Below are 113,693 nucleotides of genomic sequence, written 5' to 3'. Positions count from 1 at the left end.
AGACGAGCATGTAAGCGCCGGAACCGATCGGCTTGGCGGCGAACTTCTCGTCGCCGACCCGCCGGACGTAGTGCTCGGGCACGATGGACAGCGTGGTCAGGTAGGTCAGCAGCGTCGGCGCGGGCTGCGCCGTGTGGATGACCAGGTCACCGCCGTCGGTGGTGGCCTTGCTGATCACCGAGAAGTTGGCGAACTGCTGGCTGGCGAACTTCTTGTCCAGGATCCGGTTGACGCTGAACGCCGCGTCCGCCGCGGTGAGCGGGCTGCCGTCGCTGAACCGCACGCCGCGCCGGATCGCGAACCGCCAGGTCGTCGCGTCGGTCTGCCGCCAGGAGGTGGCGATCCACGGCACGAGCGCCTGCGTTCTGGGGTTCCGGCGCAGGAGCTGGTCGAAGATGTTGCGGTAGACCGCGTAGGTGTCGGAGTCGTACTGCTTGCCGGGATCCAAGGTGGACGGGTAGTTCGCGGTGTCGATGACGAGGGTGCCGGGGTCGCGCTCGGCGGTCGCGGGACGGATGCCGCAGGCCGCGAGGCTCAGCCCGGCCACGGCGAGGGCGGCGTGGGCACGGAGACGCTTCGCTCGCATGGCGATCGGATCCAATTTCCTCAGCCGCGGGCGGGGATGCGGCCGTCCTTGGCCAGCAGCGGCACGTCGACGCGTACGGTCTCGGGGTACTTCACGCCCGCGCCGGTGTTGAGCACGACCACCTCGTCGTCGGCGCCGAGGTGCCCGGCGTCGCGCAGCCTCCCCAGCGCGGCGAAGCAGGCCGCGCCCTCGGGGCAGATGAAGGCGCCCTCCAGCTCGGCGAGCTCGGCCTGGGCGGCGAGGAGCTCCTCGTCGGTGACCGCGACCGCGGTGCCGCCGGTCTCGCGGACCGCCCGCAGGACGAGGAAGTCACCGAGCGCCTTGGGCACCGTGATGCCGAAGGCGACCGTACGGGCGCCGGGGAACGGCGTGCTCTCCTCCGCGCCGCTCTCGTACGCCTCCACGATCGGCGCGCAGCCGGCGGCCTGCACCGCCACCAGGCGCGGCAGGTCGCCGGTGATCCAGCCGAGCTCCTTGAGCTCCAGCAGCGCCTTGTGGATGCCGATGATGCCGACGCCGCCGCCGGTCGGGTACAGGATGACGTCGGGCATCCGCCAGCCGAGCTGCTCGGCGATCTCATAGCCCATGGTCTTCTTGCCCTCGAGCCGGTAGGGCTCCTTGAGCGTGGAGACCTCCTGGTAGCCGTCCCGCTCCCCCACCGCGGCGCCGACGAGTCGCCCGGCGTCGCCGATGAGGCCGTCGACGCGGTACAGCTCCGCCCCGGCGACCTGGCACTCGGCCATGGTGATCGGCGGTGCGTCGTCCGGCATCGCGATGAGACTGCCCAGGCCGGCCCGCGCGGCGTACAGCGCCCAGGCCGCGCCGGCGTTGCCGTTCGTCGGCATCGCGACGCCCTTGGCGCCCAGCTCGGCGGCGCGGGAGACCCCGACGGCCGCGCCGCGCGCCTTGAAGGTGCCGGTGGGGATCAGGCCCTCGTCCTTCATCAGGAGGCGGTTGAGCCCGGCGCGGCGGCCGTACGCGGGCAGCGGCAGCAGCGGCGTCATCCCCTCACCGAGGCTGACCGTGCGCTCGGGGTCCCGCACGGGCAGGACCTCGTGGTACCGCCAGAGGGTCGGGTCGCGGCGCGCGATGTCGTCCGGGGTCACCGCGTCCCGTACGCGGTCGAGGTCGTACCGGGCGAGCAACGGCGCTCCGGCGGCGGAGGTGCCCTGAAGGACGTCGGCGTCGTAGCGCTCGCCCGTCCGCGAGCACTCCAGGTGGCTGAGGAACGAATAGGTCACGGCCTCTCCTCGTGAGGGGGATGCACGAGGCCGCAATTTTGGATCCAAAATCAGGCGGTCGTCAATAGGCCATCCACATTCTGGACAATACCGACATGGATTGTTCCAACCCTGGCGGAGGGTCGATCCGGGTCGTGGGTTCGGCGGCCGAAATCCTGTATTTGGCCTGGTAGATACCATGTGTTATGCGCTGGAGCCCGCTCGCGCTTCCGCAACCTTGGATGCGCCCATCGGTACCGCTCGGCGTTCTCGTGCTGGTGGTGGGAGTCCCGGCGGAGACCGTGCTCGTCGCCCTGCTCAGCATGGTCACATCGGTCCTGTCGCTGGACGTGGTCTACCTGTTCGGCGTGGTGCTGATCTCCGCGGTCTGGGGGCTGGGGCTGGGGCTGGTGGCCGCGGCGGCCAGCGCCGTCGCCTTCGGCCTGTACTTCGCCACGTCCACGTCGAACCCGCACGGCTCGTGGATCATGCTCCTCGCGAACCTCGTGGCCTACTCGGTCGTCGCGGTGCTGTCCTGCTCGGTCTGTGCCTCGACGCGGCTGCTGGCGCGCGAGGTGGACGCACGCGTCGACGCCGACCTGTCCGCCACTCTGGCCCGTCTGCTGCTGCGCGCCCCCGACCTGCGGTCCGCGATGCCCGCGGCGGCCCGGGGACTGGCTCGCACGCTGGGTCTGCCGTCGGCCTCCATCCAGCCCGGATCCGTACGCGCCCGGGAGGGGCACACGACGTTCCCGCTCCGCGGCGACGGAATGCACGCCACCCTCATCGTCCCCGCCGACCTCACCGGGTCCACGCTCCGGCGGCTGCGCGACCGCGCGGTGCCCTCGCTGGAGTTGCTGCTGGAGGCCGCGCACGAGCGTGAGCGCACGGCGGACGCGCTGCGCGTCAGCCGGGACCAGCTCCAGCGGATCGTCGACGAGCAGACCTCGCTTCGGCACCTGGCCACCCTGGTGGCGTGCGGCGCCCCGCCGACGGAGGTCTTCGACGCCGTCGCCCGCGAGATGGGCATGAACCTGGGCGTGGAGCACACCGTGATCGTCCGTTACCGCCCGGACGACACGGCGGTGGTCACCGCCGGGAGCTGGAACTACCGGGGGATCGTCGAGCACGGCTCGCACTGGGTGCTGGAACCGGGAACCGTCACCGAGCTGGTCCACCGCACGCGTTCACCCGCGCGGGTGAGCGCCTACACCGGCGACGGGGCGCTGTCCAAGCGGCTGCGCGACCGCGGGATCGTCTCGTCCGTCGGCTGTCCGATCATGGTCGGCAGCTTCCTGTGGGGCATCGCGATCGCCTCCTCGAAGACGGAGGAGCCGCTGCCGCCCGACACCGAACGGCGGATGTACGAGTTCACCGAGCTGGCCTCCGCCGCCATCGCCAACGCCCAGAGCCACGCCGACCTGATCGCCTCGCGGGCCCGGGTCGTCGCCGCCGCGGACGAGACCCGCCGCCGCATCGAACGCGATCTGCACGACGGCACCCAGCAGCACCTGGTCACGATCGCCCTCGACATGCGGGGCATCGAGGTCGGCCTGCCGCCGGAGCTGGACGAGACGCGGCACCGGCTCTCGGGTGCGGCGCGGGCGCTGGAGGAGGCGCTCGCGGAGCTGCGGGAGATCTCCCGCGGCCTGCACCCGGCGATCCTGGCGAAGGGCGGCCTGAAGGTCGCGCTGACCGCGCTCGCCGGCCGCTCGTCCGTCCCGGTGGAACTCGCCGTGAACGGCACGGCCCGGCTGCCCGAACGCGTCGAGGTGAGCATCTACTACGTCGTCTCCGAGGCGCTGACCAACGCGGCCAAGCACGCGAACGCGACGGCGATCAGGGTCGACCTGTCCGTGGAGGAGACCGTGGTACGGCTGTCCGTCCGCGACGACGGCGCCGGAGGCGCCGATCCGAACCACGGGTCCGGGCTGACCGGCCTCTCCGACCGCGTCCAGGCCCTCGGCGGCCGGCTGCAGATCATCAGCCGTCCCGGCGAAGGGACCACGTTGTTCGCCGAGATCCCATATCAGCCATGACGACGGCGAACAGGCCGCCCCCTGTGCCGATTGTGGCCAATCCACTACGTAAGGTGTTCGTCGCCCCCTCGCGGGTTAGAAACATGACGAAGGTGATCCGGTAGGCACGGAAGACGGCGTGGGGCGAGAACCGCGGGGGTGCGGCTCCCGCCTCGCGTCGAACGGCCTCCGCGGGTGGGACGGCCTCAGGGCAGCAGGACGAGTTTCCGGCCGCCGGCCCGGCCGGCGGCCGCTCGGCTCAGCGCCGTCGGGCCCTCGGCGAGCGGCATCGCCTCGGGCGTGAGCCGGAGGCGGCCGGCGACGACGTCGTCGGCGAGCGCGGCGAGCTGTGCCGGATCCGGCCGGACGTAGAGGTTGGTGCTCGCCACGTCCCGGCGGGGCGGCGGCGCGTCCGACGTCAGCGAGCAGAGCAGGCCGCCGTCGCGTACGAGGCCCATCGCCTCGACGGCGGTGCCCTCGGCGGCGACGAGTGCGGCGTCGAAGCCGCCCTCCAGCCGTGTGGTCCAGCCGCGGTCGTGGTAGTCGGCCACCTCCGCCGCGCCGAGCTCGTACAGCCGCCGGGCGCTCGACTCCGACGCCGTCGTGGACACCGAGAGGCCGGCGGCCACGGCGAGCTGGAGCGCGAGTGATCCGGTGACGCCGCCCCCACCGGTGATCAGGAGCCGCTGCCCCGGCTCGAGCGCGAGCAGGTCGATCGCCTGCCGCGCGGTGAGGCCGGCGACGGGCAGCCCGGCGGCGGTCTCCGGATCGAGATCGTCCGGGCGCCGGGTGAGCACCTCCGCGGTGAGCAGGACACGCTCGGCCCAGAAGCCGCTGCCGCCGGGCAGCGGCGCCTCGTGCACCAGCACGGCGTCGCCGCCGGCCGGCTCCTCGACGCCCTCACCGGCGGCGATCACCCGCCCGGTCCCCTCGACGCCCAGCGCGGCGGGCGGGATCAGGCCCACATCCCATCCACCGGTGTGCAGCAGCCGGTCCCAGGCGCCGACTCCGGCGGCCTCGACGGCCACCACGACCTGGCCGGCGCCGGGCGGGACCGGGTCCGGCAGCTCCAGCGTCCGGACCCTCCCGCCGGCCTCGGTCACTCCACAGGCTCGCATCCGGCCTTCCTCCTCCCCGCCACGCGACCGCGGGTGAGCACACCCCCTGGATCCAGGATCGATCCACCGGACCGGAGATCGCCACCCGGGGTCAGTGCAGGAGACCGGCCCGCCGGGCGCCGTGGCGCAGCCGGTCGCGGTGGTCCGGGTGCGCGATGGCGATGAGGGCCTCGGCGCGGCGGGACAGGCTCCGCCCTCGCAGCTCGGCGACGCCGTACTCGGTCACCACGTGATCGACGGTGTTCTTCAGCGTCGTGACCGGGCTGCCCGGTGACAGGTCGACGGTGATCCTGCTGGTGCCGTCGTGGGTGGTCGCGTGGGTCACCAGGAAGGCCCGTCCGCCCGGCGAGTACATCGCGCCGCGGGCGAAGTCGGACTGGCCGCCCGAGCCGGACCAGTACCGCCCGGCGATGGTCTCGCTGGCGGCCTGACCGCGCAGGTCGACCTCGCTCGTGGCGTTGATCGAGACCATCCGCGGCTCTCGGGCGACGACGCGGGGGTTGTTCACCCACTCCACCGGCAGCAGCGCCACCGAGCGGTTGTCGTCGAGCCAGTCGAAGAACCGGCGGCTGCCGACGCAGAACGTCGCGACGTGCTTGTTGCGCTGCTGGTGCTTGCGCGCGCCGGTCAGCGCGCCGCACTCCACCAGGTCCATGAGGCCGTCGGACAGGGCCTCGGTGTGCACGCCGAGATGGCGGTGGCCGCGCAGCGAGGCGAGGAGGGCGTTCGGGATCCGGCCGACCCCGATCTGGAGGCAGGCGCCGTCCGGCACGCGCTCCGCGACGTACTCGGCGATCCTCGCGTCGCGTTCGTCGGGCTCGGACGGCACCGTCTCGGCGAGCGGGTATTCCGCCTCGCACCAGCCGGCGACCTGGCTGATGTGTAGCTGGTTCTGCCCGGACGTCCGCGGCATCCGCGCGTTGACCTCCAGGAAGAACGGCGTCTCGCCGATGAAGGAGGCCGCGTAGTCGGCGTTCGTGCCGAGGCTGAAGTAGCCGTGCCGGTCGGGCGGGCTCGCCGCCGCCAGCACCAGGTCACGGCGCGTGGCCTGGCGCAGCAGGAGCGGCACCTCGCTGAAGTGCGCGGGCACGAGTTCGCAGGTGCCGTTCCAGTAGGCCCGGCGGTCGCCGGGGCCGAGGAAGTAGCTGACGTGCTCCAGCCGCCCGGGGAACTCCCCCCGGATGTACGGACGCTCGCGCACCGGGTCCATCTGGTGCACCCGTACGCCGGTGAGTTCCGCGGCGCCCGCCTCCAGGGCGTCCATGACCGTGTGCGGCTCTCCGTTGAACAGCGGCACGATCAGGTCCGCGCCGGCGGTGACGTGCTCGAGCACGTCCGCGGGAGCGTTCGGCCGGTCGAGCCGGGCGGTCCCCGTCACGAGGACTCGCCGTCGTCGGCCGGGAGGCCGGCGGCGGCGCGCGAACGGCGGTCCCACTCGGGCTGGACGTCGGCGAAGCGCGGCCCGTGGCCGCGCTTGTAGACCAGCAGCGTGCGCTCGAAGGTGATGACGATCCTTCCCTCGGCGGTGAACCCGACCGTACGGACGGTGACGACGCCGACGTCCGGGCGGGACTTGGAGGGCCGGGCGGACAGGACCTCGGACTGGGAGTAGACGGTGTCGCCCTCGAACAGCGGGTTCGGCATCCGCACCCGGTCCCACCCGAGGTTGGCCATCACGTGCTGGGAGATGTCGGTCACGCTCTGCCCGGTGACCAGCGCGAGCGTGAACGTCGAGTCGACCAGCGGCCTGCCGAACTCGGTCTGGGACGCGTAGTGGGTGTCGAAGTGCAGCGGCGCGGTGTTCTGGGTCAGCAGCGTCAGCCAGGCGTTGTCGGTCGCGGTCACGGTGCGCCCGAGCGGATGCCGGTACACGTCACCGACCGTGAAGTCCTCGAAGTAGCGGCCGGTCCAGGACACCGTGCCGCCGGACCGCTCCGGCCCGCCCGTGTTCGGTTCGTTCATCTTCGCCACTCCTTCACGTGTTCGCCGCCTCGGTCCCATCGTTCCCGACCCGCTCGGGCCGCCCGTGCCCGGGCGGCGCGGGCGAACTGGTCGTCGAAGCGGCGCGGGAACGGCATCATCCGGTGCCGGTCCGCCCACGGGGCGGCCTGCCGTACGGCGTTGCAGCCGGCGGCGGTGACGATCCGCTCCGCGCCGGCGAACAGCGGCCAGGCCGGGTAGACGTCGAGGTGGGCGACGTCGTCCGGCAGCGTCGCGGGGCGGCTCGGCGACACGAGCGTGAACCGTGGCCGTACGCCCTCCAGCGCGGCGGTCTCCCGCGCGTACGCGACCAGCTCGGCGGTCTCGCCGGGCGGACCGGAGTGCACGACCAGCCAGCCGCCGGGCGAGGCCGCCGGAGGCGCGGCGGCGGGGGGTTCGGCGAGTCGCAGCGGGGCGAGGGCGGCGGACACCGACCGCAGGTACGCCTCGTGTCCGGCGGTCACCGGCTCCACGAGCCAGGTCTCGGCGAAGGCGAGCGGCTCGGCCGGCAGCAGCTGCCGGTACTCGTCCCAGCGCAGCAGCCGCGCCAGGTGCACGACGCGGACACCGGGCGGAACGGCGCGCGCGGACAGCTCTCCGGCCAGCCCGGCGGGAAACGCGTCCACCACGAGTTCGGCGGGCGCGAGCTCCGCCAGCGTGGCGGCGGCCCATCGGGTGAGCCCGTCGCGGTCGAGGCCGGCCGGCGCGGACCGTACGGGATGGCCGCCGGTCACGCGCGGGTCGGCGGCGAACGGCGAGCCGGTCAGGATCGTGACCGGCCCGCGCGCCTCCCGCGTGTGCAGGTACGCCCGGATGCGCGTGAGGTGCCCGAGCCCACCGCCGTGGGCGTAACAGACGATCAGCGGTCGCTCCCGGTCTCCCGGAGGACGGCCAGGTAACCCGCCGTCTCCGCCGCCGGGGTGAAGTCGCGGCGCACCCGCTCTTCGGCGGCGGCGCCCAGCTTGGCCAGTTCGTCGCCGGTCGCGCGCGCCGCGCGGCGGACGGCCGCCCGGCAGCCGTGCGGGTCACCGGCGGTGAACGTGAAGCCGATCTGGTCGTCGGCCAGGTCGGCGAGGCCGCCCGCGTCCGAGGCGAGCAACGGTACGCCCAGGGCGGCCGCCTCCAGCGCGACGTTCGGCAGGCCGTCGTAGAAGGAGGGCAGGGCGACGAGGTCGCAGGCCGCGTACACGGCGGGCAGCGCGAACCGGTCGAGGAAGGGCATCCGCGTCCAGGCGACGGCGTCGAGCCGCTCGGCGACACCGTCCTCCAGCTCCCCGACGAACAGCAGGTGGAACCGCTCCGCGTGGCCGGAGCCGAGCAGCGCGTCCAGCAGGAACCCGACGCCCTTCTTGTTCTTCAGCTGCCCGACGAGGCCGAGGACCCGGCGGCCGGGCGCGACGGCGGAGGCCCGCCACGCCTGCGCGCGGGACCGTTCGGAGGGCAGGATCTCCCAGTTCGCCGTGTCGATCCCGTTGGCCACCCAGGTCACGGCGGCTCCGGGCACGAGCGCGGAGACCAGCGGCGCGTGCGAGCGGGCCACCACGCAGACGCGCGCCGAGGCGCGCAGCGCGCTCATCAGCGCCTCACGGCGGCGCAGCGAGAAGACCCCGGTGTCGAAGTCGTTGCCGCGCAGGCAGGTGACCAGCGGCACGTCGAGCCAGGCGGCGATGACCGGGGCGCCCAGCAGCGCGTACGTGCCGCCGAACGCGACGACGTGCGTGTAGGCATGACCGGCGAGCATGGTCCAGAGGCGGCGCAGCGCGTGCTCGGGGCCGTCGCCGAGCGGCACGGTCAGCAGCCGGCCGCCGTACTCCCGCTCGTTCCCCCACGGCCGGTCGCGCCGGGTCAGGTGCGCGACGTCGACCTCCACGTCCGCGCCGCGCAGGCCGCGGACGATCCGGTCGCACGACTCGGCCATGCCGCCGCGGCTCGGCGGGTAGTGCTCGGTGAGCCACAGCACACGCATCAGCTGTCGTCCCAGCCGCCGTCGCCGTCGCCGAGGTCCCCGCCGACGTCGAGGTCATCGCCGGAGTCCCCGCCCTGGTCGAAGCCCTCCCGGTCGTAGCCGTGGTAGGTGTCGTACAGGACCGGGTCGCCGTAGTCGTAGGAGGTCCGCTGGTAGTGCGCGCGACGGTAGCCGCGCGCCCAGCCCGGGCGGTAAGGGTCGGCGTAGCCCTGGACGCCGGAGCACTCCGGACACAGACCCTGGGCGTCCACGTGCTCCGCGCACACCGGGCGGCCACAGCGGCAGGCGGTGACCGCGGGACGGTCGCAGCGGCCGAGGACGAAGAACCCGGTGGTCGCTCCGCAGGGGTTCACGCGGTCCTCCCCGAGGCCTGCGGCGGGGTCCAGCGGAACAGCTCGGCGACGACCGTGAGGATCGCCTGGAGCTGGTCGTTCTCCTCGGGCACGCGGGGAAGCTTGGCGGTGGCGTTCAGCGCGACACGCTTGCCGTCCTTGACCCGCACCCGGATCCACGCGGGCGGTGCGGTGCCCGGACGCCGCGCCGCGGCGTCCCGCGCCAGCGTGCGCTTGACGTCGATGCGCTGCACCGCCTTCTTCTTGGTCTTCCACTTGTGCTTGCCGCGGGCGTTGACCCGGTGGATCTTCCGGTGGCGGATCCGGTCGGTGACCCGGATCTCCAGGACGCTGCCGTCCCGCAGCTCCGCGCGCACCTGGAGCCAGGGGTCCAGGACGAACCACTCGGTGAGCCGGCGGACGCGCCCGCCGACGGGCAGGTCACGCTCGGGGCCCTTCTTGCCGGGCGCGCGCGGGCCGCGGAAGTCGGCGGCGACACCGATCGCGCCGTCCGGCGCCGTGTCCTCCGACAGCACCTGGATGATCGGGACGAGGACCGCCGTCGTCCGCGACGGCAGCCGCCATTTTCGTCGCTTCACCGTCACCTCGTGCTGGGAAAGGCTCGCCAGAACGGCCGCCCACTCACCGGGAACGGACGACGCCGAGACCGTGCGCTCCAGGGTCAACCGCTGGTGCGCGGGGTGGAAGCGACCGATCGCTTCGCGGGTCTTCCGCCAGAACATGAGGCGGACACTATCAATTGTCCATATTCGAAGTCATAGACCGATAAATCATGGCCATTTTCGCCCGCGTCGCCGCCCAGCCGAACTCCTCCCGTACGCGCCGGCGCCCGCGCTCCCCCATGGCCCGGGCTGCGTCCGGGTACTCCAGCAGGACGCGGATGACACGCGCCAGCTCCGCGGGACGGTCGGGAGCGACCAGGCGGCCGTGCGCGCCGTCGGCCATGATCTCCCGTACGGCGGGCAGCCCGGACGCGACCACCGGCGTACCGGCGGCCATCGACTCGAGGATCTTCAGCGGCGCGCAGCCCTGGTCGACGTTGCGCGCGCAGCCGGTCAGCGGCGCCACGGACAACTCCGCCCCGGCGAGCCAGGCGGCCACCTCGGCGTGCGGCAGCGTGAACCGCCAGACGATCCGGTCGGCGACGCCGAGCCGCCCGGCGAGCCGGCGCAGCGCCCGCGCCCGGCGTTCCGGCACGGACGAGCAGATGACCAGCCGGAGCCCGGTCAGGTCGGCGAGCCGGGCGAACGCGCGGAGCAGCACGTCGAGCCCCTGCCACGGCTGCAGCGCGCCCACGTAGACGATGTACCGCTCCGGCGCGTCGGGCGGGCGCGGCGTCTCGGACGGCACGTCGGCGCCGTTCGGCACCAGGTGGATCCTGCCCTCGGGCACGCCCCGCCGCACGAGCGCGGAAGCGATCACGTTCGAGGGCACCACGACCGCGTCGGCCCGCTCCAGGCAGCGGTCCTCCAGCCCGGCGATCGCGGCGAGCGTGGCCGGCGGCGCGAGCGGCCAGGTGTGGGCCAGCTCGATGGAGGGCAGCCCGTTCACCTCGTACACCACGCGGTAGCGCCGGCCGGGCGCGGTCACGACGGGCAGGGCGCTCCACGGGTCGCGGACGTGACAGACCCGCAGCGTGGAAACGTGCGGCGCCAGGTGCGCGGCGACCCAGCCGGAGTAGGCCTCCGCTCGGTCGATGAGGTTGGGAATCCGCTCGCCGAAGCGGGCGATCTCGACGCCGCGGTCCGGCTCCCACTGGTAGCGCGGCAGACCGCCCCCGCCGAGCACGCCGAGCAGGCCGCCGCCGAACTCCTCGAACAGCGCGGCCGCCATCTGCCCGATGTGCACCGCGGAGCCCTTGCTGGAGGGAAACCGGTCGAAGGCGAAGTACGCCGCGCGGACCTCCCGCCGCCGCGCCGCCCCCGGCGCGGTCACACCGACCGCCCGGCGGGGCGCGCGAGCCCCGCACCGGAAGCGCCCGGCGACTCGGCGCCGACGACCCCCGGCGGCTCAGCACCGGCGGCATACGGGGACTCGGCTCCGGCGCCGCACGGCCGCCCGGCGCTCGCGGCGCGCGGCGGCTCGGCTCCGGCGGCGTACGGGCGCTCGGCTCCGGCGGCATACGGCGGCTCGGGATCGGCGGCGTGCGGGGGTTCGGGGTACGCGGCGTGGCGGCGGTGCCAGGCGATCTGGTCGGCGAGGCCCTCGGCCAGGCCGATGCGGGGCGACCAGCCGAGGAGGCGGGCGGCCTCGCCGCTGTCGGCCCAGGTGCGGGCCGCGTCGCCGGGCACGGCGACCCGGTGGTCGATCCGTGGTCGTACGCCGAGCAGCCCGGCCAGCAGGTCGATCGCGTCCCGTACCGGGACGTGCGCCGGGTGGCCGACGTTGAGCACGGTGCCGGGCGGCAGGCCGGTCGTGGCGGCGGCGACGGTGGCCGCGACGACGTCGCCGACGTGGGTGAAGGCGCGCGACTGGCCGCCGTCGCCGAAGACCGGCAAGGGCCGGCCGGCGAGTCCCGCCTCGATGAACCGGTGGAAGGCCATGTCCGGCCGCTGCCGGGGACCGTAGACGGAGAAGTACCGCAGCACGACGGTCGGCAGCCCGCGCGCGGCGGCCCGCGCGGCGAGGCGTTCCATCGCGGCCTTGCTGGCGGCGTACGGGCTGGCGGGCCGCAGTGGGTCCCGTTCGGTGTTCGGGCGGCCGCCGGCCGAGCCGTACACCGAGGAGCTGGAGGCGACGACGACGCGCGGCGGCGCGGCGGCGGCCTCACAGGCCGCGAGCAGCCGGCGGGTGGCGGTCACGTTGTCGCGGACGGCGGCGGCGCGGCCCTCGCCCCACGAGCTGCGGACACCGGGCCGGCCCGCCAGGTGCACGACGACGTCCGCGCGGACGAGGGAGGCGAGGTCGTCGATGGCGAGGTCGGTCTCGACCCGGTGGACGCCGGGCCGGTCCGCGAGACCCGCCCAGTTCACCCGCGCGGCGGCGGGCGAGGCGGAACGCGCGGGCGCGTCGACCGCGACCACCTCGTGCCCGGCACGGGCCATCGCCTCCGCCACATGGCTCCCGATGAACCCGGCCGCCCCCGTCACCACCGCCCGCACGGTGCGCACCATAGCGGATCCCCCGGTACCGGTACGTTCCAGTGGCCGGCGCTCGATGACCTCCTGGAGCGCCTCGGCCAGCGGCTCGGGGTCGAGCCGGGCGTGCCGGCGAAGGCCCTCGGCGAGGCGGCGCAGCCCGTCGTCGATGTCCTCGCCGCGACGCTCCACGAGGCCGTCGGTGTACAGGACGAGGGTGGCGCCGGGGGCGTACGACAGCTCCGCCTGGGGCCTGGGGAGGTCGGCCACGCGAACGCCCAGGGGCGGGTCGGTGGCCTGGTCGAGGAAGTGGACGGTGCCGTCGGGCTGGAGGAGCACGGGTGGGAGGTGACCGGCGCAGCTGTAGGTGATCGTCTGCCGCGCCTTGTCGATGACGGCCTGGACGGCGGTGCTGGCCAGCGCCCCGTCGATGGAGCGCGCGTACCGCCCGAGCCCTCGAGCGCCTGCCCGGGCTCCTCGAGGACCTGGATTCCGGCGCTGAGGGCGCTGCGCAGCTGTCCCATCACCCCCGCGGCTGCGGGAACGCGTCGAACAGGTGCCGGCCGAGGAGTTCCTCTGCCCGGAAAGGCGGCTTCTTCGGCATACCCGGCGTCCGACGGGGCCGCCGCCCTCGATGGCGCTCGGACGGACCTGGAGAACGCCGGATCCAGGGCTCCTGGCGCGAAAAGAGCGATCTGACCGGAATGCTCCGGGACAGCGGATATCGCGTGACGCTACGGTCGGCTTGGCCGATCATCGGATCGGCGACGAAATCGGCACCGGCGGAGCGTCCATGATCCAGCGCGGCGAGAAAACCGAAGGCCCGGCCGCCCGGCCCACCTCTCCGACGAAGGAGGGCCCATGACCGAACGCAGCGAGCGAATCGAAGACATGGCCGCATGGCGCATCTCCCCGACGAAGGAGGGCCCATGACCGAACGCAGCGAGGGCATCAAAGACGCGGCCGCATGGCGCATCTCCCCGACGAAGGAGGGCCCATGACCGAACGCAGCGAGGGCATCGAAGACGCGGCCGCATGGCGCATCTCCCCGACGAAGGAGGGCCCATGACCGAACGCAGCGAGGGCATCGAAGACGCGGTCGCATGGCGCATCTCCCCGACGAAGGAGGGTTCATGACGCCCTACCCTCCGGCGCCTGCGGTCGGCCCGCCCGGCGGTGCGGCGCCGCGCCGCGGTCCGGGGCTGCTCCTCCTCATTCCGGCGGCGCTGACCTGGCTGGTCACGCTGGTCGTGCCGAGCGTGCAGACCATCGCGCGGAGCTTCCAGGCGGGCGGTGGTATCCGGGGTACCGCGCACGCCGCCGGCCTGCGCAACTACACGTACTTCCTGGGACACGGGGCGTTCTGGAAGGCCCTGGCCTTCTCGCTGTCGTTCGCCCTGGTGCCGCTGCTGATCCTGCTGGTGGTCGGGCCCCCGCTCGCCGCGGCGCTCGACCGGGCCGGCACCTGGCCGCGTCGCGTCGGCCGGGTGCTGCTGTCGTTGCCGCTCGTGACGTTCTCTCCGGTCGCGATCGCCGCCGCGTGGCTCATCGGGCAGCGCGACGGCGGGATCGCGACGATGTTCGGCCGGGTGCCCTCCAGGAGCGCGTGGTCGCCCTCCTCGCAGCTCATCACGTCCGCGGCGATGTTCGGTCTGCTGTGCGGGCTGGCGCTGCTCGTCTTCCTGCCCATCTTCCGCGGCCGGAGGCAGGGGCGCCGGCTCACCCCGGCGTTCCTCGCGGTCGGCTCGATCGTCGTGCTGGCGGGCATCGCCGTGGCGCTCCAGGCGCTCTCGGTCAGCCTGACGATGAGTCCCCGGCCGACGCTCGCGGCGCTGGAGTACACGAGCGCGTACCTCTACATGGACTTCGGCAGCGCCGCGGCCGTCGCGACCGTGAGCGGGCTGGCGCTCGGCGTGCTCGGCATCGTCGCGACGGTCATCGCCGTACGGACCGGGCTGCGGATCGAACTCGGACCGGGCGATGAGGCGGCGCCGAGGCGGCCGGACGCCGGAGGCCGCCTCGTGATCGGCGCCCTGGCCCTCGTCGTCGTCGTGATCGTCGGCGTCGTCTGCGCATGGCCGTGGCTGTCGGCCCTCTTCTCGGCCGAGCACACCGCTCCGCTGCGGCCGTCCGCGGCGCGGATCCTGCTCAACACCTGGGCACCGCCGGTGCTGGGCGCGATCGTCTCGGTCGGCACGGCGTTCCTGGCCGCGCTCGGAATCGGTGGCCTGCGCCCGCTCGGCCGGCACAGCGAGTGGCTGCTGCTGGTCTTCTCGCCGTGGCTGTTCGTCGGCGTGGCGCCGCTGAGCATCGCCGGCTTCGACAACGCCCGGCATCTCGGCCTGCTCAACCACTTCATCGGCCTGGTGCCGCCGGTCCTGCTGAGCGTGCCGTCGCTGCTCGTGCTCACGCTGTTCTGCCGGACCCGCGCGGCGCGGTGGCGCGCCGGTGGATCCGGCTTCTTCCCGCAGGTCGTGGTGCCCGCGCTGCCGCTCGCCGCGCTCATGGGCGGCGTGACCGTCCTGTTCGGCGCGCACGGGGTGCTGTGGCCGTTCATCGTGGGCACCACCGCCGAGTCCCGGACCGCGCCCATCGCCGTGCTGGCGGACCTGCGCGGTTACGCGTCCAACCCGTCCGTCGGCGCGGCGACGCCCCTCCTCGTGGTGATCGTGCTGTTCCTCGCCCTGGGAGCGCTGCAGATCTTCTACCTCGACCGGCTGGTCATCACCACCGGCCCGGCGGACGACGCCGAGGCGGACGCGCGTTCGCTTCCGCCGGCCCACGCGCCGTGGCCCGGCACCGGCTACGGCTCCGCGCCGCCTGCCCCGTACGGCCCTCAGCCCGGCGCGCACGCTCCCCCACCCGGCACGGCCGGTCCCCCACCCGGAGCGTACGGCCCACCACCCGGCGCGTACGGGCCACCACCCGGCGCGTACGGGCCTCAGCCCGGCGGGTATGCGCCGCCACCCGGCCCGGGCGGTCCGCCACCCGGCCCGTACGGTCCGCCCCCTGGTCCGTACGGCACTCCGGCCGACCCCGGCGGCTACCGGCCTCCGCCCGGCTACGGCCCACCGCCGCCTCCCGCACCACCGGCGGAAGGCGCGACGCGCCCGGCGAGCAGAACGGACGAGCCGCAGGACACACGGACGGAACCCGCCGAACCCGACGGCCAGGAGCCGGATCCCCCTCGCTGAAGGTGTCCTCGGCCGGACGGCGGGTCCCGGGCCCGCCGTCCGGTATGCACGTTTGCGGATGGAGAGGAGGGTATTCACCTCGTCAGTTCCGATCGACGACGAGGGAACGAGGAGGCCGTATGGGCGCCGATGGTCTGAAAACGATCGAGACGGATGTGCCCGCACGGCTGGACCGGCTCCCCTGGGCGCGCTGGCACTGGCTGATCCTCGTCGGACTGGGCACCGTGTGGATCCTCGACGGCCTCGAGGTGAACGTCGTCGGGGTGATCGGTCCGCGGCTGACCTCCAAGGCCGGCGGACTGGGATTGAGCGACGCGCAGGTCGGCCTGGGCGCGGCGCTGTACGTGGCCGGGGCGTGCGCCGGCGCGCTCGTCTTCGGGTATCTCACCGACCGGTTCGGACGTAAGAAGCTCTTCCTGGTCACGCTCGCGGTCTACCTGCTCGCGACCGTGGCGACCGCGTTCTCCTTCACCCCTCTGTGGTTCTATCTCTGCCGGATCGTCACCGGCATGGGGATCGGCGGCGAGTACGCGGCGGTCAACTCCGCCATCGACGAGCTGATCCCGGCCCGGCTGCGCGGCACCGTCGACATCGTGGTGAACGGGTCGTTCTGGCTGGGCACGACCTTCGCGGCACTGCTGTCGGTGCCGGTGCTCAACGCCTCGCTGCTGCCGGAGAACGTCGGCTGGCGGCTGCTGTTCGCGCTCGGCGCCGTTCTCGGCGTCGGCATCCTCTTCGTCCGGCGGATCGTCCCGGAGAGCCCGCGGTGGCTGTTCATCCACGGGCGGGAACGCGAGGCCGAGGAGGTCGTCCGCGGCATCGAGCGGGAGGTCACCGACGAGAGCGGGCGACCGCTCGGCGCGGTGGACGAGAAGATCACCATCCGCCAGCGTCACACGATCGGCTTCGGCGAGATCGTCCGCACCGCCGTGAACCGCTACCCGCGGCGCACGGTCCTGGGGCTCTCGCTCTTCGTCGGCCAGGCCTTCCTGTACAACGCGGTGTTCTTCACGTACGCGCTGGTCCTGTCGAAGTTCTTCAAGACGCCCGACGACCACGCCGGCTGGTACCTGATCCCGATCGGTCTCGGCAACTTCTGCGGCGCGTTCGTGCTCGGCCGCCTGTTCGACCGGCTGGGCCGCAAGGTGATGATCTCCGGCACGTACATCCTGTCGGGGGTGCTGCTGATCGGCACCGCGATGCTGTTCCGCGGCGGCCACCTGTCCGCCGTGACACTCACCGTCTGCTGGGTCGTGGTGTTCTTCTTCGCCTCGGCCGGCGCCAGCTCCGCGTACCTGACCGTCTCGGAGATCTTCCCGATGGAGACCCGCGCGATGGCCATCGCCGCGTTCTACGCCGTCGGGACCGCGCTCGGCGGCATCATCGGCCCGCTGCTGTTCGGCAAGCTCGTCGACACCGGCCACGCGAGCACGGTCGCCGACGGTTACCTGCTGGGCGCGGGCCTGATGATCATCGCCGGCATCGTGGAACTGGTCATCGGCGTGGAGGCCGCGGGGCGTTCGCTGGAGGACATCGCCGCTCCGCTCTCCGCCGAGCGGCCCGCCGTGAGCGCCGCCCGGTAGAGCGGTCACGCCGAGCCGTCCGTCGCTACGCCCGGCTCCCCCGACCGTGCCACGTGACACAGCGGGCCGTCCCGGGCGGGCCCATCATGGGGGCGGAGCCTGGGGGTGGGATGGAAGAGACGCCATCGGCCGACACCGTACGAGACGACGACGGAGAGCAGGAGCAGGACGACATCCCCGGCGGACGCGCCGCCACCGGGCAGAGCGACGCCGCCGCCCCGGGCACGGGCGACGCCCCTGGAAAGGAAGACGTCCTGCCGACGGTGGCGACGCTTCACTGGTACGACCACGCCGAGGCGGCGGCGACCGCGCGGTTCACGGCCGTCGCCCGCCGGCTGCCCGCGCTGGTCGGCCAAGCGCTGCGCCTGGCCTGGCGCGCGGGGCCCGCCGACACGGTCACCACGGTCGCGCTGAACCTGATGTCGGGCGTCTTCACCGCGTTGGGCCTGCTCGCCACGACCGGTGTGCTCGACGCCCTGCTCGCCGCGGGTCCGACGCCGGAGCGGGTACGCGCGGCGCTGCCGTCCCTGCTCCTCGTCGGCGGGGCGGCGATCCTGCGGTCGCTGCTGTCGGCCGCAGCCGGATGGGCTCAGGCCAGCCTGACACCGCGGGTGCAGCAGCGGGCCGAGGTGGAGCTGTACGAGGTGACGAGCCGCATCGACCTGGCCAGCTACGACGACTCGGAGTTCTACGAGGCCCTCATGCGGGCCGAGGGGCCGGGCGCCTCGGCGGCGCAGCAGGTGGTCTCGGCCACGATCGACATCGTCACCGGCGCGACCTCCTTCGTGGCCGCCGCGATCGCCATCACCACGCTGCATCCGGTGCTGCTCCCGCTCCTGCTCGTCACCGCGCTGCCCGAGGCCTGGGCGGCGATCCGCGTCGCGCGCTCGCGGTACCTGATGATGGTGCAGACCGTCGGTCCCCGCTACCACTCGGTGATCCTGGGCGACCTGCTCAGCAACCGCCGGTACGCCGCCGACCTGCGCTCGTACACCCTCCAGGGCCTCCTGCTCGCCCAGTACCGGCGGGTGGCGGACGTCTACCGTGACGCCCAGCTCCGACTCGCGCGCAAGAACGTCGCCACCCGGCTCGCCGGGGACGCCGGGTCCGGGCTGGCCGGCGGGCTGGTCTACCTCGTGCTCGCGCTGCTGCTGGCCGCGGCGTGGCTGCCCCTCGCCGTCGCCGGCACCGCCGTCCTGGCCATCCGTACGAGCCGGGCCGCGCTGTCCCAGCTGGTCCACGCGGTGAACGAGTGCTACGAGCAGGGCCTGTACCTCACCGACTACACGACGTTCCTCGCGACCGCGCGCACCCACCTGTCGCCGACGGCCACCGCCGACGTCTCTGGCGGCTTCGCCGCGATCACCGTGGAGAACGTGTCGTTCACCTATCCCGGGGCCGACGAACCGGCCCTGCGGGACGTGTCGCTCACGCTGCCCGCCGGACAGATCATGGCACTGGTCGGGGAGAACGGATCCGGCAAGAGCACGCTGGCCAAGCTGCTCGCCCACCTGTACACGCCGGGGTCCGGCCGCATCCGCTGGGACGGGGTGGACCTCGCGGACGCCGACGCCCAGGCCGTACGCTCACGGGTCGCGGTCATCGCGCAGGACCACGCCCACTGGCCGATGACCGCGCGCGCCAACGTGGTGCTGGGCGATGAGGACGATCCCGCGCGCCTCGACCGGGCCGCCGTCTCCGCCGGCACCGACGAGGTGGTCGCCTCGCTGCCCCACGGCTGGGACACGATGCTGGACCGCCGGTTCAAGGACTCCCACGAGCTGTCCGGCGGGCAGTGGCAGCGCGTCGCCGTCTCCCGCGGCTTCTACCGCGACGCACCGTTGATCATCTGCGACGAGCCGTCCTCGAACCTGGACGCGCGCGCCGAGCACACGCTCTTCGAGGCGATCCGCCGGCACATGCGCGGCCGTACCGTGGTCCTGATCACCCATCGCCTGGCCAACATTCGCGACGCCGACGTGATCCACGTGCTCGAGCACGGCCGGATCACCGCCGGCGGCACCCACGATGAGCTCATGGCGCGCGAGGGCGCCTACCGCGAGCTGTACCTCCTGCAGGCCGCCGCGTACGAGACCACCCCGCAGGCCCCCGAGGAAGATGCCCGATCGTCTCTGGCGTGAACCGGCCGTACCACCGCCGGGCGTCACCGGGGAGGTCGGACCGGCGTCTGCGGACCGTTCAGCCGAGGAGCGGCCGGACCTGCCCGGCCGCGAATCGTACGAAACCCTCCGGGTCGGGCTCGTCGCCGGTCGGCTCCAGGACGACGGTGGTGGCGCCGGCGTCCGCCCACCGCCGGACGGCGTCGGCGACCGTACGCGCGTCACCGGCGATGCCGGCCGTCCGGTCGCGGCCCTCGCGGCGCAGCTGGGCCGCCAGCCGCTCCTCCGCGCCCTGCCCGGTCGCGGTGAGAAGGTAGACGATCATCTGATGCGGGCCGGTGCGTCCGGCCGCCGCGCGGCCCTCGTCCACGAGCCGGCAGGCCTCTCGTACGTCGTCCGGCGCCGTGCCCGCGGTGAGAATCGTGCCGTCGGCGGCCTCACCGCACAGCCGGAGCGTGCGCGGCCCGGTCGCGCCCGCGACGATCGGCGGAGGCGTCCGGGGCGGCCAGTCCAGCTTGACCTTGTCGAGGTGAACGTACCGTCCGTCGACGGTGACCTCCTCCCCGGCGAGCAGCGCACGCAGGGCGGCGAGATGCTCGCGCAGGAGCGTCACGGGCGAGTCGGCCTTCGCGCCGACCTGCGCCATCCAGTCCTGCACGCCGTGGCCGACGCCGATCGTCGCGCGGCCGGGGAAGAGCCGGTGCAGCGCCGCGATCTCCATCGCCGCCAGGGCGACGTTCCGCAGCGGCACGGGCAGCAGCCCGACTCCCACGCGCAGCCGCCCGGTCCAGCCGAGCACGGCGGCCGCGGTGGCGACCCCACTCCCCCAGAAACAGTCCTCCCAGAGCCACAGCTCCTCCAGCCCCGCGTCGTCGGCCACACGGGCGAGGTCGCGCAGGCGTTCGGGTGGCAGCTGGGGCAGGCTGACGGCGCCGAGTACGGTCATGAGCCCATCCTCGCGGACCCGCTGCGCGCGCGAAAGATCACCCGATACTTCCGCGAACCGGCTCCGACGGTGCACCTGCCGCGCGGGCCTGGGTACGGAGGCCCACGTGCGAAGGCCGTGTACGGGGACACACGAGAAGGCACGGGTGTACGCGAAGGCGCACGCGCCGGCCAAGGCGGTACGGGGATGATCCGAAGGCACGGGAGGATGCCGGGACGGGACGACGTCGGCGACGAGACGTACGCGCGGCCCGCGCCGCCGGATCGGCCCCGCGCCACCGGATCGGGCCGCGGTCAAGAGAATGCCGGGGATGGGGCGATATCGGCGACGGGGCGTACGCAGAGCGGCGCCACCGGACCGGGCCATGCCACCGGATCGGCTGGGGCCGCCGGGTCGGTCCGCCGGCAGGAGGGTGCCGGAGGGCCGGTCCGCCGACGCGTGCCTTGCCGCACGATGAGAGTCTGACGTCACCGGACGTGCCCCGGCCGCGCCGATCCGTGCCGCGCCGGTCCGCCCGCCGACCGCGATGAGGAGAGACATGGGTTCGCCACTGCCCGACCTCGGCCTGACCGTTCCGGTGCTCGCGGCGCCGATGGCCGGAGGAGCCGGCACCCCGGCGCTGGTCACGGCCGCCGCGCGAGCGGGCGGTCTGGGCTTCCTCGCCGCCGGCTACAAGACGCCGGAGGCACTGGCCGGGCAGATCGCCGCCGTACGGGCCGAGGGCGTGCCGTTCGGGGTCAACCTGTTCGCACCCAACCCGGTGCCCGTGGGTCTCGACGCGTACCGCCGGTACGCACGGGCGATCCAGCCCGAGGCCGAGCCGTACGGGCTGGATCTGACCGCCGGCGAACCGGTCGAGGACGACGACCGCTGGAAGGACAAGATCGACCTGCTGCTCGCCGGTCCCGTTCCGATCGTGAGCTTCACGTTCGGGGTGCCGGAGCCGGCCGTGGTCGGGGCCCTGCGCGCCGCGGGCAGCCTGGTCGCCCAGACCGTGACGTCGGCCGAGGAGGCCCGCCGCGCGGAGGAGGCGGGAGCCGGGCTGCTCGTCGTCCAGTGCTCGGCGGCGGGCGCGCACTCGGGCACGCTCACGCCGGAGCGGATGCCGGAGGAGATCCCGCTCACCGAACTGCTCGCCCGGGTACGACGGGTGACCGAACTCCCGCTGATCGCGGCGGGCGGCCTCGCCACGCCGGACGACGTCGCCGGGGCACTGCGGGCGGGCGCGGTCGCGGCCATGGTCGGCACGGTCCTGCTGCGATCGGAGGAGAGCGGCGCCTCCGCCGCACACCGCGCGGCACTGGCCGACCCGGCGCGCGACCGCACCGTCGTGACCCGCGCGTTCACCGGCCGCCCCGCACGCGGGCTGCGCAACCGCTTCACGGACCGGTACGGCGACAGCGCACCGTCGGGCTACCCTGCCGTACACCACCTGACCAGCCCACTGCGCAAGGCAGCGGCGACAGCGAACGACCAGGAGATACTCCACCTGTGGGCCGGCACCGGCCACCGCCACGCCACCGCGGAACCGGTGGCCGACATCCTCACCCGGCTGACCGAGAAGCTCTGATCCACTTGTGGACAAGCAGGGGGAAGTGTCGGTGGTGGTGTTTAGGCTGACGGGCGTGAGCGGAGAGGACGGGCGGGCGGCGGGGCGGCAAGAGCGCCATGCCGACCCGGCCGAGGGACCGAAAGACCGCTATGCCGACCCGGCCGAGGAGCCGCAAGACCGCTATGCCGAACCGGCCGAAGGGCCGCAAGACCGCTATGCCGACCTGGTCGAGGAGATGACCGCGATCGACGGCGTCGACCCGCCGAGCGGCGGCCGCGGCTTCGGCCGCACGGCGTTGCGCTTCCACGGCAAGATCTTCGCGATGTTCGTCCGGGGCCGCCTGGTGCTCAAACTACCCGCCGACCGTGTCGGGGAGCTGGTCTCCACCGGCGAGGGCGCCCGATTCGATGCGAACAAGGACACGCCAATGCGCGAATGGCTGAGCCTCGCCCCACACTCCGGCCGTGACTGGCCGGCCCTGGCTCACGAGGCCCTGGCCTTCGCCCGCGCCAACCGCCGCCCCGATTAGGGACACATCCCGTCCGTCCCCCCGTCGGATTCCCCCGCCCGTCCCGCAGGCCCTCTCGCCGGTGTCCCCGCCCGGAACGATCGACTGGTCGGAGACGCTCGCCGCCCCGCTTCCTCTCCGCCCTGCGCAGCAGGGTTCGACCGATCACAGACGACGACCGCCCCCGGGGAGACGCGCTGCGCCCTTCCGGCGCATCCTCCACCACCGCGGCCAGCCCACACCCCGTCTCGCGCGGACAACCGGCCCAAGACCACCGCTGCCCCAAACGGCCTCTCCGCCCTGCGCAGCAAGGACGGCCGGTCACAGACGACGACCGCCCCCAGGGAGACGCGCTGCACCCTTCCGACGCGTCCCCCGCCACCGCGGCCAGCCCACACCCCGCCTGGCGCGGACAACCGGCCCAAGACCACCGCTGCCCCAAACGGCCTCTCCGCCCTGCGCAGCAAGGACGGCCGGCCACAGACGACGACCGCCCCCAGGGAGACGCGCTGCACCCCTCCGGCGCATCCTCCACCACCGCGGCCAGCCCACACCCCGCCTGGCACGGACAACCGGCCCAAGACCACCACTGCCCCAAACGCCCTCTCCGCCCTGCACAGCAAGGACGGCCACGGACAACGGATGCCCCCGAGGCACGCGCTGCGCCCTTCCGACGCGTCCCCACCACCTGGACTTCTCGCACCTGCTGCGCGGCATGGTGACTCCTCCGAAGGCTCCCTGCCCAGGCTTCCTCGCCGCAGCGGTGTGCTCTGGCTGTCCCCGGGGCGTTTCGATTCCGACCGGATGTTCGCGGTGATCGGCCGGGAGGTCACCGAGGCCGCCGAGCAGGGATATCCGGCGGTCCGGCTCACCGCCGACATGAGCTGGGCGCTCCGCCGGCCCGGCGCGTACCCGCTGATGCCGGCCTGCGAGGCCCGGTTCACCCAGGCCATCGCGGCCGAGACCGCCGTAATGGCGATCTCCCCGTGCGCCCGGCGTGCGTTGTGCTCTCAGCGTGGGCTGGCGCTCCCGGACCTACGCTGCGGTCCCGGCGTGGGCAGGGTCGCCCTCTTACTGCGACAAGGGATAGACCCGGGCGGATTGCTTGTCTGGTGGTGGTCCGCATCGCGCAGCGCTGCGAGCGGCGAGGAATCGCTCGCCTTATTGAGAGGGTTTGCCTGCGTCGTCCCACAATCCGAAATCGTTAGAGCCACGCTAGGGACGGCGGTCGGCTCACTCGTTCCTCCCAACACGGCTGGTCAGGCAGGGACGACGACTGTGCCGCGGCTGCGATCCTGGCGGCGTGTGGGCCCCAGGTCGGCGGACGGCAGCGGATGGCCACCAGGTCGGCGGGTGGTTGCCAGCTCATCGTCTCTGGCTCGGCAGCCGCGCGGCCAGGGGTCAGGGACCAGGGCCATCACTGCGGCGCCCTCGTGGTCGGCGTCGTGCCGCTTCCGCCGTCGCCGCGTGGCGCGTCGGCCGACCGGTATGAGCGTGCTGCCCAGTGGGAACGTCTCCGCAGGTCACGGGTTCGGCAGCTGCTGGGAGGAGCCATGATGCGGCTGAGTGCGCGTAACCAGGTCCGGGCCAGGGTCGTCGGTGTCACGGAAGGCGAGGCGACGGCCAACGTCGAGCTGGATGCGAGCGGCGTGCGCATGGTCGCGTCCATCACGGTCGAGGCGGCGCGCGAGCTGAAACTGTCCGAGGGTCGCGAGGTCGTCGCCGTGATCAAGGCCTCGGACGTCATGCTGGCCGTCCCCGACTGAGAACCAGGCCGGAGGGTGGAACGACCTCATGCTGATCCTCCTCGGCCGCCCTGGAGAGCGAGTACGTCACGCTGATCCCCCCGGCGGGCTTCCGGGGCCGGCGCGTTACGCTGATCCCCCCCGGCGGTTTCCGGGGCCGGCGCGTCACGCTGGTCACACCGGCTGGTTCCCGGGCCGGCGCATCACGCTGATCCCCCAGCCGACCCCCAGGCGAGCACGCCACGGTGAGCCTCCTCGGCCGGGCCGAGTACCGGGCGGACGGCACCGCGCCGGCTTTCCTGGGCCGCCCCGGGCGAGCACATCCCATTGATCCGCCTCAGGTGCGAGCCGGTGGGGGACGTCAGGCCGGCGGTCCTCGGCTGAGAACGCGGTGAAAGTCGTCGGGCATTCCCCGAGCTGAGGCACTGCGGGCAGAAACTGGTGCGAGAAGCTCAGCGATATGGCATATGCACCACCACGGAGCCTTCAAGGGTGGAATATGCGATAGTACGGTGGCGTGATTGGGACGGCCGCGGTGGCGCGTGGTCCGACTGCCGTCGCAGGGTCCCAAACCCCCGCCCCTCCCCCAGAGGGCACCTGCACGAGGAGACCAAGGTGATCGAACGTCTGCCCCGGGGCGTCCGGGTACTGCTCGCGGCCGTGCTCGGGACGAGTCTCACGCTGGCGGCCGGATGCGGGAGCACGGATGACGACTCGTCCGGGTCCTCCGGCTCGGGTGGCAAGACGCTCTTCGTCTTCGCCGCCGCGTCGCTGACCGAGACGTTCAACTCGTTGGGCAAGACCTTCGAGTCCTCCCACCCGGGAGTGAAGGTGAAGTTCAACTTCGGCGGCAGTTCCGCGCTGGCCCAGCAGATCACGCAGGGCGCCCCGGCCGACGTGTTCGCCGCCGCCAGCCCGGCCACCATGAAGACGGTGACCGACGCCAAGGACACCGCCGGTGCGCCGACGACCTTCGTCCGTAACCGGCTGGAGATCGCCGTGCCGCCCAGCAATCCCGGCAAGGTCAAGACGCTCAATGACCTGACCAACCCCAAGCTCAAGGTGGTCGAATGCGCGCCGCAGGTGCCGTGCGGCGCCGCCGCCCTCAAGGCTCTCGCGGCGGCCGGGCTGAAGGTCAAGCCGGTCTCGCAGGAGCAGGACGTCAAGGCGGCCCTCACCAAGGTGCAGCTGAACGAGGCCGACGCCGCGCTCGTCTACCGCACCGACGTCAAGTCCGCCGGCGGCAAGGTGACCGGCATCGACTTCCCCGAGGCGGCCCAGGCGATCAACGACTACCCGATCGCCACGCTGGCCCACGCGCCGCAGCCCGCCCTCGCCAAGGAGTTCGTCCAGCTCGTCCTGTCCGGCCAGGGCAGGTCCGTCCTCGAACAGGCCGGATTCGAGAGCCCCTGACCGGCCGGCGACCGGTGGCGGGGACCCTCCGGAGCGGGTCCCCGCCGCCACCTCGGCGACCGTGCGGCGGATCCTGACCGTACGGCGCCTCTGACCGTACGGCGCCCCCAAGCCTCCCTCGGACCTCTCAGTGCCGGACGACGCTGTTCCCGTCGCGGGGCAACGCCTCGATCATCACGCTCGGAGGGGCGACGGTGTCCGCGCCGACCAGCGGCAGAGCCACGCTGGTCAGGTCGCGGATCCCTGACCGCGGCTGGAGCATTAGAACGACGAGGCGCGGGTAGGGCGCCGCCCATGGCGGAGATAACACTGCGGGTCAACGGATCGACGCGCGAACTGGACACCGATCCCCGCACCTCGCTGCTCGACCTGCTCCGGGAGCGCCTGGGGCTGACCGGCACGAAGAAGGGGTGTGACCACGGGCAGTGCGGCGCCTGCACGGTTCTGATCGACGGGCGGCGGGCCAACGCGTGTCTCGCCCTCGCGGTCGCCTGTGACGGGGTCGAGGTCACCACCGTCGAGGGCCTCGGCGACGAGCCGTATCCCCTGCGAACCGCCTTCGTGGAGCGGGACGCCTTCCAGTGCGGCTACTGCACGCCCGGCCAGCTCTGCTCGGCCGCCGGCATGCTCGCCGAGCGCGGGCCGAGCGCGGTCACCCCCGACCTCACCGGCGACGATCCGCCACTGACGCCGGAGGAGATCCGCGAACGCATGAGCGGCAACCTGTGCCGTTGCGGCGCGTACGTCAACATCGTCGCCGCGATCCAGGAGGCGGCGCGGTGAAGCTTTTTGAGTATTCGCGCGCCGCCGACGCGCGGGAGGCGCTGGAGCGCTTCCGGCCCGGCACGATGTACCTCGGAGGCGGCACCAACCTCGTCGACCTGATGCGCCTCGGCGTCGCCCGGCCGGACTCCCTCGTCGACGTCACGCGCCTGCCGTACGACACGATCGACACCGACGACGGCGGTGGCCTGCGCATCGGCGCCGCCGTGCGCAACAGCGACCTGGCCGCGCATCCGGCGGTCCGTGAGCGGTACCCGATGCTGGCCCGCGCCGTGCTCAGCGGCGCCTCCGGCCAGGTGCGCAACATGGCGACGACCGCCGGCAACCTGCTGCAGCGCACCCGCTGCCCGTACTTCCAGGACGTCTCGCGGCCCTGCAACAAGCGCCGGCCCGCCTCGGGATGCCCGGCGATCCCGGGCGACCACGAGAATCTGGCGATCTTCGGGCACTCCGAGCACTGCGTGGCGACCCATCCCTCCGACATGGCGGTGGCGCTCGCCGCGCTCGGCGCGCAGGTGCACGTCACCGGCCCCGCCGGCGACCGGGTCGTGCCGATCCCGGGTCTGCACCGGCTTCCCGGGGCCGCGCCGGAACGCGACACGGTGCTGGTGCCCGGCGAGCTGATCACGGCGGTCGTGCTGCCTCCGCCGCCCCCGGGCCGCTCCCACTACCGGAAGGTACGCGAGCGGGCGTCGTTCGCCTTCGCGCTCGTCTCGGTCGCCGCGGTGCTCGACGTCGACGAGGCGAGCGGCACCGTACGCGACTGCCGGCTCGCCCTCGGCGGCGTCGCGCACGCGCCGTGGCGGGCCGAGCGGGCCGAGGCGGCGCTCCGGGGCGCCCCGGCGACCGAGGAGGAGTTCATCCGGGCGGCCGAGGCCGAACTGGCCGAGGCCCGGCCGCTGCCGCGCAACGCCTACAAGGTGCCCCTCGCCCGCAACCTGATCGTCCGGACCCTGCAGGAGCTGGTCAGATGAACCGCGTCGAGGGACGTGAGAAGGTCACCGGCCGCGCGCGGTACGCGGTCGAGTACCCGGTCGAGGACGTCGCGTACGTCCATCCCGTCCAGGCGCCGGTCACCCGCGGGCGGGTCCGCTCGATCGACGCCGCCGACGCCCTCGCGACGCCGGGCGTGCTGGCCGTGCTGTCCTGTGCGGATCCGCCGGCGCTCGGGTCCCGGGAGGACGCCGAGCTCGCGCTGTTCCAGAGCGACCGGGTCGCCTACCGCGGGCAGCTCGTGGCGGCGGTGGTGGCGAGGACGCTGGAGACGGCGCGGGAGGCCGCCGAACACGGCGTGCGGATCACCTACGACGCCGAACCGCACGACGTGCTGCTGCGCGCGGACCACCCCGGCCTCTACACCCCGGAGAAGGTCAACCCGGCGTTCCCGGCCGAGACCCGGCGGGGCGACGTGGAGGCCGGGTTCGCCGAGGCGGCGGTCACCGTCGACGCGACCTACACGACGCCCACGCTGCACAACAACCCGATGGAACCGCACGCCACGATGGCCGTCTGGGAGGAGAACGGCGACCTGACGCTGTACGACTCGACCCAGGGCGCCTCCGGCGACCGCGACACGATCGCCGACGTGCTCGGCCTGCCGCCGGAGCGCGTACGGGTGGTCGCGCCGCACGTCGGAGGCGGCTTCGGGTCCAAGGGCACCACGCGACCGAACGCGATCCTCGCGGCGCTCGCGGCGCGGGCCGCCGGGCGTCCGGTGAAGCTGGCGCTGACCCGGCAGCAGATGTACGACCTCACCGGTTACCGCACGCCCACCATCCAGCGCGTCCGGCTCGGCGCGGACGCCGAGGGGCGGCTGACCGCGATCAGCCACGAGGCGGTCGAGCAGTCCTCGACGCTCATGGAGTTCGCCGAGCAGACCGCCACGCCCACGCGGGTCATGTACGCGGCACCGAACCGCCGGACGACCCACCGGCTCGTCCGCCTCGACGTGCCCACGCCGTCGTGGATGCGCGCACCCGGGGAGTGCCCCGGGATGTTCGCGCTGGAGTCGGCCATGGACGAACTCGCGGTCGCCGCCGGCATCGACCCGATCGAGCTGCGCATACGCAACGAACCCGAGGTCGACCCGGAGAACGACCTGCCGTTCAGCTCCCGCAACCTGGTCGCCTGCCTGCGGGAGGGCGCCCGCCGGTTCGGCTGGGAGCGGCGCGACCCCCGGCCCGGCATCCGGCTCGACGGGCGCTGGCTCGTCGGTACGGGCGTGGCCGCCTCCACGTATCCGGCGCGACGGATGGCGTCCGCGGCCGGCGCCACGGTCGAGGACGGCGACTTCGTCATCCGGATCGCCGCCGCCGACATCGGCACCGGCGCGCGTACGGTCCTCACGCGGATCGCGGCCGAGACGCTGGGCACCGCCCCCGAGCGCGTGCGCGTCGAGGTCGGCGACAGCGCGCTGCCGCGCGCCTCGGTCGCGGGCGGTTCGATGGGGACGGCGTCGTGGGGGTCGGCGGTCGTACGGGCCTGCGAGGCGCTGCTGAAGAACGGTGAGCGCGGCACCGCCGACACCACCGAGGACGTCGAGGCCGACTCCGGCTTCTCCCGGCACGCGTTCGGCGCGCAGTTCGCCGAGGTACGGGTCGACATCGACACCGGCGAGGTCCGCGTGCCGCGGCTGCTCGGCGTGTTCGCCGCCGGGCGGATCCTCGAGCCGAAGCTGGCGCGGTCGCAGTTCATCGGCGGCATGACGATGGGCGTGGGCATGGCCCTGATGGAGCGGACGGTCGTGGACGAGCGCGACGGCGGTTTCCTGAACCGCGACCTCGCGCAGTACCACGTGGCCGCCTGCGCCGACGTCCAGGACATCGACGCGGTGTGGGTGGAGGAGGAGGATCCCCACCTCAACCCGATGGGCTCCAAGGGCATCGGGGAGATCGGCATCGTCGGCACCGCCGCCGCCGTCGCCAACGCCGTCCACCACGCCACCGGACGGCGCGTGCGCGACCTTCCGATCACCCCGGCGAAACTGGTCGGCTGACGCGGGGACGAAGCGGATCTCGCTACCCTGAGATCCTGCCTTTGGACGGTGCCGCGCGGCGTTCGCGCGGGCCGGAGACGAGTTGACGCAGGGAGCAGGAGTACCCGATGAGCGCGCCGACACAACAGGAGAGGTTCAGCTTTCAGGCCGAGGTCGTCCAGCTTCTCGACCTGATGATCCACTCGCTGTACAGCAACAAGGAGATCTTCCTGCGGGAGCTGATCTCCAACGCCTCCGACGCGATCGACCGGCTGCGGTTCGCGCAGCTGACCGAGCCCGGCCTCGAGGAGGAGGGCGCGGACAAGGAAGAGCTGCGGATCCACGTCTCGTTCGACAAGGACGCGCGCACGATCACCATCACCGACAACGGCATCGGCATGAGCCGGCAGGAGGTGATGGACAACATCGGCACCATCGCCAAGTCCGGCACCCGTGAGTTCTTCCAGGCGCTGACCGGCGACCAGCGCAAGGACGCGACGCTCATCGGCCAGTTCGGCGTCGGCTTCTACTCCTCGTTCATCGTGGCCGACCGGGTGACCCTGACCACCCGCCGTGCCGGGCTGCCCGCCGAGGAGGCCGTGCGCTGGGAGTCGGACGGCCGCGGGGAGTACGCCCTGGAGGCCGTCGAGCGCGCGCAGCGCGGCACCGAACTCGTCCTGCACCTGCGCGAGGGCGAGGACGACCTGCTCAACCACCACCGGCTGCGCACGATCATCCAGAAGTACTCCGACCACATCAGCCTGCCGATCGTGATGCCGCAGGAGGGCGACGAGGCCGGCGAGGAGACCGTCAACCGCGCCTCCGCGCTGTGGGCCCGCCCGAAGAACGAGATCAGCGACGCCGACTACAACGAGTTCTACAAGCACGTCGCGCACGACTTCGCCGACCCGCTCGCCCATCTGCACAGCAAGATGGAGGGCACCTACGAGTACACCCTGCTGCTGTTCATCCCGGCGACCGCGCCGTTCGACCTGTGGATGCCCGAGGCGCGCCATGGCGTGAAGCTGCACGTCCAGCGGGTGTTCATCATGGACGACACCGGTCAGCTGATGCCGAACTACCTGCGGTTCGTCCGCGGGGTCATCGACTCGGCCGACCTGCCGCTCAACGTCTCCCGCGAGATCCTGCAGAGCAGCCGGGTGGTCGACAACATCCGTTCCAGCGCGGTCAAGAAGGTGCTGCGGCTGCTGAAGGACCTGGCCGAGAAGGAGCCGGAGAAGTACGCCACGTTCTGGCGGGAGTTCGGCGACGTCCTGAAGGAGGGCGTGGCCGAGGACTACTCCAACCGCGACGAGATCGCCAAGCTGCTGCGGTTCACCACCACGAAGTCCGCGACCGACGAGCCGGACACCTCCCTCGGCGACTATGTCGAGCGGATGAAGGAGGGCCAGGACAAGATCTACTACCTCCTCGCCCCGACGCCCGCCGCGGCCAAGAGCAGCCCGCACCTGGAGATCTTCCGCAAGAAGGGCATCGAGGTGCTGCTGCTGGGCCAGGCCATCGACAACTGGCTGGTGACGAGCCTGCCCGACTTCGAGGGCAAGCGGCTCCAGTCGGTCGCCCAGGGCGTCTCCGACCTCGGCGCGATGGAGGACGAGGCCGAGAAGGAGGCGGGTGAGAAGGCCGGCACCGAGCTCAGCGGCCTGGTCGAGCGGCTGAAGGAGGCCCTCGGCGACAAGGTGTCCGACGTGCGGACCACGAACCGGCTCACCACCTCCCCTGCCTGCATCGTGGCCGACGAGCCGGACATCGAGATGAACCTCATGCGCCGCATGCGGGGTTCGGGGATGCCGAGCCGGCCGATCCTGGAGATCAACCCCGAGCACACCCTCGTACGCCGCCTGGACGGGGAGACCGACGAGCAGCGCCTCTCCGACTGGGCGCACGTGCTCTACAACCAGTCCGTGCTGACGCTCGGCGCCCGCATCGACGACCCGGCCGAGTTCGTCGAGCGGCTCAACGGCCTGCTCATGACGCTCGCGGACGGCACCGGAGAGGGTGCGCAGGAGACCGAGAAGGCGGACGCCGAGGCGGGCTCGGGCGAGGAGTGACGGCGTGGTCCGGGGCGCCGGCCGGCGCCCCGGACCACCCGCTCCCGCTGTCAGGTGCCGTAGACCTGGAACTCCCACAGCGAGTAGCCGTACGGCGTGCCGCGCTGTGTGCCGTACATCCGCACGTACCGGCCCGAGCCTGAGACGCTCACGTCCTGCACTCCCCCGGTGCCGCTGGTCGTCGAGTAGACCGTCGTCCAGTTCGTGCCGTCGGTGGACCTTTGGATCTGGAACGCTTTGCCGTAGGCGGCCTCCCAGTTCAGGACGACGTGGCTGAGCTGGCGCACCGAGCCGAGGTCGACCTGGAGCCACTGCGGGTCGCTGAACGCACTGGACCAGCGTGAGCCCGTGTTGCCGTCGGTGGCGTTGGCCGCGGCGGTGCCGGGCGCCTCGGTGGACGAGGCGGTCGTCGGGTGTCCCTGGGACAGGTTCGTCCCCGTGCCACCGCCTCCGCCCGGCGCCTTGTTGTAGACCGCGACGTAGTCGATGTTGAGCGAGCCGCCGGAGACGGTCGAGGCGTTGGGCCCACCGCCGAACGCGTCGGGGAACCCGCCGCCCATCGCCAGGTCGAAGATGATGAAGAACGGGTGGTCGACGGCGTTCGCCCAGGTGGTGGCGTCCACACGGTTGGCGGCCAGCGTGAAGTAGTTGTTGCCGTCGAGATACCAGCGGATCTGCTCCGGCGACACCGACCGGTCGATCTGCACGGCGTAGGTGTGGTAACCGGTCTGGCAGCCGGAGCAGGCCCGCTCACCGCTGCCGATCCCGGTGGACTCGTTGCAGGGACCGCCGGGGTTCGTGCCGCAGTGGAGGGTGCCGAACACCGAGCTGCGGCCGTTGATGTCCTCGAGGATGTCGACCTCGCCGGAGGTCGGCCACGGCGTACCGGTGCGCAGCGTCGAGCCGAGCATCCAGAACGCCGGCCAGTAACCGGCCCCGTTGGCGGTGGTCACGTTGGGCTGCTGGATCGACGCCTGCATCATGACGACGCCGCCGGCGGGCGCGCCGAACGTCGCGGCCTGCGTCTCGACCCGCCCGGAGGTCCAGCCGGCGCGCGGGTCCGAGCCGGAGTGGAGCGCCTTGAGGACGAGATGTCCCGCGCCGTCCTGGTAGGCGTTCGCGGTGCTGTTGGTCATGGTCTCGATCTCACCGGTGCCGAAGCCGCTGCCCGGCCCGGTGTCGTACTTCCACGTGCCGGTGTTCAGGCCGGTGCCGGCCGCTCCGGTGAAGTCGTCGCTCCACGTGGTGGTGAACCCGGCGGGCGGGGCCGGCACCGCGGCGGGCCGGGCGGGAGCCGCCCCGGCGGGCGCGCTCGCGGCGACGGTGGCGGGCGTGATCACGCCGACGGCGAGGATGAGGGCGCCGGCTCCCACCTTGAGCCGGTGCGCCCACGAGGCGCGGAGGTGCCTGTCTTGCCGATCGAACAACACGGTGTGCTCCTTTGCGGGGGCCGTACAGACCCACCCGTACGACCCCCTTGGCGAGGTGACGGTCGACTTCCGGTGGAGCGCTTTCAGGCGCGGCCGGGGCGGCTCACCAGCCGACGGCGACGAGGAGGTACTGCGGGTCGCCGTGGGAGATGAACGAGGACCGGCCCGCGACGTCGTCGTAGGGGAAGCCGTAGGCCAGGTGGTTGATCGCGTGGTCGTGCCAGAACTTGGCGTAGTAGTTGGCCGGCGCGGCCTTGTAGTACTGGCTCGGGTCCGACTGCTGCGACTGCCCGGCGACGTGCCGGTTGAGCGCGGCGCACATGTTCGGGTTGCCGGCCAGCGAGCCCGCGCATCCGAACACGTTGGACGTGGGTTCGTTCACGCCGTTCGCCTGGGCGTAGCTCGTGAAGTAGTTCGCGTACTGCCCGCCGGTGCGGAACGCGCTGTCGCTGCCCGGCGCGGGGATGTAGTACGGGGCCTGGACCGTCGCCAGGTGCTTGAACTCGGCCGGGACCTCGTTCTGGAACCGCTGGAAGGTCGCGGACCGGTCCTCGGCGAACGTCGCCTGGTCCTCGCCGACCTGCGTGTCGTAGCCGTCGTGGGCGTGCAGCCGCAGGGCCAGTTTCAGCCCGAAGCCGTCGACGCGCGTCGTGTTGCCGTTGAAGACGTCCGGCCCGACGGTGAACTCGATGAAGTCCCGGTACTGGCTGTTCGGCGAGCCCAGGTAGAAGTACATCCGGCCGGCGGAGTTGGCGGGCATGTCGAAGTAGGGCTGTTCGGCGATCGAGTGCGTCTGCCCGTTGAAGCTCCAGTAGACCTGGCTGTCGGGGTAGTGGCCGTTCGTCCGGTTGAGGATCTTCAGCTCGAGGACGTTGTGCGCGGCCGGGATGTCACTGGTGTCGCCCCAGAAGGAGTCCGGCGGCGGCGTCGTGGTGGTCCCGGAGTAGACCGCGAACTCCCACAGCGAGTAGCCGTACTGGGTGCTGCGCGTGGTGCCGTACATCCGGATGTAGCGGCCGGTGCCGCTGACGTTCAGGGTCTGGGTGCCGCCCGTGCCGGTCGTGGTGCTGTAGACGGTGGTCCAGGTGGAGGCGTTGTCGGACACCTGGATCTGGAAGGCCTTGGCGTAGGCCGTCTCCCAGGTGAGCGTGACCTGGCAGATCTGCTGCGAGGAGCCGAGGTCCACCTGGAGCCACTGCGGGTCGCTGAAGGCGCTGGACCAGCGGGTGCCGGTGTTGCCGTCCACGGCCGCCGACGCGGGGGTGCCGGAGTTCTCCGTGGACGACGCGGTCGCCGGCCGGTTCAGCGCGACGTCGCTCCCGCCGCACGCGGCGGCCTTGGGAGTCCCGGCCGCGCCGGCGGTGAGCGGGGTGCCGGCCACGAGAAAGCCGACGAGAAGCATGATCGCGGCGGACGCGATCGCCATGAGGTGGGCGGGCGCGCGACGGCGCGCCGGAGGACGGAGGGTGGGTCGCACGTGGCGTCTCCCTTTCTGGGGGTAGGGAGGCGCGGCTACGGCGGTGGCGGCCGCCGAAGCCGCGATCCGGCGACGGACGTCGCTCGGTCGTGGGGCGGTCTTGCTTTCTGAGAGCGCTCTCACGCCCGACGGTGGACGCCATTCCGACTCCCGTCAAGAGAGTCAGGACATAACGTTTCGGTAACGGCCGTCGGCCACCTTGGCCCACCAAGGCCGGACATATGCCCTGGCCAGGGTATTTGTTGCTCCGCACCCCATTACTCGGTCGCGGCGTGCGTGTCGAAGTCGAGCCGGACCGGGATCGTCGATGTCGTCGTCATGCCATCGAGCCTCGACGGTGGACGGCCCAGGAGTATGGTCCGTTTTCATGGCGAAAACCTGGGCCATCTCGGGCGTGGACCTGCATCTGGAGGTGACCGGCGCCCGCGTGGGCGCGGCGCTGGAGTCCGCGCTGCGCGAGGCGGTGCAAACGGGCCGGCTGGCCGAGGGGACGCGCCTGCCCTCCTCCCGGGCGCTGGCTGGTGACCTGGGGGTCGCGCGCAACACGGTCGCCGCCGCGTACAGCCGGCTCGTCGCCGAGGGCTGGCTCACGGCACGGTCCGGCGCGGGCACCCGCGTCGCCGCCCGGCCGCCCGTCCCCACCGGACAGGCCGGGCCGGGACGCCCGGCGTCCGATGCGATCCGGACCGGCGCGACCGGGCCGGGGCGTGCCGCGGCGTCGCGCACGCGTCCCGCGATCCGGCACGACCTGCGGCCCGGCTCGCCGGACGTGTCGCTGTTCCCCCGCACGGCCTGGGCGGCCGCGTCGCGCCGGGCTCTGCAGGCCGCGCCGCCCGACGCCCTGACCTACGGGCACACGCGCGGGCTTCCCGCGCTGCGGACCGCCCTGGCCGGCCACCTCGCCCGCGCCCGCGGCGTGCACGCCGACCCCGAGCGGATCGTCGTGTGCGCGGGCTTCACTCAGGCCCTGGACCTGCTGACGCGGGTGCTGCGGGCGCGAGGTTCGGCGACCGTGGGCATCGAGGCGTACGGTCACCGGCGGCACGCCGAGGTCATCTCCGCCGCCGGCCTGCGGACCCGCCCGGTGCCGGTCGACGAGCACGGCGCCGTCATCGGCCCGGCGGCCGACGCACTGCTGCTGACGCCGGCGCACCAGTTCCCGCTGGGCGTGCCGCTGTCCCCGGACCGGCGGGCCGAGGCCGTACGCTGGGCGCACGAGACGGGCGGTCTGATCATCGAGGACGACTACGACGGCGAGTTCCGCTACGACCGCCGGCCGGTGGGCGCCCTGCAGGCGCTGGCGCCCGAGCACGTCGTGTACGCCGGCTCCGCGAGCAAGAGCCTGGCGCCGGGTCTCCGCCTGGCGTGGCTGGTGCTCCCGGCCGGGCTCGTGGAGGAGGTCGCCGAGGCCAAGCGGCTCGCGGACGGCCACACGAGCACGCTCGAACAGCTGACGCTGGCCGAGTTCGTGACCTGCGGCGGCTACGACCGGCAGATACGCCGCTGCCGGCTGGCCTATCGCCGTCGTCGCGACCGCCTGGTGAGCGCGCTGCGGCGCGAGGCGCCGCAGGTGCGCGTCACCGGCCTGGCCGCCGGCCTGCACGCGTTGCTCGAACTCCCGCCCGGCGCGGACGAGGAGGAGATCGTGGCGCGCGCCCACCGGCGCGGCCTCGCGCTGGAGGGCCTCGACGACTACCGCCGGGCGGAGGACGCCGGCCGGCCCGCCCTGGTCGTGGGCTACGCGACCCCGCCGGAACACGCCTACACCACCGCGCTCGCCCGCCTGTGCGCCACTCTCGCGCGGCGCTGAACGTGTGGTTGGGGTCTCGGGCCCGGCCACGAGACCCCAACGGGTCACCGCCTGATCGCGGACTGCGTGTTCAGACGGTCAGCAGCAGCCACAGCCGCAGCCCCACCAGTAGTAGTCGTAGGTCCAGCCGCGGTGCCTCCAGCGCCGGTGTCTGTCGACGACGGAGTAGCCCGTGACGGAATGCCGCGGCGTGACGGTCGGAGCCTGCGCGCTCGCCGGCCCCGCGGTACCGAGAGTCACCACCGTCGCTCCCGCGAAGGCCAGGCCCGAGATCGCTACTCCCATTCGCCGTGAGATTCCCATGGAAGCCACCTCCTTTGATCGGCTTACGCGTGACGACACGTCGGTCACGCCAATGCCTTGTAAAGATGCGCATTTTCTGCGACTTATCCGACTATGACACCGTTAATCCGCAGGTAACAACGGCCCCGGCGGCCCCAGACGTCAATCTTGACGATTGCTTCGCGTGTGTTTTGCGGCTGAATTCCCGAGGTTTTGAATACCGCTACGGTGATCTACGGCCGCTTGACTCCAGGAGTCATCGGCGGTTTACCCACCGGAGGCGATCATTCCTCCGTGCGCAGGAGGACGACGTCGAACCCGACCTCGCGGAACCGGTCCGGCAGGCCCAGCTCGGCGGCACGCACCGGGTCCTCCACGACGGCGAAGTCGCGTACGAGGCCGGGCTTGACCCCGAAGACCGCGTCGGAGTCCAGGTACGGGCTGTCGGCGGCGAACACGTGCGTGGTCACCGGCGCGTACCCCGCGGCGCGTACGAGGAAGTGGATGTGGGCCGGCCGGTACGGATGGCGGCCGGTGGCCTCGAGCAGCGCGCCGACGGGCCCGTCGGCGGGGATCGGGTAGTAGCGGGGCATCACCGTGCGGAACCAGAACCGGCCGTCGGCCTCCGTCGTGAACAGGCCGCGCAGGTTCGACGGGGGGACCTCCCCGGGCCGTTGCACGTCGTAGTACCCCTCCGCGTCGGCCTGCCAGACGTCGACCGTGGCCCCGCCGACCGGCTCGCCGTCCGGCCCGGTGACACGTCCGGTGACCAGGCAGGGTTCGCCCCGGTCGTCGAGGGAGATGTTCGCGCCGAGGGGCCGCGGCGGGGACTCCACGACGTGGAAGGGGCCGAGGACGGTCGACTCGGTCGCGACGCCCTTCGCCCGGTGGTTGATGGTCTCGACCAGCATCGAGACGCCCAGGACGTCGGAGAGCAGCACGAACTCCTGGCGCACGTCGTCGCACTTGTGCCCGGTCGCGGTGAGGAAGGCGATCGCGGCGTTCCACTCGTCCTCGGTCGGCTCGACGTCCTTGACGAAGTCGTGCAGGTGACGGACGAGCGAGCCCAGCACCTGCCTCAGCCGGGGATCGCGGGTGCCCTCCAGGCTCGCCTCCACGACCTCGGCCGAACGCTCCTCGCTGAACAGCTCCCGCCGGTCCGCTCCCGCCGCCATGCCCGACCTCCCGTCGTCGCGGTGATCCGGCCACCGCCCGATGAGCCGATCCTGACACGGCCGCGCACCCGGAGCACCCGTACACCGGATCCACGCGCCGAACGTCGTGGCGCTGGCATACGCTCCCCGCATGACGGACTTCGACGCGTACGAACGCGACCTGTGGGCCGGGCGTGCCGGCGTGTACGCCCGCGGGTTCGCCCGGCTGACCGTGCACACCATCGCACCGCTCCTCGACGCCGCACGGGTCGGACCGGGGAGCCGGGTGCTCGACCTGGGCACCGGGCCGGGGTTCGTGGCCGCCGAGGCCGTGCGCCGGGGCGCGAAGGTCTCGGCCGTGGACGCCGATCCGCTGATGGCCGACACCGCCGCGCGCAACGCCCCCGATGCCGACGTACGCGTGGCGATCCTGCCCGCGCTCCCCTACGAGGACGAGACGTTCGACGCCGTGGTGGGCAACTTCGTCATCAACCATGTCGGCGACCCCGAGGCGACGCTCGCGGAGCTGCGCCGGGTGCTGCGCCCGGGCGGGCGCCTTGCGCTGACGTGCTGGACGATGCCGGGCAGCGGGGTCCTGGCCGTCGTGCGCGACGCCATGGAGGAGGTCGGCGTCGCCTGGCCGGACGACGTACCGCCGAGCCCGTTCATGACCTACGGCCGGCCGGACGCGTTCGCCGCCCTCGTCGACGGCGTGTTCCGCGAGGCCCGGGTGGAGCACCTCGACTGGGACTTCACGTTCGAGCCGGACGAATGGTGGGAGAACGGCGCGATGGCCAGGGTCGGCTCGAACGCCGTCGTCCTGCTCCGCCAGGACCCGCCGACCATCGCCCGCGTCAAGGAGGTCTACGACCGGCGGCTGACGACGTACGCCACCGGCGACGGACGGGTGTCCGTCCCGGCGCACGCACTGCTCGCCCACGGGACCCGCTGACCGGCCCTCGGATCGGCACCGGCAGCCCCGGCGGCCAGGGACTTTCCCGCCGGGTCGTCCGGATACCGGGTCGTCCGGATATTCGAGAGTCGTTTGACGGCGGGCCCCTGGGACGAGAGACTCCCCCGGAAGCACAGAAGATGGACGGTCGCCTTGGGTTGGAGGAGCGCGTTCCGCAGGCTGGTGGCGGTGGCGTGCGGCGTCGCCCTGCTCGTCGTCGGCCCCGCGTCCGTACGGGCTCGCACCCTGGCCCGTGAGCCCAGCGCCCCCGCATGGGTGGGCACCTGGGAGAGCGCGGTCGTCACCGCGGCCGCCAACCGCTGCGTCGACTGCACGATCCGCGACGTGGTGCACACGAGCGTCGGCGGCACGGCGCTGCGTGTACGGCTGTCCAACGCCTTCGGCACCGCTCCCCTGCTCGTCGCGCACACCACGGTGGCGCTTCCGGCGGTCAGCGGCGCCCAGGTGGCGCCGGGCACCCTGCGCCAGGTCAGGTTCCACCGCAGCGCCTCCGTCTCCATCGCCCCCGGCACCGAGGCCGTCAGCGATCCGGTCCGCCTCAGAGTGCCCGCGGCGCACGACCTGTTCGTCACGACCTACACCCCCGGGTACGCCACCCCGCTGAGCGTCCACCCGATCGGGCTGCGCCGCTCCCTGCTGGCGAGCGGCACCGACGCGGCGGACGCGCTGGACGCCGGCGTGTTCTCGGCGGTCACGCACGCGGGGCACCTCGTCTCGGGCGTCGACGTCACCGGCGGTGGCGCGCGGGGCGCGGTCGTCGCCCTCGGCGACTCCATCACCGACGGCTACCGGTCGACCGACGGCGCCGACCACCGCTGGACCGACGTCCTCGCCGCCCGGCTGGCCCGGGGCCGCCGCCCGCTCGCCGTGCTGAACGCCGGGATCGGCGGCAACCGGATCCTGCTCGGCGGAGGCTCACGCGGTGAGCCGGCGCTTCAACGGCTCGACCGGGACGTCCTCAGCCGCCCCGGCGTGCGCACGGTGATCGTGCTGGAGGGCATCAACGACATTCACCTGCCACCGCGCCAGCGCGACCCCGCCCGGATCACCGCGGGGCTCGCGACGATCGTCGCCCGCGCCCACGCGCGCCGCCTGCGCGTGATCGGCGGCACGCTCACGCCGTTCAGGGGCAGCGTGTACTACTCCCCGCGCGAGGAACTCGTCCGGCGGGCGGTCAACGCCTGGATCCGCAGGAGCGGGACGTTCGACGCGGTGATCGACTTCGACGCGCTCGTACGCGACCCGGCCGACCCACGCCGCCTGTTCCCGCCGTACGACTCCGGCGACCACCTGCACCCGAACGACGCCGGCTATGCCGCGATCGGCAACGGCGTGGACCTGGGCGCGCTGTGAGCGGCGTACGAGGTCCACCTAAGGCTCGGTGCCGGCGGCGTCGCGCCGCTATCGGACTGGTTTCAACGCCTATATCCGGCTATCTCGGTGCGGCGCGGTGGTTCGGACACAGGGCAAAGCGGTACCGTTGATGAGCCTTCATTGGTGCGATGTCAACCGCACGATGTAAGTCGTCCATACAAGGCGGAGTGATGACCGAGAACACAGATCTCAATCGGTACGTCAATTACGGCAAGCTGTTGACAGCCGCCGAGGGTGCCGCGAATACCGCTCACGGCCTGCGGAAACACACCGACGATCTGGTCGACGGCTGTGTATCGGCGGCCGCCGGTCACGAGGCGTTCGACTGGCACGGGAAGCTCTTGGAGCTGCACGCGGCCTGGCACCAGCACGTTCACGGTCACGCTACCGACATCCATGGCTACTACGACCGGCTGGTCGAGACCCACCACAACAGCAAACGTGGCCAACATGGCGCTGAGGCCGACGTCAACCGGCTGCGCGGGTTGACGCCCCGCCAGGAGATCTGAACATGTCCGTCACTTATGGCGATGTCATGAAGGCCGATCCGTCGATGCTCCATAAGAGCGCCGGGGCGTGGAAGGACTGGGCGGACGCCGTTCTGGTCCACGCCGGATATCTGAAGGAACAGGTCGGTCACCACATCGACAAGCAGAGCTGGGACGGCCCGCCGGCCGTGCTCGCACGCGAGAAGGTCGACGGCACGCACTCCGGCCTGATCAACTCGGCCGGAAAGCTGAAAAAGGTCGAGACGGCACTGATCACGGCGGGCAGGGCATTCGACGAGGCCAAGAACACACTCATCGGCCTGACCTCCCAGGCGCAGGGCTATGGACTCACGGTCGACGCCAAGACCGGACAGCTGTCCTACACCCCGCCCGCGGTCGGCTCGGTCACGATGGACACGCACGGAAAGAAGTCGTTGACCCAGGCCGACGTCAACAAACTCGTCCACGACGCCCAGACGCACATCAACGACCTCCAGCCGAAGATCAACGCCGCGGTGGCGAAGGCGGGGCGCGCGGACACCGACCTGGCGCAGGCGCTGGGCGGACTGAGTCCTACTAATCCCGGCAACGGCCATCCCACCGGCCCTCCCGCCGCTCCGTATGGAACGAGCGGCTCTCATGGACCCGGTCCGTCGGCGAGTGGCGACACCAGCACGCACAGCGCCTCCGCGCGGGAGGCGCAGGCGTACGCCAAGTCGCTGATGGCCCAGTACGGCTGGAGCGACGAAGGCAACTGGGAATCGCTGGTCAAGCTCTGGAACCAGGAAAGCGGCTGGAACGCCAACGCCGTCAACCCGTCGAGCGGAGCGGCCGGCATCCCCCAGGCGCTCGGCCACGGCCACGTGTTCGATCTCGGTGACTACAAGGCACAGATCCAGTGGGGTCTCAACTACATCCGCGACCGATACGGGAGCCCCAGCGCCGCATGGGCACACGAGGTTTCCCACAATTGGTACTGACCGCGACATGACCGCCCGGCACGGCCGCGACTAAACCAGGTACTAGCACTCCAGCCGCATTTGGAGTTCGAGACGGCCACCGCTGTGATCACGTAAGCGTGTTGGACGCAGATGACCGGCGGTGGCCGCCGTCCGATGTGGTCCATCAGAGGTATCGCGCGGCCCCGGCGTACTCGTCCGCGTACCGGTGTTCGTCCACCTTGACGATCTCCAGTGGGCTCTCCTCGGTCGCGCTGTTGGCGGGGGCGTCGATCTCGTACCCGTCGCCGATGTACATGCCGACATGGTGGATCGATCCGGTGCCGTGGTCGTGGGCGTAGAAGATCAGATCGCCGGGTCGCAGGTCGGCCCGGTCCACCGGCCGCCCTCCGTCCTTCTGGGCGTCGGAGTCGCGCGGGATCGTGACGCCGTTCAGGTCATAGACGGTGTGGGTGAACCCGGAGCAGTCGAAGCCGAACGACGACGTGCCCGCCCACAGGTAGTGCAGCCCGGCGAACATCTTGGCGGTGCGGACCAGATCGGCGCCCGTGGGCCGGGGCAGACTCGCCGCCGTGTCCCGCACCCGCACGTCGCGGGCGGGCAGCCAGCGCCCGCCGCGGTCGGGCGTGGCGACGAGCACCGCCGGACCGGACCGCCGCAGCACCGGCAGGCGGGTGTCGGCCGACAGTTCCATCTCGTGGTGGCGGCCGGCCGGGTCGGTGGACAGCCACGCGCTCGCGGAGGTCACCGTCGCGACGGGTCGCGACCGCCGCAGGGTGGCGAAGCCCGCGTTCTGGGTCAGCTGGCGCGCGGGCACCCAGCCCGGGTAGCCGAGCGGGTCGCGCGGCGTCGGCTGGCCGGTGACGGCGACGTGCACCCAGTCTCCCTGCCGTTCGAGGATCCGCACGGGCGTGCCGTAGAGCGCCTGGGTCTCCAGCCGGCCGACGAGGGCGGCGCGCTGCGCCAGTGTCATGTCCGCGGTCCACTTCCGTATGTCGGCCGGGTTCGCCACGGCCGGCGCGTCGACGGGCCGGTCGAGCCCCGGCCGCACCCACGCGGTGGCCACCGCGACGTCGACGTACGCCGTGGCCGGCTCCGCCGCGGAAGACGGCGTGGCCACCAGGACGCCGGACGGCGCGAGCAGGGCGAGCAGGGCGACGAGCAACCGGGAGAGAATCTTCACATCGACATTCGACCGGGCGCGCGGGCCGATGTCCAGGGCCACCGCGGGGAAGGCGTCTCACCGTCGGACGGGTCCCGGCGAGCGTGCGGTGGTCCGGCGGGGGCCACCGCACGCTCGGCGGCGGTCAGGAGACGGCGAAGTCGTCGGCGTATACGGGGCCCTGGGCGTACCAGCCGTGGGCATAAACCGTGACCTTGCCCGTCGAGCCGGTCGTGAACGGCACGGTCAGCTTGGTCCAGCCGCTGGACGACGCCCAGGTGCTCGCGGTCGCGTCACCGGAGACCCCGGCGAACGCGTAGCCGCCCTGGACCCAGCCGGTCAGCGTGTAGGCGTGGTTCGGCTGGAGCGTGAGCGACTGGTCGCACTCGCCCGTCTGGCTCGAGGTGGCGGCGACCTGCAGCGCGTGCCCGCCCGAGTGCGCCGGCGAGGACACGACGGTCCCGCCGGCCTGGCAGGTCCACGGGCTCAGGCCCGACTCGAAGCCGCCGTTGACCAGCGAACCGCCGCCACCGCCCGAGCCGTTGACGGTGAGCGTGAAGGTGGTGCTGTGGCTGCCCGAGGCCGCCTTTCCGGTGACCGTGATCGGATGGCCGCCGGGTGCGGCGGCCGACGTCGTGGTCAGCTTCAGCGTGGCGGATCCGCCCGCGGTCACCGACGCCGGGCTGACCGAGACGGTCACCCCGGAGGGCGCGCCGCTCACCGTCAGCGCGACCGACTGGGCGGACCCGGACGTCACCGCCGTGTTGATCGTCGCTGACGTGGAGCCACCGGGGTCGACGGCCGCCGCGGAGGGCGCGACCGCGATCGAGAAGTCGTTCGCGGGCGTGCCGCCCCCACCGGTGAACGGCTCGAACGCGTGGCTGAAGAACCAGGTGTCCTGCGCGATGCCCGAGCAGTCATTCGCGCCGCCGGTGCCCGGGCAGCCGCCGTTGTCCCGCTGGAGCGCCCAGAACGACAGCGTGTTGATCCCGGTGCTCGCGGCCCACTGCTCGACCGGTGCGGCGTCGGCCGTGGTGAACGTCTCGGCCGGCCCGAAGTCGTCGATCCCGGGCATCTCCGTGACGCCGATCATGTTCCACAGCTCCGCCGAGCTCTTGCCCGGGTAGAGGGTGGCGAGCTGGCCGTGCAGGCCGGTGGCGGCGGTCTTGGTGTCGTTCGCCATCTCGTGCGAGGCGTTGTCGTAGTAGTCGAACGTCATGATGTTGACGACGTCGATCCGGGCGTTGTTGGACACCGCGTTCCGCAGCACGTTGAGCCCGCTCGCCGCCAGGCCGCCGGTCGTCGTGGGCAGCGTGTAGGAGAACTGCACCGTACGGCCGTTCGCGGCGGCCCAGTCCTCCACCTGTTTGACCGCCTTGTTGCGGCGGTCGATGCCGGCGGAGTTCGTCAGCGAGTTGTCCTCGGTGTCGAGGTCGATCCGCGTGATGCCGTACGTCGTGATGACCTTCTCGTACGCCGCGGCGATCTGGCCGACGTCGGTGCAGCTGTCGGCGATCTCGGTGCCGGTGTTGTCGGCCGTGTAGCCGCCGAAGGACGGGATGACGTCGCCGCCGGCGGACTGGATCGAGGAGATCGAGGCGCCGAAGGAGGACGAGGCGATCGGCGAACCGGTGTCTCCGTTCCAGTACGGCGTGCACGATCCCTGGCCGGCGGTCTGGATGAACGCCATGGTCAGATACTTGGCGCCGGACTGCTGGGACAGGGCCGCAGGGTCGTCCCCCGTCCAGGCCTCGAAGTAGGGGGCGAACACGTGGGTGGGCAGGCCGGCGGCGCCGGCGGTCGTCGTGGTGACCGTGACGAGGCCGAACGCGGACAGGATCAGCGCGGTTGTGGCGAGGAGGGCACGCAGGGGCGTACGTGGTCGCATGGGGGCTCCTGGGGGTGACGGCCGTGCCCCGCCCTGGGGCAGGCGGGACACGGCGGACTCCCGGCCTCGGCCGGGTGAGGACGTCACGAAGTCGGGCGAGCAGGGATGCGGATCCGCGTGCGCACCATCGTCAGACCGCGCGCCATATCTGTCAAGGTTCTTAACAGTTATGCGTCCAGGCCCCCGAACGCGGGCGCCGGCGGAGCCGGGAAGCTCGGCGCGTCCGGGATGAGAAGCCCCCGCGCGGCCCGGGACGGGAAGCCCCGCGCGGCCCGGGACGGGGAGCCTGGCGGGGCGGGGAGCGGTGAGCACGCGGCGGAGGCCCGGCCGGACCGGAGCCGGCGCCGCTTCCGGCGGCCACATCGGCTTTTACCAGCGTTGGTAACATAGCGTAGCGATATGCAGCTTCGGCATGTCGAGTCTTTTCTCGCGGTGGTCGAGGAAGGGCAGTTCGCGCGCGCGGCGAGCAGGTTGTTCCTGTCTCCGCCCGCGGTGACGGGACATGTCCGCCAGCTCGAGCGGGACCTGGGAACCCCGCTCCTGCACCGCTCGCCGGTGTCGCTGACGCCGGCGGGTGCGCGGTTCCTGCCCCACGCCCAGGCCATGGTCGCCGCCGCGAACGCCGCGTGCACCGCCGTGAAGGACCTGCACGGCACCCGCGAAACGGTGATACGCGTGGGCGTGATGGCCCCCGGCGCCGCGGAGCTGACGCCCGCCATCCTGCGCGCCTTCTGCCGCGCGCAGCCGCGCACCCGCCTCGTGGTCGAGAGCCTCGGCTTCACCGACTTCCTGTCGGCCGTCCTCGAACACCGCGTGGACGTCGCCTTCATCCGGCCGGCTCCCCACGACGAACGCGTGGTCACCGACACCCTCACCGTCGAGCCGCGGATCCTCCTCACGGTGGCGGCCTGCGATCTCGCCGACGCGGAAGGCGTACGGCTCGCGGACGTTCTCGACCTGGACTTCGTCCGTTTTCCCGAGACCACACCCCGGCTGCTGTCGGAATACGGGAGCTTCGCGGCGGCCCGCAACGGCATGGAGACCCGCTGGGGCGTGGGCCGGGCGACCTCCGCGCAGGACCTGATGACCAGCATCGCCGCCGGATGGGGCGTCGCCGGCACGCTGCACTCGCTCGGGCGCTACTACCGCGCGCCCGGCACGTGCGCCATACCGGTCGTCGACGCGCCGTGGGAGGCGAGCGCGCTGATCAGCCGGAGGGACGATCTCCGGCCCGAGATCAAGGCGTTCCGCGACCTGGCGGTGGCCCTGGCCCGCGATCCCGAGCTGGGCCGCCTTCGCCCTCCGGTCCCTCCCGGGCAGTGACGGGCTGTCCCCGCACCTGACCGCCGCGCCTTCGGTTGGGTCTGGTCCCGACCCCGGTTCCGCGCGATGCTGCGCGAAACGAAGGAGGACCCATGGCGGACACCGAGACGGCCGACGACGCACGGGACACCCGTGCGGTGGGCTACGACAGACTGGCGATCGCGTCGATCACCTTGAGCGTGGTCGGGCTCGTGCTGGCGGTGGCCACGTGGGCGGCCTGGCTGCTGCTGATCCGACCCACCCCGTTACGGATCTACCGGACGGGTCTGGCCGGCCCGGTCTCGCCGTACATGGACATCGTCGGGCGCACCGTCACCTATGTGATTGGCTCGCTGTGGTTCGCGGTGCTGCCCGTCTCGGTGCTGTCGATCGTGCTCGCCTGGCTCGAACTGCGACTCGGCCCCCGGCCCGAGTCGGAGGCCGTCGCCCGCGCCGCCGTCGTGGCCGGGGCCGTGGCACTGCTGCTCGCGCTCGCGGGCGCGATCGTGTTCAGCATCAGGATGGGCCAGGCGCCGGTGATCCCTCTCCAGAACGAGGGAGCGTGATCCGCGGCGGTCCGTGCACCGCACCCCGCCGCGGGGGACGGGACCGCGCGTGGCACGGCGGGGCGTCCGTCCGGTCAGGGAGCGCCGGGGCATTCGTCGATGCCGTGGTTGTGCCGCCAGCAGCCTCCCGTCGGCGCCGTGTCGAAGCGGACGGGAGCGTCGGCGTTGCCCGTGAGGTCGTTGTCGTGGATCCAGCCCCCGCCGCAGACGCCGTCCTCGGTGATGGCCAGGCCGTGGGTCTGGGTCTTGCGCGCCTGGCCGTCCCAGACGCGGTTGTCGCGGATCGTGGGGTCGTGCACGCCGGCGGCGAGGGTGATGCCGGCCCGGACCCTGGGCGTGCCGGGCAGCCGGTACGGCACGCCGGGCTCGGGCGTGCCCTCGGCCCATGCCGTCGTCGCACCGGGGCGCACCGAGGCGAGGACGAGCTCGTTCTCGGTGTTGGCCATGACGACGGCCTGCTGCGCGTCGGCCGTGACCCACTTGCCGATGTGCCCGTTCGGCCGCCAGCAGGCGGCGGTGTCGATCACCGACTGCGCGGTGTAGGCGACGGTCTCGCCGCCGCCGCTCGCCGCCGGCTCGACCCGCCGGCCGTTGTTGCGGATCCGGTTCCCGCCGATGGCCGGGTCGCGGAGCGCCGAGGCGACGTAGATCCCCTCCAGGCCGTTGCCCCAGAACTCGTTGGCCTCGACGATCATGTCCGCCGCCTCCTCCTGCGCGCCGCCGGACAGGTTGTGCTGCCAGTACCCGTAGCGGCCGTTGCAGCTGATCCGGTTGCCCGAGACGGTGTAGGGGCCGGGGGTGTTCCCGATGGCGACGCCGTCCCAGACGTTGTCCTCGATCACGCAGCCGGTCACGATCCCGCCGCGCCCGGCGACCGCCGAGGTGCCCAGCGCCGAGACGTCGTAGCCGGCCTGGTGGTTGGCGATGAGCGTGCAGCCGGAGACGATGAGTCCCTCGGCGCCCCAGTCGGAGATCCCGAACCGGTTGCCCTCCGAATGGCATCCGATCACCCGGAGACCGCGGGTCGGTGCCCAGCGGCGGTTCTGCAGCTCGAAGAAGATCCCGTTGGTGCCGTTGCGCACGGTGGTGCAGGAGGAGACGGTGCACCGCTCGGTGGGCCCCCAGCCGCCGGTCCCGATGCCGATGCCGGCTCCGCCCAGCCACTCGCCGTGCTCCAGCCGCCCGCAGTGCACGACGAGAAGCCCCTCCACGAAGGAGTCCTGCAGGAAGTCACAGCCGAACCCGGTCGCGGGCGTGTCGTGGATGTACAGGTCGCGGAACCGGCCGCGGAGCACGAACTGCAGGCCCAGTCCCTTGGCGTACACGTCGTACTCGGGCAGGATCATGTCCGAGCCGTCGATCTCGAAGTGCGCGAAGGTGCAGTCGGCGATCGGTTTGCCGGGGCTCGCCCCGTGCTGCAGGGCGGTGAAGAACGCCAGCGGCGTGGCGGCCTCCGCGTTGCCGGGGTTGGACAGGGTGAACCGCGTGGCCGCCGGGCCGGCCCCGATCAGCGAGACCCCGCTGCGCCAGACGGTGGCCTCGTCCTGGATGGAGTACACCCCCGACGGGCAGTAGATCGTCCGGGGCCGGCCGTCCGCGCCGTAGGCGTCTCCCAGCTCGTGCACGAGGGCCTGCAGCGCGGGCTGGTCGTTGGTCTTGCCGTCGCCGGCCAGGCCGTGCTCACGAGCGTTGTGGACGAACAGGTCCGGCATCCGCTCCTCCCAGGTCCGCGCCCATGCCGGCCGTCGGGGCAGCCCGGACCTCCAGGCCGTCGATCAGGGCGCGGCAGCGTTCCAGGTTCTGCAGCGCACGCTCGCGCAGCACCGCGAAGCGCTGCCGCAGGCGTTCGGTGCAGGCGTCGCGTTCGTCCCACAGCCGGTCGAGCTCGGCCAGGAGAGGTCCGGTCTCCCGCCTGGCCACGCCGGTCAGGGCGGGCGCGCCGACCGCCTGCGCGAAGTCGAAGACCTTGCCGGCGTAGGGCAGCGGCAGGACCGGGACGCCGGCGCGCGCGGCGAACATCACGAAGTGCAGGCGCATGCCCACGGCGAAGTCCAGGTGACGCATCAGCCCGGCGATCTGCGCGGGACGGTACGCGCGGTTGAGGATCCGCGCGGTCTCGGGGGCGTTCATCGCCGACAGCACCGCGTGGGCGTGCGCGATGTCGCCCCGCTCCATCGGCACGAACACCGTCTGGGCCTGGAGCCGGTAGGTCATGAAGTCCGCGGCGTTCGCGAGCAGCTCGTGGTAGCTGGCCTCGTCGAGGTGGTCGGCCGCCCGGCCCGGCTCGCGTACCGACATGCCGACCAGGCGGTCGTGGTCGTCGATGCCCTCACGCAGCAGCATCTCCTCGGTGAAGTCCTCCGGCTCCAGCAGGACCGCGGCGTCGGCGGTCACCGAGATCGGCCGGCCGACCCCGGCGTTCTCCAGTACCAGGATCGACTCGTGGTCCCGTACCGTCAGGTCGGTCATGTTCTTTACGACCTCGCGGACGAGGCGGATCTCCGCCCGGTCGGTCAGCGGCCCGGCGCCGATCGCGTAGCCGAAGGTGGGGATGCCGAGTTCCTGCGCCAGCCGTACCGGCCGCATGATCGCGCCCGCCTGACCGTCGTGGAGCACGCCGCCTCCCCCGAGGACCAGGAGGTCCAGCCCGGTCTCCGCCTCGATCAACTGGCTCTGCGACACCCCGGTGTAGGGCACCGCGGTCATGCCGAAACGGCGCCGGCTGTCCTCCGGGTGACGACTGAAGATGATCAGTTCGGCGGTCGGGCGGATCTGCCGGAGGCCGTCCAGCACGCAGGTGAGGATCGCCTCGTCGCCGAGGTTAAGTCCCCCGTAGGAGCCGAGCACCCCGATCCGGAGCGCGCGGTCCCCGAAATCCGCCATCCCCCGATCACCACCTCGACACATGCCTGTGACGATGTGTGCTCACTCCACCATCGCACCCCGCGACGGACCTGCGTCAACAGGGCACCGGGGACATCTTCGCGCCGGGTCCGGCGCGTACCTCGGGGCCGAGATCGTTCACTTGGGGACGGGCGGCGTGTGCTCGGCGACGAGGCGGGCCAGCTCGACGCGCGAGCCGATGCCGAGTTTGCGGAAGACCTGGCCGAGGTGGAACTTCACGGTGTGCGGTGAGATGAACATGCGGGTGGCGACCTGGGGGTTGGTCAGTCCCTCCGCGACGAGCGCGGCGATGGCGCGCTCGGTGTCGGTGAGCGCGGCCCACCCGGAGGCCGGACGCTCCGCCTGGTGGTCGCGGCGCCGCACCCCGAACTCCCGCAGCCGGGCGCGGACCCGTGCCGCGTCCCGCATCGCGCCGACGTGCCGGTAGCCGGCCAGCGCCTCGTCCAGGTCGCGGATCGCCGCCTCGCGGGCTGCCGGCGTACGGGCGCGCAGGACGCCCAGGTCCTCGGCCGCCGAGGCACGGCTCCAGGGTTCGAGGTAGGTCGCGACCGCCCGGGCCAGCGCCGTGGGGTCCGCGTCCGCGATCCCCCGCGCGTGGGCGGCGGAGGCGGCGTAGGTCGGGAAGCCGGGGTTGTCGCGGGCGAGGGTCTCGGCCATCGCGGTGAGGGTCTCCCCGACCGGCCGTTCGCCGGCGGCGAGGGCGGTACGGGTCAGCCAGGCGGCGGCGTTGGGCTCGGTCATGAGCAGCCGGCGGTGTTCGAGGGTGCCCAGGAACCGCGAGTGGAACTCCTCGATCGCCCGCTCCGCGCCCGCCCGGGCGTCGACGACCCGGGTGACGGCCCAGTCGCCCCAGCGCATCCCGTACGTCGCGCCCCGGCCCCCGCGGTGCGAGGACTCGTACCGGTCCACGCTCCGCACGGCGGCGTCGATGTCGCCGCGGAGCACGCCGACGAGAGCGAGCACCGCGAAGGCCAGCAGGTCGAACGCGTGCGTGCCCACTTCGTCGGCTCTGCCGAGCCCCGCCCGTGCCTCGGCGGCGGCGTCGTCGAGCCGGCCCTGCGCGAGGCGCAGCCGGGCGCGGAGGATCGCCGGGCACGGGCTGTACGCGGTGTGGCCGAGCGCCGTGATCTCCTCGTCGGCGATCCGCAGGACGCTCTCGGCCTCCTCGAGCTGCCGGGTGTCGGTGAGCAGGCTGATCAGGTGCAGGCGCGGGTGCGCGTACTTGGCCTTGAGCGGCCCGCCCGCCGCGATGCGGGTGGCCTCGCGGATGTGCCCGATCGCCTCGGCGCACCGTCCTTCGGCCCAGGTGTCGGTGCTGAGCAGCATGTGCGCGCCGGTCAGGGCGATCGGGCCGTGGCGTTCGCCGCCGGCCACGACCGCCTCCGCCCGCTCGTGCCCGCGCCGGTCGTGGTTGGCGAACATGCCGCGGAACAGCACCTGCTCGGCGACGCCGCGCAGCTCGTCCGGCAGGTCCCGCTGTTCGAGCACCCGCTCCGCCTCCGTCACCGCCTCGGCGGCCCGCCCGGCGAGCATGAGCGTGCACGCGAGCTCGTGCCGCAGCCGGGCGGCCTGCCGGGGCCGCGTGGCCCGCTTCAGCGCGGTGCGTGCGAGCTCGGCCGCGTCGGCCTGCCGTCCGGCGTTGCTGAGCGTGGAGATGGCCGTCACCGTACGGTCGAACCGGCCGGCGTCGGAGGGCGGGGTGAGTTCGAGGGCGCGCAGGGCGAGCTCGGCCGCGGTCTGCGGGGAGGACGGCAGCACCTCGCGTACCGCCCGGTCGAGCCCTGCCACGGCCTCCGGGTCGCCCGGCCCGGCCGAGCACAGCAGGTGCGCGGCGGCGCGGATGGACGAGCCGCCGCGGTCGAGCAGCATGCCCGCGGCCTGGCGGTGCAGGGCCCGGCGCATGGGCTCCGGCATGCTCTCGGTCATCGCCCGCCACAGCAGGTCGTGCCGGAACGCCAGCAGGTCCCCGTCCGGCACGACGACTCCCGCCGCCTCCGCCTCCTCGACCGCGGGCAGCAGCCGGCTGGGCAGTTCGCCGAGCATGTCGGCGAGGTCGTTCGCGTCGAACGAGCGGCCGAGGACGGCCGCCACCTGCAGGACACGACGGCAGTGCGCGGACAACCGCCCCAGCCGGCGTCGCGCCGTCTCCTGCACCCGGTGCGGGAGCCGCTGGGAGACCAGGCGCGCGTGACCGTCGCCGATCTTCACCGCGCTCTCGTCGAGGAGGCCGCCGAGCAGTTCGACGAGCATGAACGGATTGCCGCCCGCGCCGGCGGCCAGCGCCAGCACCTCCGCGTCGGGGGTCGCGCCGAGCACGTCGGCGACGACCTCGGCCACCGCCCGGTCGTCGAGCGCGCCCAGGCTCATCCGCGTGGCGCCCTCGCGTTCGAGTACCTCGTACAGCCGGTCCACGCCGGCGCCGTTTCCGGTCGTACGGGACAGGATCCACACGAGCGGGTACGAGGCCAGCTCCGGGATCAGGGTGCGCAGCGCGAGCAGCGTCGTCGGGTCGGCCCAGTGCAGGTCGTCGAGCGTCACCAGGAGCGGGCCCTGGGTGACGCGCCGCTCCAGCCGGGCCTGGAGCTCCTGAACCAGCCACAGCCGCAGGTCGGACGCGTCGCCGCGGATGTTCGCCACGGAGGCCAGCAGCGTCTGGGTGGACTCCCCCAGGGCCGCCGTCAGCGGCGCCAGCGGCTCCAGCCGCCCCGGCTCCTCCACCCCGCCCCGGGCGACCGCGAAGCCCCGGGCCGCCGCCGTCTCGGCCGCCGCGGCGAGCAGCCGGGTCTTGCCCATGCCCGACTGGCCGTCGATCAGCACCACTCCGCCGCGGCCGGCCTCGGCCGCGCTCAGCGTGCGGGTCAGTATGTGCCACTCCCGGTCCCGGCCACGCAGACCGGCCCGCGGCGGCCGGAGGCGCGCGGCCGGAGCACCCGGAGCGGCCGTCCACTCGCCCGCCGGGAGACGAGAGCCCACGCGACCAACGTACCTGGTCAGCGCCCTGCGGCCGGACCGCCCGCGGGAGTCGAGCGAGGGAGTCGGCGCACGCTCCGGTGGTCGCCGCCTCCGGCGTCGGCGTGCCTCAGCCCGCGCCGCCGGTCACGGCAGCCGGGAGCGTCCGCGGGCGAGGCCCGGCAGGTGGCGCCAGCCGAGCGTCTGGATCAGGCCGGCCACATCGGGCGGAAGGTTGTCCAGGACCAGCCGCCGGCCGGGCGAGGTGCGCAGGGCGTAGGTGACCAGGAGGCTGAGGATGCCCAGGTCGAGAAAGCGCACCTCCGCGAAGTCCAGGTGCGCGTCGGCGGTGGCGCCGCCGATCGAGGTGAGCGCGGTCAGCAACGGCTCCTGGCGTGCGGTGTCGAGCTCGCCGGCGAGCCGCAGGCCGTCGGGCGCGTGGCTGCGGGTGATGCGGAGGACGCCGTCGTCGAACACGGGGTTGGCGGTCACCCGCAGACGATGGGTGCCGGTCAGCGCCCTGACCTGCTCGGCGGGGCAGCGGCTGCGGTCGAGCTGGCAGATCGCCATCACGGCGGTCTCGGCCGCGATGGCCTGGGCGAACCGGGCCTCGCAGGCCAGCATCAGCGGGTACGCGCCGGGCCGGCGGAGCGCCCAGCTCATGTCGGCGGTGAGCCGGACCGCCGGATATCCCTGCTCGGCGGCCTCGGTGACCTCCCGGCCGATCACCGCGAACATCCGGTCGGGGTCGAAACGCCCCTGGGACAGCCAGACCACACCGCTCGGGATGACCCGTAGCTGCCCCGTACGGACGAGACGGTCGGCGTCGGCGGGGTCGCCGAGCCCGGGGAGCCCGCGATGGCCCCTCTCACCGACGTAGATGACCTTCTGGCGGGCGGCCAGGCCGTCCCGGAGGAACGGCCCGATGACCTGCGCCTGTTCCGCGGCCGTCGCGAACGGGAACGCGGCATGGTCACCCGGCCGGATCTCGCCCACCGGTAGTGCCGTAATGCGGGTTCCCATTTGCAGTCCACAAAGTAGTCGTCCGGCTACCACCCGTGAGTGTACGCCGAACGCCTGCCGGCTCTGGGCGACTCCGCTCGACGCGGACGTTCCGCCAGGACATCAGGCGCCCGGCCCGCCGGCCGTCGAACGCGGCTCCCCCGGGCCGCCGCCGTCCGCCTTCGGGAAGTACCCCGGTCAGCGGGGCACGGGCCGGACCAGCGGGAGGAACACCAGGTCGACGATCTCCGCGATCGTCTCGTCGGAGATGCCCCCCGGCCCCCTCATGGTGAGCTCGTCGCGGAGCAGGGCCACGGGAACGGTGGCGACGCGCGGCACCAGGGCCTCCGGGCGCGCCTCACCGCGGGCGACCGCGCGCGCCAGCAGGATCAGCATGGTGCCCGGTTCGCTGCGGACGAAGTCGTCGCGCAGGGCGGCCATCAGCTCCGGGTCGCGGCGCGCGTCCATCATGAGGCCGCGCAGCACCTCGGCGCCGGACGGGGAGGCCAGCCGGTCGGCGACCGAACGCAGCAGCTCGATGACGTCCGATCGAAGGTCGCCGGTGTCCGGCGGGTCGTCCGGCCGGGCGACCATCTCGCGGTAGGCCGCGAGCGCCAGCGAGCTGCGGCTGGACCAGCGCCGGTAGATCGCCGTCTTGTTGGTGCCCGCCCGGGCGGCGACGCGGTCCATCGTGAACCCGTCATACCCGCGTTCGGTCAGCTCGTCCACGGCGGCCCGCAGGACGGCCCGCTCGACCTCCTCGCCCCGGCGTCGTGTGCGCCGCACCGCGCCGCCGGTGTCCGCGTCCGAGCCGCGCGGCGTCGTGTCCGGTCGCATGCACGCCCTCCCGTGAGTCGGAAAGTACCTTGTCGTCGCTCGAAGCGCATGTTAGCGTCCCTCGACTAGGTACCACCAGTCCTCTAACCCCCGGACACGGTTCGGCGCCGGGCGGCCGTTCCCGCGCCGGTCGCCGGAGGCGGTTCAGCGCCCCGGCGGGGAGTCCGCCGCGCCGGAGCGCGCCGACCCCGCGAATGACGGCTCCGACCGGAGACGCTTCTCGAACCGGATCATCGCGCCCTGCAGAGGACGGCTCTCGATCCGCAGGTTCTCCGACAGGGCGTCGATGATCTGCAGGCCGCGTCCGTGCTCGGCGGTGGCCACCTGGTCGGCGTGGACCTGGTTCAGCAGCGCGGAGTCGAACCCACGGCCGGTGTCGACGACCTCCACCACGCATCGCGTGTTCGTCACCTGGACCCTGACCTCGTACTCATCGCTCGGGTCGGCGTGCTGGATGACGTTGGCGCACGCCTCCCCCAGCGCCAGCGTGATGTCGTCACGGATGTCGCTCGCCACCTCCAGCGTGGCCAGGGAGGCATCGAGGATCTCCCGGGTGACGCGGACGGTTTCGGCGTCCCTGGGCAGGCACAACACGAGCGATACCTTCACGAGCACTCCCCACGGTCGACACTTGCCATCGGCCGGACACGTACCCTCCCCGCCGGGGTGAAACGGCGGATGCCGGAGGTGGCCCCCGCGGACGGCGCCCCGGACGCCCATCTGGCCATATATCCGCGAATGCCCGGTGCGGGCGCGTTCGGCTGGGTAGGTCCTGCAGTGAGCCCCCCATGACGTCAGGGAGGAGACATGCCCAAGACGACCAGGAAGGGCACCGCCAAGCCGAGCGAACTGCCCGACACGATCAAACGGTCCGACGCGAAGGCCCAGCGCACGTTCGCCAAGGCCCACGACTCCGCGGTCGCGCAGTACGGCGAGGGACAGCGGGCGCACCGCGTCGCGTACGGCGCGCTCAAGCACACGCACGAGAAGGTGGGCGATCACTGGGAGCCCAAGAACAAGGGCGCCAAGGGCCCCTCGGACGAGCAGTCCGCGGGCGGACGCTACACATCGCTGCCGTCGGCCGGCGGCGTCGACGCGAACGCCTCCAAGGAGCACCTGTACGACCTCGCCAGGCGGATGGACGTCCCCGGCCGGTCACGGATGAGCAAGGGCGAGCTGGTCCAGGCTCTGCAGAAGGCCAATGACCGCGCCACCGCCAAAGCGCGCTCCTGACCGCGGCCGTACGCGACCCGGCACGTCGGTCCGCGCCGACGACGGCGCCCCGGCGCGAGACCACGCGCTTCGCGATCCGCCAGATCCGTCACATTCGCCTCGCGGACCCCGAAGCCCTCGGCACGTTTTCTGGTCGATCCCGGCCCATCGAGGCCTCTCTTCACCAGCCACATCACTGGACGTGACTCGGCTTGTGAGGAGCGTGTAACATGAAATTTATATAGTTCGCTAATACAAGTTGGCGGAAGGTGATCATCGAGCTACGCGCCGTATGGGATCGACTGCCTGTTGGAGGTTGTATGTGTGGAATCACCGGGTGGGTGTCGTTCGAGCGTGATCTGCGCGCCGAACGCGCCACTGTCGACGCGATGACCGAGACCATGGCCTGCCGCGGTCCGGACGACCGGGGCACCTGGATCACCGATCACGCCGCTCTCGGGCACCGGCGGCTGGCCATCATCGACCTGCCGGGCGGCCGGCAGCCGATGAGCGTCGACACCCCGAACGGGCCGGTCGTGATGGTGTACTCCGGCGAGGCCTACAACTTCACCGAGCTCCGCGACGAGCTCACCGGCCGTGGACACCGGTTCCGCACCGACTCCGACACCGAGGTCGTGCTGCGCGCCTACCTCGAATGGGGCGACGCGTTCGCCGAGCGGCTCAACGGCATGTACGCCTTCGCGATCTGGGACTCCCGGGAGAACCGGCTCGTCATGGTCCGCGACCGGATGGGCATCAAGCCGTTCTACTACTACGAGACCGCCGACGGCGTGCTGTTCGGCTCCGAGCCCAAGGCGATCCTGGCCAACCCGCTCGCCGAGCGCACCCTGACCCTCGACGGCCTGCACGAGCTGTTCGCGTTCGTCAAGACGCCCGGCCACGCGATCTGGGAGGGCATGCGCGAGGTCGAGCCGGGCACCATCGTCAGCGTCGGCGCGAACGGCCTGCGCACCACCCGCTACTGGACGCTGCGCACCACCGAGCACACCGACGACCAGGCCGCCTCGGTCGCCCACGTGCGTGAGCTGCTCGAGGACATCGTCCGCCGCCAGCTCGTCTCCGACGTGCCGCGGTGCACCCTGCTGTCCGGCGGGCTCGACTCGTCCGCGATGACGGCGATCGCCGCGAAGCAGCTCGCCGAGGTCGGTGAGACCGTCCGCAGCTTCGCCGTGGACTTCGTCGGCCAGACCGAAAACTTCATCCCCGACGACCTGCGCGCCACGCCGGACACGCCGTACGTGCACGACGTCGCGGCGCTGTCCCACACCGATCACCAGGACATCGTCCTGAACTCCGACCAGCTCGCCGACCCGGAGGTACGCTCCAAGGTCATCCGGGCGCGTGACATCCCGGCCGGCATGGGCGACATGGACGCCTCGCTGTACCTGCTGTTCAAGGCCATCCGTGAGCACTCGACGGTGGCGCTGTCCGGCGAGTCGGCCGATGAGGTGTTCGGCGGCTACCAGCAGTTCTTCGACCCCGAGGCCCAGCGCGCCAGCACGTTCCCCTGGCTCGTGCGGTTCGCCAATCGTTTCGTCAACAACGGCGACATCCTCGCGCCCGACCTGGCCAAGGCCATGGACCTGCGGCGCTATGTCCAGAACGCCTATGACACGTCCATCGCGGACGTCGAGCGCCTCGACGGCGAGAGCGACTTCGAGTGGCGGATGCGCAAGGTCTGCTACCTGCACCTGACCCACTTCGTGCGGATCCTGCTCGACCGCAAGGACCGCGCCTCGATGGCGGTCGGCCTCGAGGTGCGCGTGCCGTTCTGCGACCACCGCCTGGTGGAGTACGTCTACAACACGCCGTGGTCCCTCAAGACCTACGACGGCCGGGAGAAGTCGCTGCTGCGCGGCGCCGCCCGCGACGTGCTGCCGCAGTCGGTGGCGGAGCGGGTCAAGTCGCCGTACCCGTCCACCCAGGACCCCAAGTACGCGGTGAAGCTGCAGGACAGCGCGCGGGAGTACCTGTCGGCGCCGGGCCACCCGGTGTTCGACATCGTCAGCCGCGACTGGCTCGCCCGTGCGGTCGAGGTCGACACGCCGCAGATCACGCAGGAGTCTCGGCACGGTCTCGAACGCACGCTTGACCTGGCCTTGTGGCTGGACATGTACAAACCGACGCTGAAACTATCCTGAGCATGACTGCGAGGACGGTGAGCGCCGACGAGGCGCTGCACGTCGTGATCGCGATGCACCGCCTCATGCGCCGCCTGCGGCGTACGGGTCACAACGGCACGGTGCACCCGACGCAGCTCATCGTTCTCGCCCTGCTCAACCAGTACGGCCCGCTGCGGATCGGCGAGATCGCCCGCCGCGTGCCGTGCTCCCAGCCGACCGCCACGACCGTGGTGGCGGGCCTGCGGTCGGCCGGGTTCGTCGACCGCGAGGCCGACCCCACCGACGGTCGCGCGACCCGCGTGGCCGCCACGCCGACGGGCCTGGCCGTGCTGCGGTCGTTGGCGCACGGCGAGGCAGAGGTGCTCGCCACGCTGATGGCGGAACTCCCGGAGGACGACGCCCGCCTGGTGATCGCGGCCGGGCCCGTCCTCGACACTCTCGCCGACCTGCCGGCCCACGACGAGGCACCGCTCCCCCGCACCTGACGAGTCGGGGCGGGGGACCACAGGGGCGCGTCCATGACTCCCTCGCTGTGCTCGGTCACGGCTCCTGCCGTCGGCGCCCCGCGCCTCCGCGGATGCCGAAGGCCACCACGGCCAGCGCGACCACGATGAGGATCGCCAGGCCGGTGCGCCCGGTCGCGAAGGAGGCGAGCGTGCCGGTCGTACGGGACCACAGCCCGCCGCCGGACGACCCGGCGCTCTCCCCCAGCCAGATCGACCCGTCCGAGGCCGCCACCGGGCGGGTCCCCGACGCCTTGACGGTCTGCGGCAGCCCCGGCTGCCGCTGCCGCATCTGCGCGGCGCTGAGCCGGGTGGGGTCGAGCCGGCTGAAGTCCACGCCGCCGAGCGTCATCTTGTACGTGACGACGCCCCGGCCCTCGTGGACGGTGTGCCGGTAGGTGAACTCCCCGCGCTGGATCGAGTGGACGTAATCGTCGAACACCTGGCGGGGCCGCCAGCCGTTCGTGAGCCTGGCCGGGCCGATGTCGCCCGAGTCGATCAGCTTGTCGAACGACGTGTGGTGACCCTCCTGGTGGCGCTGCCGGATCCACTCGGCCACCACACGGGCCAGGAAGGCGCGGCGGATCGGAGCGTACTCCGGCGCCGTGTTGACCGCCTCGACGATCTTGGGGACCACCAGCGTCTGCTCGAGCCGCTCGTTCCGCGCGTCGGCCGCCGGGTCCGACGGGCAGGCGTAGTTGCCGCTGAGATGGTCCGTTTTGGCCTTGACGTTGAGGGACGCCTTGATGACGTACAGCGACGAGCCGTCCTCGCGGACCTCGACGTCGCCGGGCACGATCCACATCCGGGAGGTGTAGCAGGTCTTCTTCGCCGAGCCCAGGAGCGCGTTCCAGTAGCGCTCGCCGAGCGCGGTCTTGGGGTTGAGCAGCCTGCCCTCGGTGCGCTTCATCGCCAGGTCGGCGTCGAGCAGCGCGCGCCCGGCGTTCGTCTCGCCCAGAGCGGGGTCGATGATCCGGTCGGGCTCGGTGGGGTTGAGGTTGACCCAGAACTTGTTCGGGTTCAGCACCAGCCAGGTGCGCAGGTCCGCCGTGCTCGTCGTGGCCGCGTCGAGGGCGGCGAGCGAATCCTGTTCGGCGCCGGGAGCGGCCGGGCTCGCGGAGAAGGAGTACTTCACCGATCCCGGGCTGTCGGACAGGTAGCGCAACTCCAGGGTGGAGAAGTCCACGCCGCCCAGGTCCTTGGAGTCGAGCGCGTTCGAGAGCCCGTCGTCGCCCGAGCAGCCGGGGGCGGAGGCCGCCGGCACGCCCCGCGCCGTCATGCCGCCGATGCTCTCCTTGTTCGGGCCGCCGGGGCAGTTGAGGCCCAGGTTGGCCCGCAGTTGCTCCTTCTTCTGCCGTTTGGCGGCCTGTCGGGACCTGTCCAGAGCGGCCAGTTCGTCGCGCAGTTCCGTCTGGTTGTTGACGATCTTGACGCCGGCGGACCGGAGCCGGGTGGCCAGCTGGGGCTTGAGCCCCTTGGGGGCGACGAGGATGACGGGCTTGCCGGCCGGATTCGCGAGCGGGTTGTTCAGCAGGCCCACGCGGCTGGGGGTGCCCAGGATCTGGGTGGCCTTGCCTGATCCCTCACCGACGGTCACCTCGACGATGGCCGTCGCCGTCTCGACGTCGATCTCGGCGTCGCGGTTCGCGGTGTCGCCCTGCTGCGCTCTGCGCCGCCTGTCCAGAGGCGACTCGCGGAACTTCTGGTTGAAGCCGGTGACCTGGGGGCGGATCGCGCCGGCGATGACGGCCTCCCAGTAGCGTTCGCCCTGCTGTTTGGTGGCGGTCGACTGGCGCAGCGCATAGTCGATCTTCGCGTCCACGACCCGCCGGGCCTGCTGGTCGATCACGCCCTGCAGCCTGTTCGCGGCCTGCTGGCCCCTTGATGTCGTGTCCTGCCGCGCCTTGGCCCAGAGGCTCCTGAGCTTGCCGATCTCCTCGTCGGCCGCGTCGAAGTCGTTGGCCTTCAGGTCGGCGTCGATGCGCTGGACGATCGCGTTCGGGTCCTCGTCCGCCACGGCCGCCGTGGCGGACGAGCCCGCGGCGCGCGGCGACGCGAACGCGCCAGGGGCCGCTGAGGCGAGCGCGATGACGGCCGCGGCGAGGACCGCCGTACGGCGAGGGCTACGGGTGCGCACCGTGACCTCCTCCTGCCGGGTACGGACCGGGGTACGGCGGAGCGGCCGCGAGCAGGCCGGTGGCCCGCAGGTAGCCGGCGAGGGCCGGGGGCGGGCCCGCCGCAGGTCGCCCGAACCGTCCCGGTCCGGGGGCCGGTGGCGGCGCGGGGCGCCGCGTCGTCCTCTCCCCTTTGCGCAGGGCTAGGACGCCGGCGGCGGCCAGGGCGCCGGCCGTCAGCATGACGACCATCGCGACTCCGGCCATCGACGTCCGGGTGGAGCACGGCTTGCGGAGGCCCATGTGCGGCTTGTTCAGGCTCATCGTCGGCTTGTAGACGTAGCCGACGTTGCACGCCGACGCGGGCGGCGCGGACAGCGGGAGCACGAGGCAGGCCAGCAGGAACGCGCCCGCGGCGACGCCCGCCGCACGGCGCGGCGCGGTCACGGTGTCACCGCCGGGGCGGTGGGCGTCCTCAGTCTCGCGACCTTCGTACGCAATCGGTCACCCTCCTCACGGCTCTCGGCGTCGTCGGCGCGTTGCGGCTCCAGGCGCCGGGCGGCCAGGTCGAGCTGCGCGGACTGCAGGCGGTACAGCGCCAGCGCCGTGGCGCGGCCGTACCAGCGCCAGGTGTTCACCAGCGCCCAGAAGCGCAGTGCCGGATCGGCCAGGTATGACGCCTCGGCCTTGGTGATGGCCACGCCCTCCGCGGCCTCGGCGGCCACGCAGTCGCGTGCCGCCGCCGCACGCTCGCGCCGCCCGGTCACCAGCAGCATGAAGACCACGACGATGAACGGCGTCTGCGGCAGCAGCCACAGGAACGGCGAGATCACCAGGGTGTCCGCGGCTCCCCCGACGTCGACGTGATCGGAGGTCAGGTGGGAGATCCAGGCCGAGAGCGTCTCGGCGGCCACCGCGCCGCCGATCGCCGCCACCAGCGCGCCGCACGCGACGAGCCTCCGGGCCCGGACCGTGGGCGCCCGGGCGGCGATGCCGAGCCCGGCCCCCGCCAGCGCGCCGAACGTCACCTGCCCGCCGAGCAGGCCGATGGACTGCCGGATCCAGTACTCGAAGCCGCTGGTCGCGCCGGTGAACATGCTCAGCGAGCCGTACAGCTTGACCAGCAGGACGCTCTCCACGAAGTTGTAGCCGAGTCCGGCGGCGGCGCCCAGGACCAGACCGGTGAGCACGTCGGTGACGCGATGCCGGAACAGGAGCAGCAGCAGGAGGACGCCGGCCGCCGTGATCAGCGTGTCCACGGCGGCGAGGTGCACCACCCCGATGTCGAGCAGGCGGTACTGGGTCGAGAGCTGCCGGCTGAGGTCGGTGCCCGTGCCCTTGGCGAGGTAGCCGTTGAGGGTGCCGAACGCCAGGCCGGTGTAGGCGCGGCCCAGGCCGAACACGATCAGGGCGCCCCAGCCGAACGCCGCCAGCAGCATCGGCAGCGGCACCCGCGCGAACCGCTGGCCGTGGTGCAGCAGCCACAGCACGAACGCGGTGCTGGGCAGGCACAAGAGGGCGACCAGCGGAAACGCCCCGGCGGCGGCCAGGGAGATCAGCGAGAACGGTCCCAGCAGCGCCACCAGGATCGCCCAGGTCGCGGTGACCGCGCGGCGGCCCTGGGGCCGGGTGATGAGGACCACGCCCTGGATGATCGCGCCCACCACGATGCCGGCCAGCACGGCCCAGAAGACGGCGCGGGGCATGGAGAGCAGCCGGCCGAGCGAGCCGGACCCGCCGGGCAGCCTCTGGAAGATCGACAGCGTGGGCTCGCCGGGCAGCACGTGCGGGCGGGTCAGGTTGAGCAGGAGCTCGACGAGGTAGAGGGCGATGGCGAGCCGGGCGATGAGGAGCGCCCGCGCCCGCACCAGAGAGTCGTCACGGATCCGCCCACCCGCGGCGGGACGGGCCGCGCCCTCCGGACTCCCCGGGCCGCCGGGACCTACGGGCCCCCAGCCTGGGCCACCGGGACCCCAGCCGGGGCCACCGGGACCGCCGCCGGGGCCGATGGGACCGCCAGGGGTTCCGGGACCGCCGCCTGGGCCCCCGGGACCGCCGCCTGGGCCCCCGGGTCCGCGTGGCCCGCCGGGGCCGCCGGGACCCGGTCGGGCGGCCGGCGGGCCGGGGATCATGGAGCGCTCCCGGGAACGGTGGGCAGGTCCGTCGGCAGGCCGGTGGGCACGCCGGTCGGCAGGGACGGCATGGACGGCAGGGTGGGCAGGTTCGACGGAAGGTTCGACGGAAGGTTCGACGGGAAGTTCGAGGGCATCGACGGCAGCGACGTCGGGTACCCGGTGGGCATCCGCGGCGTCTCCGGCTGGTTGAGCCCGGCGAGGTCGACCACGAGTGACACGCCCAGCAGCGCCACTCCGATCACCGCGCCGATCGTCATCAGCAGGAACTGCAGCGTCAGCGCTTCTCCGGTCCTGACTGAACGGATCAGCTGCATTGTCCTTCTTACGGCGGGCCCGCGAGTCGCAGGCGTCGGGCGTTCGGCCGGGTCGGGAAGGGGTTGTCAATATAACCGGGATAACACGCCCCAGGAATTGATTATCGGAAATCGGCCCGGCCGCGGTCAATAAAGGAAACATCCGATATGCAAAATGCATATCCGAGCACTCGCCGAACTTCGCAAATGCCCCATAAAGGCTGCGCGGGCTCCAGGGGCCGAGCGTGCGGTCAGGGGTACGGCAGGTCCAGCTCCGGCGCGTACGGCCGAGGGTCGACGTCCTCGAACCGCGCGCGCTCGAAGGCGGCGGCGAGCCGGAACGGCACGGTGGCGTCGAAGATCGTCTTGGCGGTGGCGCCGCGGGCGGGCAGTGCGGGGTTGTAGTCGGGCCCCTGGGTGGGATCGAGTACGTGGCCGGCGACGCCGGGAATGGTGATGTCCACGTCGCCCTGCATGCGGGTCTGCATCGCCCACAGCACGTCGTCGGTGTCGAAGATGTCGACGTCCCGATCGACGAGAATGACGTTCTTCAACTCCGTGTACGCCCCGAACGCCACCAGCGCGGCCTGCCGCGCCCGGCCGTCGTCGAAGGCACTGCTCTTGACGCACTTGAGAACGGCCAGGAACTTTCCGCCGCCGGCGGTATGGGCGTGCACCTCGGTGACCAGGCCGGGCATGGCCTTGTGGAGGGCGCGGAAGATGCTGGCCTCGGTGGGGATCCCGGCCAGGCTCGTGTGCTCCTCACCCGGGCCGACGAGCGTCTGGAGGATCGGGTCGGTCCGGGTGGTGACGGCGGTGACCTTGAGGACGGGAAGCGCCGGGTTGGCGGGACCGGTGTAGCCGGGGAACTCCGGCATGGCATGGCCGGTGTGGGTGTTCTGGTCCTCGGCGACCCGCCGGCCGGGGCCGATGTGACCCTCGATCACGATCTCGGCGTTCGCGATCGCCTTCTGCTCCACGGTGAGACAGTCCGCCAGCCGTACGGGCGCGCCGCGCAGACCGCCGGCGATGGCCAGCTCGTCGTAGCCCAGCGGCGTGGTCGGGGCCTCGAACGTCGCGCCGATGTGGATCGCCGGGTCCAGCCCCATGTTCACCGAGACCGGGAACGGCCGGCCCGCCGCCTCGGCGCGCCGGCGGAACCCGTCGATGTGCCGGCCGGGCGCGAAGAAGATCGAGATCTCGTCGCGGCCCTGGACGCAGAGCCGGTGGATGGTCACGTCGGTGCCGAGCTCGGGTCGCTGCCCAGGACCAGCCCCAGGCAGAAGTACGGCCCGGCGTCGAGCCGGGTGGTGGTCGGCGCGGGCAGGATCCGCCGGAGGTCGAACCCCGGGTCCTCGGCTCGGTGGACCACCTCCTGGCAGGCGGCCTCGCCCGGTCCGGCCGCGACCGGCCCCAGGGCGTGTTCGTACGCCTCGGCCATGCGCTGGGTGAGCCGGCGCGGCGAGCAGTCCAGCAGGATGCCCACCCGCTCGCGGCTCGCCATCAGGCCCACCAGCACGCGTGCGCCGGGGTGTCCCGCGATGCCGTTGAAGATCATCGCTGGTCCGACGCGTGTGGGGCGCGCCACGGTCCCGCCGGCGCCCACCCGCTTGTAGACCCCGGCGAGTTGCGCGTTCGGGTCCACCGGACGATCGGTCTCGACCAGTTGACCGGGGAACCCTCTCAGGCGCTCCAGCGCCGACCGCGGATCCGTGATCGGCGGCGGTCCGGCGCCGTCCGGCCGCTCCTCCGCAGTCATGGACCGTGGCTCCCTCCCCCGTACGCGTGGGGGGGGCGAGGTGGGTCCTACCCTCGATCACCGCCACCGATCCCGGGGCGCGGGGCGGACGCCGCGATCATCGGGCTCGGCGGCCGGTTGATCCCGGCCAAGGTGACGCCGCCCGCCGTACCGTGCGTCGTCACCGGTCCGCGACGGGCCGGAGGGTCGCGGACGGCCGAGAGCCCACTGGGCGCCGATCTCGTCCACGCGGGCGGTCGGCCCCGGCCGGGCCGCCCTCGCCGGCCCCCAGGCCGGACGTCGCCCACGTACACCCGTCCGCGCCGACGGCGAACGCCTCGTAGCCGGGCAGGTCCTCGACCCACGCGCGGGCTCCCTCTCCCATGACGAACGCCGCGGTCGCGTAGGCGTCGGCCAGCGTGAGGCTCGGCCCGACCACGGTCATCGAGGCGAGCCCGCCGTCCGCCGGCCGGCCGGTGCGCGGGTCGAGGATGTGCGCGCCGCGCTCGGCCGTCCCCGAGGTCGCGACGGCCATGTCCCGTCCGGTGAGGACGGCGGCGAGTGCTCCGGGGCGCCGTGGATCGGCGATGCCCACGCGCCAGGGACGGCCGGGCTCCGGCGCGTGCCCGAGCCGGATGTCGCCTCCGCCGCCCACGCTGTACCGGGGGCAGCCGGCCTCGTCCAGCATGGCTCCGGCGCGCTCGATCGCCCAGCCCTTCACCACGCCCGAGGGGTCGAGCTCTCCCCCGGCGTACGCGCTGAAGCAGCCGCCGGTGACCTCGGCCAGCTCCTCGCACAGGCCGAGGATCTCCGCGACCTCCGGTGCGCAGTCACCGATGCGTGTCTCTCCGCGGCCGAGCCGCCTGATGTCGCTGTCCGGCCGTCGACCGCGATCATCGTGGCGTTCCGCCGGTGCCGTCGCCCCTCGGGTGTACCCGCGTGGTAGGCGCTGACGACGGGGTTGGCGGTCAGGCAGCCGGCCAGTAGCTCGAACACCAGGGACATCCCGGCTCCCTTGGCACCGCCGACCGGAAGCGGCACCGTCGCGACCGCCGGGTCCGTCGTCGGCGCGCCGGCGGCGTCCATGGCCGCGCCCTCGGGCAGCGGCCGGCCGCTCGCCCGGTACTGCGCGATCCGGCTGAAGGCGATGACCGCGGTGGCCATGTCGAGCAGGACGGCCGGATGCCGCCGGGCGGGCACCGCCACCGACAGCCGGGCTGGTCGCGACCCCGGCGCCGCGGCTGCCCGCGTACGCCATGTTCGGCACGCCGGCGACGATACCGAGCCCGGCCATGCCGGCCTCGGCGGCCAGCGTCGTGTAGTAGCCGATGGCTCCGCTGTGGACGTTGCCGCGGATCGCCACCCAGGCGACACCCGCGTCCCTGGCGAGGTCGATCGCCTCGCGCATCGCCCGGGTCAGGGCGACCGGACCCGGCGCACGGTCCGCGTCGACGACCGCGAGCGCCGACCGCAGGCTCTCGACTTGCAGGTTCGGGCGGGGGTTGGCCTCACCCGTGTCGAACAGCTCCATGTAGCGCGGCACCCGCGAGACGCCGTGGGAGTCGACTCCCCGCAGGTTCGCCCAGACCAGGACGTCGGCGACGGTCCGGGCGTCCTCGGGTGACATGCCACGCGCGGCGAACAGCCGCGCGACCAGGGCGTGCAGGGTCCGATACGGAACGTTCACCGGCGCCATGGGACGCCTCACCTCCGGGAGACCGCGCGCGAGCGGCTCGTGCGCGCTCAGCGGTCGAGGAGCGCGGTGCGGCCGTCCCGCACCACGCTAGTGTCTCCTCCCGCCGGCCGGCGGTCGCCGGATCACCGTGAGTTCGCGGCCCGTGCCCGTCGTCAGTAGCCGGTCACCGGCGGCCAGCGGAGTTCGACGCCGGACCGGACGAGCAGGCTCTGGTAGTCCGACAGCATCTCTTCCTTCTCGCGGACGGCGTGCGGGGGCATGTCGCCCGCGAGGCAGAACGCCGCGAGCGTGCCCGCCGCCTCGCCGATGTTCCACTCGACGGGGTGCAGCCGGTAGGCGCCGTTCGTGATGTGGGTCGTGCCGATGTTCTTGGCCGCCGCCAGGAGGTTGTCCACGCGCTGCGGAATCAGGGCGCCCAGCGGGATCTCGAACGGCGAGCAGCCCACGTCGATGTAGTTGTCGCCTCCGGTGGAGGGGTGCAGGTCGATCCGGTAGAGCCCGATGCCCACCGAGTCGTCGTAGGAGACCGCTCCCCTGTCGCCGCGTACGGCGAGGGCGATGTCCTGCTCGGGGACGGTGTAGAGGGCACGGATCCGGCGGGACTCGCGGATGTAGGGCGCCTGGGCGAGGCCGTCGGCGCCGCCGCCGACGACGTCGCCGCGCAGCCGCAGCCCGGGGTAGCCGGTGCCGCCGTCCGGGCGCGGCGCCTCGGTCTGCATCCAGTACAGCATCGACCGGGAGAGCTCGCGCGCGGCCTGCACGTGCCGGTCGGCGTCCGGCACATCGATGACCGAACCGTCGAAGTAGTCGATCATCGGCCAGTTCACCAGCGTGATGTCGCTGGCATAGGCGCCGTCCTCGAAGTTGCGCCGGGCGGCGATCCGGCGGAACGTCCACAGGTCCGTGTCGCCGCCGGGACGCTGCAGGTCGCCCAGCACCTGGGTCGGGTCCTCGTCCGGGTTCGGGGTGAACGAGCGTTCGACCGGCTCCAGCGTGCGGGGGGCCGGGGCGCGCCATGACAGCAGGCGGTCGCCCCAGAACGACGGCCGGTACTCCCGCCAGTGGTCGTAGGTCGCCGGACGCTCGATCGTGTGGTCGCCGTCCACGTGGTCGACGGCGAAGCACACCGAGATGGCCTGCATGTTCTGCGGCTGGGCCTCGTCGGGGGCGCTCGGCTCGCCGGTCTCGGCCCGCGACTCGAAGCCGGTGACGTACTCGGTGCCGGTCAGCGGCAGCAGCTCGCCGGTCTCGGTGGCGTCCAGGACGACCCGGGCGCGTACGGTCGTCCGCGCGCCGGTGTCGCGGTGCGCCAGGGTGACGGCCTTCACGCGGTCGCCGTCGACGTCCGCGCCCACCGGCCGGTACGGCTGCAGCACGCGCAGCCGGCCGCAGCCGCGGTACGGAGCGAGCATGGACTCGATCACCGCGACGGCGACGCGGGGCTCGTGGCAGAGACGGCTCACGCAGCCGGCGCCGGGGTTGAGCTCCCGCCAGGCGCGGGACCGCTCGGTCAGCGGGTAGTGGCTCCGGTAGTAGTCGCGGATGCCGTCGCGCAGGGCGCGATAGGAGGCCGTGACGCCGAAGCGCTCGACCCAGGGGTGCTCGTCCGGGGGAACGGCCTGGCTGGTCAGCTGCCCGCCGAGCCAGTCGTACTCCTCGGTGAGGATCACCGAGGAACCTGCCCTGAGCAGTGCCAGTGCGGCGGCGACGCCGCCCAGACCTCCGCCCACGACGAGGGCATCGGTATGAATCTCCATCGGGGGGATCAGACTTCCTTGGGCCGCGGTCACGGCGGCGCTCGCGGCTCCTGGGAAGAGGGGAGGCGTCGCGCGGCCGAAAGGAGAGCGTGCCACAGCCGGGGGTGGGGTCAGTTACCTCGTTTAGCCTACCTCCACATCTCCGCAGGTCAAAGGCCATTTTCGAGTCGATCACCACCGCCGCCACGGTCGCCCCGCCACCGGTGATCATGGGCTCCCGGGGCGCGGCACGGTCACGGGCCACGGACGCCGGGCACGGGCCCCGCCGCGGGTTCCGGCCCGCCCTCGGCGGTGGTACCGGATTCGGCCGTCACGTGCGCACGGCACAATGTTCCGTCTGACAGGCAATGGTCGGCGAGAAAGGGACCCCTGCATGAAGTGTCCGGCATGTGAGAACGACGTCCCCTCGGGTCGGTCCGCCTGCACCTGGTGCGGCGCGCCGCTTCCGGCGGCGGGCGAGCGTCCCGGGCCGGCGCCGGGCTCGCTGTTCCGACCCCTGAACGACCCGGAGCCGCAGGCCGGGCCGTCGAACCCCAAGACCGAGCCGCTGCCGGTGACCGACTGGGAGGCGGCCGGCGAACCGCCGACGCCCCCGCCGCCCGCGCCGCCCAGGACCTCCTATCCGGTGGCGCCGCCGGAACCGCCCGGGAACGCCGGCCGCGTGCCGGCACCGGAGCCGTACGGAGACCTCGGCCCCTACGGGGATCCGAACCCGTTCGGAGACCCGAGCCCGTTCGGGTCTCCGGGACCCGTTCCGGGCGCCGGGCCGGGGACGGGCGCCGGGCCAGGGGCGGGCGCCGGGCCAGGGGCGGGCGCCGGGCCAGGGGCGGGCGCCGGTTCGACGCCAGGTGCCGGTCCGGGGGCGGGCCCGACGCCGCCCGCGACCGAGGCGGCCACGCAGTACCTGGCCAACCCCGGCCCGGCCGGTCCCGTCCCGGGCGGCCCGATGGCGGAGCCGGCGCCGTACGGATATCCGCCGCTCGCCGGCGAGCCGGGTGGCCCGGTCGCGCCGGGGGACGATCACGCCGGGAAGAACCGGAAGACGCTGCTGCTGGCCTGCGGTGTCGCGGCGGTGGTCGTGCTCGGCGGCGGTCTGATCTACGCCCTGACGCAGGGGCTCTCCGGCTCGAAGGACGACGGCGCGCAGGCGTCCGGCGCGACGGCGGGCACGGGGACCGCCGCGCAGCAGGCCGCCGCCGTCGAGAAGATCCTCGAGACGGGCAAGACCGCGCGCGGGCATCTGCCCGCTCCCCTGCGGACCTGCGACGACGTCGCCGCGGGCGTCTCCGGCTTCCAGCAGGTCGTCCGCGACCGCCAGCAGGAGCTGTCGCAGTCCAAGGAGCTGAAGGTCGACCGGCTGCGCGACGGCGCACGGCTCCGCCGTTGGATGATCAACGCGTACCAGAGCTCCCTCGACGCCGACCAGGCCTACCTCGCCTGGGCACGTGAGGTCCAGGCGCGCGGCTGCGGCGGCCGGATCGCCCCGCTGACGGCGCACTACCGGGCCGCCATCGCCGCCAACGACAAGGCGGGCCCGGCCAAGCGGCAGGTGGTCAAGCTCTGGAGGCCCATCGCGAAAAGCCAGGGTCTGCCCACGTACGCGTGGAACCGTCTCTGACCCCGGCCGCGTCAAGGCGTCGCCGGGGACGGCCGCTCAGCCTCCGGCGGGGGCGCCGGTCACCGTCAGGGTCGGCGCGGGGGCCGGCGGCCTCGGGTCCGGCTTGAGCGGCGGCATCGGCGGCACGCTGCAGTGGTGGTTGTGCGCGCACGGATCCGCCTGGCCGGCGCCGGAGTCGCGTGTCGTCGCGTGCGCCGCTCGCTGACGCGACGCCGCCGATGCCCGCGCCGTCACCGCGTGGTGCCGTCTCGCTCTACGGTGCGGTGTCGGCGTGGGGGTGGGCGTGAGACTCGGTGTCACGACCGGATCCGGGGACACGGGGGTTCGCCCGGCCACGGTGTGCGTACGGTGCCCGCCGAAGGCGATCAGCCCGGCCGCCACGGCCACCACCGCCATCAGGAGAACGCCCGACAGGGTCATCCAGCGCTTCGTCATGAGAGAACCCGGACCTCGATCGCGTGAGAACGGACGCTTACGGCACGTCCCGCGGACGGGGCGCGGCGATGGCGCCTCTTCGCCCAAGGTCGGACGGAAGCGGATAGAAGGTACCAATCCCCCATCCGCTCCGTCACCACCCAGCGGCCACGCCGCCACACCCCCCGTGCGAAACCGGGTTTCGAGACGTCTCCGGACGCCGACCGACGCCGTGGCGAGGGCCGTTCGCAGCGAACGGTTCTCGCGGGGAACGTCGCGGCGTCGATGCCGTCGCCCGCGGGCGGGAACGGCCGTCGATTCGCGCCGCGGGACCGATTAGGCGGCCTCACTCAAGATCATTAAGATCCACCGGCGTGATCATCAGACGTGGCCCCGCCGCGGGCCTGCTCCTCGCCGTGCTGGCGGGCGTGACGGCGCTGGGCGCGGTGCCCGCGACGGCCGGCGAGCCGACGGACGGCGAGGCCCCGAAGGTCGAGCTGGTCCTGGACTCCAGCGGTTCGATGCGCGCCAACGACATCGACGGCCGCAGCCGCATGTCGGTCGCCCAGCAGTCCTTCGACGAGGTGGTGGACGCCCTTCCCCCCGAGACGCAGCTCGGCATCCGCGCGCTCGGCTCCCGCGTGCCGAACTCGGCCAGCCAGGCGCTCGGCTGCCGGGACACCCAGCAGATCAGCCCCGTCGGCCCGGTCGACAAGCCTCAGGCCAAGGCCGCGATCGCGACGCTGCGCCCCACCGGATGGACGCCGATCGGGCTCGCCCTGCGCGCCGCCTCCCACGACCTGGGTACCGGCGAGACGACCCGGCGGATCGTCCTCATCACCGACGGCGAGGACACCTGCGGCGCGCCCGACCCCTGTGACGTGGCCCGGCAGCTCGCCGCGGCAGGCACCCACCTGGTCGTCGACACGCTCGGGCTCACGCTGGACGCACGGGTGCGGCAGCAGCTGACCTGCATCGCGGACGCGACCGGCGGGACGTACACCGCCGTCCAGCACCAGACCCAGCTCACCAGCCGCCTGAACCAGCTCGTCCGCCGGGCGCACGACACGTACCGCCGGACGCCGCGTCAGGTGGGCGGGGCCGACCGGTGTTCGGCGGCGCCGGTGCTCAAGCCCGGTGTCTACACCGACCGTGAGCGCTTCGCCGAGCACCGCTGGTACCGGGTGGCGGTCTCGCCCGGCCAGGAGCTGCGGGCCTCGGTGAGCATCGCCCTCGACCGGCGGCTCAACCCCGACTACGGCGTCCTGCTGCGTGCCGTCTCCACGAGCGGCCAGGAGATCGTGCGCGGCACCGGCGCGGACGGCGGGCGTACCGACGTGCTGTCCACCGGGCTGCGCTGGTCGGACCAGCAGCCGGCGGCCTCGCCCGAACCCTCGGCGTCCTCGTCCACGGACGGTTCCGGTGACGGCCTGATCTGCCTGGTGGTGAGCAACTCCTTCTCCGCTCCCGCCGGCGTGCAGACCAACCCCGGCATGCCGGTGGAGCTCACCGTCGACGTGGTCTCCGCCTCCCCCACGCCGGGCGGCCCGTCCCTGGGCCGTGGCTGGCTGCTGCTGCTCGTGCTGACCGGAACGGGACTGGTCGGCGGCCTGGTCACCGGATGGCTGGCCCGCTGGCGCGTCGCCGTGTGGAAGGAGAACTGACATGCGGTACGTACTCGCGGGGCTCGCCGCCCTGGCCTGCCTGTCCGTCGCCGGGCCGGCCGCGGCGGACGACACGCCCTCGCCCAGCCCGAGCACCACGGTCGGCACCGCCGGCACGTCCTTCCTCACCGCCACCACGGTGGAGCCCGGCCAGCAGGTACGGGTCTCCTCCTCCACCGGCGACTACCTGTACTGGTCGTTCGATGCGGCGGCCGGAGAGACCGACCGGCTCGCGATCACGATCACGCTGCCGACCCGCTCGAGCCGGCACGGGCCGGCGACCTGGACCGTCGACGTCTTCGACGGTCTCCGACGCCGCCAGCCGTGCACGGCGGGTTCGCAGACGGCCACCGCCGCGACCGGCGCCTCGACGCTCGCGCTCCACTGCCTCCTGCGCCAGGTCCGCTCGTGGGCCGACCCCTGGTCCGACGAACCCCTCCCCGGCACCTACTACGTACGGCTGTCGGCGACCGGGCTGCCGGAACAGGATCTCGGCCTGCCGATACAGACCGACCTGTCCATCACGGCGAAGAAGGGCGACGCCCAGCCGGACAACGCCCGCCTGAAGGCCCCGCTCTCACCGGCGACCGACCCGGGGACCACGGCCGCGCCGCAGGCGGGGTCCTCGGCGGCCCCGGCCGCCGCCGAGGAGGGCGAGCACTTCTGGAACCGGTTCTCCTGGCCGTCCACGCGGTGGTGGTGGACGATCGGCGGCGGCCTGCTCGCGGCCGTCGCGGGCGTCGGCGGTTACCGCCTCACCCGCCACCCGCGCCGCTGGTTCTCCTGACGCCGCGTCCCCGCCCGCCGCCTCGTCACGCGGCGGGCAGGGTATACGTGTGGCCTTAATATAAGGCGTGAGAAATATCCTCCGAGACGGTTGACACCACGCCTGGCCGCGATCAGTCTCTCGGGAGAGCGCTCCTACGCCGGCCTCCGGCGGCCCTGACCCGCCAGTCGGCCGCCGGATCCGGCGTCCCATCCCGTCGCACGACGGTGGCACCCCTCCGCCGCTCCGCCGTGCTCGCGAAGAGGAGACGCCTCATGAGACCCCGTGCCCGTACGGCGGCGCATCCCGCCGTGACGACGGTGGTGATCGCCGCCCTGACCCTGGTCATGGCCTGCGTGAGCGCCGCCCTGCCGCGAACGGCGAGCGCGGCGCCCGCCCTGCTGTCGCAGGGCAGGCCGGCCGTCGCGTCGTCGGTGGAGAACGCGACCACGACCGCCGCGGCGGCCGTGGACGGGGACACCTCCACCCGGTGGTCCAGCGTCGCGAGCGACCCCCAGTGGCTCCAGGTCGACCTCGGCGCCTCGGCCACCATCAGCCAGGTCGTCCTCAACTGGGAGACGGCGTACGCGACCGCCTTCCAGGTCCAGGTCTCCGGCGACGCGAACACCTGGACGACCGTCTACAGCACCACCACCGGCACCGGGGGCACCCAGACGCTGAACGTCTCCGGCAGCGGGCGCTACGTCCGGATGTACGGCACGGCACGCGCGACACAGTGGGGCTACTCGCTGTGGGAGTTCCAGGTGTACGGCACGAGCGGCTCCGCGCTACCCCCGAGCACCACGCCGATCTCCGCCTTCAAGCAGGTCACCGCCTCCTCGACGGAGGGCGGCAACGCACCCGCGGCGGCGCTGGACGGTCGTACGAACACCCGCTGGTCCAGCCTCTACACCGACGACGAGTGGCTCCAGGTCGACCTCGGCGGCGCCGCCACCGTCTCCGGCGCCACGCTCATCTGGGAGAACGCCTACGCCACCGGCTACCACATCGACGTGTCCGACAACGGCACGTCCTGGTCGACCATCTACACGACCACGACGGGCAAGGGCGGCACCGAGAACCTCGACCTGTCCGGCAAGGGCCGCTACATCCGCTTCCACGGCACCAAACGGGCCACCGGCTACGGCTACTCGCTCTGGGAGTTCCAGGTCTTCGGCACGGTCGACACCACGAACGACGAACCGCCGCTGCTCTCGGCGCCCACGAAGGCGCCGGCGACCACCGGCCAGTTCGCGCTGACGACGCCGGCCGACAAGGCGATGGTCACCGACACCCGCCGTCCGATGCTCGCCTGGAACTCCGTGCCCGGCGCCGCGCACTACGAGGTGTGGATCAACGTCAGCCGCACCGACTACGACTTCACCGCGTCCGGAAGGCTGCTCGACCTCTACACCAAGGTCGCCGAGCCCACCGGCACCAGCTACACCCCGACCTGGGACATCGGCGACCGCTGGACGTACAAGTGGTACGTCGTCTCGGTGACCGGTTCGGGCGCCAGGACCACGTCGAACATCAGGACGTTCAGCCTCTACCATCCGACCGTCACGGCGGCGAGCGACGGCGTCAAGATCGTGAACGGCGCCCGCGACCTCAACAAGGACGGCACGATCGAGCCGTACGAGGACTGGCGGCAGCCGGTCGAGACGCGGGTGGCCGACCTTCTCTCCCGGATGACCCCGGAGGAGAAGGCGTACCAGATGTTCTACAACGCCCAGGCGTACCCGCAGTCGGGCTGGCACTTCGGCCCGGCACAGCCGAACGACCTCAACAACGTGCTCGTCGCCGCCGCGGGGACCCGCCTCGGCATCCCGCCGGTCTCCGCGGGCGACACCATCTCCGGGTACCAGACCACGTACCCGCTGCAGAGCGCGCTGGCCGCGGGCAGGGACTACCCGCTCGACTACAAGCTCGGCGACATGCAACGCCGCGAGGAACTCGAGGTCGGCGCGCGCGGCGTCCTGGGGCCGCTCGCCGAGGTCGGCACCAAGGTGCTCTACCCGCGCATCCAGGAGGGCAACGGCGAGAACGCCGACGTCGCCGCCGCGCAGGTGCGAGCCCTCGTGGCCGGACTGCAGGGCGGGCCGGAGCTCAACCCGGGATCGGTGCTGGCGACCGTCAAGCACTGGCCCGGAGAAGGCGCCGGCGGTGAGGCGGGCATCGTCTACGACGGGGTGACGATCAAGTACCACATGATCCCGTGGCGGGCCGCGCTCGACGCGGGAGCCGTCAACATCATGCCCGGCTACGCGGGCAGCTCCTACCTCGACCCGGGCGGGCCCGGCGCGGGCAACAGCAAGCCCATCCTCGACTACCTGCGGAACAACCTGGGCTACACCGGGCTCATCACGACCGACTGGCTGCCCTCCGGCGCGTGGATCAGCGCGGCGAACGCCGGCTCGGACGTCATGGGCGGCGCCGACCCCGGCGCGTCCGGATTCTCGATCTCGAGTTTCCTGTCCAGCGTGCCGATCTCCCGGATCAACGACGCCGTCACCCGCATCCTGCGGCTGAAGTTCGAACTCGGCATCTTCGACCGGCCCTACGGCGACCCGGTGAACGGCCCGTACCGCTTCCACCAGCCGTCCTATGCCAAGCTCGCGAACCAGGCCGCGCGCGAGTCCATCACGCTGCTCAAGAACAACGGAGTGCTCCCGCTGAAGCTCAAGGCGGGCGACAACATCGTCGTCGCCGGGCCGCGCGCCACGGACGGCGCGTCGTGCTGCGTGTGGACCAGCTACTTCCACCCCGACTACGGCTCGCTGGACATCCTGGACGCGATCAAGGCACGGGCGGCGACGGCGGGCGTCAACGTCTACGCCGACAGCGGGCCCTCACCCAAGCTGGCCGTCGTCGCGGTCGGCGAACCCAGCTACACCCACGCCACCGCGTGGGTGAAGGAACAGCCCTACCTGCCGGCGGACCAGCTCGCCATCATCCAGAACTTTCACAACCAGGGCATCCCGGTCGTCGTCGTCATGGACCTGCCCCGGCCGACCGTCATCTCGGACTGGAACGGCATCGCCGACGCCATCGTGATGACGTACCGCGGCGGCGAGGAGGTCGGCCCGGCCACCGCGTCCCTGCTCTTCGGCGACTACACGCCCCACGGGACGCTGCCCTGGCAGCTCCCGCGCAGCGTCGACCAGATCCTCAAACCGGGCGGCACCGACACGCCCGCCGACGCCGTCGAGGACTGGAGCCTGCCGTACGACCTGGGCGCGACCGCCGCCGAACGCTCCGACATCCGAGCGAAGATCGACGCGGGACAGTCACCGCCCACCACGTACGGAGACCCTCTGTACCCCTACGGCGCCGGCATCAAGAGCTGGTAGCCATGCTCCCCTAACGCAACGGTGTGTGCGAGGCGAGGGCGGAGACGGTGATCCGTCCCGCCCGCACATATCCGGGCGTGAAAGGCACGGTCAGGTAGTGGTCCGTGTCGCTGGGCAGCCAGAGCCACAGGGTCTTCGGCTGCACGCCGTCGGAAGAGTCCCCGTTGCCCCAGGCCATGACGCAACTGGCCCGTTCCCCGGGAGAAAGCTCCACCGGATGCACGCCGGGGTCTTCGTTGAAATAGGTGGATCCGGTCTGCGCATAGGTCGGCAGATCGGGATCGTCCGGGTTCTGCATCTCCGGCGTGACGTACCCCGAGATCTCGCAGGTCGTCGTGGAGGTGTTGGTGAGTGTGACCATGGTGCCCGCGTTGCCCGCTCCGATCAGTCCGGCGTCGTACAACTGGGCCTGGAGCTGGTCTTTCAGACACGCCGGTGCGTCGGCCGCCGAGGCCCGCCGCGGCGTCGCGCCGTCGGCCGTACCGGCCACCCCCGTCGCGGCGATCGCGGCGCCCGCCACCACGGCGACCAGCGTCCACGCCGACATCCTCTTCATCTCCTCGGCTCCTTTCAGGTGCATGCACAGCACCTCTTATCGGTTGGAGCGTCGGAATAGCAGAAATGTTCGGAGTAATCCGGAATTAATTCCTTAACTGGCACGGTAAACCATTTGCCGTGGCGAGGCGTCGCGGCCGTCCGGAGAACAAGAAAAAGCCGCGCGACCGGGATCGGGGGGAATGACCCGGCCGCGCGGCGTCCAGAGAGGGCTCAGTGTTCTCTCGTGACCTTCATGATCTGCCAGAGCTCTTCGCGGAGGCGGTCACGGCAGACGCGGTACTGCGCCCAGTTACCGTCAAATGCCGTCTTGACGACATACTCCTCATCCGCGGTGGACTCCCGCGAGCGCCCGGGGTGATGCATGGCGTCGTGCATCTCGTCCCACAGCCGGTCGCGCCAGGCGCCGTACCGTTCGCGGTCTCCCCCGAACCTCGTCTCGACCAGCAGCTTCTCGTCGTGCAGCACCCAGTCCGCCAGAGGCGTAGGGGCGTGCCGGTGGCGCGCCGGGACGCGGGCGCCCGTGCGATGGGGCCTGCTCGGTGGCCATACCTTCATGGCGCCCCCCTTCTCTCTTTCCCTTGAGAGGACGCACGTCGCGGCCTTCCGGATGACAGGAATGTTCGACGATGCCGATATCTGGAATTCTGGAACCATGCAGCAGCGCCGAAGTCTTCGCGACGACCTGCTCGACGCCGCCGCCGCGCTGATCATCGAGCGGGGGTTCCGGCGCGTGCGGATGCAGGACGTCGCCGACGCGGTCGGGGTCAGCCGGCAGACCGTCTACAACGAGTTCGGGGACAAGTGGCGGCTGGCCGAGGCGCTGAACCTCCGGGAGAACGGCCGCTACCTCGACGCGGTGGACGAGGCCATGACCCGCCACGAGGACCTGTACTCCGCGGTCGCCGACGCCGTGTCGTACACCCTCACCACCGCGGCCGACGACCCGCTCAAGAAGGCGATCCTGACCGGCGCCGGCAGCGAGGACCTGCTGCCGCTGATGACCACCCGTGCCGAGCCCGTGCTGTTCGCGGCCAAGAAGCGCATCATCGCCCACACGCTGCGACAGTGGCCGCAGGCCGACGAGACCGCGGTCGTCGAGCTCGTGGACATGGTCGTCCGGCTGACGATGAGCCACGTCGTCCTGCCCACGGACCCGCCCGAGACCGTCGCGGCACGGCTGGCGCGGCTCGTCGCCCGCTACCTCGGCGACGCGGCGAGCTGACCTTCGATCTCGGAACAGGGGCTCCACACGCCGCCACGACTGTCGCGCATCCTCAGGCGGATCTGCGAGTCATCACTTTTGAGATCAATGCCCACCGGCGGACGCATGCGCATATTTGAGCGCATTCGTCAGCGCCTCCGAAATGAGGTGATAAATAGGTACCACGAGAGCCGCCGCCTTTACGCTGTAGATCGCGAAAGGCGCTCCCGGTAGAGCGATCGGGCGTACACGAGGAACATGACGAGGGCGATGCCGCCGTCGCTCCAGCTCTGGCCGCTCCCCGCGCGCGTCCCGCCGTACGTCACCACGCTCACTCCGTCGATCAGCAGGACGGCCGCCGCCACTCCGTACAGCGTCGTCCCGGCCAGCGGCACCACGCCCGGCCGCGGCGCCAGTCTCACGGCGCCCAGACGACGGCGCACCGCCAGGTATCCGGCGAGCACCAGCAGGCCGAACGCCCCGTAGACGACGCGTGTCCCCACGATCGCGTGAAGATGCTCGTGGATCAGGGCGTTGAGGCAGTCGTGTCCCGCGTTTCCCACCGCGCATCGCCGCGACGTGTAGCGCGCGGGCATGCCGCCCGCGACGAACGCCGCGCCGAAGAGCCGGCCGAGCGCCTCCGCGAGGAGCCCGCTCACACCGATGGCGACCAGCCCGATCGCGCCGGAGGGCACGACCACCCGCGCGAGCTCGGGGACGACCTCGCGCCAGGCGAATCCTCCGCCGAACCGGCGCGCCACGACCCGTGGAGAGCCGAAGCGCGCGACGGCCCGGCGCCCGGCCTCCTCCTCCGTCAGCCCCTCCGCGACACCGTCGCGTATCGCGTCACGCAGGTGCTCCCGCGTCTCGGCGAGCACCCGGGGTACGTCGGCACCGGAGCCGCGCAACGCGACCGCGAGCCGGTGGAGGTAGCGCTCGATGTCGTTCACGCCAGCACCGCCCGTACACCCCCGGAGAACGTCCGCCACTCCTCGCGCATCTCGGTGAGGGCGGTGGCGCCCGCCGCCGTCAGCTCGTACAGCCGGCGCCGGCGGCCGGACTCGTCGGCCCAGTAGCTGCGCAGCAGCCCGCTCTTCTCCAGCCGGTGCAGCGCGGGGTAGACGGTGCCCTCCGGCAGGTCGAAGGCGCCCTCACTCCGGTCGCGGAGCTCACCGATGATCGCGTATCCGTGCGCCGCCCCGCGGGTGAGCACGGACAGCAGGAGCAGATCGAGATGCCCCTTGAGTTGCTCTCGTCGCATACCTCGTAATGCTAGGCATAGCATCACGAGGTGTCCAGTGCCCGGTTGTCCGTGAAGGCTCGACCAGGAGCGGCGCGCGATCGCCACCCCGGTCAGCCGAGGAGGACGGTGGCGAGTTCCTTGCGGGAAAGGACGCCCAGCTTGGGATATGCCTTGTTCAGGTGGTAGCCGACCGTGCGCGGGCTCAGGAACAGTCGCGCCGCGATCTCCTTGTTGGACAGGCCCTGCGCGGCAAGCCGGCTGACCTGCAGCTCCTGCGGGGTAAGGCCCCGCGTCTCCGACTCGGGTGAACGCCGGGCCTCGGTCGCGCCCAGCTCGGCCGAGGCGCGTTTCGCCCACGGGTGGGCGCCGAGAGACTCGAAGGTTCCCAGCGCGCTGGACAGGTACGGACAGGCGTCCCCCTTGCGGCGCCGGCGGCGGAGCCACTCGCCGTACAGCAGGGCCGTGCGGGCCTGTTCGAAGGGACGGGGGTCCTTCTCATGCAGGTCCAGAGCCGTCCGGTAGTGGTCCTCGGCGTCCGGAGTCAGCAGCGCGCGGCAGCGGGCGACGAGCGCGTCGACGGACGGCTGGCCGATCCGGAAGGCCCAATCGGTGAGGTGGGTGAGCGCGTCGGTGGCCTCGGCCCGCATGGCCTGCCGCACCAGGGTCTCGACGACGTCGGGGATGCCGCGGGTCAGCGGGGTGCCGAACCGTACGGGCCCACGGGTGGCCAGGTCCAGGCGCGTCGCGGCTCGCTCCGCGCGGCCCGCGCCGAGGTCGAGCAAGGCGAGTGCCCAGTGCGCCCAGGTGCCGCCGGGGGCGGTGGCCGGGCCGCCGAGCGCGTCGGCCGCGTGGGCCTGGCAGGAGTCCTCGTCGCCCTCGACGGCGGCCAGGTAGGCCAGGATCCCGTTGGCGTACCGGATCCACCGGACCAGGCCGGTGTCGAGCGCGAGCCTGAGCGCCTCCTGCGCGGTCGTCCGGGCGTTCGTGTGCTCGCCGAGCAGCACCTCGGCGGTGCTCTGCAGGCTGAGCATGGCGGCGAGCCAGCCCAGGCGTCCGCGCACCCGGCTCTCGGCCGCCATGGCTGCGAGCACGTCCCGTGTGTGGCGCTCCTGACCGGCGACGAGGCCGCCGATGCCGATGAACGACAGGTCGTGCGGGCAGCGCACGGCGGCCTCCCGCGCCTCGGCGACCACCCGGCCGGGAGGCGGCAGCGCACCTGCCGGGGACCCGAGCGCGAGCCGGGTCATCCAGACCAGGAAGGTGTGCACGGAGGCCATCGGGTCGCCGTCGGGCGGCTCGAACGCCGCCAGCCGCGCTGCGGTGACCGCGAGCAGGTCCGTGTCGCCGGCGATCCACGCGGCGTTCGCGGCGGTGAGGTGCATCCGCAGTTCCTGGTGCGGATCGGTGCCCGCGATGTGGACCGCGCCCTCGGTCAGCAGGGCGTGCGCCGAGCGCGGGCGGCCCTGCTTGAAGTCGGCGGTCGCCCGCACACGCGCGATCCGCGCGAGCAGCGGCGGGTCGGCGGCCAGCGCCGCGGCGCGTTCGGCGGCCGCTCGCGCGTCGTTGAGCCGTGCGGTCTCGGCGGCCGCCTCGCCCGCGAGCGTGAGGCGCCGGGCCTGGTCGGCGGGGTTCGAGCTGAGCCGTGCCGCCTGGTCGTAGGCCCTGGCGGCCGCCTCGTACCCGCCGCGTTCGCGCGCCCGCACGGCGGTGTGTTCGAGTTCGGCGGCGACCCGGTCGTCGGTGCCGACGGTGGCCTTGGCCAGATGCCAGGCGCGATGGTCGGCCTCCGCGGGACCGGTCAGCGCGGCGGCGAGGGCGGCGTGCGCGGCCAGCCGTTCGCCCAGCGGCGCGTCCTGGTAGACGGCGGCCCGCACCAGCGGATGGCGGAAGGCGATCTCGGCGCCTGTAACGGCGACCAAGCCGGCGCGTTCGGCGGGCTCCAGATCGGCGGCCACGCCATCGGGCACGCCCCCTGCGGCCTTCCCGACGGCGCCCGCAGCCGCCCTGAGGACCACGCCGAGGTCGCCGGTGCCCTCTGCCGCGGCGACCAGCAGCAGGCGCCGCGTCGGGTCCGGTAGGCGTGCGGCCTGCCCGAGGAACGCCTCGCGGAGCCGGTCGGTCAGCGGCAGCGTGTCGCCGTCGGGGCGCAGTTCCAGCAGGGCGAGGGGGTTGCCGCCGGTCTCGGTGATCAGCCGTTCACGCGCCACGCCGGACAGTTCGCCCCGCCGCTCGGCCAGCAGCACCGACGCGTCGGCCCGCGACAGCCCCGCCGGGCGTAGCGTGCGCAGGCCGGTCGCGGGGAACGGACGGGCGTCGTCGTCCCGCACCGCGAAGATCATGGCGATGCCCTCGGCGTGCAGGCGACGGGCCACGAACAGCAGCGTCTCGGCGGACACGTCGTCCAGCCACTGCGCGTCGTCGACCAGGCAGAGCAACGGCCCGTCGCCCGCGATCTCGGTGAGCAGGGTGAGCACGGCCAGACCGATCAGGAACCGCCCGTCCGGATCGATCGTGCCCATGCCGAACGCGGAGGCGAGCGCCTCGCGCTGCGGCTCCCGAAGCGCGTCGAGGCGGTCCAGAACGGGCCGGAGCAGCAGGTGCAGTCCCGCGTAGGGAAGCTCGCTCTCGGTCTCGATCCCGGCGCCGCGGATCACCCGGGCCCCTGATGCGGCCTCCGCGGCGCGGTCCAACAGGGCGGTCTTGCCGATGCCCGGCTCGCCACGGATGACCAGGGCGCCGCTGCGACCGGCCCTGGCGGCCTCGACCAACTCGCCGATGACGGAGAGTTCGCCGTCCCGCCCAACCAGCATGCTCGTGATCGTACAGAAGTACCTAATGCATGACGGATTCCCGGCGATTTCCCTCCCTCTACCTTCGTGACCGGTTGGGACGTCGAAAGGAAAATTCATGGTCACCGAGGTCGCAGCGGACCGTACAGCCGACCGGACCGGCCGGACCGGGCGGCTGCCGCGCCGGGCGGCGTTCTGGTCGCTGGCCGCGATGCTGGCCTTCCTGCAGTTCGCCTCGGCCACGCCGTCGCCGATGTACGGGATCTACCAGCACGCCTGGCGCTTCTCACCGGTCACGCTGACCGCGGTCTACGCGGTGAACGCGATCGCGCTGCTGGTCACGCTCCTGTTCGTCGGCTCGCTGTCCGACCGCACGGGACGCCGACCGGTGCTGCTGACCGCCGCCGTGGTCGAGATGGCGGCGATGCTGGTGTTCGCCGAAGCGCGCGGGGTGGCGTGGCTGGTGGCGGGCCGGGTGCTGCAGGGGCTGGCCGCCGGCGCAGCGTCCGGCGCGATCAGCGCCATGATGATCGATCTGCAGCGGCCCGGCTCGCGGCTGGGCGCGCTGATGACCAACGTGTCCTCCGCGGGCGGCATCGCGCTCGGCGCCCTCGGATCGGGGCTGCTGGTCGAGTACGGCCCGGCACCCACGCGCCTGGTCTACTGGCTGCTGCTGGCGGTGTTCGGCGCACTGCTGACGCTGGTGGCCACGATGCCCGAGACGGTCACCGCCGACGGCGCCTGGCGCGGCTCGCTACGTCCGCGGGTGACGCTGCCGCCGCAGGCCCGCGGCGCCTACCTCGCACTGCTCCCCTCCGTGGTGGCCACCTGGGCGCTGGCCGGGTTCTACCTCTCGCTCGGCCCGACCGTCATCGCCGCGCTGTCACACTCGACCGACCATCTGCTGGGCGGCCTGGTGATCGTGGCGCTGAACGGTACCGGGGCGGTGATGGCGCTGCTGACCCGGGCCTGGTCGCCCGAACGGGCCCTCTACGGCGGATCCACCCTGCTGGTCACGGGGGTCGCGCTGGCAATGACCGCCCTGGCCGCGCAGCTCACGCCGCTGTTCGTCATCGGGACCGTGCTCGCCGGCGCGGGCTTCGGCCCGTCGTTCTCCGGCGCGCTGCGCACCCTCACCGGCCTGGCGCCCACAGCACGCCGCGCCGAGGTCGTCACCGCGATCTACGTGGCGTCCTACCTCGGGCTGAGCCTGCCGGCGGTGGCCGCCGGGATCGCCGTCGTCCACCTCGGCCTGTTCGCCACCGCCTACGGCTATGGCGTGGGCGTCATCGGACTGGTCGCCCTGGCGGCCGCCGTCTCCCTGCGCGGCCGGCACCGCTCCGCCGCGGCCCGCGCCGCCGCCCCGCTGAGCCCCCACCACGACCTGCCGCCCTGCCCCGGCGGAACCCCCGCCCTCGCCCGGCACGCCTGACCGCTCCGCCCTCGAGCCCCTTCCCTTCTGATCACCGTTTTCAAAGGACACCACGATGTCGCTGTACACACCGTACGAACTCGGCTCACTCACCTTGGCCAACCGCGTCGCCATGTCGTCCATGACCCGCAACCGGGCCGCCTGGCCGCAGGGCACGCCGACCGAGCCGACCGCCGAGTACTTCGCCCAGCGCGCGACCGCCGGTCTGATGGTCACCGGTTCGACGGCCGTGTCGCCCGAGGCTCGCGGCTACCTGTGGACCGAGGGCCTGTTCACCCACGAGCAGACCGACGCGTGGCGGACGGTCACCGGCGCCGTGCACGCGCGCGGCGGGCACATCGCCGTCCAGCTGATCCACGTCGGCCGTGTCTCGCACGTCTCGTTGCAGCCCGGCGAGACCCTTCCGCAGGGGGTCAGCGAGGTCCCGGCGGACGCCCAGGTGCTGGCCTGGCGGCCCGACGGAACACCCGGGATGGTCCCCGCGAGCGCACCCCGGGCCATGACCACGGCCGAGATCCAGGGCGTCGTCACCGCCTTCGGGCGCGCCGCGGAACGCGCCGTGGCGGCCGGTTTCGACGCCGTCGAGATCCAGGCGGCCAACGGCTTCCTTCCCGAGCAGTTCTTCGATCCCGCCGTCAACGACCGCACCGACGACCACGGTGGCTCGATCGAGAACCGCGTGCGCTTCACGGTGGAGGTCGTCGAGGCCGCCCGCGCGGCCGGGCTGCCGGTCGGGGTGAAGGTGACACCGAACGGCGTCGTCAACGGCAGCGCGCCGTTCGACGACTGGCGCGAGCTCTACCTCCGGCTGGCCGCCGAGCTTGATCGGGCCGGCGCGGCATATCTGAACGTGACCGCACAGGCGAGCCACCGCGAGCGCAACGGGCTCGGCCCGGCGTTCGATGAGGCGTTCCTCACCGAGGTCCGCGCCGCCTACCACGGAACGCTGATCGTCGGCGGCGGTTACGACGCTGCGTCGGCGGAGCGGGCCGTCACCGGCGGAACCGCGGACATGGTCGCCTTCGGCCGGTCCTACGTCGCCAATCCGGACCTGGTGGAGCGGCTACGGACACGGCACCCGCTCGCCGAGGCGGACCTCGGCAAGCTCTACGGTGGCGGCGCCGAGGGATACACCGACTACCCGCCCCTGACCGAGGCCGCGGCCTGACCACCGGCCACCCGGGTTGAGAGGCGATCTTCGACCTCGGCGTCGTCCTTTACGTTGTAGATCATTCATTCCGCCGACCCCCGCGCTCGCTACTGTGGTCCGCAGCAGAACCGAAGGAGGTTCGGGTGGATTTCGACCTGCCGGAGAGTGCCGTCGCCGTACGGGACGGGGTCGCCGCGATCGGCGCGCGCCACGGGCTGGACTACTGGGATCGCTGCGACGCGGACAAGCGCTGGCCCGAGGAGGTCTGGCGCGCGCTCGCCGACGGCGGGTGGCTCGGTCTCGCCGTGCCCGAGGAGTACGGCGGCGGCGGGCAGGGCCTGCTCGAGCTCGCGGTCGCCGCCGAGGCCCTCGCCGCCTCCGGGGCGGGCGCGGCGGCCTCCTTCCTCTACCTGCTCACCCCCGCCTTCGGCGCCTTGACCATCGCCCGCCACGGCACCGGGGAGCAGAAGCGCGCGCTGCTGCCCGCCCTGGCCGCCGGACGGTCGGAGACCTGCTTCGCCATCACCGAGCCCGACGCCGGGAGCAACGCGATCAACATCGCCACCCAGGCCCGCCGTGACGGTGAGGACTTCCTGGTCACCGGCCAGAAGATCTGGATCTCCGGAGTCGAGCGCGCCCGCCACATGGTCCTGGTCGCCCGTACGATCCCGGCCGCCGAGGCGAAGCCGCGGGTCAGCGGGTTCACGATCCTGCTGGTGGACATCGAGGAGGCGGTCGCGGCCGGCACCCTGACCTACCGGCCGATCCCCAAGCTCGGCACCAACACGGTCGCCTCGAACATGGTCTTCCTCGACGACGTCCGCGTCCCCGCCACGAACGTCATCGGCCGGGTGGACGAGGGCTTCGCCGTGCTGTGGGACATCCTCAACCCCGAACGGATCATCGCCGCCGCCGGTGCGGTCGGCAGCGGTGAGCTGTGCCTCAAGGTGGCCTGCGACTACGCGAAGGACCGCGCTCCGTTCGGGCGGCCCATCGGCGCCAGCCAGGCGGTCGCGTTCCCGCTCGCGCGGGTCAAGGCCCAGGTGGAGCTGGCGCGCCTGATGACGTACAAGGCGGCGTGGCTGTGGGACCGGCAGCGGCCCTGCGGCTCGGAGGCCAACATCGCCAAGCTCACCGCCGCGGAGGCGGGCTGGCAGGCGGCCGACCGGATGTTCCAGGCGCACGGCGGCATGGCCTACTCCCTGGAATATCCGGTGGCCCGGCTGTTCCGCGACGCCCGGATCGGCAAGAGCATCCCGGTCGCCGAGGAACTCGTCCTGGCGCACATCGCCCAGCACGAGCTGGGGTTGCCGAAGTCCTACTGAGCCCGCGGCGCCCGGGGCGACCGGCGCCGGCCCGCCGATGGTGACCGTCCGGCGCCGGGCCCGCGTCAGGCCCAGGGCGGCGTGTCAGGCGGACGCGGCCTGGAAGTAGTGGCCCTTGTCGAGATCGTCGATGAGCCCGGGCTGAGCCGGCCGCCAGTCCATCCACTGGCGGGTCAGTGCGCTCGAGGCCGGGCTGTCGGCCGCGAACATGGGGGCCAGCCAGCCGAACCGCTCGCCCGCGTCCTCGGGGGATACGGCGGCCACCGGAAGGCCGAGGTGCCGGCCGATCACTTCGGCGATGGCGCGGGTCGGCACGCCCTCGTCGGCGACAGGGTGCAGCACCGATCCCGCCGGGGCCTTCTCCAGCGCCAGGCGGAACAGGTTCGCGGCGTCGAGCCGGTGCACGGCGGGCCAGCGGTTGGTCCCGTCCCCGACGTGGCCGGAGAAGCCGTTGGCGCGGGCGAAGCCGACCAGGGCCGCCACGAAGCCGGGGTCGCCCTCCCCGTGCACCGTCGGGGGCAGGCGCAGCACGGATGAGCGGACACCGCGGGACGCGAGGGACAGCGTCAGCCGCGCGGTGGCCATCCGGGCGCTCGGCCCCGCCTGGGCCGGCGCGGACTCACGGCCGTCCCGTTCGGTCGCCACCCGCCCGGGGGCGAGCCCGAGCAGCCCGGAGGCGAGGACGAACGGGCGGTCGGATCCGGCGAGCGCCTCGGCGAACGTCTCGACCGCACGGCGGTCCGCGTCGACGGCGCCCTGGAAGTCGCCCGAGAAGGCGATGTCGTGCTTGAACGCGAGGTGGATCACGCCGTCGGACGCGGCGGCCGCGCTCCTCAGGGTGTCGAGATCGTCGAGAGTGCCGCGCCGCACCTGGGCCCCGGCCGCGGTGAGGGCGGCGGCCGAGGCTTCCGAGCGCGCCAGCCCGGTGACCTGGTGACCCGCGCCGATGAGCTCGGGAACGACGGCGGAGCCGATCCAGCCGGACGCGCCGGTGACGAAAACGCGCATGACGAAACCTCCGATGAGTGGACGTCCTCGGCGAGGAGGACGCGCGAGAGGCGACCGATGTCAGCCGCTGTCATCACAATACAGCAAGCATGTCAGTCGCTGTCATCAGGCTACGATCGGAGGCATGGGTCGATGGCAGCCGAACGCGCGCGGCAGGCTCGCGCAGGCGGCACTGGAGCTCTACGCCGAACGCGGGTTCGAACAGACCACGGTGGCGGAGATCGCCAAGCGGGCCGGGCTGACGGAGCGCACGTTCTTCCGGCACTACGCCGACAAGCGTGAGGTGCTGTTCGCCGGTGGGGCCGTGCTCGAGGACCTGTTCGTACGCGCCGTCACCGACGCGCCGGACTCCGCCGCCCCGATCGACGCGGTGGCCGCGGCCCTGGAGACCACGGGCACCGTGCTCCTGGACCGTGAGTTCTCCCGGCAGCGGCAGGCCATCATCGACGCGAACGCCGAGCTGCGCGAGCGCGAGCTGATCAAGCTGTCCTCCCTCGCCTCGGCACTCACCGGCGCGCTGCGCGGGCGCGGCGTCCCGGACCTGGCCGCGAGCCTGGCCGCCGAGGCGGGAATCGCCGTCTTCAAGGTCGCGTTCGTCCGCTGGATCGGCGAGGGCGAGCAGAAGGACCTGCCACAGCTCATCCGCGAGTCACTCGACGGGCTCAAGGCCGTGACCACGGGTTCGTAGGGCCTGCCTCGAAGTCCCGCCAACGGGCGTTCAGGAGCGCTCGGGCAGGCGTACGGCCACGGCCGGGTCGTGCGCCGCGCGCAGGTCGCGTTTGAGGATCTTGCCGGAGTGGTTGCGCGGGATCGCCTCGGCGAACTCGTACCAGCGCGGACGCTTGAACGCCCCGAGGCGCTCGCGGCAGTGCGCGTCCAGCTCCTCGGCGCCGACCGGCTCGCGGACCACCACCAGGGCCTTGACCGCCTCGCCCCAGCGGCGGTCGGGCACGCCGATGACCGCGGCGTCGCCGACCGCCGGGTGGGCGAGCAGCACGCGTTCGACCTCGGCGGAGTAGACGTTCTCCCCGCCCGTTTTGATCATGTCCTTGGCGCGGTCGACGAAGAAGAGGTACCCGTCATCGTCGCGGCGCATCACGTCGCCCGTGTGCAGGAATCCGCCGCGCAGCGTCTCTGCGGTCGCCTCGGGCAGGTTCGCGTACCCGGCCATCATCGACGGGCCGCGGACCAGCAGCTCCCCCACCTCGCCCGGCGGCGCGTCGACCATCACGTCGAAGGCGGGCAGCGGGCGGCCGGCGGTGCCCGGCCGCGCCAGCTCGTCGGCGAGGGTCGAGACGGACACGAAGTTGCCCGCCTCCGTCGAGCCGTACACGCCCCGGTAGTCGATGCCCGCCTCGGCGAGCATCCGCAGCGTCGCGGCCCGCTCGGTGCCCGCCATGCCGTACACCAGGCGGATCGGCCGGGCCGCGGGGTGCCGGAGCGCCCGGCGCATGCCGGCCGGGAAGATCGCCACGGTGACGCCGTGCGCGGTCACCAGCGACCACGTCTCGTCCAGGCCCGCGCCGGACGGGAAGACCACGGTGCCGCCCGTCGCCAGATGAGCGAGCGCCGCGCCGTACCCGGCGACGTGGAAGAGCGGCAGCGTCGCGAGCAGCCGGTCGTCGGCGGTGACGCCCAGCCCCTGCACCGCGTTGGCCGTCGCGGCCACCCAGCCGCGGTTCGTCAGCAGGCAGCCCTTCGGCCGCCCGGTCGTCCCGGAGGTGTACAGGCTGATCACCGGGCTGTCGTCGCCGGGCCGCGGCGGGAGCGACCCGGTGGCCGCGCCGAGCCGGGCCTCCAGTTCCTCGCCGATCACCCAGTGGGCCAGGCCGAGCAGCCCGGACGCGCGGGCGAGCGGTTCGAGCGCGGGATGCACCACCGCGTGCGCGGCGGCGGCGTCCTCGACCTGAAAGCGGATCTCGGCCGGCGCCAGGCGGACGTTGAGCGGCACCACACACGCGCCGAGCAGCGACGCGGCGAACGCGGTCTCCAGCGCCTCCGGCGCGTTGACGGTCAGCAGCGCGATCCGGCCGCCCGGCCGCACGCCACCGGCGGCGAACACCCCGGCCAGCCGTTCGACGCGCTCCGCGAGCTCCCCGTAGGTGCGGCGGCCGCCCGTCCAGGCGAAGGCGGTGCGCGACGGCCACAGCGCGCCGCCGCGATGAGCGAGATCTCCGAGCAGCATCCGCCCTCCCGGTCCGCGCGTGCTCCCCCGGATCGGAGGGAACCTCATCCAGGAGAACACAACACCAGGAGCGATTTCGATGCCCAAGCCGTACGCCAGCACCGTCCTGCCGGTCTCCGCCGACCGGGTGTGGGCCTACCTCCGCGACTTCGGCAACATCGCCGAGTGGCATCCGGGCATCGTGACGGGCGAGCTGGAGCACGGCGCCGGCGACCAGGTCGGCTCGGTGCGCCGGCTGACGGGGCCGGGCGGTGAGGTATTCCGCGAACGCCTGGTCGCGCTGGACGACGGCGAGCGCACCTCGACGTACGACCTGTTCGAGGGGCCGTTCCCGGTCCGGTTCTACCGCGCGACGCTGAGGGTCGCGCCGGTGACGGACACCGGGCTCGCCTTCGCCGAGTGGTTCGCGCGCTACGACGCCGACGCTCAGGACGAGGCCTGGCTGACCAAGACGTTCGCGCGTGGCATCTTCGCCACCGGCCTGGCCGCGCTCCAGGAGCGGTTCACCTGACCCGGTGCTCAGAACCTCGGTGAGCGCTTCTCGCGGAGGGCACGGACGCCCTCGCGCAGGTCCGGGCCGGCGAAGCCGAAGAACTCCATCGCGAGCGACGCGTCGAAGGCGGGGCCGGCCGTGCGGAGCCAGTTGTTGAGCGCCAGCTTGGTGAACCCGATGGCCTGGGTGGCTCCCCCGGCGAGGCGGCCGGCGATCTCCAGGGCCTTCTCGTGCACCTCGTCGTCGTCGACGCAGACGCTGACCAGCCCGATGCGCTCGGCTTCCTCGCCCGTCAACGGCTCGCACAGCAGCAGGTGGTACTTGGCCTTGGCCAGCCCGCACAGCAGCGGCCAGACGATCGCGGCGTGGTCGCCGGCGGCGACGCCGAGCCGGGTGTGGCCGTCGATGATCTTCGCGGTGCGGCCGGCGACCGAGATGTCGGCGAGCAGGGCGACGGCGAGTCCCGCGCCGACCGCCGGGCCCTGGATCGCGCTCACGACCGGCTTGGCGCAGTTGATGACGTTGTAGACGATGTCGCGGGCCTCGCGCAGGACGCGGGAGCGCACCTCGTAGTCGGCCATCATCTCCTCGATCATGTCGAGGTCGCCGCCGGCCGAGAACGCCGTGCCCTCGCCGCGGACGACGATGGCGCGCACGTCGTCGTCGGCGTCCGCGTCGCGCCAGATCTCGGCGAGCTCGCGGTGGCCGGTCGCGTCGACGGCGTTGAGCCGTCCGGGCGCGCTCAGCGTCACTCGCAGGACTCCGTCGGCGGCCCAGTCGATCTTCAGTCGCTCGTACGACGCGTAGCTCATCGCTCCTCCTGACCGAACGAGCGCCGGAGACGGTCCGCCGCCCACGCGCGGGCGCCGGCGGCGTCGTCGAACACCTCCGGCATCGTGATGAAATTGTGGATCATGCCGTCGAAACGGCGAAGCTCGACCGGCACGCCGGCGGCGGCGAGGGCGCGGGCGTACTCCTCTCCCTCGTCGCGGAGGATGTCGTACTCGGCCGTGAGGACCGTCGCCGGCGGCAGCCCGGGCAGGTCGGGGGCGCGCAGCGGCGCGACACGCGGGTCGGAGCGGTCGGCGGCGCCGAGGTAGTGCCCGAAGAACCAGGCCATCGCGGCCGCGCTCAGGCCGTAGCCCTCGCCGAACTCGGTGAAGCTGGGCGAGTCGAGCCCGGAGTCGGTGTTGGGGCACATCAGCAGCTGGTGGGCGAGCGCCATGCCCTCGTCGCGGGCGAGGCGCGCGACGACGGCCGCGAGGTTGCCGCCGGCGCTGTCACCGCCCACGGCCACCGCGTCCGGTGCGACCCCGTAGTGCCCGGCGCGCCGTACGACGTCGGCCGTCACCGCGAAGGCGTCCTCGACCGCGGCCGGGAACGGGTGCTCGGGCGCCAGCCGGTAGTCGGCGCTGACGACGACGCAGCGCGCCTCGGCGGCGAGCCGGCGGCACATCGGGTCGGCGGAGTTCAGGTCGCCGATCGACCAGCCGCCGCCGTGGAAGTAGACGAGCGCGGGCAGCACGCCGTCCGCCGGGCGGTAGGTGCGGATCGGGATCGCGCCGACGGCGGCGTCCTCGACCGCCGTCAGCTCCGGCCCGATGCCCCGGTGGGGGCTCATCCGGGTGGCGGCGCGCATTTCGGCGATATCGGGCTCCGCCGGGGCCGCGCCGGTCCGCATGACCTCCAGGAACGCGACTGACTGCGGATGCAGCGGCATGCGTTCGACCTCCAGACTCGGCTTGCGCCGACCCTATCCCAGGCGCCTCGCGGCCCCGGGCCGGTGAGTTCGCGCGGAGACCAGGGCTCGCCCGAAGGGGTTCCGGCGTTCTCTCAGCCGCGGGCCTCGGCGACGAGCGCCTCGATGAGGCGTGGGTCGTCGGCCTCTTCCGGGTGCCACTGCACGCCGACGCCGAAGCGGTGTCCCTGGAGCTCGATCGCCTCGATGATCTGATCGTCGGCCCAGGCGACCGTGGACAGGCCCTTGCCCAGCCGCCGGACCGCCTGGTGGTGGCCGCTCATCACCTCGGCGTGATCACCGAGGGTCTTGCCGAGCATGCTGGTCGCGCTGATCTGGACCCGGTGCCGGCCGAACCGGCCCGGCGAGGGCTGGTGCGCGTGACCGCCGACGACATCGGGCAGGTGCTGGATGAGGCTGCCCTCGCGTATGACGTTGAGCGCCTGCATGCCGCGGCCGATGGCGAGGAAGGGCAGGTCCGCGTCGATCGCCGCGCGCAGGAGCGCGAACTCGAAGCGGTCGCGGTGCGGCTGCGGCGGGCCGGTCTGCTCGTGCGGCTCCTCGCCGTACCGGGACGGCTCGATGTCGCCGCCGCCGGAGAAGATGAGGCCGTCGAGCCGCTCGATGAGGACCGGGATCGTGGCACGGACCGAGGGCGGCACGAGGACGGGCACGGCACGCGCTCGTTCGAGCGCTCGCTGGTACGCCACCGGGAGCAGCACCGCCTCGCGTACCCAGTCGGCCCAGCGCGCGGCTTCGAGGCCGGACGTGATTCCGATGAGCGGGGGAACCGCGCCGTACGTCGCCCCTGCCATGCCAGAGCCCCCTCCTGAACGCCGCGCCTACGGGCGCCTGATCGCTTCTGATCATCATTGCGCATAGCCGCGCCTTTCGGGCCCATCCCCACCAAGCGCCCGATCCACCACCTTCCGGGCGGATCCGCCGGGTGCGCGCCGGCCGCCCTCGGCGGGCGCCTCGCCCGGCGGCGCCTCGCCACGGGATGACGGAACCCGCTCCCGAGTGAACAATCCTTCGAACTCGTTGGTATTTCTTCTAACACTCTCAGAGGTGAGGATATCAGCGACGCCAGTAAAACGATCTTATACCGGTCGGTATTTGTCACCGCCCGGCAATCACTCTCCGATCACAAATAATCGATTACTGATTACAGTACGTATATGCCCGGACTCTACCGCCGTAGGTGGTTGATGTTCTCCCTGGTGAGATGCGAAACTTCCTCCGGGGGAAATGTGATCGAGGTCATCGAACCGACAGTGGGGGGATTGATGAAATCGATGAATCCCCGGATCATCAAAGAGAGCTTTGCCCTCTTCGAGGGGAAAGAGGAGGACATTTCAGGCTATTTCTACGGCCGCCTATTCGCCGAGAACCCGCGCCTGCGCGCGCTCTTCCCGCCGGCCATGAACCACCAGCGCGATCGTTTCTTCCACGCCCTCCGGAAGATCGTCTGGAGCATCGACAGCCCCGGCACTCTGTCGACGTTCCTGTCGCGGCTGGGCCGTGACCACCACAGGTTCGGGGTGACACGCGAGCACTACGACGCGATGGGGCGGGCGCTGCTGGCCACGCTGCGCAGGTTCGGCGGTGACGCCTGGACCGCCGAGATGGAGTGCGCGTGGCGGCACGCCTACGCCACCGCGGCCACGATGATGGCCGAGGCCGCCGAGTCCTCGCCGCTGCCGCCGTGGTGGACCGCGGAGGTCGTCGAGCACGAGCTGCGCCGGCCCGACGTCGCGGCGCTGACCGTACGCCCCGGCTCGACGCTCCCGTACCGGGCGGGCCAGTACGTCACCGTCCAGACCGCGCGCTGGCCGTGGACGTGGCGGCCGTACTCCGTCGCCAACGCCCCGCGCCCGGACGGGCTGCTGCGCTTCCACGTACGCGCGCTGCCCGGGGGGTGGGTCGGCGGGACGCTCGTCCGGCACACCAAGATCGGCGACACGCTGCTGCTCGGCCACGCGGCCGGCACGATGACCCTCGACCTCGACTCCGACCGCCCCATCCTCTGCGTCGCCGGCGGCACCGGCCTGGCCCCGCTCAAGGCCCTGGTCGAGGAGGCGGTCGAGAAGGACCTGCGCCGCGACATCCACCTGCTCGTCGGCGCACGCACGTCCGCCGACCTGTACGACCTGCCGGACCTGCGGGCCCTGGAAGATCGGACGCCGTGGCTGCGGGTCGTCCCGGTCGTGTCCGAGGACCCGTCCCACGACGGCCTGCACGGCCTCGTACCGGACGTGCTCGACCGCTTCCCCGACTGGTCGCGCCACGACGCCTACGTGGCGGGACCGCCGGAGATGATCCAGCGCACGGTCACGGCCCTGGACGAGCTCGGCGTCCCCGCCGGCCAGATCCACTACGACCGGATCGACCAGTAGGACCTCTCCTGGCGCGGCCGGGGCGCGTCGCCATGACCGAGGGGCCGTGCTCAGCCATGCCGTGTCTCGGCGCGCCGCCGCAGGAAGGCGGCGGTCTCCTCGTCGGCGGGGAAGAACGCCTCGATGGCCAGCTCGGCGAGGGTGACGTCCTCGGCGGTGCCGAAGGTCGTGACCGTGCTGAAGAAGGCGAGCACCTGGTCGTCGTACCGCAGCCGGGTGGGCAGCGCGATGTCGTGGGACGGCTCGTGCGGACCGTCATCGGCGCCGCCGCCGTACGCCCGGGTCTCCTCGTGCAGCGCCGTGAGCTCCGGGTCCCCCGTCAGCGCGACCTGCCGCGCCATCCGCGCGACGAGGTGCGCCCGCACCTCCGGCAGGTTGACCGCACGCGCGGCGAGCCCACGCGGATGCAGCGCGAGCCGGTGGATGTTGATCGGCGGACGCACCAGGTCCTCGGGCACGCCCTCCAGGAAGAGCATGGCCGCCTCGTTCGCCATGACGAGGTTCCAGACCCGGTCGACGACGATGGCGGGGTACGGCTCGTGCCCGTCGAGCACCCGGTTGAGTGCCTCCCGCGCCGGCCGCATCTCCGGCGAGTCGATCGACCGCTCCCGGTAGACGGGCGCGAACCCGGCCGCCATGAGCAGGCCGTTCCGATCGCGCAGGGGCACGTCGAGGCGTTCGGTGAGCCGTAGCACCATGTCGCGGCTCGGCCTGGCACGCCCGGTCTCCAGAAAACTGAGGTGACGGGTGGAGATCCCGGCCTCGTTGGACAGCTCCAGCTGGCTGAGCCGGCGGCGGCGACGCCAGTCACGCAGCAGATCCCCGACGGGCCGGGTGGCGGTAGCGGTAACCATAGTGCCCGCACGCTACCCGCCTCCCCGCCCACCGGCGATTACCCGGGAGGTAATGCGGGCCGTTCCGCGCGGCCTCCGCAGGGAGGCTCCGGCCTTCCGTCGCGGACCTGGCGAGCGCTGAGCCTCTCACAGAGACGGACCGTCTCAAAGCGCTTGCAGGGGCAGCGACACTCCGATGAGGCTCTTCCTCGACTCGGGCAGCGATCCGGCGATGTCTCGTAGCGCGGACGCGGACGGCGCGTCCGGACGGCCGGCCACGACCGGGACACCGATGTCGCCCGACTCCCGCAGCTCCACGTCGAGAGGAACCCTGCCGAGCAGCGAAACGCCCAGCCCGTCGGCCAGCGCGGTACCCCCTCCGGCACCGAACAGCGGCGTATGCCGGCCGCACGCACAGGCGAACTGCGACATGTTCTCCACCACTCCCGCGATCGCGATTCCGAGGTCGGCCGCCATCCGCCCGGCGCTCCGGGCCACCTGCTGGGCTGCCGGCTGAGGGGTCGTGACGACGACGACCTGCGCGTCGGGTACGAGTTCGAGTAGCGAGATGGCGATGTCGCCGGTGCCCGGTGGCAGGTCGACGAGCAGCACGTCGAGCTCGCCCCAGTGCACATCGTCCAGGAACTGCTGGAGCGCCTTGTGGAGCATGGGCCCGCGCCATATCAGCGGCTCGTCGTCGCTGACGAAGAATCCGGTCGACATGAGTCGGACGCCGTGGGCCTCGACGGGCAGCATGGCGCCACCCAGAGCGACCGGAGCACGGTCGACTCCGAACAGCAGCGGGATCGAGTGACCCCACACGTCCGCGTCCAGCACGCCGACCCTCTTGCCGGTGCGGGCCAGCGCCACCGCCAGGTTCGCCGTCACGGTCGACTTGCCGACCCCGCCCTTGCCGCTCGCGACGGCGTATACCGCGGGGCGGTCGTTCAGTACGCCGCGCACGCCTCCGAACTGCGCGCGTACCCGCTCGCCCAGTTCGGCCCGCTGCCGCGCCGTCATCGTCGCGAACTCGACGTCGACATGCCGGATGCCCGGCAGACCGCGAACGGCGGCCTCGACGTCGGCTCGCAGCCGTTCCCGAAGCGGGCAGCCGGAGGTCGTGAGAAGAAGCCGCACGCTCACCCGGCCGCGCTTGCCGACGCGGACTCCGCCGACCATGCCGAGTTCGGTGATCGGACGGTGGATCTCGGGATCATCGACCGAGGCGAGCGCGGTGTGGATCGATCGCTCGCACTCAGACATGAAAGGCCCGCCTCTTGGGCTTCACCGGCCGCATCATGAACTCGGGGCGGCGTAGCCCGTCCGCGTTCGGACCCGGCCGCGTCTTCGCCAGCCACTCCCGGTACACGGCGCGAGACTTCCGCGTGTCCACGACGACGTCGCCGTACTCGTCACCCGGCTCCACCGGAGCTAGCCGCACTTTCTGGTGCCAGCAATGCATTCCCGACAAGGGGTCAGGATGCACCGCGAAGGCGAGGTTCTGGTGCACGCCGGGATCGTCCCAGCTGATCCGGGAGCTGTCGGGGTCGGTGGACGCGAATGGCCGCACCCGTTCGCGATAGCGCAGCCGCCAGACCCCCTCATCGCTACGCCGCAGGTCGACCAGGCCACTCACCCACCGGCTGCCGTCCTGTTCGTGCAGCCTCCAGCGACCCATGTGGTGCGACAGGGCGACCACCCCCGGCCGGATTCCCGCGGTGACCCAGACCCGGACCACGAGATGGCCGATCTCGGTATGGACACGGACGAGATCGCCCGTGGCGATTCCACCGGCGTCTTGCGGGTTCACCCACAGTGGGTGGGTGTTGCTTATCTCGTTGAGGTACTTGGCGTTGCCGGACCGGGTGTGAACGAGGGTGGGAAGCCGGAACGTCGGCATGAGGACGAGCTGCCCTGCCTCCACGTCGACCTGGTGACGCGACACGTGCGACTCGATGTAGCCGGGGGTCGCGTGCTCCGGCCAGCCGAAATCGGCGAGCGCCGTGGAGTAGATCTCCAGCTTCCGCGAGGGCGTGAGCCAGCCGACCGTCACCGTGCCGTCCTCGTGCCGGACCCCGACCGACCCGGCCTCGCCGATGAGTGGTGGAACCGAGTCCGGGCTGGTCGGACGACGCAGCACACCGTTCTCATCGGCCTCGGCGCCCTGCAGCTCATCGGGCGCCGGCGGCCGCTCGTCGACCCGGTAGACCTCCGAGTCGATCTCCACGACCCCGAACTTGCGCATGTACTCCAGGGGGGCCAGGCCGGTCGCGGCCGCCTTCTCGGGAAGTCCCGGCACGGCATTCTCGAAAACGTGCCGGTAGTACTCATCGACGGTGATCTTCTCGCCGGGCCGGTACGGCGATTCGAAGTACTTGCGGATCCCCAGCTCGCCATCCGGGTCGATCCGCCAGGACAGCTCGAACCAGAATTCGTTCTCCTCCCAGACCTCGCCCGGATTCGCGTCACGCGTGTCGTGGTAGGTCTGACCCAGTTTGTCCATGGCCACTCGGCGAACCGGCTGCCGGAATCCCAGCCAGCGCCCAGCGTGGGTCTCGTACGAGTGGATGTCGTGCCGCTCCGTCGAGTGGCCCATCGGCAGTACGTAGTCGGCATAGGCCGCCGTCTCCGACCAGGTCGGCGTGAGCGCCACGTGGCAGCCCACCTGCTCCGTACTGCTCAGCGCCTCCACCCACATGAAGCCGTCCGGATTGGTCCAGACGGGGTTGTAGACCCTGCTGAAATAGACCTCGAGCCTGGCCCGGCCGTCGGCGAGGAAGTGCGGGAGCAGAATCGACATCTCGTTCGTGGACATCGGATACTCCCGCGGCCACAGAGTCTCGTTCCAACGTTCGTGCGCGGCGGGCATGTTCGGGCCGTGCGCGACGAACTTGTTCCAGCCGTTCGGGCTGGTGCCGCCCTTGGTACCGACACTGCCGGTGAGCACGTTGAGAAAGAACAGGGACCGGGCCACCTGCCAGCCGCCGAGATTGCCCGCGGCGGCGGCACGCCAGATATGGGCCGCGAGCCGCGTGCCCGCACCGGCCACGATCTCGGCCAGCTCCTCGATCCGCTCCACCGGTACGCGGGCCTCCTGCGCGGCGAACTCGAAGGTGTAGGAGGAGTAATCGGCCTCCAGGCGGTCCAGGAAGGTGTCGAAATCGCGGGGCGCCTCCGGATGCAACCGCTCCAGATACGTCTCCCAGTTGAGCCAGCGACGAAGATAGTCCGTCGCCAGCTGCCGGGTACGGATCAGGTAGGACGCCACCGCCAGCAGGATCGCGGCCTCGCTGCCCGGCCATGGGGCCAGCCACACATCAGCGCGTGCGGCCGTGTTGGACATACGGGGGTCCAGCACGACCAGTTTCGCGCCATCCAGCTTTCCCTCCATGATCCGCTGGGCGTGCGGGTTGAAGTAGTGGCCGGTCTCCAGATGGCTTGACAGCAGCAGAATGACCTTGGCATTGGCGTAATCGGGCGACGGGCGGTCGTATCCGCCCCACATGCTGTAGCCGAAGCGGGCGCCGCTGGAGCAGATGTTGGTGTGGCTGTTGTGCCCGTCGACCCCCCACGCCTGGAGGAACCGTTCGGCGAAGCCGTCCTCGCCGGGACGGCCGACGTGGTAAAGGATCTCATCGTTGCGGTCCTCCACGATCGCCCGACGGATGCGCGCGGCGATGTCATCCAGTGCCTCGTCCCAGGTGACCCGCTCCCAGGAACCGCTCCCCCGTTCGCCGGTACGGCGCAGCGGATACAGGATGCGTTCGGGATCGTTCAGCTGGTTGATGGTGGCGGGCCCCTTGGCGCAGTTACGTCCTCGCGAACCCGGATGCGCCGGATTACCGGTGACCTTCTTGATCGACAGGTCCGGCTTCTCGACGTAGGCGAGAAGCCCGCAGGCCGACTCGCAGTTGAAGCAGGTGGTCGGGATCAGCATGTATTCGCGCGGCACCTTGCGCGGGTGCGCCTTCGCGTCGTTCTCGACGTGATGGTCCCACGTCTCGGGTGGCGGGTAGTTCCGCAGCCGTTCGTGGTTGCGGGCGCCCGGAAGGTCGATGCTCATGCGAGGGACTCCCTAGGAGAGCGGCACATCTTGGCCGGCGCGGACGTAGACGCTCTCGTACGCCAGCAAGGCGCCCTGAGCGATGAGACCGGAAAGGGCGCCTGCGGCCGGGCCGAGGAACGCCAGCGGGATCGCCACCACCACGGGCAGCACACCCCCCAGCCAGAATGTCCTCGCGTAACGACCACGGAACACCAGGTGCGCGGCGATCGAAGCGCCACGGGCGGAATGCCCGCCCCCGTACTCGAACGCGAGGAGCAGCAGGTGGCACACTGCCGAGACCGCGAATCCCGCGGTCAGAAAACGCGTCGCGGCGTCGTCCAGGTCGGTGAACGGCACGGCCACGAGGAGGGCGCCCGAGCCTGCCATCGCCGCCTGGACGATCAAGTGCCAGAAGAGCACCGGCGACTGCCACAGCTGCCTTCCCTTGGCCTGCCCGAACAGGAAGGCGGTGTAGCCGGCGGTCATCGCGGCGACCGGGATCGCCGGCCAGCGCAGCACAGAGAAGTCTCCGAACAGCAGCCACAGCCCACCGGCGCCGGCACAGGCGGACAGCACCACACCGCCCCAGACCAGCCAAGAGGCCGGATTGGGCCGCAGAAACAGATACAGGAACCTCTCCGGCCGCTTGAGGTCCCACACCAGCAACGCACCGGTGCTCGCGGCGCCCGCGACCCCGAGGGCCGGTGCGACGAACCGCCCGATCGGGCCGAGATCCGTGCCGAGGAGCAGCGCCAGCGCGGCGAAGAGCAAAGCGCCCGCGCCAACGGCCTTGGTCCACAGGTAGGTGATGACCCGCCGGCCCCAGGGCCGTGGATGCGCGGTGTTGAGCGTGGTGCGAGCCTTCGTCTCAGCGTCGCCGTACCCGTCGCGTGCCATGTCGAGGCGCTGCCGGTCCGGCTGCGCCCAGATGTAGGCGTCGTCGACCGGCGCGGCCAGCGGGTCCAGCACCGCGCGGTCGGCGCCGAGATAGAACACGTTGGGGCCGGTGTCCCGCTCGGGCGCACGTACGGCCGTGGGGTTGGTGTTCACCAGCCGGCTGATCCCGCTGTCCGGATCGTCGAGGTCGCCGACCCAGATGGAATGGGTGGGGCATACGACGACGCAGGCCGGCTCGAGATCCTGGTCGACTCGGTGGGCACAGAAGTTGCACTTCGCCGCCGTGTTGGTTTCAGCGTCGATGTAGATCGCGTCGTATGGGCACGCCTGCATGCAGCTCTTGCAGCCGATGCAGCGGTCACCGTCGAAGTCGACGATGCCATCCTCACGCTTGAACAACGCCTGGGTCGGACAGATCTTGACGCACGGCGCATCGGTGCAGTGATTGCAGCGCATCACGCCGAACTCACGGGACGTGGCCGGGAACTCCCCCTTCTCCACGTACTTCACCCACGTGCGGAACTGTCCCACGGGGATTTCATGTTCTGTCTTGCACGCCACCGTGCACGCGTGACAGCCGATACACGTGCGCTGATCGATCGCGAAGCCATATCGCACCTGACAACCATGCGCACGATGCCGGGGCCGCCGGTAGCGGTCAGTACGTGATGGGGCCATAGGCCTGGGTTATGACCCTCCTCGGAACGACGGAACGATCGGGGCCGGTGGTTAGTGTTCGGCCGACGTGCCGTCATGCGTAACGGAGGTGGCCGTGCCCAGCACCTGGCGCACCCGAAAGCAGGCTTTGGACGAGGTCGGCGAGGACCCCGACTACCGGTTCTCGCTCGCGAACGAACGAACCTTCCTGGCCTGGATCCGGACGTCCCTCGGGCTGCTCGCCGGTGGGGTCGGCGTCGTTCAGCTCGTGCCCCACTTCAGCATCCCCGGCGGCCGGACAGTGCTGGGCCTCATACTGCTGACCTTGGCCTTGCTGATCTCCGCGTCGAGTTACGCCCGCTGGGAGCGGAACGAACGGGCGATGCGAATGAGCCGGCCGCTGCCGCGCTCGTCGGTACCACGAGTCCTGGCGCTCGGCTTGAGCCTGGTGGCCGTGGGCGCGGTCGTCCTCGTCGTGCGCGGCGCCGGAGGCCCCTCATGACCGTGCGCGTCGGCCCTTGGGCGCCCGAGGTGAGCGGCCGATACCGCGGCACAGGCCGTTCGTGAGCGCAGAGAAACGCGAGGCGGCCAGGCCCGGACTGCAGTGGGAGCGTACGCGCCTGGCGTGGGACCGGACCGCGCTCTCGTTCGCGGCGTTCGGTGCGCTGCTGATGCATCTCGGGCACGGCGGTTCGCACCTCGCGAGTCTGGGACTCGGCGTCGGGACGCTGTGCTCGGGCTGGGCGGTGCACGTCCTGGGCCGGCGGCGCTACCGGCGCGGCGTCTCACTCCGCGACCGAGGCGTGGCGTCTCGCCGGGGCACGCTCGCCGTGGTCAGCGTCCTTTCCGCCCTGACGGCCGTCCTGTCGGGCGTACAGACCATCCTTTTCCACTGAACACGCTGTGTCTCTCCACCTCGCGCGTCTGTCCAGGTTCCTTGCCCCGCGCGCCTGTCCGGCTTCCGCGCTCAGAGCCGCTCATGCGGTCCAGGTCGCCGACTCGGCTCGCCCGCTCGGCGCCGGCCGTCGCCGGCCGTCCCTCTCAGTCCCCGCGAGGCGGACCTCGTGCGGGTGGCGATCCTGAGCAGGGCCCTGCCCTGGGTGGACAGGGTGGTCTGGCGGCGCCAGACCGCACGCAACGTGCGGGTCAGTTCCATTCCGGTCACCGGAATCCGTATCAACTGGCCGGTGCGCAGCTCACGCTCGACGGCCAGGGCGCTGAGCACGGCGGCGCCGGCTCCGGCACCGACCGCCTCCTTGATCGCCGTGGTCGAGGAGAGCTCGAGGTGCGGATCGTCGTCGCGGAGGTCGCCCAGCACGCGGTGCAGCGTCTCGCGGGTACCCGAGCCACGCTCGCGCAGCACGAGACGCCCGGTGGCCAGCTCACGGCTGGTGATCGGCGTGTCCGTGCCGGCCCACGGGTGCGCCGGTCCGGTCACCACGACCAGTTCGTCGTCGGCGATCACCAGCTCGGACAGGTCGGCATGCGCGGCCGGGTCTTCGACGAACCCCAGGTCGACCTTCCCGGCCCGCAGAAGTTCCACGACGTCGTGCGAGTTCTCCGCCCGGAGCGCGACCGTCAGCTCGGGCAGCTCACGGCGCAATGCGACCAGCCACCGAGGCATGAGGTACTCCGCCACGGTCATGCTGGCGGCCACCCGAAGCCAGCCGTTCTCCACGTTGCGCAGCGCGGCCGCCCCGGCGAGCAACCGTGTCGTGGTCGCCATGACATCGCGCGCCCATTCGGCGATGCTGGTCCCGGCCTGGGTCAGGCGCGAACCTGTGGGCGAGCGGTCGAGCAGCACGAGTCCGAGCCGGCGTTCGAGCAGCCGGATCCGCGCGCTCGCCGCCGGCTGGGAGATGCCGAGCTCCCGGGCTGCCCGCCCGAGGCTTCCGAGTCGCTCGATCGAGAGCAGCAGGTCAAGATCTGCCAACTCGGGAGTGTCGGGGGGCAATGGCACGCCTAAACCTTGTCATGCCGCCAGACGACGCGCACCCGCGGTTCGGCCGTGCTGTCGGCCAGGCGCCTCCGGATCGACGCCTCGTGGCGCGATAGTCCCAGACCAGCGCCATCGTCCCGTACGGCAGGAGATCAGCCGGGCCGCGCGGCACGTGGCCGGCACACCGGAATTGATGCCGCGTCCCCTCTTTACGTGATCCGTCCTCAGCAGCTAGCGTCTGAGATCAGAGGTCAGACCACAGACGTCGAAACTCGGAGGTAAGTGCATGGAGGGCGAAGTCCCGGCGGGTGCCCCGCCGCAGTTTCTGATCCATGACGAGGGTGATTCGGTCGCGGTGGCGGTAACGGCTCTGGAGCCGGGGCGCGTCGAAGGCGCGGTGCTGAAATCCGGCCGGCGGTGCGAGTTCGAGATCCTCCGCCCGGTGCCTCTCGGGCACAAGTTCGCGGTGACGGAACTGACGAAGGGCGCCGATGTCATCAAGTACGGCGTCCGAGTGGCGGTCGCGACGAAGGACATAGCGATCGGCGAGTACGTGCACGTTGAGAATGTGAGGAGCGCACGGTGGCAGAACAGCGTCGCCTGACCGGATACCGCAGGCCGGATGGGACGGTCGGCATCCGCAACCATGTGGCGATCCTGCCGGTGGACGACCTTTCCAACGCGGCGGTGGAAGCCGTCGCCCACATCGTGCCGGGAACTCTGGCGCTCCCCCACGCGTACGGGCGCCTGCAGTTCGGCGAGGACCTGGAACTTACGTTCCGAACGCTGATCGGAACCGGGCGTAACCCGAACGTCGCCGCCGTCGTCGTGATCGGCATCGAGCCGAACTGGACGCAGCGCGTGGTCGACGGGATAGCCACCACCGGCAAGCCGGTCACCGGCCTCGCCATCGAGGGTCGTGGTGACCTGCGCACGATCGAGGCTGCCGCGCGCATCGCCCAGCGCTACGTGCAGGACGCCGGCGAACTGGCCCGTGAGCCGGTCGAACGCGGCGAGATCATGATGTCGATCAAATGCGGCGAGTCCGACACGACCAGCGGCCTCGGGTCCTGCCCGACGACGTCGGAGGCGGTCGACCGGTGGGTCGAGGCCGGCGGCACCGTTCTGTTCGGCGAGACCAGCGAGCTCACCGGCGGCGAACACCTGATCGCCGAGCGCTGTGTCGACGATGAGGTACGGACCAAGTTCCAGAAGACCTATGACGACTACCTCGCCACGATCGAGGCGACCGGCGCCAACCTGCTCGGTTCTCAGCCCACCCAGGGCAACATCGCCGGCGGGCTGTCCACCATTGAGGAGAAGGCGATGGGCAACATCGCCAAGACCGGCAGCGTGCCGGTGGTCGGCGTACTGCGCGAGGCGGAGGCGCCGACCCGGCAGGGGCTCAACTTCATGAATACGTCCTCGGCCGCGGCGGAGTGCATCACCCTGATGGCCGCCGCCGGCGCCGCCGTGCACCTGTTCCCCACCGGGCAGGGCAACGTCATCGGCAACCCGATCGAGCCGGTCATCAAGATCACGGCGAATCCGCACACGGCTGAGACCATGGGCGAGCACATCGACGTCGACGTCAGCGGGCTGCTGCGCATGGAGTACTCCCTCTCCCAGGCGGGTGACCGACTGATGGAGTCGATCGACCGGACCATCAACGGCCGGATGACCTGCGCCGAAGCACTCGGCCACCGGGAGTACACGTTCACGAAGCTCTACCCCAGCGCCTGAGGAGGGCGATCGACGCCCGGGGAGATCGACATGCCTGACAAGCCGACCGCGGAGCCGGTACTCGTGACCGAAGGCGTGTGGGGGGAGGCGTTCGAGGAACTCGCCGCTCGCCATGACGTCCGGCGCCTGGCCGATCCGCGGTCGGACCTCGATGCTCTCTCCCGGGCCTCCGCCCTGGTCGTACGTAACCGCACGCGGGTGGACGCGGAGTTGCTCGCGGCCGCGCCGCGGCTGCGGATCGTCGGCCGCGCCGGAGTGGGGCTGGACAACATCGATCTGCGGGCCGCCGACGAGGCCGGTGTCGTGGTGAGCGCGGCGTTGGGCGCGAACGCGGTCAGCGTCGCCGAACACACGGTGCTGCTCGCGCTCGCTCTGCTGCGCGACCTGCGGACGCACGATCGGGCGGTGCGCCGCGGCCAGTGGCGGCGCACCCCCGGTCGTGAGTTGTCCGGCCGGACCTGGGGACTGCTCGGCGCCGGCGCGACGGGACGGGCGGTCGCCCGGCTGCTGGCCGGTTTCGGAGTGACGATGATCGCGCATGATCCCTTCGTCGCGCGCGATGACGAACTGATCCGCACGTTGCGGATCGAGATGGTCTCCCTGGATGACCTCATCGCGCGTTCCGACGTGCTCAGCGTTCACCTGCCTGCGACGGACGAGACCCGTGGCCTGATCGACGCCGACCTGCTCGCCCGCATCCCACCAGGAGCAATCCTGATCAACGTGGGTCGTGGAGAGGTCGTCGACGAATCCGCACTCGCCGAAGCGCTGCGTGACGGCAGGCCGGCCGGCGCCGGGCTCGACGTGCGCGCCGAAGAACCGCCTGGTCCCGGCCCTCTGGACGGACTGGACCAAGTGCTCTTCACGCCGCACGTCGCCGGGATCACCGGGGAGAGCCAACAGCGGATCGCCGCGGTGCTCGCCGCCGACGTCGCCGCGGTGCTCAGGGGGGACCGCGCCTCGGCGGCTGTCGGCCGGCATGCCACCGCACCGCATCGTACGGAGGTGTCCCATGAAGATCGGTGAGTTGACCGGGCTCGCCGCGGACCTGCTGACCGCCGCCGGAGTGCCGGCCGACCGGGCGAATCGCACCGCACGGATCCTGTTGCTGTCAGAGGCATGGGGTAATCCGTCGCACGGCCTGCTGCGCCTCCCCTACTATCTCGCCCGGCTGTCGGCCGGGGGCTGTCGGGCCGACGCCGAGCTGACCCCCCGCGCAGACGCCCCGGCCGCCATCGTGTATGACGGGGAGTCCGGGTTGGGGCACTGGCAGGTGTGGCAGGCCGCCGAGACCGCACGGGACCGATGCCGGACGACCGGGGTCGCCGTTGCCACGATCGCCGACTCCTCACACTGCGGCGCGCTGGGTGCGTACGTGTACCCCATGGTGGAGGCCGGCCAGCTGGGAATCGTGTTCAGCAATGGACCGGCGGTCATGCCGCCCTGGGGCGGAGCGATTCCGTTGCTGTCCACCAGCCCGATCGCGGCGGGGATACCCACCGGACGGGCACCGATGATCGTGGACATGGCCACCACCACCGTGGCGCGCGGGAAGGTCGCCGCTTACGCCGCGCGGGGTCAGGAACTACCCGAAGGCTGGGCGCTGGATACCGACGGCACCCCGACGACCGACGCGGCCGCCGGCTTGCGGGGCATGCTGGCTCCGCTCGGCGGAGCCAAGGGATACGTGCTCGCACTTCTCGTCGAGGCGCTCACGGGAGGACTGACGGGACCCAATCTCGCGGTGGACGTGCCCGACATGTTCGATCCTGATGACGACGCACGCCCGCAGGGAATCTCGCACACGGTGCTGGCGATCGACCCGAGCGTGCTCGGAGCCGATACGGCGTCCCGGCGATTCGACGGACTGCGAGACCTTATCGGCCGGCACGGGGGGCGCGTTCCGGGGGCCGCCCGGGTGGCCCCCGGAGACCTCGATGACGACCTCGATCTGACGATCGCGGACGAGACCATGAGCCGGCTCATGGAGTGGGCGGGAGAACTCGGCGTGGCCGCCTCCCGGGCCTGACCCGGGCGAACCGGTACCCGGACGATCGAGACGATCACACCATGGCGTGAGGCCCTGCGGCCGATCCGTCCGCGGCCTCGGCGCGCAGGCGCTGAACCGCGGTCCGGTACGCCGCTCGCGCATGGCGCCGGGCGGCGGACCGGGCCGCGGCCGCATCGCCCGCGAGCAAGGCCGCCAGGATTCGCTCGTGGTCCTGCCGCGATTTCTCCAGGCGCCCTGGAACCGTCAGCGTGGTCTGCATTCCCCGGGAGAGGATCTCCTGCAACACCCCCAGGCTCTGACGCAGAAACCGGTTGCCCGCCGCGTCCACGATCGCCATGTGGAAGGCCGAGTCGAGCCGCTGCAACTCCGCGTAGTCCAGAGGCTCCCGCGCCGCCGCGGCGTTGAGTTCGTCGAGCGCCGCACGTACCCGGTCGAGCCGGGCGGTGTCCTGCTCGGCCGCCGCCCAGCCCGCGGCGGGAACCTCCAGCACCTCACGCATGGCGAACAACTCGTCCATGGTGATCGCCTCGTTGTCCAGCGCGAGCCGCAACTCCCGGGTCGTCTCCGGGTCGGCGATGTAGACGCCTCGCCCATGGACCACCCGCACCCGCCCACGCGCCTTCAGGGAACCGACGGCCTCACGGATGGTCGGGCGGCTCACCCCGAGCATCTCCGCGAATTCCCGCTCCGGTGGCAACCGGTCGCCAGGAGAGAGTTCGCCGTTGTCGATCGCCTCGACGATCTGCGCCTCCACCTGGCGCGCTACGCTGCCACGCCCGAGCTTGCGCCACATCAGGGCATCTCCTTATCAGTGGCTAGTGGTCGGATCTCTGACCAGTCGCCTCCAAGGATACGCGGACGCGCCGCGCACGGTGTGGCCGTCGTCGGATCGGACTCAGCCGAGCACCACGTCGGCGACCACGACGCTACCGACGATCATCAGTACGCAGGTCACGGTGACCAGCAGCGCGTGCGCGCGGCGCCGTGCGATCGGACCGGTGACATAGTCCTCCACCACCACCCACAGGCCACACCCGGCATGCGCCAGCACCGCGGCCAGCATCAACCAGTCCCACGTGACCCAGAGCGCCGAGTGCCAGCGGCGCCCGACGAAGGCCGGTCCGGTCCGCGCCACGTCGGTCGTTATGTGGGTCACCGTGAAATGGCCGAGTACGAGCACCGCCAGCAGCACGCCGGTGACCCGAATGAGCAGGTACGCCACGAGCCGGCCGGAAACGGCGCGGTGGGCGGTGTCCGGTCCGCGACCAGAGCGAGAAAGCACGTTCATGAGATCACCGGACCCAGGATGATGGTGCTGCCGGCGATTCCCAGCACGGCGGTGAGCAACGCGACCGCCTCCAGCAGCCGGCGTGCGCCGAGGACTCCGAGATCGGCCAGGTCGACGAGGATCAGCCGCAGACCGTTCAACGTGTGGAAGAGGATCGCGAAGAGCAGCCCGCATTCGAAGACGCGCAGCACCGCCGTCCCGTACAGGCGGTGGACGTTCGCGTAGGCGGACGGGCCGAAGCTGTACAGGGCGACGTCGGAGAGGTGCAGCGCGAGGAAGCCGAACACCAGGACGCCGGTGAGCCGGTGCAGGTAGAAGGCCCAGCGGTGGTACTCGGTGCGCTCGGCCGGCGAGCGCACCAGCCGCCAGAAGAGCGAGCGGGTCGGGTAGGCGCCACCATCGCTGCGTGCGGCCGCCCGCAGCATCACCGCGCCGAACGCTCCGACGGCGAGCAGGATGAGCGCGAGGCCGGCCAGGAACACTCCCTGTGCACAGGTCACGGTGCGGTCTCCTCTGGCTCGGGGACCAGCCGGGTCGTCTCGACCGGCCGGGTGGACAGGTCCGGGCGGCCGTCCGAGGCGCGGCGGACGATCACATAGCGGAGCCAGGCATCATCGCGACGTTCGGGGAAGTCGGAGCGGTAGTGAGCGCCGCGCGACTCCTCGCGGGTGAGCGCCGACTCGACGACCAGCTGAGCCACGGTGATCTGGTTCACCAGGTCCAGCGCCTCCTGCCACGTGTAGTTCGCGGCCGCGGGCCCCGGCGCGCACACGGCCGCCACCTGCTCGGACAGCCGGTCCAGCGCGGTGCGCGCGGCGAGGAGACCGTCACGGTCGCGGACCACGCCGCAGCGCGCCCACATCAGCTCCTTCAACTCGGTGGTCAGCGGAAACGGCAACGGCCCCGATTCGCGGTGCAGCGGCGCGTACGCCTGGTGGATCGACGCGGCCACCTCCTCGGGATCAGGGTCTCGCAGCGGGCGACCGGCCGCCTCGCGGGCCACCTGATCGCCGGCGCGTGCCCCGTAGACGGTCGATTCGGCCACGCCGTTCCCGCCGAGCCGATTGGCGCCGTGCGTGCCGCCGGCGTCCTCGCCCGCGACCAGCAGGCCCGCCATCTCCGTACGGCAGTCGCGATCGATGATCACACCGCCCATGTGGAAATGAGCGGTGGGCGACACCTCGACCGGCCCGGTGGCGAGGTCCTGCCCCACTTGGCGGGTACGCGCGACCATGCCGGGGAACCTGCGCTCGACCTCTTCCGCCCCAAGGTGGGAGATATCAATGTGGACGCCCCCCAAACGAGTGCCGCGCCCGCTCATGATCTCGGTGTAGCTCGCCCGCGCGACGACGTCTCGGGTGCTGCGCTCCATGCGCCTGGCGTCGTACCGGGACATGTAGCGTTCGCCGTCGGCGTTGAGCAGCCGGGCGCCCGCGCCACGTAGTCCCTCTTCCAGTACGGCGCCGGTCAGCCGTGAGGCCCCGGCGAGCAGGCCGGTGGGGTGGAACTGCAGCATCTCCATGTCGCGCAGCGGCAGGCCGGCGCGGTAGCACATGGCCACCCCGTCGCCCGTCTTCTCCCGCGCGGGTGCGGCGATCTTCCACATCGTCGCAGCGCCACCGGTGGCCACCACGATGACGCGCGCCCGTATCAGCATGGCGCGGCCGGTGCGCCAGTCCAGCGCGGTGAGCCCGGCGAGCTCTCCGTCCTTGTCCCGGACGAGGTCGAGAGCGCGGACGTCCTCCAACTCGCGTGGGCCGACGCGGAACATCTGATCCCGCAATCGGCCCATGATCTCGATGCCGGTCAGATCACCGCGGTGAACCGTGCGGTCGAAGCTCTGGCCCGCGAACGCCTTCTGGTTGATCCGCCCGTCCGGCCCCCGATCGAAGAAGCAGCCGACCCGCGTCTCAAGCTCGTTGATCACACGGGGGGCGTCGTTGACAAGAGTCCAGGCGAGTTCCTGATCGTTGAGGTACTTACCACCGTCGAGGGTGTCTCGGAAATGCGCGTCGATCGAATCCGACGGATCGAGGACCGCGTTGTAACCGCCCTGCACCATGCGCGTGCAGCCGGACCGGCCGACCGCGCCCTTGCTCACGAGCGCCACGGACAGCCGCGGGTCGGCCGCGTGCACGTGCAGTACGCACATCAGGCCGGCTCCTCCGCTGCCGATGACGGCGACGTCGGTGTCGATGACGTCCGGCTCAGTCGGGAAGCCCATGGGTCCTCCATCGCCGCAGTGCCCGGATCGCCCCGGCGGGGTCCAGTCCCTTGGGGCAGGCATGAGTGCAGCCGTAGACGTAGTGGCATCGATCGACCCCTTGGGCCCGCGTGACGACGTCGAGCCGCTCCTCTCCCCCCGCGTCCCGGCTGTCGGCGATCAAGACCATCGCCCGGTTGAGCGCGGCGGGGCCGATGAAGTCGCGCCGGTCGTCGGCGATCGCGCAGCTCGAGAAGCAGGCCCCGCAGGTGATGCAGTCGAGGGAGGGGTCGATGCGCCGCCGCTCCGGCGTGTCCGGCGGGATCACGGCCGGTTCGTCGAGACCGTCCCGCGGTACGAGGTATGGAGTGACCGCCGCCCACTCCCGCCAGAACGCGCCGACGTCCACGATCAGGTCGCGGACGATGGGGAAGCCGGCCATGGGATCGATCCGCAGCCGGCCGGGCTCCACCTTCGTCTGGCAGGCGAGGACGCTGGAGCCGTTCACGCGCAACGTGCAGGTGCCGCACATCGCGACCCGGCAGGAGAAGCGGAATCCCAGGGACGGATCGTGGTCCCGCTGAATGGCGAGCAGCACGTCCAGGACGGTCATCGGGGGCGTCCAGGCGACCTCGAAGTCCGTACGCGCCGCCGGGTCGCTGCGGGCGACCCGCACCCGCAGCGGCTCACTCATCACTCACCTCGATCCCGAGCGCCCGGTAGGCGGCGGCGAGCCGGGCCTCGGCCTGCTCGCCGACCATTCGGTAGGAGGACGCGCCCGTCGAGTCCATCGTCACGAACAGCGGCCCGAAGTCGCGCACGCGGAACTTCCACAGACACTCGGGCATCAGGTCGGGCCAGAACACGTCCTCGATCTGCTCGATCTGCTCCGTCTGAACGCTCGCCGCACCACCGACGATCGAGAGGTAGACGCCGTTGTGCTCACGAAACGCGGCCGAGGATTCATCGCTCAGGCCGCCCTTGCCGACGATCGCGGCGATGCCGAGCTCGGCAAGGCAGGAGCGGGTGAAGCGATCCATCCGCATGGACGTCGTGGTGCCGACGGACACCGGATCGAAGCCGGAGTCCGGCCGGCGCCGTACGCTCGGCGCGGTGTGCAGGAAGATGCCGCCGCGCAGGTCCGCGGGGACTCGCCGGCCCTCGTCGAAGAACCGGATCAGTGTGGCGTCGCGGACACCCCAGATGACCCCGTCGATGACCAGCTCGTCGCCGACACGCAAAGACGCGACCGTCTCGGAGTCGAGCGGGGTGCCAAGCCGCTTCGGGCCGGTGTCAGTAGCCATATTCGACCCTCCCGTCCGCGTGGATCGTGGCCCGGGCTCGCTCGCCGCGCCAGCACTGGATGTTGACCGCGACCGGGTTCATCGAGATGTGCGTGTAGGCGTACTCCGCGTGGACGGCGAACGATGTCGTCACGCCGCCGAGCCCCTGCGGACCGACGCCGAGTTGGTTGATCGCTTCCAGCAGCCCGGCTTCCAGCTCGGCGATCTCCGGCTCGGGATGCGGCTCGCCGATCGGACGCAGCGTGGCGCGCTTGGCGAGTGCCGCACACTCGTCGGCGGTTCCGCCGAGGCCGATCCCGACAACGGTCGGCGGGCAGGGCTTCGGGCCGGCGGCGACAACGCTGTCGAGCACGAACTTCTTGATGCCCGCCTGCCCATCGGCCGGCGTGAGCATCTTGAGGAAGGACATGTTCTCCGATCCCGACCCCTTGGGGAGGAGCAGGATGTCAAGGTTGTCCGCGCCGTCGACAAAGTCGACGTGCACCACCGGCACGCCCCGGCCGGTGTTGCTCTGGTCGTTCTCCCGGGTGAGCGGGTGCACGATGCTCGACCGTAGCGAGTAGCGGACGGTGGCCCGCGCGATCCCGTCGCGTAGCGCGGCGATCAGGCGTGCGCCGTTTACCGCGAACTCGGTTCCGATGCGGACGAAGAACACGCAGATCCCGGTGTCCTGGCAGACGATGATGCCCGTCCGGTCGGAGGTGCCGATCGCGTTGACCATGACGTCGAGTCGCCGCCGCGCCAGTCCGCTCTCCCGGTTCTGGGCGGCCGAGACCGCGCCGCGGACATCCGGCGGCAGATCGGTGAGGGCTTTTTTGTAGAGCGCGCTGGAGATCTCCGCAAGGTCCTCATACAGCGTCGCGGCTGAGGTGGTGGTGGTGAGTTCGGTGGTGGAGGAAGTCACTGAACCTCCCGTTGTGGCGGCGTGGGGGCATCAGTTGAGGGCAGTACGCGCCCGGCCGCGGTTACCAGCGTGCCGTGCTCTTTCCGGGCGTGGCCCGTTACCTGCGTGAAGTGCTGTGGGCAAGTTGGTCTCGCCGGGCGAACCAGCTGCCATATCGGCATGAGAGTGGATTGAGGTCTGACCACTCGTTGCTCATGCTAGGCAGCGGTCCGTCGTCGGTCAACGGGCAGATCCAACCCTTGACGTGTCCTGGATCACTTCCTACAGTGCAGGGCCAGTGGTCAGACCTCGGTCCACGAAACAAGGTGGTTACATGGCAAGGCTGATCGTCTGGGCATGGGCGTTCCTCGTGTCCCTCATCCTCATCCTCTATGTCGGCGCGCCCGTGTGGTTCTTCAACGACGCCGGTTCCACCATCGCAGGCATGCCGCCAATGCTGTTCTGGTTCGTCCTGCTGCCCTTTGTGGTGCCGGGGTTGATCGCCGCTCTCTACTTCTACGACCAACGCGCCATGCGGAAACTCGCCCGGCGGCGAGAGAAGGGTCCCAACAGATGAGCAGCTCGGTCATCCTCGTCCTCAGCCTGCTGCTGACCTTCGCCATCCTCATCGTCGGCGCGATGCTCGGACGCAACCACAACAACGACCTCGAAGGGTGGCTTGTCCACCACCGCGGGATGGGGTCGGTACTCCTGTGGTTCCTGCTGGGCAGCGAGATCTACACCGCGTTCACCTTCCAGGGGCTGGCCGGATACTCCTACACGAAAGGTGCCGCCGGTTTCTACAACGTCGCGCAGAACGACGTCTCGTACGCGGTCGCCTTCCTCGTCCTGCCGTGCATCTGGGCGCTCGGCAAACGGTACGGCCACGTCACCCAGGCCGACTTCATCGCCCACCGCTATCGCAGCAGAGGCCTGGGGATCTTCACCGCGTTCGCCAGCGCGTTGATAATGATCGCCTACATCGACCTCAACATCGAGGGCCTTGCCGCGATCTTTCACGTGCTCGGCGGCAACGTCTCCCCGGTGGTCGGCAATCTCATCGGCTTCGCCGTGCTGGCGATCGCGGTGTTCATCGGCGGCATCCGGGGTAACGCGATGCAGTCGGTCGCCAAGGACCTACTGATGTTCCTGGCCATCGCGGCTATTTTCATCGCGGTGCCCGTGCATTACTTCGGCGGCTTCGGAAAGATGTTCAACGCCTTCAACACGCGGACTCCTCAGTATTTCGAGCTCGGCAAGGTGGCGAAGGACCTCGGTCCGACGTGGCTGTGGTCCACCGTTCTGCTCACCGGACTCGGCCAGTGGATGTGGCCACAGTGGTTCGGCGCCGCCTTCACCGCCAAGAGCCCGCGGTCGCTGAAGCGACAAGCCGTGTTCATGCCGTTCTATCAGCTCGTGAAGGTCGCCGTCCTGATTGTCGGGTTCGCCGCCGTCATGGCGCTCGGCAGCGGGCACCCCGGCAACAACGTCGTGATGACGATGGCGAAAGAGATCTTCCCCGGCTGGGCGCTCGTGCTGATCGTGGTGGCCGCGATGCTGGCCGCGATCGTCCCCGGCGGGCCGATCGTGATGACCTCGGCCAGCCTGCTCGCCAAGAACGTCGTGCAACAACTGCGGCCGCAGACGGCCGACCGGACCATATTCTGGCTCACCCGAGCGCTCGTCTTCCCTCTCACCTTCACCGCGCTGATCATCACGCTGTGGGCGCCCGCGCTCATCGTCAACGTGCTGCTGCTCGCGTACGCCTTCATCGCGCAGCTGTTCCCCGCCGTCGTCGTCGGCGGCATCTTCTGGCGGCGGGCGACCAAACAGGGCGTGCTGACCGGCCTGCTCACAGGCTGGGCGGTGACCGGATATCTCCAGCTCGCCGGCCACGACACTCTGTGGGGGATCAACACCGGACTCATCGGCCTGGCCGCGAACCTCCTCGCGTTCGCGGCGGTAAGCCTCGTGACACCCGCGGTCGAAGGCACCGAATCGGTACGCGAGACGCTCGACCTGGTCGCTGTGGAGGAAGAGGCCACCGCCGGCGAACGCCGGAAGAAGGTGACCACGACTCCACGCACCGCCGCCGAAGGGGCCTGAGCGTGCCGATCGCCGACCGCCGCTCCGGTCTGCCGCAGCCGCCGTGCCCCGCCCGGGCGGGGCACGGCGGCTGCGAGGCGACATGGCGTGCCTGACGCTCGCCGCCGGCAGTCTCGTCATCGCACTCGCCGCCCTCGTCGGCGGCGCGACCGGCTTCGGAACATCGCTCGTCGGCACGCCCGCTCTGTTGCTGCTCGGGCTGACTCCCGGTGAGGTCGTCACGACCAACCTCTCGACGGCTCTCCTCACACGAATCGTCGTCGTCTTCCAGTTGCGGGCTCATATGGCGTCTCGCCGAATTCTGCTGCTGGTGACCGGCAGCGTGCCTGGAGCGCTGCTCGGCGTTCAAGCGCTGTCGGTCATCTCGGTACGCCTGATCACACTGCTCGCCGGAGCCTGTTCTCTGGCCGCCGGCGTCGCGCTTGCGCTGAACCTACGGACACGACGGCCGCCGCCCGCCACCGCAGCCCCGCTCACCGCCGGCTTTCTCGGGGGCCTGCTCGGCACCACGACCTCGCTGAACGGACTCCCGCCCGCACTACTACTCGCCGGCGACGGCGCGATGCCGCTGACATTCATCGCCGACCTCGCCGGCTACTTCGCCGCCTCGAACAGCCTCGCCCTGGTCATCCTCGCTCTCCGGCATACGTTGGCCATCTCGATCCTGACCACCGCCCTCCCCGTATGGGCGGTGGCGGCACTCGCCGGCAACCGGGTGGGGCTGTGGATCGCTCCGCGCATATCAGCGGCGCGGTTCCGTACGCTCGCCCTGGTCATCATCATCGTGTCCGCGCTGGTGGCGATGGCGAAGGCCCTCTGGTGACGACCTGGACCGCCACCCGTTTCTTCGGCCTCGCGCCCGGACAGCGCGAAGATCCCTCGCACGGCTTTGGCCAGGCCGCCTGCGTCTCCCCGCCGATGATCTCGAACCAGAGCACCTCACCTGCGGTGTCACGCCGAGGGGAACGCGGTGGGCAGGTCGTGGCCGGGAGGCGTCGGCTCCCCTCTGGCGTCGTTCGTGGTGGTGAGCGGGAGTTCCGCGCGTAGGTTCGTCCCGGTGCCGCGGGGGCTGTCGAGTCGGATGCGGCCGCCGA

100 protein-coding genes and 1 pseudogene (1 of these 101 running past the window's edge) are annotated in these 113,693 nt (G+C 72.0%); 43 read left to right on the top strand and 58 right to left on the bottom strand.

Annotated features, from left to right (window positions below):
• Both ABEA10_RS26005 and ABEA10_RS26000 read right to left on the bottom strand, forming a co-directional pair.
• Positions 1-586 carry the start of an ABC transporter substrate-binding protein gene (locus ABEA10_RS26005; protein ID WP_345468449.1) on the bottom strand. 932 nt of this gene lie to the left of the window's left edge, so the window shows 586 of its 1,518 coding nt (coding positions 1-586); the start codon lies at positions 584-586; its stop codon lies off the left edge, out of view.
• A gap of 20 nt (positions 587-606) precedes the next feature.
• Positions 607-1,827 carry a threonine synthase gene (locus ABEA10_RS26000; protein WP_345468447.1) on the bottom strand — a complete coding sequence of 407 codons (1,221 nt, stop codon included), beginning with the start codon at positions 1,825-1,827 and terminating at the stop codon, positions 607-609.
• Positions 1,828-2,048: 221 nt separating this feature from the next.
• Between ABEA10_RS26000 and ABEA10_RS25995 the strand changes: the two genes are divergently transcribed.
• Positions 2,049-3,845: a GAF domain-containing sensor histidine kinase gene (locus ABEA10_RS25995; RefSeq protein WP_345468445.1), complete on the top strand. Its 1,797-nt coding sequence runs from the start codon at positions 2,049-2,051 to the stop codon at positions 3,843-3,845.
• A 185-nt stretch (positions 3,846-4,030) separates the two neighbouring features.
• Here the strand turns inward: ABEA10_RS25995 and ABEA10_RS25990 are convergent, their stop codons facing one another.
• The 9 genes from ABEA10_RS25990 to ABEA10_RS25950 form a co-directional block, all read right to left on the bottom strand.
• Positions 4,031-4,942, bottom strand: coding sequence for a zinc-binding dehydrogenase (locus ABEA10_RS25990; RefSeq protein ID WP_345468443.1), 912 nt, complete (start codon positions 4,940-4,942; stop codon positions 4,031-4,033).
• A 91-nt stretch (positions 4,943-5,033) separates the two neighbouring features.
• Positions 5,034-6,320 carry an acetyl-CoA hydrolase/transferase family protein gene (locus tag ABEA10_RS25985; protein ID WP_345468440.1) on the bottom strand — a complete coding sequence of 429 codons (1,287 nt, stop codon included), beginning with the start codon at positions 6,318-6,320 and terminating at the stop codon, positions 5,034-5,036.
• Complete coding sequence (locus tag ABEA10_RS25980; RefSeq protein ID WP_329235830.1) at positions 6,317-6,904, bottom strand: MaoC family dehydratase; 588 nt, start codon at positions 6,902-6,904, stop codon at positions 6,317-6,319. The genes ABEA10_RS25985 and ABEA10_RS25980 overlap by 4 nt, the downstream gene beginning before the upstream one ends.
• Positions 6,901-7,656, bottom strand: a complete 756-nt coding sequence (locus ABEA10_RS25975; RefSeq protein WP_345468436.1) for a hypothetical protein — start codon at positions 7,654-7,656, stop codon at positions 6,901-6,903. The genes ABEA10_RS25980 and ABEA10_RS25975 overlap by 4 nt, the downstream gene beginning before the upstream one ends.
• Positions 7,657-7,781: 125 nt before the next feature.
• Positions 7,782-8,888 carry a glycosyltransferase family 4 protein gene (locus ABEA10_RS25970; RefSeq protein ID WP_345468434.1) on the bottom strand — a complete coding sequence of 369 codons (1,107 nt, stop codon included), beginning with the start codon at positions 8,886-8,888 and terminating at the stop codon, positions 7,782-7,784.
• Positions 8,888-9,241: a hypothetical protein gene (locus ABEA10_RS25965; RefSeq protein WP_345468432.1), complete on the bottom strand. Its 354-nt coding sequence runs from the start codon at positions 9,239-9,241 to the stop codon at positions 8,888-8,890. The genes ABEA10_RS25970 and ABEA10_RS25965 overlap by 1 nt, the downstream gene beginning before the upstream one ends.
• Entirely contained in the window at positions 9,238-9,963 is a 726-nt protein-coding gene (locus tag ABEA10_RS25960; protein ID WP_345468430.1) for a hypothetical protein, read from the bottom strand. The genes ABEA10_RS25965 and ABEA10_RS25960 overlap by 4 nt, the downstream gene beginning before the upstream one ends.
• A 13-nt stretch (positions 9,964-9,976) precedes the next feature.
• Positions 9,977-11,176: a glycosyltransferase gene (locus tag ABEA10_RS25955; protein WP_345468428.1), complete on the bottom strand. Its 1,200-nt coding sequence runs from the start codon at positions 11,174-11,176 to the stop codon at positions 9,977-9,979.
• Positions 11,173-12,750 (bottom strand): NAD-dependent epimerase/dehydratase family protein, encoded by a 1,578-nt coding sequence (locus ABEA10_RS25950; RefSeq protein WP_345468638.1) that lies wholly within the window; start codon positions 12,748-12,750, stop codon positions 11,173-11,175. The genes ABEA10_RS25955 and ABEA10_RS25950 overlap by 4 nt, the downstream gene beginning before the upstream one ends.
• A gap of 701 nt (positions 12,751-13,451) precedes the next feature.
• Here ABEA10_RS25950 and ABEA10_RS25945 point away from each other — a divergent pair.
• The 3 genes from ABEA10_RS25945 to ABEA10_RS25935 all read left to right on the top strand — a co-directional run bounded on the left by ABEA10_RS25945 (position 13,452) and on the right by ABEA10_RS25935 (position 19,236).
• Entirely contained in the window at positions 13,452-15,512 is a 2,061-nt protein-coding gene (locus ABEA10_RS25945; RefSeq protein WP_345468426.1) for a hypothetical protein, read from the top strand.
• Positions 15,513-15,631: 119 nt separating this feature from the next.
• Complete coding sequence (locus ABEA10_RS25940; RefSeq protein WP_345468423.1) at positions 15,632-17,095, top strand: MFS transporter; 1,464 nt, start codon at positions 15,632-15,634, stop codon at positions 17,093-17,095.
• Positions 17,096-17,205: 110 nt separating this feature from the next.
• Entirely contained in the window at positions 17,206-19,236 is a 2,031-nt protein-coding gene (locus ABEA10_RS25935) for an ABC transporter ATP-binding protein (RefSeq protein WP_345468421.1), read from the top strand.
• A gap of 58 nt (positions 19,237-19,294) precedes the next feature.
• On the opposite strand, the gene ABEA10_RS25930 is transcribed toward ABEA10_RS25935, so the two are convergent.
• Positions 19,295-20,161 (bottom strand): LLM class flavin-dependent oxidoreductase, encoded by an 867-nt coding sequence (locus tag ABEA10_RS25930; protein ID WP_345468419.1) that lies wholly within the window; start codon positions 20,159-20,161, stop codon positions 19,295-19,297.
• A 538-nt stretch (positions 20,162-20,699) separates the two neighbouring features.
• Between ABEA10_RS25930 and ABEA10_RS25925 the strand changes: the two genes are divergently transcribed.
• The 5 genes from ABEA10_RS25925 to modA all read left to right on the top strand — a co-directional run bounded on the left by ABEA10_RS25925 (position 20,700) and on the right by modA (position 25,379).
• Complete coding sequence (locus ABEA10_RS25925) at positions 20,700-21,731, top strand: nitronate monooxygenase (protein ID WP_345468417.1); 1,032 nt, start codon at positions 20,700-20,702, stop codon at positions 21,729-21,731.
• A gap of 7 nt (positions 21,732-21,738) precedes the next feature.
• A complete protein-coding gene (locus tag ABEA10_RS25920) occupies positions 21,739-22,242 on the top strand; it encodes a hypothetical protein (protein WP_345468415.1) in 504 nt (167 codons plus the stop codon).
• A gap of 621 nt (positions 22,243-22,863) precedes the next feature.
• A complete protein-coding gene (locus tag ABEA10_RS51285; protein WP_425550964.1) occupies positions 22,864-23,778 on the top strand; it encodes an MEDS domain-containing protein in 915 nt (304 codons plus the stop codon).
• On the top strand, positions 23,775-23,987 hold the full coding sequence (locus ABEA10_RS25915; RefSeq protein ID WP_345468413.1) for a TOBE domain-containing protein: 213 nt from the start codon (positions 23,775-23,777) through the stop codon (positions 23,985-23,987). Before ABEA10_RS51285 ends, ABEA10_RS25915 begins: the two co-directional genes overlap by 4 nt.
• Positions 23,988-24,581: 594 nt before the next feature.
• Positions 24,582-25,379, top strand: a complete 798-nt coding sequence (gene modA / locus ABEA10_RS25910) for a molybdate ABC transporter substrate-binding protein (protein WP_345468411.1) — start codon at positions 24,582-24,584, stop codon at positions 25,377-25,379.
• Positions 25,380-25,506: 127 nt separating this feature from the next.
• Here modA and ABEA10_RS25905 read toward each other — a convergent pair whose 3' ends face one another.
• On the bottom strand, positions 25,507-25,641 hold the full coding sequence (locus ABEA10_RS25905) for a hypothetical protein (protein ID WP_345468409.1): 135 nt from the start codon (positions 25,639-25,641) through the stop codon (positions 25,507-25,509).
• Positions 25,642-25,673: 32 nt separating this feature from the next.
• Between ABEA10_RS25905 and ABEA10_RS25900 the strand changes: the two genes are divergently transcribed.
• The 4 genes from ABEA10_RS25900 to htpG all read left to right on the top strand — a co-directional run bounded on the left by ABEA10_RS25900 (position 25,674) and on the right by htpG (position 31,208).
• Complete coding sequence (locus ABEA10_RS25900) at positions 25,674-26,162, top strand: (2Fe-2S)-binding protein (protein ID WP_345468407.1); 489 nt, start codon at positions 25,674-25,676, stop codon at positions 26,160-26,162.
• Complete coding sequence (locus ABEA10_RS25895; RefSeq protein ID WP_345468405.1) at positions 26,159-27,136, top strand: FAD binding domain-containing protein; 978 nt, start codon at positions 26,159-26,161, stop codon at positions 27,134-27,136. The genes ABEA10_RS25900 and ABEA10_RS25895 overlap by 4 nt, the downstream gene beginning before the upstream one ends.
• A complete protein-coding gene (locus ABEA10_RS25890; protein WP_345468403.1) occupies positions 27,133-29,157 on the top strand; it encodes a xanthine dehydrogenase family protein molybdopterin-binding subunit in 2,025 nt (674 codons plus the stop codon). Before ABEA10_RS25895 ends, ABEA10_RS25890 begins: the two co-directional genes overlap by 4 nt.
• 107 nt (positions 29,158-29,264) lie before the next feature.
• Positions 29,265-31,208 carry a molecular chaperone HtpG gene (gene htpG, locus ABEA10_RS25885; protein WP_345468401.1) on the top strand — a complete coding sequence of 648 codons (1,944 nt, stop codon included), beginning with the start codon at positions 29,265-29,267 and terminating at the stop codon, positions 31,206-31,208.
• A 50-nt stretch (positions 31,209-31,258) separates the two neighbouring features.
• On the opposite strand, the gene ABEA10_RS25880 is transcribed toward htpG, so the two are convergent.
• Both ABEA10_RS25880 and ABEA10_RS25875 read right to left on the bottom strand, forming a co-directional pair.
• A complete protein-coding gene (locus ABEA10_RS25880; protein ID WP_345468399.1) occupies positions 31,259-32,638 on the bottom strand; it encodes a discoidin domain-containing protein in 1,380 nt (459 codons plus the stop codon).
• Between the two features lie 103 nt (positions 32,639-32,741).
• Complete coding sequence (locus tag ABEA10_RS25875) at positions 32,742-34,115, bottom strand: beta-1,3-glucanase family protein (RefSeq protein ID WP_345468397.1); 1,374 nt, start codon at positions 34,113-34,115, stop codon at positions 32,742-32,744.
• A gap of 367 nt (positions 34,116-34,482) precedes the next feature.
• On the opposite strand from ABEA10_RS25875, the gene pdxR reads away from it, so the two are divergent.
• Entirely contained in the window at positions 34,483-35,925 is a 1,443-nt protein-coding gene (pdxR, locus tag ABEA10_RS25870; protein ID WP_345468395.1) for a MocR-like pyridoxine biosynthesis transcription factor PdxR, read from the top strand.
• A gap of 78 nt (positions 35,926-36,003) precedes the next feature.
• On the opposite strand, the gene ABEA10_RS25865 is transcribed toward pdxR, so the two are convergent.
• Complete coding sequence (locus ABEA10_RS25865) at positions 36,004-36,228, bottom strand: hypothetical protein (RefSeq protein ID WP_345468393.1); 225 nt, start codon at positions 36,226-36,228, stop codon at positions 36,004-36,006.
• A gap of 263 nt (positions 36,229-36,491) precedes the next feature.
• Positions 36,492-37,382, bottom strand: a complete 891-nt coding sequence (locus ABEA10_RS25860; protein WP_345468391.1) for an intradiol ring-cleavage dioxygenase — start codon at positions 37,380-37,382, stop codon at positions 36,492-36,494.
• 130 nt (positions 37,383-37,512) lie between these two features.
• On the opposite strand from ABEA10_RS25860, the gene ABEA10_RS25855 reads away from it, so the two are divergent.
• From ABEA10_RS25855 to ABEA10_RS25840, 4 genes are all read left to right on the top strand, one after another.
• Positions 37,513-38,313, top strand: coding sequence for a class I SAM-dependent methyltransferase (locus tag ABEA10_RS25855; RefSeq protein WP_345468389.1), 801 nt, complete (start codon positions 37,513-37,515; stop codon positions 38,311-38,313).
• A 153-nt stretch (positions 38,314-38,466) separates the two neighbouring features.
• The gene (locus ABEA10_RS25850; RefSeq protein ID WP_345468387.1) at positions 38,467-39,687 is read left to right on the top strand and encodes an SGNH/GDSL hydrolase family protein; all 1,221 of its coding nucleotides are present in this window, start codon (positions 38,467-38,469) and stop codon (positions 39,685-39,687) included.
• A 191-nt stretch (positions 39,688-39,878) separates the two neighbouring features.
• Positions 39,879-40,217 (top strand): hypothetical protein, encoded by a 339-nt coding sequence (locus tag ABEA10_RS25845; RefSeq protein ID WP_345468385.1) that lies wholly within the window; start codon positions 39,879-39,881, stop codon positions 40,215-40,217.
• 2 nt (positions 40,218-40,219) lie between these two features.
• Entirely contained in the window at positions 40,220-41,176 is a 957-nt protein-coding gene (locus ABEA10_RS25840; protein ID WP_345468383.1) for an aggregation-promoting factor C-terminal-like domain-containing protein, read from the top strand.
• Positions 41,177-41,321: 145 nt separating this feature from the next.
• On the opposite strand, the gene ABEA10_RS25835 is transcribed toward ABEA10_RS25840, so the two are convergent.
• Together ABEA10_RS25835 and ABEA10_RS25830 are read right to left on the bottom strand one after the other, a co-directional pair.
• Entirely contained in the window at positions 41,322-42,338 is a 1,017-nt protein-coding gene (locus tag ABEA10_RS25835; RefSeq protein WP_345468381.1) for a C40 family peptidase, read from the bottom strand.
• A gap of 124 nt (positions 42,339-42,462) precedes the next feature.
• A complete protein-coding gene (locus tag ABEA10_RS25830; protein ID WP_345468378.1) occupies positions 42,463-44,205 on the bottom strand; it encodes a carbohydrate binding domain-containing protein in 1,743 nt (580 codons plus the stop codon).
• A gap of 399 nt (positions 44,206-44,604) precedes the next feature.
• Here ABEA10_RS25830 and ABEA10_RS25825 point away from each other — a divergent pair, with 399 nt between their 5' ends.
• Together ABEA10_RS25825 and ABEA10_RS25820 are read left to right on the top strand one after the other, a co-directional pair.
• Entirely contained in the window at positions 44,605-45,528 is a 924-nt protein-coding gene (locus tag ABEA10_RS25825; RefSeq protein WP_345468377.1) for a LysR family transcriptional regulator, read from the top strand.
• 92 nt (positions 45,529-45,620) lie between these two features.
• Positions 45,621-46,073, top strand: coding sequence for a hypothetical protein (locus ABEA10_RS25820; protein ID WP_345468375.1), 453 nt, complete (start codon positions 45,621-45,623; stop codon positions 46,071-46,073).
• A gap of 74 nt (positions 46,074-46,147) precedes the next feature.
• Here the strand turns inward: ABEA10_RS25820 and ABEA10_RS25815 are convergent, their stop codons facing one another.
• From ABEA10_RS25815 to ABEA10_RS25790, 6 genes are all read right to left on the bottom strand, one after another.
• The gene (locus tag ABEA10_RS25815; protein WP_345468372.1) at positions 46,148-47,785 is read right to left on the bottom strand and encodes a right-handed parallel beta-helix repeat-containing protein; all 1,638 of its coding nucleotides are present in this window, start codon (positions 47,783-47,785) and stop codon (positions 46,148-46,150) included.
• The gene (locus ABEA10_RS25810) at positions 47,754-48,956 is read right to left on the bottom strand and encodes a polysaccharide pyruvyl transferase family protein (RefSeq protein WP_345468370.1); all 1,203 of its coding nucleotides are present in this window, start codon (positions 48,954-48,956) and stop codon (positions 47,754-47,756) included. Before ABEA10_RS25810 ends, ABEA10_RS25815 begins: the two co-directional genes overlap by 32 nt.
• Positions 48,957-49,094: 138 nt before the next feature.
• Positions 49,095-51,950: a helix-turn-helix transcriptional regulator gene (locus ABEA10_RS25805; RefSeq protein ID WP_345468368.1), complete on the bottom strand. Its 2,856-nt coding sequence runs from the start codon at positions 51,948-51,950 to the stop codon at positions 49,095-49,097.
• 123 nt (positions 51,951-52,073) lie between these two features.
• Complete coding sequence (locus ABEA10_RS25800) at positions 52,074-52,949, bottom strand: MEDS domain-containing protein (protein WP_345468366.1); 876 nt, start codon at positions 52,947-52,949, stop codon at positions 52,074-52,076.
• 177 nt (positions 52,950-53,126) lie between these two features.
• Entirely contained in the window at positions 53,127-53,765 is a 639-nt protein-coding gene (locus ABEA10_RS25795) for a TetR/AcrR family transcriptional regulator (protein ID WP_345468364.1), read from the bottom strand.
• Positions 53,766-53,909: 144 nt separating this feature from the next.
• Positions 53,910-54,374 carry an ATP-binding protein gene (locus tag ABEA10_RS25790; RefSeq protein ID WP_345468362.1) on the bottom strand — a complete coding sequence of 155 codons (465 nt, stop codon included), beginning with the start codon at positions 54,372-54,374 and terminating at the stop codon, positions 53,910-53,912.
• Positions 54,375-54,572: 198 nt separating this feature from the next.
• Here ABEA10_RS25790 and ABEA10_RS25785 point away from each other — a divergent pair, with 198 nt between their 5' ends.
• From ABEA10_RS25785 to ABEA10_RS25775, 3 genes are all read left to right on the top strand, one after another.
• Positions 54,573-54,998 carry a ChaB family protein gene (locus ABEA10_RS25785; protein ID WP_345468360.1) on the top strand — a complete coding sequence of 142 codons (426 nt, stop codon included), beginning with the start codon at positions 54,573-54,575 and terminating at the stop codon, positions 54,996-54,998.
• Positions 54,999-55,297: 299 nt separating this feature from the next.
• Complete coding sequence (gene asnB / locus ABEA10_RS25780) at positions 55,298-57,139, top strand: asparagine synthase (glutamine-hydrolyzing) (RefSeq protein ID WP_345468357.1); 1,842 nt, start codon at positions 55,298-55,300, stop codon at positions 57,137-57,139.
• Positions 57,140-57,141: 2 nt separating this feature from the next.
• Positions 57,142-57,606 (top strand): MarR family winged helix-turn-helix transcriptional regulator, encoded by a 465-nt coding sequence (locus ABEA10_RS25775; protein WP_345468355.1) that lies wholly within the window; start codon positions 57,142-57,144, stop codon positions 57,604-57,606.
• 55 nt (positions 57,607-57,661) lie between these two features.
• On the opposite strand, the gene ABEA10_RS25770 is transcribed toward ABEA10_RS25775, so the two are convergent.
• From ABEA10_RS25770 to ABEA10_RS25735, 10 genes and pseudogenes are all read right to left on the bottom strand, one after another.
• A complete protein-coding gene (locus ABEA10_RS25770) occupies positions 57,662-59,761 on the bottom strand; it encodes a hypothetical protein (protein ID WP_345468353.1) in 2,100 nt (699 codons plus the stop codon).
• Positions 59,748-60,185: a hypothetical protein gene (locus ABEA10_RS25765; protein WP_345468350.1), complete on the bottom strand. Its 438-nt coding sequence runs from the start codon at positions 60,183-60,185 to the stop codon at positions 59,748-59,750. The genes ABEA10_RS25770 and ABEA10_RS25765 overlap by 14 nt, the downstream gene beginning before the upstream one ends.
• Positions 60,182-61,606 (bottom strand): PrsW family glutamic-type intramembrane protease, encoded by a 1,425-nt coding sequence (locus ABEA10_RS25760; protein ID WP_345468348.1) that lies wholly within the window; start codon positions 61,604-61,606, stop codon positions 60,182-60,184. Before ABEA10_RS25760 ends, ABEA10_RS25765 begins: the two co-directional genes overlap by 4 nt.
• A gap of 260 nt (positions 61,607-61,866) precedes the next feature.
• A complete protein-coding gene (locus ABEA10_RS25755; protein WP_345468346.1) occupies positions 61,867-62,187 on the bottom strand; it encodes a hypothetical protein in 321 nt (106 codons plus the stop codon).
• A gap of 230 nt (positions 62,188-62,417) precedes the next feature.
• Positions 62,418-63,404, bottom strand: a complete 987-nt coding sequence (locus ABEA10_RS25750) for a UbiD family decarboxylase domain-containing protein (protein ID WP_345468343.1) — start codon at positions 63,402-63,404, stop codon at positions 62,418-62,420.
• Positions 63,401-63,925 (bottom strand): UbiD family decarboxylase domain-containing protein, encoded by a 525-nt coding sequence (locus ABEA10_RS25745; RefSeq protein WP_345468341.1) that lies wholly within the window; start codon positions 63,923-63,925, stop codon positions 63,401-63,403. The genes ABEA10_RS25750 and ABEA10_RS25745 overlap by 4 nt, the downstream gene beginning before the upstream one ends.
• Positions 63,926-64,085: 160 nt before the next feature.
• Positions 64,086-64,691, bottom strand: coding sequence for an FAD:protein FMN transferase (locus ABEA10_RS51280; RefSeq protein WP_425550966.1), 606 nt, complete (start codon positions 64,689-64,691; stop codon positions 64,086-64,088).
• Positions 64,622-65,068: an Ldh family oxidoreductase gene (locus ABEA10_RS51275; RefSeq protein ID WP_425550965.1), complete on the bottom strand. Its 447-nt coding sequence runs from the start codon at positions 65,066-65,068 to the stop codon at positions 64,622-64,624. The genes ABEA10_RS51280 and ABEA10_RS51275 overlap by 70 nt, the downstream gene beginning before the upstream one ends.
• 61 nt (positions 65,069-65,129) lie before the next feature.
• Positions 65,130-65,600: pseudogene (locus ABEA10_RS51270) on the bottom strand (Ldh family oxidoreductase); the annotation flags it as partial.
• Positions 65,601-65,752: 152 nt separating this feature from the next.
• Positions 65,753-67,357, bottom strand: a complete 1,605-nt coding sequence (locus tag ABEA10_RS25735; RefSeq protein ID WP_345468337.1) for an FAD-dependent oxidoreductase — start codon at positions 67,355-67,357, stop codon at positions 65,753-65,755.
• Between the two features lie 373 nt (positions 67,358-67,730).
• Between ABEA10_RS25735 and ABEA10_RS25730 the strand changes: the two genes are divergently transcribed.
• Positions 67,731-68,975 carry a hypothetical protein gene (locus ABEA10_RS25730; RefSeq protein ID WP_345468336.1) on the top strand — a complete coding sequence of 415 codons (1,245 nt, stop codon included), beginning with the start codon at positions 67,731-67,733 and terminating at the stop codon, positions 68,973-68,975.
• Positions 68,976-69,011: 36 nt separating this feature from the next.
• Here ABEA10_RS25730 and ABEA10_RS25725 read toward each other — a convergent pair whose 3' ends face one another.
• Positions 69,012-69,410, bottom strand: a complete 399-nt coding sequence (locus ABEA10_RS25725) for a hypothetical protein (protein ID WP_345468334.1) — start codon at positions 69,408-69,410, stop codon at positions 69,012-69,014.
• Between the two features lie 353 nt (positions 69,411-69,763).
• On the opposite strand from ABEA10_RS25725, the gene ABEA10_RS25720 reads away from it, so the two are divergent.
• The 3 genes from ABEA10_RS25720 to ABEA10_RS25710 all read left to right on the top strand — a co-directional run bounded on the left by ABEA10_RS25720 (position 69,764) and on the right by ABEA10_RS25710 (position 75,172).
• Complete coding sequence (locus tag ABEA10_RS25720) at positions 69,764-71,053, top strand: VWA domain-containing protein (protein WP_345468331.1); 1,290 nt, start codon at positions 69,764-69,766, stop codon at positions 71,051-71,053.
• Between the two features lies 1 nt (position 71,054).
• Positions 71,055-71,840 (top strand): hypothetical protein, encoded by a 786-nt coding sequence (locus ABEA10_RS25715; protein ID WP_345468329.1) that lies wholly within the window; start codon positions 71,055-71,057, stop codon positions 71,838-71,840.
• Between the two features lie 254 nt (positions 71,841-72,094).
• Complete coding sequence (locus ABEA10_RS25710) at positions 72,095-75,172, top strand: discoidin domain-containing protein (protein WP_345468327.1); 3,078 nt, start codon at positions 72,095-72,097, stop codon at positions 75,170-75,172.
• Between the two features lie 10 nt (positions 75,173-75,182).
• On the opposite strand, the gene ABEA10_RS25705 is transcribed toward ABEA10_RS25710, so the two are convergent.
• Together ABEA10_RS25705 and ABEA10_RS25700 are read right to left on the bottom strand one after the other, a co-directional pair.
• Positions 75,183-75,752 carry a DUF4232 domain-containing protein gene (locus tag ABEA10_RS25705; protein WP_345468325.1) on the bottom strand — a complete coding sequence of 190 codons (570 nt, stop codon included), beginning with the start codon at positions 75,750-75,752 and terminating at the stop codon, positions 75,183-75,185.
• Positions 75,753-75,940: 188 nt separating this feature from the next.
• The gene (locus ABEA10_RS25700) at positions 75,941-76,285 is read right to left on the bottom strand and encodes a hypothetical protein (RefSeq protein ID WP_345468323.1); all 345 of its coding nucleotides are present in this window, start codon (positions 76,283-76,285) and stop codon (positions 75,941-75,943) included.
• A gap of 97 nt (positions 76,286-76,382) precedes the next feature.
• On the opposite strand from ABEA10_RS25700, the gene ABEA10_RS25695 reads away from it, so the two are divergent.
• The gene (locus ABEA10_RS25695; protein WP_345468321.1) at positions 76,383-76,952 is read left to right on the top strand and encodes a TetR/AcrR family transcriptional regulator; all 570 of its coding nucleotides are present in this window, start codon (positions 76,383-76,385) and stop codon (positions 76,950-76,952) included.
• Between the two features lie 179 nt (positions 76,953-77,131).
• Here ABEA10_RS25695 and ABEA10_RS25690 read toward each other — a convergent pair whose 3' ends face one another.
• The 3 genes from ABEA10_RS25690 to ABEA10_RS25680 form a co-directional block, all read right to left on the bottom strand.
• A complete protein-coding gene (locus ABEA10_RS25690) occupies positions 77,132-77,881 on the bottom strand; it encodes a permease prefix domain 1-containing protein (RefSeq protein WP_345468318.1) in 750 nt (249 codons plus the stop codon).
• Entirely contained in the window at positions 77,878-78,192 is a 315-nt protein-coding gene (locus tag ABEA10_RS25685) for a PadR family transcriptional regulator (RefSeq protein WP_329235976.1), read from the bottom strand. Before ABEA10_RS25685 ends, ABEA10_RS25690 begins: the two co-directional genes overlap by 4 nt.
• 92 nt (positions 78,193-78,284) lie before the next feature.
• On the bottom strand, positions 78,285-80,984 hold the full coding sequence (locus tag ABEA10_RS25680) for a helix-turn-helix transcriptional regulator (RefSeq protein WP_345468315.1): 2,700 nt from the start codon (positions 80,982-80,984) through the stop codon (positions 78,285-78,287).
• A 97-nt stretch (positions 80,985-81,081) separates the two neighbouring features.
• On the opposite strand from ABEA10_RS25680, the gene ABEA10_RS25675 reads away from it, so the two are divergent.
• From ABEA10_RS25675 to ABEA10_RS25665, 3 genes are all read left to right on the top strand, one after another.
• Positions 81,082-82,395, top strand: coding sequence for an MFS transporter (locus tag ABEA10_RS25675; protein ID WP_345468313.1), 1,314 nt, complete (start codon positions 81,082-81,084; stop codon positions 82,393-82,395).
• Between the two features lie 55 nt (positions 82,396-82,450).
• Entirely contained in the window at positions 82,451-83,563 is a 1,113-nt protein-coding gene (locus ABEA10_RS25670) for an alkene reductase (RefSeq protein WP_345468311.1), read from the top strand.
• Positions 83,564-83,688: 125 nt separating this feature from the next.
• Complete coding sequence (locus ABEA10_RS25665) at positions 83,689-84,870, top strand: acyl-CoA dehydrogenase family protein (RefSeq protein ID WP_345468308.1); 1,182 nt, start codon at positions 83,689-83,691, stop codon at positions 84,868-84,870.
• 84 nt (positions 84,871-84,954) lie between these two features.
• Here ABEA10_RS25665 and ABEA10_RS25660 read toward each other — a convergent pair whose 3' ends face one another.
• Positions 84,955-85,878, bottom strand: a complete 924-nt coding sequence (locus ABEA10_RS25660) for an SDR family oxidoreductase (protein WP_345468306.1) — start codon at positions 85,876-85,878, stop codon at positions 84,955-84,957.
• A 124-nt stretch (positions 85,879-86,002) separates the two neighbouring features.
• Between ABEA10_RS25660 and ABEA10_RS25655 the strand changes: the two genes are divergently transcribed.
• Positions 86,003-86,566 carry a TetR/AcrR family transcriptional regulator gene (locus ABEA10_RS25655; RefSeq protein WP_345468304.1) on the top strand — a complete coding sequence of 188 codons (564 nt, stop codon included), beginning with the start codon at positions 86,003-86,005 and terminating at the stop codon, positions 86,564-86,566.
• Positions 86,567-86,596: 30 nt separating this feature from the next.
• Here the strand turns inward: ABEA10_RS25655 and ABEA10_RS25650 are convergent, their stop codons facing one another.
• Entirely contained in the window at positions 86,597-88,063 is a 1,467-nt protein-coding gene (locus ABEA10_RS25650) for a class I adenylate-forming enzyme family protein (protein ID WP_345468302.1), read from the bottom strand.
• Positions 88,064-88,142: 79 nt separating this feature from the next.
• Between ABEA10_RS25650 and ABEA10_RS25645 the strand changes: the two genes are divergently transcribed.
• The gene (locus ABEA10_RS25645) at positions 88,143-88,574 is read left to right on the top strand and encodes an SRPBCC family protein (RefSeq protein ID WP_329235996.1); all 432 of its coding nucleotides are present in this window, start codon (positions 88,143-88,145) and stop codon (positions 88,572-88,574) included.
• An 8-nt stretch (positions 88,575-88,582) separates the two neighbouring features.
• Here the strand turns inward: ABEA10_RS25645 and ABEA10_RS25640 are convergent, their stop codons facing one another.
• The 3 genes from ABEA10_RS25640 to ABEA10_RS25630 form a co-directional block, all read right to left on the bottom strand.
• Positions 88,583-89,368 carry an enoyl-CoA hydratase/isomerase family protein gene (locus tag ABEA10_RS25640; protein WP_345468298.1) on the bottom strand — a complete coding sequence of 262 codons (786 nt, stop codon included), beginning with the start codon at positions 89,366-89,368 and terminating at the stop codon, positions 88,583-88,585.
• Positions 89,365-90,276 (bottom strand): alpha/beta hydrolase, encoded by a 912-nt coding sequence (locus tag ABEA10_RS25635; protein WP_345468296.1) that lies wholly within the window; start codon positions 90,274-90,276, stop codon positions 89,365-89,367. The genes ABEA10_RS25640 and ABEA10_RS25635 overlap by 4 nt, the downstream gene beginning before the upstream one ends.
• 113 nt (positions 90,277-90,389) lie before the next feature.
• Complete coding sequence (locus ABEA10_RS25630) at positions 90,390-91,109, bottom strand: gamma-glutamyl-gamma-aminobutyrate hydrolase family protein (protein WP_345468294.1); 720 nt, start codon at positions 91,107-91,109, stop codon at positions 90,390-90,392.
• Positions 91,110-91,589: 480 nt separating this feature from the next.
• On the opposite strand from ABEA10_RS25630, the gene ABEA10_RS25625 reads away from it, so the two are divergent.
• Entirely contained in the window at positions 91,590-92,690 is a 1,101-nt protein-coding gene (locus ABEA10_RS25625; protein WP_345468292.1) for a globin domain-containing protein, read from the top strand.
• 50 nt (positions 92,691-92,740) lie between these two features.
• Here the strand turns inward: ABEA10_RS25625 and ABEA10_RS25620 are convergent, their stop codons facing one another.
• From ABEA10_RS25620 to ABEA10_RS25605, 4 genes are all read right to left on the bottom strand, one after another.
• On the bottom strand, positions 92,741-93,544 hold the full coding sequence (locus ABEA10_RS25620; protein ID WP_345468290.1) for a helix-turn-helix transcriptional regulator: 804 nt from the start codon (positions 93,542-93,544) through the stop codon (positions 92,741-92,743).
• A gap of 144 nt (positions 93,545-93,688) precedes the next feature.
• A complete protein-coding gene (locus ABEA10_RS25615) occupies positions 93,689-94,786 on the bottom strand; it encodes an Mrp/NBP35 family ATP-binding protein (protein ID WP_345468289.1) in 1,098 nt (365 codons plus the stop codon).
• Complete coding sequence (locus ABEA10_RS25610; RefSeq protein ID WP_345468287.1) at positions 94,779-97,586, bottom strand: molybdopterin-dependent oxidoreductase; 2,808 nt, start codon at positions 97,584-97,586, stop codon at positions 94,779-94,781. Before ABEA10_RS25610 ends, ABEA10_RS25615 begins: the two co-directional genes overlap by 8 nt.
• A 12-nt stretch (positions 97,587-97,598) precedes the next feature.
• Entirely contained in the window at positions 97,599-99,143 is a 1,545-nt protein-coding gene (locus ABEA10_RS25605) for a 4Fe-4S dicluster domain-containing protein (protein WP_345468285.1), read from the bottom strand.
• Positions 99,144-99,237: 94 nt separating this feature from the next.
• Here ABEA10_RS25605 and ABEA10_RS25600 point away from each other — a divergent pair, with 94 nt between their 5' ends.
• Both ABEA10_RS25600 and ABEA10_RS25595 read left to right on the top strand, forming a co-directional pair.
• Positions 99,238-99,624 (top strand): YidH family protein, encoded by a 387-nt coding sequence (locus tag ABEA10_RS25600; RefSeq protein ID WP_345468283.1) that lies wholly within the window; start codon positions 99,238-99,240, stop codon positions 99,622-99,624.
• Between the two features lie 61 nt (positions 99,625-99,685).
• Positions 99,686-100,018 (top strand): DUF202 domain-containing protein, encoded by a 333-nt coding sequence (locus ABEA10_RS25595; RefSeq protein WP_345468282.1) that lies wholly within the window; start codon positions 99,686-99,688, stop codon positions 100,016-100,018.
• A 71-nt stretch (positions 100,019-100,089) separates the two neighbouring features.
• On the opposite strand, the gene ABEA10_RS25590 is transcribed toward ABEA10_RS25595, so the two are convergent.
• Complete coding sequence (locus ABEA10_RS25590) at positions 100,090-101,055, bottom strand: LysR family transcriptional regulator (protein ID WP_345468281.1); 966 nt, start codon at positions 101,053-101,055, stop codon at positions 100,090-100,092.
• A gap of 292 nt (positions 101,056-101,347) precedes the next feature.
• Here ABEA10_RS25590 and ABEA10_RS25585 point away from each other — a divergent pair, with 292 nt between their 5' ends.
• From ABEA10_RS25585 to ABEA10_RS25570, 4 genes are read left to right on the top strand one after another with little or no spacing between them, the layout of a single operon-like run.
• On the top strand, positions 101,348-101,665 hold the full coding sequence (locus ABEA10_RS25585; protein ID WP_329236021.1) for a UxaA family hydrolase: 318 nt from the start codon (positions 101,348-101,350) through the stop codon (positions 101,663-101,665).
• A complete protein-coding gene (locus tag ABEA10_RS25580) occupies positions 101,644-102,804 on the top strand; it encodes a UxaA family hydrolase (protein WP_345468276.1) in 1,161 nt (386 codons plus the stop codon). Before ABEA10_RS25585 ends, ABEA10_RS25580 begins: the two co-directional genes overlap by 22 nt.
• 30 nt (positions 102,805-102,834) lie before the next feature.
• Complete coding sequence (locus ABEA10_RS25575; RefSeq protein WP_345468274.1) at positions 102,835-103,830, top strand: NAD(P)-dependent oxidoreductase; 996 nt, start codon at positions 102,835-102,837, stop codon at positions 103,828-103,830.
• A complete protein-coding gene (locus ABEA10_RS25570) occupies positions 103,817-104,833 on the top strand; it encodes an Ldh family oxidoreductase (protein WP_345468271.1) in 1,017 nt (338 codons plus the stop codon). The genes ABEA10_RS25575 and ABEA10_RS25570 overlap by 14 nt, the downstream gene beginning before the upstream one ends.
• A gap of 34 nt (positions 104,834-104,867) precedes the next feature.
• Here ABEA10_RS25570 and ABEA10_RS25565 read toward each other — a convergent pair whose 3' ends face one another.
• From ABEA10_RS25565 to ABEA10_RS25535, 7 genes are all read right to left on the bottom strand, one after another.
• On the bottom strand, positions 104,868-105,608 hold the full coding sequence (locus tag ABEA10_RS25565; RefSeq protein WP_329236028.1) for a FadR/GntR family transcriptional regulator: 741 nt from the start codon (positions 105,606-105,608) through the stop codon (positions 104,868-104,870).
• 102 nt (positions 105,609-105,710) lie between these two features.
• Positions 105,711-106,103, bottom strand: coding sequence for a succinate dehydrogenase/fumarate reductase transmembrane subunit (locus tag ABEA10_RS25560; RefSeq protein WP_345468268.1), 393 nt, complete (start codon positions 106,101-106,103; stop codon positions 105,711-105,713).
• The gene (gene sdhC, locus ABEA10_RS25555; protein ID WP_345468266.1) at positions 106,100-106,603 is read right to left on the bottom strand and encodes a succinate dehydrogenase, cytochrome b556 subunit; all 504 of its coding nucleotides are present in this window, start codon (positions 106,601-106,603) and stop codon (positions 106,100-106,102) included. Before sdhC ends, ABEA10_RS25560 begins: the two co-directional genes overlap by 4 nt.
• Complete coding sequence (locus ABEA10_RS25550; protein ID WP_345468264.1) at positions 106,600-108,327, bottom strand: FAD-binding protein; 1,728 nt, start codon at positions 108,325-108,327, stop codon at positions 106,600-106,602. The genes sdhC and ABEA10_RS25550 overlap by 4 nt, the downstream gene beginning before the upstream one ends.
• Positions 108,311-109,000 (bottom strand): succinate dehydrogenase/fumarate reductase iron-sulfur subunit, encoded by a 690-nt coding sequence (locus tag ABEA10_RS25545; protein WP_329236035.1) that lies wholly within the window; start codon positions 108,998-109,000, stop codon positions 108,311-108,313. The genes ABEA10_RS25550 and ABEA10_RS25545 overlap by 17 nt, the downstream gene beginning before the upstream one ends.
• Positions 108,993-109,610 (bottom strand): FumA C-terminus/TtdB family hydratase beta subunit, encoded by a 618-nt coding sequence (locus tag ABEA10_RS25540; protein WP_345468259.1) that lies wholly within the window; start codon positions 109,608-109,610, stop codon positions 108,993-108,995. Before ABEA10_RS25540 ends, ABEA10_RS25545 begins: the two co-directional genes overlap by 8 nt.
• Positions 109,600-110,514 carry a fumarate hydratase gene (locus ABEA10_RS25535; protein ID WP_345468257.1) on the bottom strand — a complete coding sequence of 305 codons (915 nt, stop codon included), beginning with the start codon at positions 110,512-110,514 and terminating at the stop codon, positions 109,600-109,602. Before ABEA10_RS25535 ends, ABEA10_RS25540 begins: the two co-directional genes overlap by 11 nt.
• 313 nt (positions 110,515-110,827) lie before the next feature.
• Here ABEA10_RS25535 and ABEA10_RS25530 point away from each other — a divergent pair, with 313 nt between their 5' ends.
• The 3 genes from ABEA10_RS25530 to ABEA10_RS25520 all read left to right on the top strand — a co-directional run bounded on the left by ABEA10_RS25530 (position 110,828) and on the right by ABEA10_RS25520 (position 113,422).
• Positions 110,828-111,070: a hypothetical protein gene (locus ABEA10_RS25530; protein WP_345468254.1), complete on the top strand. Its 243-nt coding sequence runs from the start codon at positions 110,828-110,830 to the stop codon at positions 111,068-111,070.
• Entirely contained in the window at positions 111,067-112,599 is a 1,533-nt protein-coding gene (locus ABEA10_RS25525; RefSeq protein ID WP_345468251.1) for a sodium:solute symporter family protein, read from the top strand. The genes ABEA10_RS25530 and ABEA10_RS25525 overlap by 4 nt, the downstream gene beginning before the upstream one ends.
• 82 nt (positions 112,600-112,681) lie before the next feature.
• The gene (locus tag ABEA10_RS25520) at positions 112,682-113,422 is read left to right on the top strand and encodes a TSUP family transporter (RefSeq protein ID WP_345468249.1); all 741 of its coding nucleotides are present in this window, start codon (positions 112,682-112,684) and stop codon (positions 113,420-113,422) included.
• Positions 113,423-113,693 lie beyond the last annotated feature (271 nt).

The sequence above is a fragment of the Actinoallomurus oryzae genome (genome assembly GCF_039541955.1).
In the GTDB taxonomy this organism is placed as follows: Bacteria; Actinomycetota; Actinomycetes; order Streptosporangiales; family Streptosporangiaceae; genus Actinoallomurus; species Actinoallomurus oryzae.
This window is presented reverse-complemented; position numbering and strand designations above follow the sequence as displayed.

Bases quoted from the DNA above. Each gene is read 5' to 3' on its own strand.
- ABEA10_RS25995 (WP_345468445.1), top strand. From the start codon at position 2,049: ATGCGCCCATCGGTACCGCTCGGCGTTCTCGTGCTGGTGGTGGGAGTC.
- ABEA10_RS25990 (WP_345468443.1), bottom strand. From the start codon at position 4,942: ATGCGAGCCTGTGGAGTGACCGAGGCCGGCGGGAGGGTCCGGACGCTG.
- ABEA10_RS25980 (WP_329235830.1), bottom strand. From the start codon at position 6,904: ATGAACGAACCGAACACGGGCGGGCCGGAGCGGTCCGGCGGCACGGTG.
- ABEA10_RS25970 (WP_345468434.1), bottom strand. From the start codon at position 8,888: ATGCGTGTGCTGTGGCTCACCGAGCACTACCCGCCGAGCCGCGGCGGC.
- ABEA10_RS25960 (WP_345468430.1), bottom strand. From the start codon at position 9,963: ATGTTCTGGCGGAAGACCCGCGAAGCGATCGGTCGCTTCCACCCCGCG.
- ABEA10_RS25945 (WP_345468426.1), top strand. From the start codon at position 13,452: ATGACGCCCTACCCTCCGGCGCCTGCGGTCGGCCCGCCCGGCGGTGCG.
- ABEA10_RS25940 (WP_345468423.1), top strand. From the start codon at position 15,632: ATGGGCGCCGATGGTCTGAAAACGATCGAGACGGATGTGCCCGCACGG.
- ABEA10_RS25935 (WP_345468421.1), top strand. From the start codon at position 17,206: ATGGAAGAGACGCCATCGGCCGACACCGTACGAGACGACGACGGAGAG.
- ABEA10_RS25930 (WP_345468419.1), bottom strand. From the start codon at position 20,161: ATGACCGTACTCGGCGCCGTCAGCCTGCCCCAGCTGCCACCCGAACGC.
- ABEA10_RS25925 (WP_345468417.1), top strand. From the start codon at position 20,700: ATGGGTTCGCCACTGCCCGACCTCGGCCTGACCGTTCCGGTGCTCGCG.
- ABEA10_RS51285 (WP_425550964.1), top strand. From the start codon at position 22,864: ATGCCCCCGAGGCACGCGCTGCGCCCTTCCGACGCGTCCCCACCACCT.
- ABEA10_RS25915 (WP_345468413.1), top strand. From the start codon at position 23,775: ATGATGCGGCTGAGTGCGCGTAACCAGGTCCGGGCCAGGGTCGTCGGT.
- ABEA10_RS25905 (WP_345468409.1), bottom strand. From the start codon at position 25,641: ATGCTCCAGCCGCGGTCAGGGATCCGCGACCTGACCAGCGTGGCTCTG.
- ABEA10_RS25900 (WP_345468407.1), top strand. From the start codon at position 25,674: ATGGCGGAGATAACACTGCGGGTCAACGGATCGACGCGCGAACTGGAC.
- ABEA10_RS25890 (WP_345468403.1), top strand. From the start codon at position 27,133: ATGAACCGCGTCGAGGGACGTGAGAAGGTCACCGGCCGCGCGCGGTAC.
- htpG (WP_345468401.1), top strand. From the start codon at position 29,265: ATGAGCGCGCCGACACAACAGGAGAGGTTCAGCTTTCAGGCCGAGGTC.
- pdxR (WP_345468395.1), top strand. From the start codon at position 34,483: ATGGCGAAAACCTGGGCCATCTCGGGCGTGGACCTGCATCTGGAGGTG.
- ABEA10_RS25865 (WP_345468393.1), bottom strand. From the start codon at position 36,228: ATGGGAATCTCACGGCGAATGGGAGTAGCGATCTCGGGCCTGGCCTTC.
- ABEA10_RS25860 (WP_345468391.1), bottom strand. From the start codon at position 37,382: ATGGCGGCGGGAGCGGACCGGCGGGAGCTGTTCAGCGAGGAGCGTTCG.
- ABEA10_RS25855 (WP_345468389.1), top strand. From the start codon at position 37,513: ATGACGGACTTCGACGCGTACGAACGCGACCTGTGGGCCGGGCGTGCC.
- ABEA10_RS25845 (WP_345468385.1), top strand. From the start codon at position 39,879: ATGACCGAGAACACAGATCTCAATCGGTACGTCAATTACGGCAAGCTG.
- ABEA10_RS25840 (WP_345468383.1), top strand. From the start codon at position 40,220: ATGTCCGTCACTTATGGCGATGTCATGAAGGCCGATCCGTCGATGCTC.
- ABEA10_RS25830 (WP_345468378.1), bottom strand. From the start codon at position 44,205: ATGCGACCACGTACGCCCCTGCGTGCCCTCCTCGCCACAACCGCGCTG.
- ABEA10_RS25825 (WP_345468377.1), top strand. From the start codon at position 44,605: ATGCAGCTTCGGCATGTCGAGTCTTTTCTCGCGGTGGTCGAGGAAGGG.
- ABEA10_RS25820 (WP_345468375.1), top strand. From the start codon at position 45,621: ATGGCGGACACCGAGACGGCCGACGACGCACGGGACACCCGTGCGGTG.
- ABEA10_RS25815 (WP_345468372.1), bottom strand. From the start codon at position 47,785: ATGCCGGACCTGTTCGTCCACAACGCTCGTGAGCACGGCCTGGCCGGC.
- ABEA10_RS25810 (WP_345468370.1), bottom strand. From the start codon at position 48,956: ATGGCGGATTTCGGGGACCGCGCGCTCCGGATCGGGGTGCTCGGCTCC.
- ABEA10_RS25800 (WP_345468366.1), bottom strand. From the start codon at position 52,949: ATGGGAACCCGCATTACGGCACTACCGGTGGGCGAGATCCGGCCGGGT.
- ABEA10_RS25795 (WP_345468364.1), bottom strand. From the start codon at position 53,765: ATGCGACCGGACACGACGCCGCGCGGCTCGGACGCGGACACCGGCGGC.
- ABEA10_RS25785 (WP_345468360.1), top strand. From the start codon at position 54,573: ATGCCCAAGACGACCAGGAAGGGCACCGCCAAGCCGAGCGAACTGCCC.
- asnB (WP_345468357.1), top strand. From the start codon at position 55,298: ATGTGTGGAATCACCGGGTGGGTGTCGTTCGAGCGTGATCTGCGCGCC.
- ABEA10_RS25775 (WP_345468355.1), top strand. From the start codon at position 57,142: ATGACTGCGAGGACGGTGAGCGCCGACGAGGCGCTGCACGTCGTGATC.
- ABEA10_RS25755 (WP_345468346.1), bottom strand. From the start codon at position 62,187: ATGCAGCTGATCCGTTCAGTCAGGACCGGAGAAGCGCTGACGCTGCAG.
- ABEA10_RS25745 (WP_345468341.1), bottom strand. From the start codon at position 63,925: ATGACTGCGGAGGAGCGGCCGGACGGCGCCGGACCGCCGCCGATCACG.
- ABEA10_RS51275 (WP_425550965.1), bottom strand. From the start codon at position 65,068: ATGGCCACCGCGGTCATCGCCTTCAGCCGGATCGCGCAGTACCGGGCG.
- ABEA10_RS25735 (WP_345468337.1), bottom strand. From the start codon at position 67,357: ATGGAGATTCATACCGATGCCCTCGTCGTGGGCGGAGGTCTGGGCGGC.
- ABEA10_RS25730 (WP_345468336.1), top strand. From the start codon at position 67,731: ATGAAGTGTCCGGCATGTGAGAACGACGTCCCCTCGGGTCGGTCCGCC.
- ABEA10_RS25725 (WP_345468334.1), bottom strand. From the start codon at position 69,410: ATGACGAAGCGCTGGATGACCCTGTCGGGCGTTCTCCTGATGGCGGTG.
- ABEA10_RS25715 (WP_345468329.1), top strand. From the start codon at position 71,055: ATGCGGTACGTACTCGCGGGGCTCGCCGCCCTGGCCTGCCTGTCCGTC.
- ABEA10_RS25710 (WP_345468327.1), top strand. From the start codon at position 72,095: ATGAGACCCCGTGCCCGTACGGCGGCGCATCCCGCCGTGACGACGGTG.
- ABEA10_RS25705 (WP_345468325.1), bottom strand. From the start codon at position 75,752: ATGCACCTGAAAGGAGCCGAGGAGATGAAGAGGATGTCGGCGTGGACG.
- ABEA10_RS25700 (WP_345468323.1), bottom strand. From the start codon at position 76,285: ATGAAGGTATGGCCACCGAGCAGGCCCCATCGCACGGGCGCCCGCGTC.
- ABEA10_RS25695 (WP_345468321.1), top strand. From the start codon at position 76,383: ATGCAGCAGCGCCGAAGTCTTCGCGACGACCTGCTCGACGCCGCCGCC.
- ABEA10_RS25685 (WP_329235976.1), bottom strand. From the start codon at position 78,192: ATGCGACGAGAGCAACTCAAGGGGCATCTCGATCTGCTCCTGCTGTCC.
- ABEA10_RS25680 (WP_345468315.1), bottom strand. From the start codon at position 80,984: ATGCTGGTTGGGCGGGACGGCGAACTCTCCGTCATCGGCGAGTTGGTC.
- ABEA10_RS25675 (WP_345468313.1), top strand. From the start codon at position 81,082: ATGGTCACCGAGGTCGCAGCGGACCGTACAGCCGACCGGACCGGCCGG.
- ABEA10_RS25670 (WP_345468311.1), top strand. From the start codon at position 82,451: ATGTCGCTGTACACACCGTACGAACTCGGCTCACTCACCTTGGCCAAC.
- ABEA10_RS25660 (WP_345468306.1), bottom strand. From the start codon at position 85,878: ATGCGCGTTTTCGTCACCGGCGCGTCCGGCTGGATCGGCTCCGCCGTC.
- ABEA10_RS25655 (WP_345468304.1), top strand. From the start codon at position 86,003: ATGGGTCGATGGCAGCCGAACGCGCGCGGCAGGCTCGCGCAGGCGGCA.
- ABEA10_RS25650 (WP_345468302.1), bottom strand. From the start codon at position 88,063: ATGCTGCTCGGAGATCTCGCTCATCGCGGCGGCGCGCTGTGGCCGTCG.
- ABEA10_RS25645 (WP_329235996.1), top strand. From the start codon at position 88,143: ATGCCCAAGCCGTACGCCAGCACCGTCCTGCCGGTCTCCGCCGACCGG.
- ABEA10_RS25640 (WP_345468298.1), bottom strand. From the start codon at position 89,368: ATGAGCTACGCGTCGTACGAGCGACTGAAGATCGACTGGGCCGCCGAC.
- ABEA10_RS25635 (WP_345468296.1), bottom strand. From the start codon at position 90,276: ATGCCGCTGCATCCGCAGTCAGTCGCGTTCCTGGAGGTCATGCGGACC.
- ABEA10_RS25630 (WP_345468294.1), bottom strand. From the start codon at position 91,109: ATGGCAGGGGCGACGTACGGCGCGGTTCCCCCGCTCATCGGAATCACG.
- ABEA10_RS25625 (WP_345468292.1), top strand. From the start codon at position 91,590: ATGAATCCCCGGATCATCAAAGAGAGCTTTGCCCTCTTCGAGGGGAAA.
- ABEA10_RS25620 (WP_345468290.1), bottom strand. From the start codon at position 93,544: ATGGTTACCGCTACCGCCACCCGGCCCGTCGGGGATCTGCTGCGTGAC.
- ABEA10_RS25615 (WP_345468289.1), bottom strand. From the start codon at position 94,786: ATGTCTGAGTGCGAGCGATCGATCCACACCGCGCTCGCCTCGGTCGAT.
- ABEA10_RS25610 (WP_345468287.1), bottom strand. From the start codon at position 97,586: ATGAGCATCGACCTTCCGGGCGCCCGCAACCACGAACGGCTGCGGAAC.
- ABEA10_RS25605 (WP_345468285.1), bottom strand. From the start codon at position 99,143: ATGGCCCCATCACGTACTGACCGCTACCGGCGGCCCCGGCATCGTGCG.
- ABEA10_RS25585 (WP_329236021.1), top strand. From the start codon at position 101,348: ATGGAGGGCGAAGTCCCGGCGGGTGCCCCGCCGCAGTTTCTGATCCAT.
- ABEA10_RS25575 (WP_345468274.1), top strand. From the start codon at position 102,835: ATGCCTGACAAGCCGACCGCGGAGCCGGTACTCGTGACCGAAGGCGTG.
- ABEA10_RS25570 (WP_345468271.1), top strand. From the start codon at position 103,817: ATGAAGATCGGTGAGTTGACCGGGCTCGCCGCGGACCTGCTGACCGCC.
- ABEA10_RS25565 (WP_329236028.1), bottom strand. From the start codon at position 105,608: ATGTGGCGCAAGCTCGGGCGTGGCAGCGTAGCGCGCCAGGTGGAGGCG.
- ABEA10_RS25560 (WP_345468268.1), bottom strand. From the start codon at position 106,103: ATGAACGTGCTTTCTCGCTCTGGTCGCGGACCGGACACCGCCCACCGC.
- ABEA10_RS25550 (WP_345468264.1), bottom strand. From the start codon at position 108,327: ATGGGCTTCCCGACTGAGCCGGACGTCATCGACACCGACGTCGCCGTC.
- ABEA10_RS25545 (WP_329236035.1), bottom strand. From the start codon at position 109,000: ATGAGTGAGCCGCTGCGGGTGCGGGTCGCCCGCAGCGACCCGGCGGCG.
- ABEA10_RS25540 (WP_345468259.1), bottom strand. From the start codon at position 109,610: ATGGCTACTGACACCGGCCCGAAGCGGCTTGGCACCCCGCTCGACTCC.
- ABEA10_RS25530 (WP_345468254.1), top strand. From the start codon at position 110,828: ATGGCAAGGCTGATCGTCTGGGCATGGGCGTTCCTCGTGTCCCTCATC.
- ABEA10_RS25525 (WP_345468251.1), top strand. From the start codon at position 111,067: ATGAGCAGCTCGGTCATCCTCGTCCTCAGCCTGCTGCTGACCTTCGCC.
- ABEA10_RS25520 (WP_345468249.1), top strand. From the start codon at position 112,682: ATGGCGTGCCTGACGCTCGCCGCCGGCAGTCTCGTCATCGCACTCGCC.